The organism is Mycobacterium neumannii (assembly GCF_002245615.1).
Classification (GTDB): Bacteria; Actinomycetota; Actinomycetes; order Mycobacteriales; family Mycobacteriaceae; genus Mycobacterium; species Mycobacterium neumannii_A.
On the sequence record NZ_NKCO01000013.1, the window covers coordinates 1 to 115,343 of the forward strand.

At 67.4% G+C, this 115,343-nt stretch carries 103 protein-coding genes, 1 tRNA gene and 2 pseudogenes (1 of these 106 running past the window's edge); 35 read left to right on the forward strand and 71 right to left on the reverse strand.

From position 1 onward, the window contains the following. Positions 1-411: 411 nt before the first annotated feature. The gene (gene tyrS, locus CEX88_RS15880; RefSeq protein ID WP_094294224.1) at positions 412-1,686 is read right to left on the reverse strand and encodes a tyrosine--tRNA ligase; all 1,275 of its coding nucleotides are present in this window, start codon (positions 1,684-1,686) and stop codon (positions 412-414) included. An 18-nt stretch (positions 1,687-1,704) separates the two neighbouring features. Beyond that, entirely contained in the window at positions 1,705-2,316 is a 612-nt protein-coding gene (locus tag CEX88_RS15885; protein WP_094294225.1) for a DNA-3-methyladenine glycosylase, read from the reverse strand. A gap of 84 nt (positions 2,317-2,400) precedes the next feature. Between CEX88_RS15885 and CEX88_RS15890 the strand changes: the two genes are divergently transcribed. Genes CEX88_RS15890 through CEX88_RS15900 form a run of 3 tightly spaced genes read left to right on the forward strand, consistent with a single transcriptional unit; the run spans position 2,401 to position 4,546 of the window. Beyond that, positions 2,401-3,174: an ABC transporter ATP-binding protein gene (locus CEX88_RS15890; protein WP_094294226.1), complete on the forward strand. Its 774-nt coding sequence runs from the start codon at positions 2,401-2,403 to the stop codon at positions 3,172-3,174. Beyond that, positions 3,099-3,926 (forward strand): ABC transporter permease, encoded by an 828-nt coding sequence (locus CEX88_RS15895; RefSeq protein WP_082961869.1) that lies wholly within the window; start codon positions 3,099-3,101, stop codon positions 3,924-3,926. The genes CEX88_RS15890 and CEX88_RS15895 overlap by 76 nt, the downstream gene beginning before the upstream one ends. A 5-nt stretch (positions 3,927-3,931) precedes the next feature. Then, the gene (locus CEX88_RS15900; protein WP_066850440.1) at positions 3,932-4,546 is read left to right on the forward strand and encodes a TetR/AcrR family transcriptional regulator; all 615 of its coding nucleotides are present in this window, start codon (positions 3,932-3,934) and stop codon (positions 4,544-4,546) included. Here CEX88_RS15900 and CEX88_RS15905 read toward each other — a convergent pair. From CEX88_RS15905 to CEX88_RS15915, 3 genes are all read right to left on the reverse strand, one after another. Continuing rightward, positions 4,529-4,753 carry a Trm112 family protein gene (locus CEX88_RS15905; RefSeq protein ID WP_174522812.1) on the reverse strand — a complete coding sequence of 75 codons (225 nt, stop codon included), beginning with the start codon at positions 4,751-4,753 and terminating at the stop codon, positions 4,529-4,531. The genes CEX88_RS15900 and CEX88_RS15905 overlap by 18 nt on opposite strands. Next, on the reverse strand, positions 4,753-5,298 hold the full coding sequence (locus tag CEX88_RS15910) for a hypothetical protein (protein WP_094294228.1): 546 nt from the start codon (positions 5,296-5,298) through the stop codon (positions 4,753-4,755). Before CEX88_RS15910 ends, CEX88_RS15905 begins: the two co-directional genes overlap by 1 nt. A 101-nt stretch (positions 5,299-5,399) precedes the next feature. After that, complete coding sequence (locus CEX88_RS15915) at positions 5,400-8,390, reverse strand: acyl-CoA synthetase (RefSeq protein WP_420799225.1); 2,991 nt, start codon at positions 8,388-8,390, stop codon at positions 5,400-5,402. 74 nt (positions 8,391-8,464) lie between these two features. Here CEX88_RS15915 and CEX88_RS15920 point away from each other — a divergent pair, with 74 nt between their 5' ends. Together CEX88_RS15920 and CEX88_RS15925 are read left to right on the forward strand one after the other, a co-directional pair. Continuing rightward, positions 8,465-10,243 carry an ABC-F family ATP-binding cassette domain-containing protein gene (locus CEX88_RS15920; protein ID WP_094294230.1) on the forward strand — a complete coding sequence of 593 codons (1,779 nt, stop codon included), beginning with the start codon at positions 8,465-8,467 and terminating at the stop codon, positions 10,241-10,243. 17 nt (positions 10,244-10,260) lie between these two features. Then, entirely contained in the window at positions 10,261-10,725 is a 465-nt protein-coding gene (locus tag CEX88_RS15925) for a hypothetical protein (protein WP_094294231.1), read from the forward strand. A 10-nt stretch (positions 10,726-10,735) separates the two neighbouring features. Here CEX88_RS15925 and CEX88_RS15930 read toward each other — a convergent pair whose 3' ends face one another. The 12 genes from CEX88_RS15930 to CEX88_RS15985 form a co-directional block, all read right to left on the reverse strand. Then, the gene (locus tag CEX88_RS15930; RefSeq protein ID WP_094294232.1) at positions 10,736-11,611 is read right to left on the reverse strand and encodes an alpha/beta hydrolase; all 876 of its coding nucleotides are present in this window, start codon (positions 11,609-11,611) and stop codon (positions 10,736-10,738) included. Beyond that, entirely contained in the window at positions 11,608-13,020 is a 1,413-nt protein-coding gene (argH, locus tag CEX88_RS15935) for an argininosuccinate lyase (protein WP_094294233.1), read from the reverse strand. Before argH ends, CEX88_RS15930 begins: the two co-directional genes overlap by 4 nt. Positions 13,021-13,119: 99 nt before the next feature. Next, complete coding sequence (locus CEX88_RS15940) at positions 13,120-14,319, reverse strand: argininosuccinate synthase (RefSeq protein ID WP_064395663.1); 1,200 nt, start codon at positions 14,317-14,319, stop codon at positions 13,120-13,122. Continuing rightward, positions 14,319-14,843 (reverse strand): arginine repressor, encoded by a 525-nt coding sequence (locus tag CEX88_RS15945; protein ID WP_202931520.1) that lies wholly within the window; start codon positions 14,841-14,843, stop codon positions 14,319-14,321. The genes CEX88_RS15940 and CEX88_RS15945 overlap by 1 nt, the downstream gene beginning before the upstream one ends. Beyond that, positions 14,810-15,754: an ornithine carbamoyltransferase gene (gene argF, locus CEX88_RS15950; protein WP_094294235.1), complete on the reverse strand. Its 945-nt coding sequence runs from the start codon at positions 15,752-15,754 to the stop codon at positions 14,810-14,812. The genes CEX88_RS15945 and argF overlap by 34 nt, the downstream gene beginning before the upstream one ends. Next, positions 15,751-16,944 (reverse strand): acetylornithine transaminase, encoded by a 1,194-nt coding sequence (locus CEX88_RS15955; RefSeq protein WP_094294236.1) that lies wholly within the window; start codon positions 16,942-16,944, stop codon positions 15,751-15,753. The genes argF and CEX88_RS15955 overlap by 4 nt, the downstream gene beginning before the upstream one ends. Then, positions 16,941-17,813 carry an acetylglutamate kinase gene (gene argB, locus CEX88_RS15960; RefSeq protein WP_068192326.1) on the reverse strand — a complete coding sequence of 291 codons (873 nt, stop codon included), beginning with the start codon at positions 17,811-17,813 and terminating at the stop codon, positions 16,941-16,943. Before argB ends, CEX88_RS15955 begins: the two co-directional genes overlap by 4 nt. After that, on the reverse strand, positions 17,810-19,015 hold the full coding sequence (gene argJ, locus CEX88_RS15965; RefSeq protein ID WP_094294237.1) for a bifunctional glutamate N-acetyltransferase/amino-acid acetyltransferase ArgJ: 1,206 nt from the start codon (positions 19,013-19,015) through the stop codon (positions 17,810-17,812). The genes argB and argJ overlap by 4 nt, the downstream gene beginning before the upstream one ends. Next, positions 19,012-20,046, reverse strand: a complete 1,035-nt coding sequence (gene argC, locus CEX88_RS15970; protein ID WP_094294238.1) for an N-acetyl-gamma-glutamyl-phosphate reductase — start codon at positions 20,044-20,046, stop codon at positions 19,012-19,014. Before argC ends, argJ begins: the two co-directional genes overlap by 4 nt. A gap of 47 nt (positions 20,047-20,093) precedes the next feature. Beyond that, positions 20,094-22,592 carry a phenylalanine--tRNA ligase subunit beta gene (gene pheT / locus CEX88_RS15975; protein WP_094294239.1) on the reverse strand — a complete coding sequence of 833 codons (2,499 nt, stop codon included), beginning with the start codon at positions 22,590-22,592 and terminating at the stop codon, positions 20,094-20,096. After that, positions 22,592-23,635, reverse strand: coding sequence for a phenylalanine--tRNA ligase subunit alpha (gene pheS / locus CEX88_RS15980; RefSeq protein WP_094294240.1), 1,044 nt, complete (start codon positions 23,633-23,635; stop codon positions 22,592-22,594). The genes pheT and pheS overlap by 1 nt, the downstream gene beginning before the upstream one ends. 70 nt (positions 23,636-23,705) lie before the next feature. Beyond that, positions 23,706-24,560: an adenylate/guanylate cyclase domain-containing protein gene (locus CEX88_RS15985; protein WP_238382086.1), complete on the reverse strand. Its 855-nt coding sequence runs from the start codon at positions 24,558-24,560 to the stop codon at positions 23,706-23,708. Positions 24,561-24,779: 219 nt separating this feature from the next. On the opposite strand from CEX88_RS15985, the gene CEX88_RS15990 reads away from it, so the two are divergent. Further along, positions 24,780-25,793, forward strand: a complete 1,014-nt coding sequence (locus CEX88_RS15990; protein ID WP_094294294.1) for an oxygenase MpaB family protein — start codon at positions 24,780-24,782, stop codon at positions 25,791-25,793. A 5-nt stretch (positions 25,794-25,798) separates the two neighbouring features. Next, on the forward strand, positions 25,799-27,034 hold the full coding sequence (locus CEX88_RS15995) for an acyl-CoA dehydrogenase family protein (protein WP_094294241.1): 1,236 nt from the start codon (positions 25,799-25,801) through the stop codon (positions 27,032-27,034). Here the strand turns inward: CEX88_RS15995 and CEX88_RS16000 are convergent. The 4 genes from CEX88_RS16000 to infC are packed head-to-tail and all read right to left on the reverse strand — an operon-like array spanning position 27,031 to position 29,042. Continuing rightward, entirely contained in the window at positions 27,031-27,789 is a 759-nt protein-coding gene (locus tag CEX88_RS16000; protein ID WP_094294242.1) for a TrmH family RNA methyltransferase, read from the reverse strand. The genes CEX88_RS15995 and CEX88_RS16000 overlap by 4 nt on opposite strands. A gap of 23 nt (positions 27,790-27,812) precedes the next feature. Further along, complete coding sequence (gene rplT / locus CEX88_RS16005; RefSeq protein ID WP_064346258.1) at positions 27,813-28,202, reverse strand: 50S ribosomal protein L20; 390 nt, start codon at positions 28,200-28,202, stop codon at positions 27,813-27,815. 37 nt (positions 28,203-28,239) lie between these two features. Continuing rightward, positions 28,240-28,434: a 50S ribosomal protein L35 gene (gene rpmI / locus CEX88_RS16010; RefSeq protein WP_064395677.1), complete on the reverse strand. Its 195-nt coding sequence runs from the start codon at positions 28,432-28,434 to the stop codon at positions 28,240-28,242. Between the two features lie 20 nt (positions 28,435-28,454). Further along, positions 28,455-29,042, reverse strand: a complete 588-nt coding sequence (gene infC, locus CEX88_RS16015; protein ID WP_082693995.1) for a translation initiation factor IF-3 — start codon at positions 29,040-29,042, stop codon at positions 28,455-28,457. A gap of 214 nt (positions 29,043-29,256) precedes the next feature. Between infC and CEX88_RS16020 the strand changes: the two genes are divergently transcribed. The 3 genes and pseudogenes from CEX88_RS16020 to CEX88_RS16030 all read left to right on the forward strand — a co-directional run bounded on the left by CEX88_RS16020 (position 29,257) and on the right by CEX88_RS16030 (position 34,471). Then, the gene (locus CEX88_RS16020) at positions 29,257-29,637 is read left to right on the forward strand and encodes a DUF1844 domain-containing protein (RefSeq protein ID WP_094294243.1); all 381 of its coding nucleotides are present in this window, start codon (positions 29,257-29,259) and stop codon (positions 29,635-29,637) included. A gap of 43 nt (positions 29,638-29,680) precedes the next feature. Continuing rightward, positions 29,681-32,995, forward strand: coding sequence for a bifunctional lysylphosphatidylglycerol synthetase/lysine--tRNA ligase LysX (gene lysX, locus CEX88_RS16025; RefSeq protein WP_094294244.1), 3,315 nt, complete (start codon positions 29,681-29,683; stop codon positions 32,993-32,995). A gap of 116 nt (positions 32,996-33,111) precedes the next feature. Beyond that, a pseudogene (locus tag CEX88_RS16030) lies at positions 33,112-34,471 on the forward strand (alpha/beta hydrolase). A gap of 139 nt (positions 34,472-34,610) precedes the next feature. On the opposite strand, the gene CEX88_RS16035 reads toward CEX88_RS16030, so the two are convergent. Continuing rightward, positions 34,611-34,907, reverse strand: coding sequence for a DUF732 domain-containing protein (locus CEX88_RS16035; protein ID WP_068192355.1), 297 nt, complete (start codon positions 34,905-34,907; stop codon positions 34,611-34,613). A 117-nt stretch (positions 34,908-35,024) separates the two neighbouring features. Here CEX88_RS16035 and CEX88_RS16040 point away from each other — a divergent pair, with 117 nt between their 5' ends. Then, positions 35,025-35,342, forward strand: coding sequence for a hypothetical protein (locus CEX88_RS16040; RefSeq protein ID WP_066850442.1), 318 nt, complete (start codon positions 35,025-35,027; stop codon positions 35,340-35,342). Here the strand turns inward: CEX88_RS16040 and CEX88_RS16045 are convergent. Next, complete coding sequence (locus CEX88_RS16045; RefSeq protein ID WP_094294245.1) at positions 35,336-36,415, reverse strand: hypothetical protein; 1,080 nt, start codon at positions 36,413-36,415, stop codon at positions 35,336-35,338. The two genes, CEX88_RS16040 and CEX88_RS16045, sit on opposite strands and share 7 nt — an antisense overlap. After that, positions 36,412-37,716: a hypothetical protein gene (locus CEX88_RS16050; protein WP_094294246.1), complete on the reverse strand. Its 1,305-nt coding sequence runs from the start codon at positions 37,714-37,716 to the stop codon at positions 36,412-36,414. Before CEX88_RS16050 ends, CEX88_RS16045 begins: the two co-directional genes overlap by 4 nt. Positions 37,717-37,800: 84 nt before the next feature. Here CEX88_RS16050 and CEX88_RS16055 point away from each other — a divergent pair, with 84 nt between their 5' ends. Further along, positions 37,801-38,256 (forward strand): hypothetical protein, encoded by a 456-nt coding sequence (locus CEX88_RS16055; protein WP_094294247.1) that lies wholly within the window; start codon positions 37,801-37,803, stop codon positions 38,254-38,256. Here CEX88_RS16055 and CEX88_RS16060 read toward each other — a convergent pair whose 3' ends face one another. From CEX88_RS16060 to CEX88_RS16070, 3 genes are all read right to left on the reverse strand, one after another. Then, positions 38,257-39,465, reverse strand: a complete 1,209-nt coding sequence (locus tag CEX88_RS16060) for a CHAT domain-containing protein (RefSeq protein WP_094294248.1) — start codon at positions 39,463-39,465, stop codon at positions 38,257-38,259. It lies immediately after the preceding gene. Beyond that, positions 39,447-41,066 (reverse strand): hypothetical protein, encoded by a 1,620-nt coding sequence (locus tag CEX88_RS26360; RefSeq protein WP_094294295.1) that lies wholly within the window; start codon positions 41,064-41,066, stop codon positions 39,447-39,449. The genes CEX88_RS16060 and CEX88_RS26360 overlap by 19 nt, the downstream gene beginning before the upstream one ends. 62 nt (positions 41,067-41,128) lie before the next feature. After that, positions 41,129-41,602 carry a lipoprotein LpqH gene (locus CEX88_RS16070; protein ID WP_064395685.1) on the reverse strand — a complete coding sequence of 158 codons (474 nt, stop codon included), beginning with the start codon at positions 41,600-41,602 and terminating at the stop codon, positions 41,129-41,131. 120 nt (positions 41,603-41,722) lie between these two features. On the opposite strand from CEX88_RS16070, the gene CEX88_RS16075 reads away from it, so the two are divergent. Next, positions 41,723-42,880 carry a winged helix DNA-binding domain-containing protein gene (locus CEX88_RS16075; protein WP_094294296.1) on the forward strand — a complete coding sequence of 386 codons (1,158 nt, stop codon included), beginning with the start codon at positions 41,723-41,725 and terminating at the stop codon, positions 42,878-42,880. Between the two features lie 68 nt (positions 42,881-42,948). Here CEX88_RS16075 and uvrA read toward each other — a convergent pair whose 3' ends face one another. Further along, entirely contained in the window at positions 42,949-45,858 is a 2,910-nt protein-coding gene (gene uvrA / locus CEX88_RS16080; RefSeq protein WP_094294249.1) for an excinuclease ABC subunit UvrA, read from the reverse strand. An 86-nt stretch (positions 45,859-45,944) separates the two neighbouring features. On the opposite strand from uvrA, the gene CEX88_RS16085 reads away from it, so the two are divergent. The 4 genes and pseudogenes from CEX88_RS16085 to lnt all read left to right on the forward strand — a co-directional run. Next, complete coding sequence (locus tag CEX88_RS16085) at positions 45,945-46,616, forward strand: MBL fold metallo-hydrolase (RefSeq protein ID WP_094294250.1); 672 nt, start codon at positions 45,945-45,947, stop codon at positions 46,614-46,616. Next, positions 46,610-47,470 (forward strand): SDR family NAD(P)-dependent oxidoreductase, encoded by an 861-nt coding sequence (locus tag CEX88_RS16090; protein WP_094294297.1) that lies wholly within the window; start codon positions 46,610-46,612, stop codon positions 47,468-47,470. The genes CEX88_RS16085 and CEX88_RS16090 overlap by 7 nt, the downstream gene beginning before the upstream one ends. A gap of 95 nt (positions 47,471-47,565) precedes the next feature. Then, entirely contained in the window at positions 47,566-48,447 is an 882-nt protein-coding gene (locus CEX88_RS16095; RefSeq protein ID WP_094294251.1) for a fructose bisphosphate aldolase, read from the forward strand. Continuing rightward, positions 48,444-49,895 (forward strand): annotated as a pseudogene (gene lnt / locus CEX88_RS16100) (apolipoprotein N-acyltransferase); the annotation flags it as partial. The gene CEX88_RS16095 and the pseudogene lnt, both read left to right, overlap by 4 nt. On the opposite strand, the gene CEX88_RS26365 reads toward lnt, so the two are convergent. Next, positions 49,849-50,289 carry a universal stress protein gene (locus CEX88_RS26365; protein WP_064395689.1) on the reverse strand — a complete coding sequence of 147 codons (441 nt, stop codon included), beginning with the start codon at positions 50,287-50,289 and terminating at the stop codon, positions 49,849-49,851. The pseudogene lnt and the gene CEX88_RS26365 overlap by 47 nt on opposite strands. Positions 50,290-50,546: 257 nt before the next feature. Here CEX88_RS26365 and CEX88_RS16110 point away from each other — a divergent pair, with 257 nt between their 5' ends. Continuing rightward, complete coding sequence (locus tag CEX88_RS16110; RefSeq protein WP_238382087.1) at positions 50,547-52,088, forward strand: glycosyltransferase family 39 protein; 1,542 nt, start codon at positions 50,547-50,549, stop codon at positions 52,086-52,088. Between the two features lie 37 nt (positions 52,089-52,125). Beyond that, positions 52,126-52,785 (forward strand): UdgX family uracil-DNA binding protein, encoded by a 660-nt coding sequence (locus CEX88_RS16115; protein WP_094294252.1) that lies wholly within the window; start codon positions 52,126-52,128, stop codon positions 52,783-52,785. A gap of 90 nt (positions 52,786-52,875) precedes the next feature. On the opposite strand, the gene CEX88_RS16120 is transcribed toward CEX88_RS16115, so the two are convergent. The 4 genes from CEX88_RS16120 to uvrB all read right to left on the reverse strand — a co-directional run bounded on the left by CEX88_RS16120 (position 52,876) and on the right by uvrB (position 57,846). Then, positions 52,876-53,151 carry a hypothetical protein gene (locus CEX88_RS16120; protein ID WP_066850175.1) on the reverse strand — a complete coding sequence of 92 codons (276 nt, stop codon included), beginning with the start codon at positions 53,149-53,151 and terminating at the stop codon, positions 52,876-52,878. A gap of 226 nt (positions 53,152-53,377) precedes the next feature. Further along, positions 53,378-54,790, reverse strand: coding sequence for an MFS transporter (locus tag CEX88_RS16125; protein WP_094294299.1), 1,413 nt, complete (start codon positions 54,788-54,790; stop codon positions 53,378-53,380). 47 nt (positions 54,791-54,837) lie between these two features. Beyond that, positions 54,838-55,632: a ribosome hibernation promotion factor gene (locus CEX88_RS16130; RefSeq protein WP_094294253.1), complete on the reverse strand. Its 795-nt coding sequence runs from the start codon at positions 55,630-55,632 to the stop codon at positions 54,838-54,840. 63 nt (positions 55,633-55,695) lie between these two features. After that, on the reverse strand, positions 55,696-57,846 hold the full coding sequence (gene uvrB / locus CEX88_RS16135; protein ID WP_094294254.1) for an excinuclease ABC subunit UvrB: 2,151 nt from the start codon (positions 57,844-57,846) through the stop codon (positions 55,696-55,698). A gap of 62 nt (positions 57,847-57,908) precedes the next feature. On the opposite strand from uvrB, the gene CEX88_RS16140 reads away from it, so the two are divergent. Then, entirely contained in the window at positions 57,909-58,415 is a 507-nt protein-coding gene (locus tag CEX88_RS16140) for a ribonuclease FAU-1 family protein (protein ID WP_202931529.1), read from the forward strand. A 196-nt stretch (positions 58,416-58,611) separates the two neighbouring features. After that, on the forward strand, positions 58,612-59,136 hold the full coding sequence (locus CEX88_RS16145; RefSeq protein WP_094294256.1) for a hypothetical protein: 525 nt from the start codon (positions 58,612-58,614) through the stop codon (positions 59,134-59,136). Between the two features lie 4 nt (positions 59,137-59,140). On the opposite strand, the gene coaE is transcribed toward CEX88_RS16145, so the two are convergent. Both coaE and rpsA read right to left on the reverse strand, forming a co-directional pair. Beyond that, positions 59,141-60,352 carry a dephospho-CoA kinase gene (coaE, locus tag CEX88_RS16150; protein ID WP_094294257.1) on the reverse strand — a complete coding sequence of 404 codons (1,212 nt, stop codon included), beginning with the start codon at positions 60,350-60,352 and terminating at the stop codon, positions 59,141-59,143. Between the two features lie 73 nt (positions 60,353-60,425). Continuing rightward, positions 60,426-61,874, reverse strand: a complete 1,449-nt coding sequence (gene rpsA, locus CEX88_RS16155; protein WP_066850194.1) for a 30S ribosomal protein S1 — start codon at positions 61,872-61,874, stop codon at positions 60,426-60,428. Positions 61,875-62,065: 191 nt separating this feature from the next. Between rpsA and CEX88_RS16160 the strand changes: the two genes are divergently transcribed. Further along, on the forward strand, positions 62,066-63,232 hold the full coding sequence (locus tag CEX88_RS16160; RefSeq protein WP_094294258.1) for a PrsW family intramembrane metalloprotease: 1,167 nt from the start codon (positions 62,066-62,068) through the stop codon (positions 63,230-63,232). Between the two features lie 5 nt (positions 63,233-63,237). Here the strand turns inward: CEX88_RS16160 and CEX88_RS16165 are convergent, their stop codons facing one another. Together CEX88_RS16165 and polA are read right to left on the reverse strand one after the other, a co-directional pair. Then, complete coding sequence (locus CEX88_RS16165; RefSeq protein WP_094294259.1) at positions 63,238-64,473, reverse strand: threonine/serine exporter family protein; 1,236 nt, start codon at positions 64,471-64,473, stop codon at positions 63,238-63,240. A 38-nt stretch (positions 64,474-64,511) separates the two neighbouring features. Next, positions 64,512-67,172, reverse strand: a complete 2,661-nt coding sequence (polA, locus tag CEX88_RS16170) for a DNA polymerase I (protein ID WP_202931530.1) — start codon at positions 67,170-67,172, stop codon at positions 64,512-64,514. 286 nt (positions 67,173-67,458) lie between these two features. Here polA and CEX88_RS16175 point away from each other — a divergent pair, with 286 nt between their 5' ends. Genes CEX88_RS16175 through CEX88_RS16190 form a run of 4 tightly spaced genes read left to right on the forward strand, consistent with a single transcriptional unit; the run spans position 67,459 to position 69,977 of the window. Further along, entirely contained in the window at positions 67,459-67,896 is a 438-nt protein-coding gene (locus tag CEX88_RS16175) for a Zn-ribbon domain-containing OB-fold protein (RefSeq protein ID WP_094294261.1), read from the forward strand. Next, complete coding sequence (locus CEX88_RS16180; RefSeq protein WP_094294300.1) at positions 67,893-69,092, forward strand: lipid-transfer protein; 1,200 nt, start codon at positions 67,893-67,895, stop codon at positions 69,090-69,092. The genes CEX88_RS16175 and CEX88_RS16180 overlap by 4 nt, the downstream gene beginning before the upstream one ends. After that, positions 69,082-69,759, forward strand: a complete 678-nt coding sequence (locus CEX88_RS16185) for a YwaF family protein (protein WP_476638873.1) — start codon at positions 69,082-69,084, stop codon at positions 69,757-69,759. The genes CEX88_RS16180 and CEX88_RS16185 overlap by 11 nt, the downstream gene beginning before the upstream one ends. Next, complete coding sequence (locus CEX88_RS16190) at positions 69,756-69,977, forward strand: DUF167 domain-containing protein (RefSeq protein WP_082961878.1); 222 nt, start codon at positions 69,756-69,758, stop codon at positions 69,975-69,977. Before CEX88_RS16185 ends, CEX88_RS16190 begins: the two co-directional genes overlap by 4 nt. On the opposite strand, the gene CEX88_RS16195 is transcribed toward CEX88_RS16190, so the two are convergent. From CEX88_RS16195 to CEX88_RS16220, 6 genes are all read right to left on the reverse strand, one after another. Next, positions 69,978-70,742, reverse strand: coding sequence for an ABC transporter ATP-binding protein (locus CEX88_RS16195; protein ID WP_094294263.1), 765 nt, complete (start codon positions 70,740-70,742; stop codon positions 69,978-69,980). Further along, positions 70,726-71,553 (reverse strand): ABC transporter ATP-binding protein, encoded by an 828-nt coding sequence (locus tag CEX88_RS16200; RefSeq protein ID WP_094294264.1) that lies wholly within the window; start codon positions 71,551-71,553, stop codon positions 70,726-70,728. Before CEX88_RS16200 ends, CEX88_RS16195 begins: the two co-directional genes overlap by 17 nt. Next, on the reverse strand, positions 71,550-72,719 hold the full coding sequence (locus tag CEX88_RS16205; protein ID WP_094294265.1) for a branched-chain amino acid ABC transporter permease: 1,170 nt from the start codon (positions 72,717-72,719) through the stop codon (positions 71,550-71,552). Before CEX88_RS16205 ends, CEX88_RS16200 begins: the two co-directional genes overlap by 4 nt. Continuing rightward, on the reverse strand, positions 72,716-73,762 hold the full coding sequence (locus CEX88_RS16210) for a branched-chain amino acid ABC transporter permease (RefSeq protein ID WP_066850210.1): 1,047 nt from the start codon (positions 73,760-73,762) through the stop codon (positions 72,716-72,718). Before CEX88_RS16210 ends, CEX88_RS16205 begins: the two co-directional genes overlap by 4 nt. 82 nt (positions 73,763-73,844) lie before the next feature. Next, positions 73,845-75,059 (reverse strand): branched-chain amino acid ABC transporter substrate-binding protein, encoded by a 1,215-nt coding sequence (locus tag CEX88_RS16215; RefSeq protein ID WP_094294266.1) that lies wholly within the window; start codon positions 75,057-75,059, stop codon positions 73,845-73,847. Positions 75,060-75,240: 181 nt separating this feature from the next. Then, complete coding sequence (locus CEX88_RS16220) at positions 75,241-75,873, reverse strand: ANTAR domain-containing response regulator (protein ID WP_094294267.1); 633 nt, start codon at positions 75,871-75,873, stop codon at positions 75,241-75,243. Positions 75,874-75,965: 92 nt separating this feature from the next. Between CEX88_RS16220 and CEX88_RS16225 the strand changes: the two genes are divergently transcribed. Continuing rightward, positions 75,966-76,039 (forward strand) — tRNA-Leu (locus CEX88_RS16225). A gap of 50 nt (positions 76,040-76,089) precedes the next feature. Continuing rightward, entirely contained in the window at positions 76,090-77,391 is a 1,302-nt protein-coding gene (locus CEX88_RS16230) for an adenylate/guanylate cyclase domain-containing protein (protein WP_094294302.1), read from the forward strand. On the opposite strand, the gene CEX88_RS16235 is transcribed toward CEX88_RS16230, so the two are convergent. The 8 genes from CEX88_RS16235 to CEX88_RS16270 all read right to left on the reverse strand — a co-directional run bounded on the left by CEX88_RS16235 (position 77,366) and on the right by CEX88_RS16270 (position 84,577). Beyond that, complete coding sequence (locus CEX88_RS16235; RefSeq protein WP_066850218.1) at positions 77,366-77,815, reverse strand: SRPBCC family protein; 450 nt, start codon at positions 77,813-77,815, stop codon at positions 77,366-77,368. The two genes, CEX88_RS16230 and CEX88_RS16235, sit on opposite strands and share 26 nt — an antisense overlap. A gap of 115 nt (positions 77,816-77,930) precedes the next feature. Next, entirely contained in the window at positions 77,931-78,422 is a 492-nt protein-coding gene (locus tag CEX88_RS16240) for a Dps family protein (RefSeq protein ID WP_094294268.1), read from the reverse strand. Between the two features lie 54 nt (positions 78,423-78,476). Then, positions 78,477-80,228 carry a DUF2339 domain-containing protein gene (locus tag CEX88_RS16245; RefSeq protein ID WP_094294303.1) on the reverse strand — a complete coding sequence of 584 codons (1,752 nt, stop codon included), beginning with the start codon at positions 80,226-80,228 and terminating at the stop codon, positions 78,477-78,479. 44 nt (positions 80,229-80,272) lie between these two features. After that, positions 80,273-80,926, reverse strand: a complete 654-nt coding sequence (locus CEX88_RS16250) for a response regulator (protein ID WP_064395588.1) — start codon at positions 80,924-80,926, stop codon at positions 80,273-80,275. Further along, a complete protein-coding gene (gene macS, locus CEX88_RS16255) occupies positions 80,899-82,026 on the reverse strand; it encodes a MacS family sensor histidine kinase (protein ID WP_202931522.1) in 1,128 nt (375 codons plus the stop codon). Before macS ends, CEX88_RS16250 begins: the two co-directional genes overlap by 28 nt. Positions 82,027-82,030: 4 nt before the next feature. Next, positions 82,031-82,783 carry an amino acid ABC transporter ATP-binding protein gene (locus tag CEX88_RS16260; RefSeq protein ID WP_094294305.1) on the reverse strand — a complete coding sequence of 251 codons (753 nt, stop codon included), beginning with the start codon at positions 82,781-82,783 and terminating at the stop codon, positions 82,031-82,033. A 5-nt stretch (positions 82,784-82,788) separates the two neighbouring features. Next, positions 82,789-83,721 carry an amino acid ABC transporter permease gene (locus CEX88_RS16265; protein ID WP_066850227.1) on the reverse strand — a complete coding sequence of 311 codons (933 nt, stop codon included), beginning with the start codon at positions 83,719-83,721 and terminating at the stop codon, positions 82,789-82,791. Between the two features lie 10 nt (positions 83,722-83,731). After that, the gene (locus tag CEX88_RS16270) at positions 83,732-84,577 is read right to left on the reverse strand and encodes an ABC transporter substrate-binding protein (RefSeq protein ID WP_082694267.1); all 846 of its coding nucleotides are present in this window, start codon (positions 84,575-84,577) and stop codon (positions 83,732-83,734) included. A gap of 255 nt (positions 84,578-84,832) precedes the next feature. On the opposite strand from CEX88_RS16270, the gene CEX88_RS16275 reads away from it, so the two are divergent. The 6 genes from CEX88_RS16275 (at position 84,833) to CEX88_RS16300 (ending at position 91,618) form a co-directional block, all read left to right on the forward strand. Beyond that, the gene (locus CEX88_RS16275; protein ID WP_066850231.1) at positions 84,833-85,435 is read left to right on the forward strand and encodes an HdeD family acid-resistance protein; all 603 of its coding nucleotides are present in this window, start codon (positions 84,833-84,835) and stop codon (positions 85,433-85,435) included. Between the two features lie 62 nt (positions 85,436-85,497). Beyond that, a complete protein-coding gene (locus tag CEX88_RS16280; RefSeq protein WP_094294269.1) occupies positions 85,498-86,952 on the forward strand; it encodes a cytochrome ubiquinol oxidase subunit I in 1,455 nt (484 codons plus the stop codon). A gap of 14 nt (positions 86,953-86,966) precedes the next feature. Then, positions 86,967-88,007 (forward strand): cytochrome d ubiquinol oxidase subunit II, encoded by a 1,041-nt coding sequence (gene cydB / locus CEX88_RS16285; protein ID WP_094294270.1) that lies wholly within the window; start codon positions 86,967-86,969, stop codon positions 88,005-88,007. Continuing rightward, the gene (gene cydD, locus CEX88_RS16290) at positions 88,004-89,581 is read left to right on the forward strand and encodes a thiol reductant ABC exporter subunit CydD (RefSeq protein WP_238382088.1); all 1,578 of its coding nucleotides are present in this window, start codon (positions 88,004-88,006) and stop codon (positions 89,579-89,581) included. The genes cydB and cydD overlap by 4 nt, the downstream gene beginning before the upstream one ends. Further along, positions 89,574-91,064 (forward strand): ATP-binding cassette domain-containing protein, encoded by a 1,491-nt coding sequence (locus CEX88_RS16295; protein WP_094294271.1) that lies wholly within the window; start codon positions 89,574-89,576, stop codon positions 91,062-91,064. Before cydD ends, CEX88_RS16295 begins: the two co-directional genes overlap by 8 nt. Beyond that, positions 91,061-91,618 (forward strand): DUF4190 domain-containing protein, encoded by a 558-nt coding sequence (locus CEX88_RS16300; RefSeq protein WP_066850240.1) that lies wholly within the window; start codon positions 91,061-91,063, stop codon positions 91,616-91,618. The genes CEX88_RS16295 and CEX88_RS16300 overlap by 4 nt, the downstream gene beginning before the upstream one ends. Here the strand turns inward: CEX88_RS16300 and CEX88_RS16305 are convergent, their stop codons facing one another. The 14 genes from CEX88_RS16305 to CEX88_RS16370 form a co-directional block, all read right to left on the reverse strand. Then, complete coding sequence (locus tag CEX88_RS16305) at positions 91,619-92,479, reverse strand: acyl-CoA thioesterase II (protein WP_094294272.1); 861 nt, start codon at positions 92,477-92,479, stop codon at positions 91,619-91,621. It lies immediately after the preceding gene. Beyond that, positions 92,476-93,894 (reverse strand): pyruvate kinase, encoded by a 1,419-nt coding sequence (gene pyk / locus CEX88_RS16310; protein ID WP_066850244.1) that lies wholly within the window; start codon positions 93,892-93,894, stop codon positions 92,476-92,478. Before pyk ends, CEX88_RS16305 begins: the two co-directional genes overlap by 4 nt. Before the next feature lie 26 nt (positions 93,895-93,920). Then, the gene (locus CEX88_RS16315; protein ID WP_094294273.1) at positions 93,921-95,429 is read right to left on the reverse strand and encodes a glutamate synthase subunit beta; all 1,509 of its coding nucleotides are present in this window, start codon (positions 95,427-95,429) and stop codon (positions 93,921-93,923) included. Then, positions 95,422-99,963 carry a glutamate synthase large subunit gene (gltB, locus tag CEX88_RS16320; protein ID WP_094294274.1) on the reverse strand — a complete coding sequence of 1,514 codons (4,542 nt, stop codon included), beginning with the start codon at positions 99,961-99,963 and terminating at the stop codon, positions 95,422-95,424. Before gltB ends, CEX88_RS16315 begins: the two co-directional genes overlap by 8 nt. Positions 99,964-100,046: 83 nt before the next feature. Continuing rightward, positions 100,047-100,457 (reverse strand): DUF2752 domain-containing protein, encoded by a 411-nt coding sequence (locus CEX88_RS16325; protein WP_066850251.1) that lies wholly within the window; start codon positions 100,455-100,457, stop codon positions 100,047-100,049. Further along, positions 100,447-100,860, reverse strand: a complete 414-nt coding sequence (locus CEX88_RS16330; protein WP_064426732.1) for an NINE protein — start codon at positions 100,858-100,860, stop codon at positions 100,447-100,449. Before CEX88_RS16330 ends, CEX88_RS16325 begins: the two co-directional genes overlap by 11 nt. A 196-nt stretch (positions 100,861-101,056) precedes the next feature. After that, a complete protein-coding gene (locus CEX88_RS16335; RefSeq protein WP_094294307.1) occupies positions 101,057-102,481 on the reverse strand; it encodes an HNH endonuclease signature motif containing protein in 1,425 nt (474 codons plus the stop codon). Between the two features lie 76 nt (positions 102,482-102,557). After that, complete coding sequence (lgt, locus tag CEX88_RS16340) at positions 102,558-105,404, reverse strand: prolipoprotein diacylglyceryl transferase (RefSeq protein WP_094294275.1); 2,847 nt, start codon at positions 105,402-105,404, stop codon at positions 102,558-102,560. Then, a complete protein-coding gene (trpA, locus tag CEX88_RS16345; protein WP_064426681.1) occupies positions 105,401-106,189 on the reverse strand; it encodes a tryptophan synthase subunit alpha in 789 nt (262 codons plus the stop codon). The genes lgt and trpA overlap by 4 nt, the downstream gene beginning before the upstream one ends. After that, the gene (trpB, locus tag CEX88_RS16350) at positions 106,186-107,445 is read right to left on the reverse strand and encodes a tryptophan synthase subunit beta (protein WP_094294276.1); all 1,260 of its coding nucleotides are present in this window, start codon (positions 107,443-107,445) and stop codon (positions 106,186-106,188) included. Before trpB ends, trpA begins: the two co-directional genes overlap by 4 nt. A 3-nt stretch (positions 107,446-107,448) precedes the next feature. After that, entirely contained in the window at positions 107,449-108,267 is an 819-nt protein-coding gene (gene trpC, locus CEX88_RS16355) for an indole-3-glycerol phosphate synthase TrpC (protein ID WP_094294277.1), read from the reverse strand. A gap of 77 nt (positions 108,268-108,344) precedes the next feature. Further along, the gene (locus CEX88_RS16360) at positions 108,345-108,935 is read right to left on the reverse strand and encodes a TIGR02234 family membrane protein (RefSeq protein WP_094294278.1); all 591 of its coding nucleotides are present in this window, start codon (positions 108,933-108,935) and stop codon (positions 108,345-108,347) included. After that, entirely contained in the window at positions 108,932-110,458 is a 1,527-nt protein-coding gene (locus CEX88_RS16365) for an anthranilate synthase component I (protein ID WP_066850265.1), read from the reverse strand. Before CEX88_RS16365 ends, CEX88_RS16360 begins: the two co-directional genes overlap by 4 nt. 3 nt (positions 110,459-110,461) lie before the next feature. Continuing rightward, complete coding sequence (locus CEX88_RS16370; protein WP_094294279.1) at positions 110,462-111,181, reverse strand: phytanoyl-CoA dioxygenase family protein; 720 nt, start codon at positions 111,179-111,181, stop codon at positions 110,462-110,464. Positions 111,182-111,339: 158 nt separating this feature from the next. Here CEX88_RS16370 and CEX88_RS16375 point away from each other — a divergent pair, with 158 nt between their 5' ends. After that, the gene (locus CEX88_RS16375; protein ID WP_094294308.1) at positions 111,340-111,804 is read left to right on the forward strand and encodes a peroxiredoxin; all 465 of its coding nucleotides are present in this window, start codon (positions 111,340-111,342) and stop codon (positions 111,802-111,804) included. Positions 111,805-111,819: 15 nt separating this feature from the next. Here CEX88_RS16375 and hisI read toward each other — a convergent pair whose 3' ends face one another. The 6 genes in view from hisI to hisB are tightly spaced (at most 50 nt apart) and all read right to left on the reverse strand, a layout consistent with a single transcriptional unit that may run on beyond the window. Further along, positions 111,820-112,170 carry a phosphoribosyl-AMP cyclohydrolase gene (gene hisI / locus CEX88_RS16380; protein WP_066850271.1) on the reverse strand — a complete coding sequence of 117 codons (351 nt, stop codon included), beginning with the start codon at positions 112,168-112,170 and terminating at the stop codon, positions 111,820-111,822. Next, a complete protein-coding gene (gene hisF / locus CEX88_RS16385) occupies positions 112,167-112,949 on the reverse strand; it encodes an imidazole glycerol phosphate synthase subunit HisF (RefSeq protein WP_094294280.1) in 783 nt (260 codons plus the stop codon). The genes hisI and hisF overlap by 4 nt, the downstream gene beginning before the upstream one ends. Beyond that, positions 112,949-113,764, reverse strand: a complete 816-nt coding sequence (locus CEX88_RS16390; protein WP_066850276.1) for an inositol monophosphatase family protein — start codon at positions 113,762-113,764, stop codon at positions 112,949-112,951. Before CEX88_RS16390 ends, hisF begins: the two co-directional genes overlap by 1 nt. Then, positions 113,764-114,492 carry a bifunctional 1-(5-phosphoribosyl)-5-((5-phosphoribosylamino)methylideneamino)imidazole-4-carboxamide isomerase/phosphoribosylanthranilate isomerase PriA gene (gene priA, locus CEX88_RS16395; RefSeq protein ID WP_202931531.1) on the reverse strand — a complete coding sequence of 243 codons (729 nt, stop codon included), beginning with the start codon at positions 114,490-114,492 and terminating at the stop codon, positions 113,764-113,766. Before priA ends, CEX88_RS16390 begins: the two co-directional genes overlap by 1 nt. 50 nt (positions 114,493-114,542) lie before the next feature. Then, positions 114,543-115,163 (reverse strand): imidazole glycerol phosphate synthase subunit HisH, encoded by a 621-nt coding sequence (gene hisH, locus CEX88_RS16400; RefSeq protein ID WP_094294281.1) that lies wholly within the window; start codon positions 115,161-115,163, stop codon positions 114,543-114,545. Further along, positions 115,160-115,343: the end of an imidazoleglycerol-phosphate dehydratase HisB gene (gene hisB / locus CEX88_RS16405; RefSeq protein WP_197506185.1), read on the reverse strand. Its footprint extends 449 nt past the window's final position; the window shows 184 of its 633 coding nt (coding positions 450-633); its start codon lies beyond the right edge, outside the window — the gene reads right to left on this strand; the stop codon is at positions 115,160-115,162. The genes hisH and hisB overlap by 4 nt, the downstream gene beginning before the upstream one ends.

Here is a 115,343-nt window from a genome sequence, read left to right on the forward strand (position 1 = left end):
CAAACAGACACCAAAAACTGGCATCAAAAAACACCACACCCACAAACGGGAAAACAGGGCATGGCAAAAAACAACAACAAACAAAAACCACCAAACACACTATTGAGTTCTCAAACAACACACCCGCACGGCCGCGCCACTAGTCCGCGGCTTTCAAGCCGCGTACTCGTAGTGCGGACGCTCAGGAACCCACCGAAGTTGGATTTCCCTCTGGGAGTCGCCGCGCTCTTCGGGCTTGGCCCGTGTCGCAGCGACGAGTCCATAAGTTACGTGAGGGAAAAGTAGGAGTCAAATGGCCTGATAGAACGGGTTTTTCAGATCGATACCCGTCGCGCGCACCGGAGTGCGTTGGCTCCTACCGAGGGGTTCAACGCTTCCCCCCGCGTTATTGTTCCCGCCTCGCTCGAGCCCTCAAGCCACCCGTTCGATGCCGGCGATGTTGCGCTTACCGCGACGCAGCACCAGCCACCGCTCATGCAGGAAGTCAGCGGGCTGTGGAACCCATTCTTCGCTATCGACCCGGGCGTTGTTGACGTAGACGCCGCCTTCGGCGACGGTGCGCCTGGCGGCACCCTTGCTCGGCGAGAGCCCACTGGCCACGAGCAGGTCGATGATCGTGTCGGGCCCGCCGGGGTCCAGCTGAGCTACGGCGGCCTCGCGCAGCGCGGCACCCAGTGTCGGCTCGTCCAGCTCTGCCAGCTCGGCCCGGCCGAAAAGAGCCCGGCTGGCGTGCTCGACGGACTGCGTCGCGGCTTCGCCGTGCACCAACGTGGTGAGCTCGCGCGCCAGGCGTCGCTGCGCGGCACGTTCGTGGGCCCGTTTCGCCGTCGCCTGTTCCAGCTCGGTCAACTCCTCGGGCGACAGGAAGGTGAACCAACGCAAATAGCGGACGACGTCCGCGTCGGCGGTGTTGATGAAGTACTGGTACCAGGCGTACGGGCTCGTCATCTCGGGGTCCAGCCACAGGCTGCCGCCTCCGGTCGACTTACCGAACTTCTTGCCTTCGGAGTCGGTCACCAACGGGGTGGTCAGGGCGTGCACCGTGGCTCCGTCCTTCTGGCGGACCAGCCGGACGCCGGCGATGATGTTGCCCCACTGATCGGAACCGCCGATCTGCAGAGAACAGTCGTAGCGCCGATGCAGCTCCACATAGTCGTTGGCCTGCAGCAGCATGTAGCTGAACTCGGTGTAGGAGATGCCCTCGCCCTCGAGGCGGCGCCGGACGGTGTCGCGGTCGAGCATGACGTTGACAGAGAAGTACTTGCCGACGTCGCGCAGGAACTCGATCGCCGACAGCGGGCCGGTCCACGACAGGTTGTTCTCGATGACGGCCCCGGTGTCGGTGTCGTCGAACTCGACGAAGCGCTCGAGCTGCCCGCGGATACGGTCCGCCCATTCCGCGACGGTGTCGGCGGTGTTCAGCGTGCGCTCCCCGGCATCGCGGGGGTCACCGATCATGCCGGTCGCACCGCCTGCCAGAACGATGGGCCGATGGCCCGCCTGCTGGAAGCGGCGCAGTGTCAGCAGCGGGATGAGATGGCCCGCATGCAGGCTCGGAGCGGTCGGGTCAAAGCCCGAGTAGACGGTGACCGGTCCGGCCCCAAGTGCTTCGGCCAGCGCGTCACGGTCGGTGGATTGCGCGATCAGCCCGCGCCACTCCAATTCGTCGAGGATCGACGTACCCATGGGTGCGATCTTTCCGTACTAGTCGCTTTCTCCGGGAGCCGGTGCCCGCGGGCTCCGCCGATACGCCGACACCTCGGGCCGGCCTTCCAGCCAGAATCGCCACGGACGGTCGGCGGCCTTGCTCACGCCGACGCGCGGCCCCTCGACGGCCACATGCCGCTCCCCCAGCGTCAACTGAATCGGGCTGTCGGGGCCGAAGATGTCGATCCCGTTGTCTTCCATCGTGATTCCCAGCGCCGAGCACAGGTTGCCCGGCCCTCGAGCCAATGCGGCGGGGCGGACCGAGTCTCCGCGGCGGGCATGTGCGGCGCTCAAACCCGCCTCGATGGCGGCCGCCCTGAGCAGCACGGCACCCGCCACGCCGTCGGTCGCGCACACGACGTTCGCGCAGACGTGGATGCCGTGGCTGCGATAGGTGTACAACCGCCCCGGCGGGCCGAACATCACGCGATTGCGCGGTCCGGGTCCGCGGTACGAATGGGCGGCGGCGTCGGGCCATGGTCCGTCCGGTGGCCCGCCGTAGGCCTCGACCTCGACGATCATTGCGCTGACTCCCCGACAGGTGAGGTCGGCGCCGAGCAGTCGACGGGCAGCGGTCAGCGGGTCGACCGACAACAGTTCAGTGGTCACCGTCGACCAGGCCTTTTGGATTCATCGATGGCGATCCTACGGAGGCTCTTGACACGACGGCGCAGCGCGAGGATATTTCATCACATGATGACTTCATCGGCTGATGAATTACTCGAGCAGCGTGTTTCTCCGGCCGTTGAGATCAGGAACCTGCGGGTCATCCGCGGTAATCGCCTGGCAATCGATGACGTCACGGTGTCCGTCGCCCCCGGCACGATCACGGGCCTGCTCGGACCATCCGGCTGCGGCAAGACGACGCTGATGCGAAGCGTTGTCGGCACCCAGATCATCAGTTCCGGCACGGTGACGGTGCTAGGGAAACCGGCCGGCTCGGCCGGCCTACGCCACCGCGTCGGCTATGTCACCCAGAACCCCACGATCTACGACGACCTACGGGTCATCGACAACGTCCGCTACTTCGCATCGCTGTACGGCACCGGCGCCGACTCCGCCGACGACGCCGTAACCGCCGTAGGGCTCAACGACCACAGAACAGCGTTGGGGGCCAACCTTTCCGGAGGCCAACGTACGCGGGTCTCGCTGGCGTGTGCGTTGGTCTCGCATCCCGATCTGCTGGTGCTCGACGAACCCACCGTGGGACTCGATCCCGTTCTGCGCGTGGAGCTGTGGGCCCATTTTCAGCAGCTGTCCCGCCAAGGGACCACTCTCCTGGTCTCCAGCCATGTGATGGACGAGGCCGACCACTGCGGCGACCTGCTGCTCATGCGTGAAGGCCGGGTGCTCGCCCACACCACGCCCTCGAAACTACGAGAGGACACGAGATGTCAGTCACTGGAGGAGGCGTTTCTCTCCGTCATCAAGCGCAGCACCGCAGCCAGCGCAGCCGGAGCCGACTGAGTCCGCAGGCGTACCTGGCCACCACCGGCCGCATCCTGCGCCAACTCGCCACCGATCACCGCAGTGTCGCGATGATCTTGATCGTGCCGAGCGCGGTCATCGCCCTGATGTACTTCATGTTTCAGAATTCCCCGCACCCGCCCGGCGCACCGAGTCCGTTCAACACCGCCTGCCTGATCATGCTCGGTCTGTTCCCCCTGGTGGTGATGTTTCTGATCACATCGATAACGATGCAGCGGGAACGGGTTTCGGGCACGTTGGAGCGGATCCTGACCACTCCCCTGCGCAGGCTCGACCTGCTCGCGGCGTACGGCACCGCGTTCTCGCTTGCCGCCGCAGCTCAGGCGACGATCGCGTGCGTCGTGTCCTACGCGTTCTTCGGCCTGCACACCGAAGGCAGCCCGGTGTGGGTCTTCACGATCGCGATCATCAACGCCGTCCTCGGAGTCGGGTTGGGATTGTTGTGTAGCGCGTTCGCGCGCACCGAATTTCAGGCCGTGCAGTTCATGCCCGTGGTGATCGTCCCCCAACTTCTGCTGAGCGGGATCATCGTGCCGCGCGCCGTGCTGCCGGAGTGGCTGCAGTGGATCAGCAACGTGATGCCGGCAAGTTACGCTCTGGAGGCGCTGCAACAGGTCGGGGCATACGCAGAGCCGACCTTCACCGTGGTGCGCGACGTCGCGGTCGTCATCGGCTTCGCGGTCGTCTCCCTCTGCCTGGCCGCGGCCACGCTACGACGAAGGACACCGTGACTACGTTGACCACCAACGCCGAACGTAAACGGCCGGGACGCCCACCCGGGCCGTCCGATACCCGTGAACGGATCCTGAACAGTGCGCGGGAGTTGTTCGCGCGCAATGGTATCGACAAGACCTCGATCCGCGCGATCGCCGCGGCGGCGGGCGTCGACCCCGCGCTGGTACATCACTACTTCGGAACCAAGACCCAGCTGTTCGCCGCGGCGATTCACATTCCGATCGATCCCATGCAGGTCATCGGCCCGCTGCAGCAAGTCCCCGTCGAGGAGATCGGCCGCACGCTGCCGTCCCTTCTGCTGCCGCTGTGGGATTCGGAACTGGGTAAGGGTTTCATCGCGACGTTGCGGTCGATCATCGCCGGCAACGACACCTCGTTGGTGCGGTCCTTCCTGCAGGAGGTGATCGCCAGAGAAGTCGGTTCGCGCGTCGACGATCCCCCGGGCAGCGGACCGGTCCGCGTGCAGTTCGTCGCCTCGCAACTGGTGGGCGTGGTGATGGCCCGCTACATCCTCGAACTCGAGCCGTTCAAATCGCTGCCGGTGGACCAGATCGTCGACACCATTGCCCCGAATCTGCAGCGCTACCTCACCGGAGAGCTACCCGGGTTCACCTGATGCGCGATCCAGCATCCGCTGATGCTCGGCGTCATCGGTGATGTCGACGGCCTCGTCGATCAGCAGCACCGGGATGCCGTCGTCGATGCGATACGCCCGGCGCAGCCGCGGGTTGTAGAGGAATTCGTCGCCGATGAGCAGCAAGGAGCCCCGGTCCTGCGGGCATACCAGGATGTCGAGCAGTTTCTCGTCGAGGGCCACGGCGATCAGCCGGCCGGGACGGGGACGGCGGGCGTGACGGGAATCCCGGCGATCGACCCGCCGCCGGCAGCGGCCTGCTGCGCGGCGCGCGCCTGCATCTTGCGCTGGTGGGTGATCGTTTCCTTGAGCGCTTCGACCAGCGGCGTCTGATTCGGCCGGTCCTCGAGGGCCTCCTTGAGCGCGATGGCGTTCGCGTTGGACGGTCGGAAGCCCAGCTTGCGCAGCTTCACGGCGTCGTCGATCAGCACAGAGACCTGGCCGCCGCCGTCGCCCTGCCGGTACTCCTCGTGGATCATCTGCAGTACCTGGTCAGCGTTGACCTTCGGTGCGGTCTCCTCGGCCCTGTTGCAGTCGTCGCCGGTGCACGGTCTCTTCGGGCTGTCGGCTTGCGGCTCGGGCGCCTCGGTCTGAACGGTCGGGTCGGCGGGCTGCGCCACAGCCGTCGGACCCGCGACACCGGTGAGCACACCGACTGTCAACACGCCTCCGGCCATACCGCCGATGACGAGGCGGCGCCAGATGTCGCGTGGGCTACCGGTTCGCGATGTCATCAACCCTCCAGCTCGGTGGCGCGGTCGCCAGGCTGCCGACACCGCCAGCGGGAGCCTAACAGCGCTCGGCCCCGCCGGCAGGTCGTCATGACCGACCTTCGCTACTGGCCTTCGGCGATCTCGGAGCGGACCGCCACGGTCAGCCGCTTGTACCGATTCGTATCGGGGTCGAGGTACCACGCGTTACGCGACGGCTTCGGAACGCCCTCCGCTTGCAGCGGGCTGACCAGCGGCCGGTAGGACGCGCTGAGCGCCATCCCCGGCACCACATGGACGATGTCGGGTGGTTCGCCGACGGCCAGGTTCGCGAGGGCCTCGGTCAGGTCGGCAGACGGAATGCTGCCGCCGGGCTGCAACTCCAACGCCGTGATGGCCAGCTGGCGCCCGTTGGCTTGCACCCCGTAGGTGACCGCGAGGTCGACCGCGCCGAGGCAGCCGACCGCATCGTTGACGGTCGATGAGTAGACGCAGCCACGGTCGGTCTGGATGACCAGTCCGCGGCTGTCGACAAGCCAGTAGTCGCCATCGTCGTCGCGACGGAACAGGTACTCCGTGGACACCCAGGTGTCGGCCGGGGCGAAAACGCCCCGCTTGATCGGGGCGGTCGGGTCGACCGGCCCGCGTGGCCGGGCGAGCAGCACACCGACTTCGTTGGTCTCGGCGCGGCGGACGAAGCCCTGGTCGTCCTCCAGGATCAGGTCCTCGGCGGGGTCGTAGGCCGCCAGCGCGAGTTCGCGTGCACCCGGCAGCGGGCGGCCCTTGCTGCCGATCTTCGCGCCGGACACGTTGGCCAGCACGGCTTGTCCGTCGGTGGTCGCGAAGAACTCGACGACATGGGCGGGTTGGAAGATCTCAACCACACGCTTCCACAGTCCGGTCGGCATGCCCGAACCGATGAACAGCCGTACCGGGTGGCTGCCGTGCAGCGCGAACGACGGGTCGTCGATGACGTCGCGCAGCATCGCCCACGTGTAGCTGACGACCGTGACGCCGTACTGGCGAAGCTCGTTGAGGAACCGGTCCGGTCGCAGGCTGCGCGACAGCGCGATCCGCGAGCCGCCGACGGTGGCGCCGCCGATCGCCACCAACAGGGCGGACTGGTGGTGTAGCGGCGTCAGGCAGTAGACCGTGTCGCTGCGGCTGAGATTGGCCGCCGACGCGGTGCCGAACGCCGAGATCGCCCACCGAGCGTTGGTGATCTGACGAGCGACCAGGTCGCCGCTGATCGAGCTGAAACCGATGAAGGCCAGGTCGCGGGCCAGACCGGGGTTCGGCCGGTACCACCCGGGCAGGTCGACCGCTTCCGGATCGATCTTCTCCATGTCGATGACGTCGCTGTCCTCGGGAACGTCGAGGTCGCGGGCCTCACCGCCGCCGAGCACCAGCACACGCATATCGAGTCGCCGGGCGGCTTCGAGGTTGCTGGGGTCGGTGATGATGTCGGACACCGAGCCGAGCCGGGCAGCGGTGGGCAGATCGACGTCCGGCGGCATGAGCACCGCCACCGCGCCCAGTCGCGAGAGCGCGGCGATCGCCACCAGTGCGCTGGGCCTAGTTTCCATCAGGACGCCGACGCGCGTGCCTTGGCGTACCCCGACCTCGATGAGGCCTCGGACGACGTTGTTGATGCGCCGGTCCACTGCTTCATAGGTGTGGACTCGGCCGTCGAACAGCAGGCAGTCACCGCGCGGGAAGTCGCGGGCCTGTTCGGACATGATGCGGCCGAACGAGATTCGGGTGTGCTCGTTGATCTGGCCGAGCCGAGCCAGGCGCGGCAGCGTGCGCGCCGTCTCGACGGCCAGTGCTCTGGCCGACTTGTTGGCGCTCACCACGGCATCGGCAGCCGAGCGGGCCAGGGTCCAAGCCATCTCGGTCGCCGCGGCGGTGCCGTGCGCCAGGCGTGAGCTGATCGAGACGCCGGTCTCGTTGGGTTCGGCTTGCTGCAGGGCCATCGGGTTGACGCCTTCGGGCCGCTCGCCGGTGCCGTCGAGCCACTTGACCCACTGCGCCACCGCCGGCCACGTCTGGCTGGATGCCTTCGATCCGACGACAAGCCCGAAATGGCCTGCGCGAATGAGGAATTCGTAGACATCGGCTTTCGGGGCGGCGCGCTTGATACCGCGCACCGAAGCCGGCTGGCCGATGTCGTCGACTTCGCCGACCACGGCCAGCACCGGGCACTCGATATCCGACAGCGTGACCAGGTCACCGTGAATCGAGAAGCCGCCGCTCATCATCCGGTTGTGCGCGATGAACTGTTTCAGCAGCTCGGCGATGGCGGGGCCCGACCACGCGATCCAGCCATCGGAGGCCAGGAACCGGCGTTGCTGCTCGCGGGGCAACAGGGCCTCGCGATCGTGTAGCTGACGCAGGAAGTCGAGGCGCGACTGGGCGGTCTTGATCGGGTCGAGCATCTGGAAGCCGGTGCGGGCCAGCCAGCCCGGGATGTCGATCCGGCTGAACACGTGGTCGGCCATGAAATCGGCGGCCGCGGGCGCGACACTGGCGGGCAGGTTCATCGGCAGCGCGGCCAAGGTGTCGACCGGCGAGCCGAATGCGATGATGCTCGCCAGATCCTTCGACCGGCGGTAGGCCGCGACCTGGTAGGCGAACATTCCGCCCTGCGAGTAGCCGGCCAGATGCACGTCGCGCCCCGTGACCTCTTTGACGGTGTCGATGGCCTCGCTGAGCGCGACGACGTGGTCGGCCAGCGTGCGCTCCATACCGCCTTCGACCTTGTCGGGCGAGCCGAAGTCGATGACCCACGGGTCGATGCCCGCGTTGTGCAGGATGCCGACGGCGCCGTCGTCGCGGGTGACGTCCCACATATCGGCGGACATCATCATCGGGTGCACCATCAGCACGGGCGGGCCGGGTTGCTTGGATCCCGGCCTGGTGTCAGGCGGGAAATAGCGCCGCAACCGGTACATCGGCACGCTCTGGATGATCTGGAACGGCGAGGGTACGGCGCCGGTCTCCAGGCCGCCGTACCGCAGCACCTCCAGCCCGTTCTGGGCGGTCGCCACCAGCCGTCCGACCGGGTTCGTTATCGCCGACAGATCCACGCCGCACGCTCCCCTTCTGGCCGCCATGGAACCCCCGAATCGGCCGACGTCATCATGGCACAGGGGCCCGGCGGGCAGGGCCGACCTATCATCGGCGGCTGATGGCGAACCTGATCAATGTCGAGCGCGCGACCGTCGGCTACGGCACCCGCACGCTTCTCGATGCGGTCAGCCTGGGCATCGACGACGGCGACGCGATCGGCGTGGTCGGGCGCAACGGCGACGGTAAGACCACGCTGCTGCAGATCTTGACGCTCACCCGCGAGCCGGATTCGGGCCGGGTGACCCACACCTCGGGGTTGTCGGTGGGCTATCTGCGGCAGAGTGACGACTTCGCCGCCGACTCCACCGTGCGCGACGTGATCGTCGGTGGCCGTCCCGATCACGTCTGGGCGGCCGAACCCGAGACCCGCGACGTCGTCTTGCATCTATTGGCCGACGTCTCTCTCGACAGTGCGGTCGGCCGGCTCTCCGGCGGCGAGCGGCGCCGGGTGGCGCTGGCAGCGGTGCTGATCGCCGGTCATGACGTCCTCGTGCTCGACGAGCCGACCAACCACCTCGACGTCGAGGTGATCGGCTGGCTGGCCGCACACCTCAATTGGCGCCTGGCCAAGGCACTGGTGGTGGTGAGCCACGACCGCTGGTTCCTCGACGCGGTGTGCACAAGGACGTGGGAGGTGCATGCCAGCAGCGGAAAAGGGAAGGTAGACGGCTACGAGGGCGGTTACGCGGCCTACGTGCTCGCGCGGGCAGAGCGGATGCGGCTGGCGGCCGGTGCCGAGGCGCGCAGGCAGAACCTCATGCGCAAGGAGCTGGCATGGCTGCGGCGCGGACCGCCGGCGCGGACGTCGAAACCGAAGTTCCGCATCCAGGCCGCCAACGAGTTGATCGCCAACGAACCGCCGCCACGGGACTCCCTCGTTCTGCAGCGGTTCGCCACCACCCGGCTGGGCAAGGACGTGTTCGACCTGCACCGGGTGCGGCTCGAGATGGGCGACACCGTGGTGCTGGACCAGGTCGACTGGTCGATCGGCCCCGGCGCGCGGATCGGGCTGGTCGGCGTCAACGGCACCGGCAAGACGTCGGTGCTGCGACTGCTGGCAGGTGAGCTAGCGCCGACGGCGGGCACGATCAAGCGGGGCGCGACGCTGCGGATCGGTTACCTCAGCCAGGCCCTGGCCGAACTCGACGGCGCCGACCGGGTGCTGGACGCGGTCGAGGACCGGCGAAGGATCACCCAACTGGCCGGCGGCGGCGAGATCAGCGCTGACACGTTGCTGCGTGACTTCGGGTTCACGGGCGACAAGCTGATGACGCGGGTGTCGGAGCTCTCAGGTGGTGAACGGCGCAGGTTGCAGTTTCTGCGGCTGTTGCTCGACGAACCGAACGTGCTGCTGCTCGACGAGCCGACCAACGACCTCGATATCGACACGTTGACCGTCATCGAGGATTATCTCGACGGCTGGCCGGGCACGCTGATCGCCGTCACCCACGATCGCTACTTCCTCGAACGGGTCTCCGATGTCACCTACGCCCTGACCGGAGGTGGGCGCTGCGAGCTGTTGCCGGGCGGAATCGAGCAGTATCTGGCGGACCGCGCTTCGGCCGCGTCACCGGCACCTGCATCGACGGCGAGTGCAGCGACGGCGGGTTCGCAAGGCGAAACGGCGTCGGCGCGGGAGCGACGCACCGGCAAGGAGATGGCGCGCATCGAGGGGCAGCTGGAAAAACTGGAGTCGCGAATCGCCGCGCTGCACGAGTCCATGGCCGAGGCCGCCGCGGACCACGTCCGGTTGGGTGAGCTCAACGCCGAGCTCCAAGAGCTGTTGAACCGCAAGGAATCTCTCGAAGAAGCGTGGCTGGCCGCTGCAGACGGCTGACGCCGTAGCCTGGGAGCATGGCAACCAGATCGATCGGTGTCACCGCGCTCGCCGGGGTCGCTCTGCTCCTGCCGGGGTGCGGCTCTGGCGCCGAACCCCAGTCCACGGTGACCGTCACGGAGTCCGCCTCGCCCTCGAGCAGTCCGCAGGCCCCGCCGCCGCAGACCACACCGCCGCCTGCGGCGCCGCAGACGGGAGTAGCCGCCCCCGCCCGGCCGGCCCGCAATCAATGCGTCCGCCTCGAACCCGCCCCGGATGCTCGGTACCAGGTGTACGACGCGGGGTCAGCAGTCGTCACGTTCGCTGACGGTCGCCTCACCCTCGAGTCGGTGACGCCGGCCGAGGGTTGGACGCATCGGGTCGACGATCAGGAACCCGAGGAGGTCGAGATCTCGTTCCGCAGAGGAGCTGAGGACCTCGACCTGGAAATCGAGGTCGACGACGGTCGTCTCGAGGTCAGCATCTGCAACGACGACGACTGATTCTGGGCGGCTAAGCGAGGACCCGGCGCAGGAACGCGATCTGATCCGCGATCACGCGCTGCCGCACGTCGTCGCGGTAGAAGTCGAAATGGGCGAGGTCGTAGCTCGTTAGCTCACCTCGGGGCGCGAGTTCAGCCAGTCGTGCCGCGTCGACCTCTTGAGTTTCCTTGTCCCGCTTGCCGATGCACACCAACACGGGCGCACGCACGCGTGGTGCATGGTCGCCGGGCTTGTAGCGCATCATCGCGAACAGCGCTCGCGGTGCGACCTCGTTGCGCCAGGTCGCGCTCTGCATGCCCTCGATGGTCTGGTGCGCCTCGGAAGTGGCCATGACCGCGGGCTCACCCGGTTGTCCCACCGCTTTGATGTAAGTGGGCGATGCACCCAGAGCGCCGCGCACGGTGTCGGTGGCCATCGCCCACAGCAGCCGCAGAGTGGCCGCCGTCGACCGCCCCTCGACCTTCTTGGGGAATCCGTTGAACGGGATCTGGGCGATCGCAGCCGCGATCCGTGGGTCGCGAGCCGCCGCCGTGACCACATGGCCACCACCGAGCGAGCTGCCCCACAACACGATGCGGTCAGGGTCGATACCGCTGCGGCCGCGAGCGAACGTGACCGCTGCGGCGATGTCGTCGAGTTGACCGCCGATGTCCACCAACTGCCTTGGCTCACCCTGGCTTTCACCGAAGTTGCGGTAGTCAAAGGTGAGGGCCACGTAACCGGCGGCGGCGAAACCCGTCGCGTTCGCCGTCAACGCCGGGGTGTCCTGCGTGCCGCCGAAGCCCTGGCACAGCACCACACACGGCCGGGGTTCGTCGGGGCCGCCGTTGTAGAGGTGGCCGACCAGAGTCGTCGCACCGGAGCGGAATTCGACGCGTTCGGTCATCTCCTCAACCGTAGCCGCAGCCGGTCGGCGGTTTCGCGCACGGCGCCGAGCTGCCGGGCGACCTGCGTCGGTGCGGTGCCGCCGCGGGCGTCGCGGGAGTCGACCGATCCGTCGACGGTCAGGACCTCACGCACCTGCGGGGTGAGTTCGGGATGGATTGCGGCGAGTTCGGCGTCCTCGAGTTCTTCCAGCCCGATGCCGCGCGCTTCGGCCGCGCGCACCGCGGCACCCGCCGCCTCATGCGCCACCCGGAACGGCACTCCCCTGCGCACAAGCCATTCGGCGACGTCGGTGGCCAGGGTATAGCCGAGCGGCGCGAGCTCGGTCATCCGGTCGACGTCGAAGCGCAAGGTCGCCACCAGCCCCGCCATGGCCGGCAGCAGGAGTTCGAGCTGCGCGACGGAGTCGAACACCGGTTCCTTGTCCTCTTGCAGGTCCCGGTTGTAGGCCAACGGTTGAGCTTTGAGCGTCGCCAGCAGCCCGGTGAGGTTGCCGATCAACCGGCCGGACTTGCCGCGGGCGAGTTCGGCGATGTCGGGGTTCTTCTTCTGCGGCATGATGGAGCTACCGGTCGACCAGGCGTCGTGCAGGGTGACGTAGCCGAATTCGGTTGTGCTCCATAAGATGATGTCCTCGGCCAGCCGCGACAGGTCGACGCCGATCATCGAAAACACGAATGCCGCCTCCGCGGCGAAGTCGCGCGACGCGGTGGCATCGATCGAATTGTCGGCGGCGGTGTCGAAGCCGAGATCCTCGGCGATCGCGTCGGGGTTCAAGCCCAGGGACGACCCGGCCAGCGCACCGGACCCGTAGGGCGATACCGCAGCCCGCTTGTCGAAATCGGCCAGGCGGTCGACGTCGCGCAGCAACGGATGCGCATGCGCCAGTAGGTGATGCGCGAGGAGCACGGGTTGTGCGGACTGCAGATGCGTCTTGCCCGGCATGATCGCGGTCGGGTGGGCGGCCGCCTGGGTCGCCAACGCGTCGACGACCTGCAGAGCCCCGTCGGCGACGCGCCTGATCGCGTCGCGCAGCCACATCCGAAACAGCGTGGCCACCTGGTCGTTTCGCGACCGGCCCGCCCGCAACCGGCCGCCAAGTTCCGCGCCGACCCGATCGATCAGGCCGCGCTCGAGGGCGCCGTGCACGTCTTCGTCCGTGACCAGGGGTTCGAAGCTGCCGTCGGCGACGTCGGCGGCCAGGCTGTCGAGGCCCGCGAGTAGCCCGTCGCGCTGATCGTCGGTCAGTAGCCCGGCGCCGTGCAGCACCTGCGCGTGCGCCTTCGACGCCCGGATGTCGTAAGGAGCGAGCACCCAGTCGAAGTGGGTCGACTTCGACAGGGCCGCGAGCGCGTCGGACGGTCCGTCGGCGAACCGTCCGCCCCACAGCGAACCTTCGTTCGTGCTCATCTGAGGACCCTCACTTCCGGCGAGTGACCGCGGTTGTACGTCCGAACCCGGCGTGTCGCCGTACAGACACGGTCGCTCGCGGTAGTGGAGCGGAGGGCATCACGTGTCGAGGTCCCGGCGGGCGGCGATGCTGGACGACAGACCGTGGATCTGCACGAAACCGCGGGCCGCCGACTGGTCGAACGTATCGCCCTCGTCGTAGGTGGCGAGGTTGAAGTCGTAGAGCGACTCGGCGCTGCGACGGCCGTTCACCGCGATGTGTCCGCCGTGCAACACCAGCCGGATCTCTCCGGTCACGTGCTCCTGGGTCTTGGCGACGAAGGACTCTAGCGCGGTCTTCAGCGGCGAGTACCAGAGCCCGTCGTAGACCAGCTCGCCCCACTTCTGGTCGGTGTGGCGCTTGAAGCGGCCGAGTTCGCGCTCCAGCGTGACGTGTTCGAGTTCGGTGTGCGCGGTGATCAACACCATCGCGCCCGGCGCCTCGTAGATCTCGCGGCTCTTGATGCCGACCAGCCGGTCCTCGACCACATCAAGCCTGCCGACACCCTGTTCGCCGGCCCGGCGGTTCAACTCCTCGATCGCCTGCAGCACCGTCACCGGGCGCCCGTCGATCGACACCGGCACGCCACGCTCGAAACCGATGATCACCTCGTCGGGTGTGCTCCAGTTGACCGTCGGATCCTCGGTGTAGTCGTAGACGTCCTTGGTCGGGGCGTTCCACAGATGCTCGAGAAAGCCGGTCTCCACGGCGCGACCCCAGACGTTCTGATCGATCGAGAACGGCGAACGCTTGGTGACGTTGATCGGGATCGCATTCTCCTCGGCGAACGCGATCGCCTTCTCCCGCGTCCACGCGTAGTCACGCACCGGCGCCAGCACCTTGAGATCCGGTGCCAGCGAAGCGAATCCGACTTCGAAGCGGACCTGGTCGTTGCCCTTGCCGGTGCAGCCGTGCGCGACAGTGCCGCCGCCGTGCTCCCGGGCCGCGGCCACGAGATGCTTGACGATCAGCGGTCGGCTCAACGCCGAAACCAGTGGATAGCGGTCCATATACAGCGCGTTCGACTGGATCGCGGGCAGGCAGTACTCGTCGGCGAACTCGTCTTTGGCGTCGACGACGACGGCCTCCACGGCGCCGCAGTCGATGGCGCGCTTGCGCACCACCTCCATGTCCTCGCCGCCCTGGCCGAGATCGATCGCCACAGCGACGACCTCGCGCCCGGTCTCCTTGCCGATCCAGCTGATCGCCACCGAGGTGTCCAGGCCACCGGAATAGGCCAGGATGACGCGTTCGGACATCAGCAGGTCTCCTTTTGTCTAATGCTTTCGAGTTTTGTTGCCAGTTCGGCGCCGGTCATCGGCTCACGCGCGACGACCAGAATGGTGTCGTCGCCCGCGACGGTACCGACGACGAACGGAAGCGCCGCGCGGTCCATCGCGCTGGCAAGGTAGTGCGCAGCCCCGGGCGGGGTGCGCAGGATGGCCAGGTTGCCGCTGGAGTCGGTCGACACGAGCAGCTCGGCCAGCAGCCGCGACATCCGTTCGGTGCCACCGGAAACGCCGCGCACCGGGCTGCCATCCTCGGGGACGATGTACACGCCGACGCCGCCGTCGGCGCCGCGCAGTTTCACCGCGCCGAGTTCTTCCAGATCGCGCGACAGCGTGGCCTGCGTGACCTCGATGCCCTCCTCGGCCAGCAGGGTGGCCAGCTCGGTCTGGCTGTGCACCGACCGCGACGACAGGATCGCTACGATGCGGGCCTGCCGCCCGGCACGAGTCGCCGCGGAAGTCACTGCCCGACTCCCGCCCGCTCCAGCAGCCACACCAGCAGCGCCTTCTGCGCGTGCAGGCGGTTCTCGGCTTCATCCCACACCGCGCTCTGCGCCCCGTCGATCACCTCGTCGGTGATCTCTTCACCACGGTGCGCCGGAAGGCAGTGCAGCACAACCGCATCGGCGTCGGCACGGCCCAGCAGGGCTTCGTTGACCTGGTAGGGCCGGAACGGCCCCACCCGGTCCAGGCCGTCGTTCTCCTGACCCATCGACGTCCACGTGTCGGTGACCAGGACGTCGGCACCGTCGGCTGCTGCGTTCGCATCGGCGGTCACGGTGACCGTCGCACCGGTCTCCGAAGCCCGTTTCTGTGCGGCGTCGACGAAGTCCGGATGCGGTTGGAAGCCGTCCGGTGCCGCGATCGTCACATCCACGCCCGCCGTGACGCCGCCCAGCATGAGCGAGTGCGCCATGTTGTTGGCGCCGTCGCCGAGGTAGGTCATCCGCAAGCCCGCCAGCCTGCCCTTGCGCTCGGCGAGCGTCTGCAGATCGGCCAGCACCTGGCACGGGTGGAACTCGTCGGACAGCGCGTTGACGATCGGCACACTCGCACCCGCGGCCATCGCGGTCAACCGGTCTTGTGCGAAGGTGCGCCACACGATCGCCTTGACGTAGCGCGACAGCACCCGGCCGGTGTCCTCCAGCGTCTCGTCTCGACCCAGCTGAGTGCTGCGGCCGTCGACCACGACGGCGTGGCCACCGAGTTGGGCAACGCCCAACTCGAACGAGAACCGGGTCCGCGTGGAGTTCTTGTCGAAGATCACCGCTACGCCGCTCGGACCCTCCAGAGGCCGACGGCTGAACGGCTGAGCTTTCAATTCGGCTGCCAAAGCGAGCACCTCGGCCTGCTCGGCGGGGCTCAGATCGTCGTCACGCAGGAAGTGCCGGATGGTTGCGGTCATGAGGTTGCGCCCTTTTCAGAGCCGGTGTCGAGGACGGCGGGAAGCGCGGCGAGGAAGTCGTCGACCTGAGCCTCGCTGATCACCAGCGGCGGGGCCAGCCGGACCACGTCGGGAGCCGCGGCGTTGACGAGGAAGCCGGCGTCGCGGGCCGCGGTCTCGACGGCTTTGGCGGCTTCGGCGGTCAGCGCGACACCGAGCAGCAGGCCGCGGCCGCGGACGTGGTCGATCAACGGATGCCCGGTGGCCTCGATGCCCGTCGACAGCGTTTTGCCGAGCACGTCGGCGCGGCTGATCAGATCGTCGTCGGCCAGCACCCGCAGCACCGCGAGCGCGGCGGCGGTGCAGACAGGGTTGCCGCCGAACGTGCTGCCGTGCAATCCGGGCGTCAGCAGCTCCGCGGTGGCGCCCGTCGCGATGCATGCGCCGATCGGCAACCCGCCGCCGAGGCCCTTGGCCAGGGTTACGACATCCGGAGTGATCCCGTCGTGCTGATGCGCGAAAAACGCTCCGGTGCGGCCCATTCCGGTCTGCACCTCGTCGAGAACCAGCAGCGCGTTGTGCTGCGCGGTGATCTCGCGGGCGGCGACGAGGTAGCCGGCGGGCGGAACCACGACCCCGCCTTCGCCCATGATCGGCTCGAGAAACACCGCGGCGGTTTCGTCGTCGACGGCGGCTCGCAGCGCATCGATGTCGCCGTAGGGCACATGGGTCACCTCACCCGGCAGCGGCGCGAACGGCGCCTGCTTGGACGGCTGACCGGTGAGCGCAAGAGAGCCCATGGTGCGACCGTGGAAGGCGCCCTGCGCCGCAACCAGTTTCGTGCGTCCAGTGAGTCGTGTGATCTTGAAAGCGACCTCGTTGGCTTCGGTGCCGGAGTTGCAGAAGAACACCCTGGCCGGCGCCGCCGGGCCCCCTCCGAGCAGCCCGACCAGCGCTTCGGCCAGCGCGACACCGGGTTCGGTCGCATACAGGTTCGACGTGTGGCCCAGCGTGTTGAGCTGAGCAGTGACGGCATCGATGACCGCGGGATGGCGGTGGCCCAGGATGTTGACCGCGATGCCGCCGAGCAGATCGACATAGGTCTTGCCGTCGACGTCGGTCACCACCGCGCCGTCACCGCTGGACAACGCCAGCGGCGGGGTGCCGTAGTTGTTCATCATCACGGTCTGCCACCGCTCCAGCAGGGTCATGACCGCACCACTTTCGTCCCCGTCCCCTCGTCGGTGAGCAGTTCGACCAGCACGCAGTGCTCGACGCGACCGTCGATGACATGTGCGCTCGGCACACCGCCGGCGACCGCGCGCAGGCACGCCTCGATTTTGGGCACCATCCCGGCCTCCAGTGTCGGCAGCATTTGCGTCAGTGCGGCGGAGTCGATTTCGCTGACCAGCGAGCCGCGGTCGGGCCAATTCGTATACAGGCCCTCGACATCGGTGAGCATCAGCAGCTTCTCGGCGCCCAACGCCTCGGCCAGCGCGGCGGCCGCCGTGTCGGCGTTGATGTTGTGCACCACCCCGCCGATGTCGGGAGCGATGGTCGACACCACCGGAATCCGGCCGGCGGCAATGAGGTCCAGCAACGATTCGGCGTTGACCCTCTCGACGTCGCCGACCAGGCCGATGTCAGTGGCCACACCGTCGACGGTCACGCTGCGCCGCACCGCGGTGAACAACTGGGCATCCTCGCCGGTGACCCCGACCGCGTACGGGCCGTGGGCGTTGATCAGCCCGACCAGTTCCCGGCCGACCTGACCGAAAAGCACCATGCGCGCCACGTCCAGCACCTCGGGTGTGGTGACCCGGAATCCGCCCTTGAAATCGCCTTGAATGCCGAGGCGTTTGAGCATCGCGCTGATCTGCGGGCCGCCGCCGTGTACCACGACGGGATGGACGCCGCAGTTACGCAGGAAGACCATGTCGGCAGCGAACGCGGCCTTGAGCACGTCGTCGGTCATCGCGTTGCCGCCGTACTTGATCACGACGGTCTTGCCGTGCAGCTGTTTGAGCCACTCCAGTGCTTCGGCCAGAACCTTTGCCTTGACCGGGGTTTCAACGCTCATGAGCTGTACGCCGAGTTCTCTTCGACGTAACCGTGCGACAGGTCGGTGGTGCGGACGGAGGCCTGCGCCGACCCGTCGCCGAGGTCGATGGTGACGGTGATGTCGGCACCGGAGAGATCCACGTCGCGTGAACCCGGCTGCGGCGCCCCGTCTCGCCAGACCGCAAACCCGTTGAAGGACACGGTGACCCGCTCCGGATCCACCTTGAACGGCGCCATGCCGATGGCTGCCAGCACCCGGCCCCAGTTCGGGTCCGAGCCGAACAGCGCGGTCTTGACCAGGCTGTCCCGCGCGACGATGCGGGCGCCGAGCAGTGCGTCGTCCTCGGAAGCCGCACCGGCCACCGTGATGACGATCCGTTTCGTCACACCCTCGGCGTCGGCCTGCAGCTGATGGCACAGGTCGTCGCACACCCTCAGGATCGCCTCGTCGAGTTCGCTCTGGCTGGGCTTGACCGCGCTGGCGCCGGACGACAGAAGCAATACCGAGTCGTTCGTCGAACAGCTGCCGTCGACGTCGAGACGGTCGAAGGTCAGCGAGGTGGCCTTGCGCAGCGCCTCGTCGAGTGCGGCGGAATCGGCGACGGCGTCGGTGGTGAGCACGCACAGCATCGTCGCCAGCGACGGGGCGATCATGCCTGCGCCCTTGGCCATGCCGCCGACGGTCCAGTTGTCGGCGTGGTGCAGCGCGACCTGCTTGGGCACGGTGTCGGTGGTCATGATGGCCCGCGCGGCCTCTTCGCCGCCGTGGAGTCCACCCGACAGTTCGTGCACGATCTCGGTGACGCCGGGGAGCACTTTGTCCATCGGCAGCCGGTCGCCGATCAGCCCGGTCGAACAGACCGCGACCTCGATCGCGCCGGTTTCGGTGCCCCAGTCGCTCAACGCCCCCGCGACCGCCTCAGCGGTGGCGTGGGTGTCCTGGAAGCCCTGCGGCCCGGTGCAGGCGTTGGCGCCGCCGGAGTTCAGGATCACCGCGCGCAGGCGGCCGGTGGTGAGCACTTGGCGGCTCCACAGCACCGGCGCGGCCTTGACCTGGTTGCGGGTGAACACCCCCGCAGCGGCGTAGTCGGGACCCTCGTTGAACACCAACGCCAGGTCCAGTGCGCCGGATGCTTTGATGCCTGCGGCGATTCCGGTCGCGCGGAAGCCTTCCGGGGCCGTGACGCCCTGGGTGCGAAGCAGCCGGGTTCCGGAAGTCATGGTGCCATGCCCACGATCGAAAGCCCCTCGGTCTCGGGCCAGCCCAGCGCCAGGTTCATCGACTGCACCGCGGCGCCGCCGGTGCCCTTGACGAGGTTGTCGATCGCGGCGACGGCGATCAACGTCTTCGCATCCTCGTCCAGGGCGACGGCCAGCTGGGCGGCGTTGCTGCCCAGCACCGAACCCGTCTTCGGCAGTTGCCCTTCGGGAAGCACATGGACGAACGGCTCGGCGTCGTAGGCCTTTTCGTAGGCGGCGCGGATCTCAGGAAGCGAGGCGTCGGTGCGTGCGGTGCAGGTGGCCAGGATGCCGCGAGAGGTCGGTATGAGCACCGGCGTGAACGACACGGTCACGTCCTTGTGGCCGACCGCGCGCAGCCCCTGGGCGATCTCCGGTGTGTGCCGGTGCTTACCGCCGATGTTGTACGCGCGTGCCGAGCCGATCACCTCGGCGCCCAGCAGATCGGGTTTGGCGGCCCGGCCCGCCCCCGACGCGCCGCTGACCGACACCACGGTCACGGCCGGCTCGATGAGGTCCTCTGCCACCGCGGGCCACAGCGCGAGCAGGGCCGCGGTCGGATAGCACCCGGGCACGGCGATCCGCTTCGCACCGCGCAGCCGGTCGCGCGCACCCGGAAGCTCCGGTAGCCCGTAGGGCCAGGTACCGGCGTGCTCGGAGCCGTAGAACCGCTCCCAGGCGGCGGCGTCGGTGAGCCGGAAGTCGGCGCCGCAGTCCACGATCAGCGTGTCGTCGCCGAGTTGTTCGGCCAGCTGAGCGGAGTGCCCGTGCGGCAGCCCCAGGAACACCACGTCGTGTCCCCGCAGCGCCTCTTCGTCGGTGGCCTCCAGCACGCGGTCGGCCAGCGGCAACAGGTGCGGGTGATGCTCGGCCAGCGAGGTGCCCGCACTCGCCGCTGCGGTCAGCGCACCGATCGTCAGCCGGCCGTCGGCGTAGGCGGGATGTCCGAGAAGCAGGCGTAGGATCTCACCGCCGGCGTATCCGCTGGCGCCCGCTACCGCAACTGAAACCATGCAGGCAATTCTGCATGTTTATGCATACCTATGCAAATTCATTACTATCAGCGGCGTTGTTCGGCGCCGACCCGCTCCGTGGCGGCCTGCACGGCCGCTTCGCGCGCCGCGCTGGCTTCGTCCTCGGTGAGCGTGCGATCGGCGGCACGGAACCGCAGTGCGAACGCCAGCGATTTGCGGCCCTCGCCGACCTGCGGACCGGTGTAGACGTCGAACAACCGCACGTCCTCGAGCAGCGGCCCCGCGCCGGCCCGCACCGCCTCGACCACGGCGGCCGCGGCGACATCCTCGTCGACGACCAGGCTGATGTCCTGGAAAACGGCGGGAAACGGCGACACCCTCGGAGCCGGAAGTCGCTCGACAATGGGTATGGCGTCCAGATCCAGTTCGAGGGCACAGGTGCGCTTGGGCAGACCCGACCGCTCCACAACCGCCGGGTGCAGTTCACCGGCGAAGCCGACGACGGTCCCGCTCTGCCGGTCGCCCAGCACCACTTCGGCGCAGCGGCCCGGATGCCACGGCAGGCGCTGAGTGGCGCGCAGGCTCAGCTCGACACCGGCGGCGCGAGCGATCACCTGCACTGCCTCGAACACGTCGGGGGGCTGCACCGCGCGACCCGGACCCCATGGGCCCGCAGGCTCGCGCAACCCGGCCACCACCAGGGCGACGTGCTGGGGCTGTCGCGGCAGCGACGCGTTCAGCGCGGCGATCTCGTCGTCGCTTGGCCGCCGGTCGGTCGGTATCCGTTCGAGGGAACTGGTGTCCGGCGTCGGTTGGACGACCTGCTGGATCGCGAACAAACCGACGTCCACGGTTCCGCGAGACACGTTGCGGCTCAGTGCCTCCAGTAGTCCTGGCAGCAGGGTGGTGGCCAACTGCGGGCGGTCGGAATCCAGCGGGTTGAGCACGTCGGTCGTGATCCGGCGGGTGTCGTCGGCGGGCAGACCCCACTGGTCGAACACGCCCGCGGGCAGAAACGGGGTGGGCAGGATCTCCACATACCCGTTGAGTCCCAACGACTTTCCCATCGCACGCCGTCGCCTCTGCACCGGGGTCAGCCCGCGGCCGGCCGGAGCCAGCGGCAACACCGACGGAATGGTCTCCAGATCCTCGAGACGCAGCACCTCTTCGACGAGGTCGGCAGGTTGACGCAGATCGGGCCGCCAACTCGGCGGCGTGACGGTGAGCGTGCCCTCGGCGGCGACGACCCGTGCGCCGATCTGGGTGAGCCGCCGCTCTGCGGTGCCCGGTGCGTACTCGACACCGGCGGTGCGGTCGGGCAGGTCGGCCGCCATGGCGATCGGCGGTTGCGACCAGTCGTCTCGGGGTGGCTCGCCGCGCCAATCGGTCAGCGTGGGTTCGACCGTGCCGTTGGTGATCTCGGCGAGCAGCGCGGCGCAGCGGTCCAACGCGGCGACCGAAATCGCCGGATCGACGCTGCGTTCGTAGCGCCGACCCGCCTCGCTGTACAGCCGCAGCCGTCGCTGCGTGCGCGAGACGGCGGCCGGGTCCCACACGGCGGCCTCGAGCAGTACGTCGGTGGTCGTCTCGCGCACCTCCGTGGTGCCCGCACCCATCACGCCGCCGATCGCGGCGGTCGCTTCGTCGTCGACGATCAGCACATCGGCCGTGTCGAGGCGGCGTTCGACATCGTCGAGGGTGACCACGGTCTCCCCCGGTTCGGCGAAGCGCACACGGAATCCGCCGCTGATCAGGCTGCGGTCGTGGGCGTGCATCGGGTGGCCGAGCTCGAGCATCACGTAGTTGGTGACGTCCACCGCGGGAGAGATGGCCCGGATGCCGGACAACAAAAGCCGTCGCTGCAGCCACCACGGCGAGACGGCGCCGGCATCGATACCGGTCACGGGGCGCAGTCCGAACCGCTGGACACCGGTGCCCGGGTCGATCGACACGGGCAGCGCCTCGCCGTCGGCCGGTAACGGGGCGACGGCGGCGGGGTCGACGTAATCGAGGTCGTAGGCGGTGGCGACCTCGCGGGCCAGCCCGCGCACCGACAGGCAGTAGCCGCGGTCCGGTGTGATGGCCAGGTGAAAGACGACGTCGTTGAGGCCGAGGAGATCGGCGGCGGGGTGGCCCGGTTCGGCGGTGCCGGCCGGCAGCACGAGAATGCCCGAATGGTCGGTGCCCAGGTTCAGTTCGGCCGTCGAGCAGATCATCCCGTCGGAGATCCGGCCGTAGGTCTTGCGGCTGGCGATGGTGAAGTCGCCGGGCAGCACCGTACCGGGCAGTGCCACCACGACCAGATCGCCGACGGCGAAGTTTGTTGCGCCGCAGACGATGTCACGTGGCTCGTCTTCTCCGACGTCGACCTTGACGGCGCGGATGGGCTTCTTGAATTCGGTGAGCTCCTCGATGGCGGCCACCCGTCCCACTGTCAGTGGGCCCGTGACGGGGCCGACCGGGATGACCTCCTCGACCTCATGGCCGATGCGGATCAACGTCTCTTCGAGGTCGGCGGCGCTCACGTCCCAACCCGGCGCGCCGGCCCGCACAACGTCGCGCAGCCAGCTGTACGGCAGCCGCATCAGGCCCCTACCCCGAACGGCAGGGAGAACCGCACGTCACCTTCGACCATGTCGCGCATGTCTGGAATTCCGTTGCGGAACTGCAGGGTTCGTTCCAGGCCCATACCGAAAGCGAAGCCGGAGTAGGCATCAGGGTCGATCCCGCAGGCGCGCAGCACGTTCGGATTGACCATGCCGCAGCCGCCCCACTCGACCCAGCCGGCTCCGCCCTTCTTGTTCTCGAACCAGATATCGACCTCGGCCGACGGTTCCGTGAACGGAAAGAAGTGCGGACGGAACCGTGTGCGCGCCTGCGGACCGAACTCGGAGCGGGCGAACGCATCCAGCGTGCCGCGCAGATGGGCCATCGTCAGTCCTTTGTCCACCGCGAGGCCTTCGACCTGATGGAAGACCGGAGTGTGGGTGGCGTCGAGTTCGTCGGTGCGAAACGTGCGGCCGATCGAGACGATGTAGACCGGCGGCTCGCGTTCCAGAAGGGTGCGGATCTGCACCGGCGAGGTGTGCGTGCGCAACACCTGCCGCGACCCCTCGGGCGCGATGTGGAAGGTGTCCTGCTCGCTGCGCGCCGGATGGTCGGGAGCGAAGTTCAGCGCATCGAAGTTGAACTGCTCGGTTTCGACCTCGGGCCCCTCGGCGAGTTCCCATCCCATCGCGACGAACGTGTCGGCGATGCGCTCGCCCAGAATCGTGATCGGGTGGCGGGCGCCGACCGGTTGCCGGGTCGAGGGCAGCGTCACATCGATACGCTCGGCCACCAGCACCGCGGCGTCGCGCTCTGCCCGCAGCGCCGCCAGCCGCTCGTCGTACGCGCTCTGCGCCTGGGTGCGGGCGACGTTGACCCGTTTCCCCGCGTCGGCCCGATCGGCCTTGGCCAGTGACCCAAGCGACTGGCGCGCCAACGCGATCGGAGACCGGTCGCCGAGATGCTCGGTTTTGGCCCGCGCGAGCTCATCGAGGTCGGCGGCCGCGTCGAACGCACGCCGAGCAGCGCTGACAGCCTCGGTCAGCGCTTCTTCGGACAGGTCTGCGGGCCGATCAGCCACCCGGCGATCATAGGTGATGCGCCGATGGCCCTCGAACGCATGCCGAGGCCGGCGTAGGCACCGCAGCCCGCTATTCCGTCGCGGGCTGGTCCTCATCGTCGCCAGCCTCCGGCGGGTGCCTGAGAGTCTTCAGTCGATACATGACGAGATCGGCCGGGACACCGTCATGTTTCGAGGCGAAGAGTTGCCGACGGAGGCGCTTGGCCTCGACTTCGAGCGAATCGAACTCCTCGGCGGGGATGCGGTCCAATGTGGTCTGCGACACCACCAGCTCTCCGCGGGTCGCGCGGTCCATCACGCGGGCCGCGATGTTGACGTCGACTCCGACCCAGTCCGACCCGATGCGCTGGGGATGGCCGGTATGCACACCGACCCGCATCCGCGGCGTGAACCCGTCGACGTCAATGCTTTTCACCCCGTCGCGCGCGGCGATCGCGGCCCGCACCGCCGTCGTCGGGTCGAAGAAGACCGCCATGAGGCCGTCTCCCATGCGCTTGACGATCTGCCCGCCGGCCTCCAACAGGGGCGGCTCGGCCACCTGGGACACGCGGCGCAGCAGCCGCAGCGTGGCCTCGTCGCCGGCGTCGAGCGACCACGTCGAGAAGCCGACGAGATCGGTGAAGACAAGCGTCGCCTCGCGGTTGGCCGGTTTCCCGGACACCCGCTCGGTGAGGGCCTGCCACACTTGCAGCGCGCCGAGGCTCACCTCGCGGGTGGCGACGTTGTGCTGGAGCAGCCGATCGGCGGCGCGGGCGGCAGCGCGCGGCCCGCCCACCCCGTCGGCCGACAGGGGATCCCCGAACTCCGGATCACCGGGCAACGCGCGCCGCGTACGTCGCAGGAACGCGATGATGTTCTCGTTGCGATTGGTGTTCTTCAGCCAGCCCAGGGGCCCGGTCGACCGCTCGAACGGCTCGACATCCACGCCCGCCAGCCTATGCGGGCCGCTCGACGCCGAGCAATCTCCTCAAGCGAAGCGGTCGTCCGGATGACGAAACCGGAGCCGCTGAAGCAGCTGGTCACGGGTTTGTGGCGAGGCAGTAGCCGCTGCATAACGTTGTCCGGCGACGCGCCCCGCAAATCGTAGACAACGTTGGTTGTCAACATTATCGTGGAGTTCGACGTCGATTCAGCGAGGAATCAGATGACTGTGAGCAGCACCGCCAACCCCTTAGGTCCCGACTCGTTGACGTGGAAGTACTTCGGCGACCTCCGCACGGGATTGCTGGGTGTGTGGATCGGCGCCGTCCAGAACATGTATCCGGAACTGGGCGCGGGCGTCGAGGACCATTCGATCCTGCTGCGCGAACCGCTGCAGCGCGTCGCCCGCTCGGTGTATCCGATCATGGGTGTGGTCTACGACGGCGAACGCGCTTCCCAGACCGGCGAGCAGATCAAGAGCTACCACACCACGATCAAGGGTGTGGACACCGAGGGCCGGCGCTACCACGCACTGAACCCCGAGACCTTCTATTGGGCGCACGCCACCTTCTTCATGCTGATCATCAAGACGGCCGAGTACTTCTGCGGCGGCCTGACCGAGGCCGAGAAACGGCAGCTGTTCGACGAGCACGTGCAGTGGTACCGGATGTACGGCATGAGCATGCGGCCGGTGCCGGAAAGCTGGGAAGAGTTCTGCGTGTACTGGGACCGCAAGTGCCGCGAGGAACTCGAGATCAATCGCGCCACCCTCGACATCTTCTCGATCCGTATTCCCAAGCCCTGGTTCGTGTTGATGCCCACCGGGCTGTGGGATCAGCTCTTCAAGCCGATGGTCGGCGCGCAGCGCTGGATCGCGGCGGGCGTGTTCGACGACGCCCTTCGGGAGAAGGCCAACATGCGATGGACGCCCGGCGACGAGGTGCTTCTTCGCCTGTTCGGCAAGCTGGTGGAGTTCGCGTTCGTGGCGGTGCCCGACGAAATCCGTTTGCATCCAAGGGCTTTGACTGCCTATCGGCGGGCCCAGGGCCGGCTTCCCTCCGACGCTCCACTGGTCGAAGCACCTGCGTTCATGGCACCGCCGAGTGATCGGCGCGGGCTGCCGATGCACTACGTCCCGCCGCGCAAGTCGCTGCTCGATCGGGCCGGGTCGCTGGTGCACACCACGTTCTCTTTGGCGGGGCTGCGTCCGGCCCGCGGACGCCATAAGGCAGCCTAGAGGGCATGCTCGAATGGTCTGATGTCGATCTCGCCGTGCGCGATGCCGTCCGCGAGTTCGTCGACAAGGAAATCCGCCCGCACGTCGATGCGCTGGAAAGCGGCGAGATGGAGCCCTACCCCATCGTCCGCAAGCTGTTCGCCACGTTCGGCATCGCCGACATGGCGCGCGAGTCGCTGAACAAGCGCCTGGCCCGGCTGCGCGACGGCGGCGGTTCGTCGGAGAAGTCCTCGGGCGGCGGCATGTTCGGCGAGGGTTCCGGCGGCATGGGGTTCGTCGTGGTCAGCGAGCTGTGCCGGGTGTCGATGGGCGTCGTCACGGGCATGGGGGTCAGCCTCGGGCTGACGGTGCCGACGATCATGAGCCGCGGCACGCTGGCCCAGCAGGAACGCTGGCTGCCCGATCTGGTCACCTACGACAAGGTCGGCGCATGGGCGATCACCGAGCCCGACTCGGGCTCTGATGCCTTCGGCGGCATGAAGTCCTACGTCGTCCGTGATGGCGACGACTACATCCTCAACGGCCAGAAGACCTTCATCACCAACGGCCCCGACGCCGACGTCGTCGTGGTGTACGCGAAGCTCGACGAGGGCGACCCCAGCATCGACAAGCGCGACCGCAAGGTGCTCACCTTCGTGCTCGACCGCGGCATGGAAGGTTTCGTGCAGTCGAAGCCATTCCGCAAGATGGGAATTCACAGCTCGCGCACCGGCGAGCTGTTCTTCAGCAACGTGCGGTTGGGCCGGGACCGGTTGCTCGGCGAAACCGAGGACAACTCCGCCGGTGACGGGCGCGCCAGCGCACGGTCGAGCTTCAGCGCCGAACGCATCGGCGTCGCCGCGATGTCGCTGGGCGTGATCGAGGAATGCCTGCGGTTGTGCGTCGACTACGCCAAGAGTCGCACGCTGTGGGGTCAGGAGATCGGCCAGTTCCAGCTGATCCAGCTCAAGCTCGCGAACATGGAAGTGGCGCGGATGAACGTGCGCAACATCCTGTTTCGCGTGATCGAAGCGGCGCAGGCCGGTGTGTCGATCTCACTGCCGGAGGCATCGGCGATCAAGTGGTACTGCTCACAGGCCGCCACCGACGTCGCGATGGAAGCGGTGCAGCTGTTCGGCGGCAACGGCTACATGACCGAGTACCGCGTCGAACAGCTTGCGCGCGACGCCAAGTCGTTGATGATCTACGCCGGCAGTAACGAGGTGCAGATCACCCACGTGGCGCGAGGCTTGTTGAGCTAGGAGCGGCGGTGCGCGCGTGCGCTCTGGTACAGGCAGATCGCCGCGGCCGCAGCCACATTGAGGCTCTCGGCGGCCCCCGGCATCGGGATGTGAACGCGATGCGTGGCCGACGCGGCCAGTTCTGCGGGCAGACCGTGGGCCTCCGGCCCGAACAACCACGCCGTCGGCTCGACCAGTGCGGCCTCCAGAGCGGGACTGTCCAATGACATCTCGCCGTCGATGGTCGTCGCCAACACCTGCAGGCCGGTGCCGGCGAGCTCCGACACCGCCGAACCGGGATCGTCCTCGGTGACAACGGGAATCGAGAAAATGCTGCCCGCGGACGCGCGCAGGCACTTGCCGTTGTAGGGGTCCACGCTGTGCCCGGCGAACACGACGGCGTCCGCCCGCATCGCGTCGGCGATCCGAATCAGGGTGCCCGCGTTGCCCGGTTCGGAGATCTCGACCGCGACGGCAACCAGCCGCGGCGAGGCGGCCAAGACCTCGCCCAGCGACGTCTCCGGTGTCGCGCACACGGCGACCAGGCCGACCGGAGTCACCGTCTCCGACAACGCTTTGGCGGCGCGTTCTGTCACCAGGTGCACCGGGACATCGGCCAGCATCGCACCGAATCGGTGTGCGGCGTCCTCGGTGGCGAACACCTCGGAAACGAGTCCGCGCCGCAACGCCGCCTCGACGAGGTTGGGACCCTCGGCGAGGAAGCGTGCGGCGCGGCGTCGCCCGACGTGGCGGTGCAGCTTGACCGCTGCGACCACCCGGGCGGAGCGTTCGGTGAGCGTCAGGCAGCCTCGCCCGACGGCGCGTTCACGTCCTCGGGCAGTGCGCCCTTGGCGACCTCGACCAACGCGGTGAACGCCGCGGGATCGCTGACGGCGATCTCGGCGAGGTTCTTGCGGTCCACCTCGACGCCAGCGGCCTTCAGCCCCTGGATCAGCCGGTTGTAGGTGATGTCGTTGGCGCGGGCCGCGGCATTGATACGCGAGATCCACAGCTTGCGGAACTCGCCCTTGCGGGCGCGCCGGTCACGATAGGCGTAGTTGAGCGAATGCAGCTGCTGCTCTTTGGCCTTGCGGTACAGCCGCGACCGCTGCCCCCGGTAACCCTTGGAGGCCTTGAGGATTGTCCGCCGCTTCTTCTGGGCGTTGACTGCGCGCTTGACGCGTGCCATGGGAATGTCCTTCGTTCAGGTCGTACGTGTTCGTCGGTCAGCCGTTGAGCATCTTCTTGATGCGGGCGTTGTCGGCGGCCGACACCTCGGTGCGGCCGGCGAGTCGCCGGGTGCGCTTGCTCGGCTTGTGCTCGAGCAAGTGGCGGCGGTTGGCCTTCTGGCGCACGATCTTGCCGGTCCCGGTGCGACGGAACCGCTTGGAAGCGCCGCTGTGGGTCTTCGCCTTGGGCATAGGTCCTCTGCTCTGTTGTTCTAACTGTTTCGGTCGGGTGCTGCGGCCGGCTCTGCGGAGCCTTCGGCCTGTTGCGCCGCCTTGGCGCGAGTCTTCGCGCCGCGGTGCGGGGCCAGCACCATCGTCATGTTGCGGCCGTCCTGCTTGGCCGAGGTCTCGACGAAGCCGTAGTCGGCGACGTCGGCGCCCAGCCGCTGCAGGAGACGGAAGCCCAATTCGGGTCGCGACTGTTCGCGGCCGCGGAACATGATCGTCACCTTGACCTTGGACCCGGCCTCGAGGAAGCGGATCACGTGACCCTTTTTGGTCTCGTAGTCGTGCGGGTCGATCTTGGGACGGAGCTTCTGTTCCTTGACGACGGTCTGCTGCTGGTTCTTGCGAGACTCGCGCGCCTTCTGAGCCGTCTCGTATTTGAACTTTCCGTAGTCCATGATCTTGCAGACCGGGGGTTTGGCATCCGGTGCTACTTCGACGAGATCGAGATCGGCATCCGCGGCGACGCGGAGGGCATCTTCGATGCGCACGATGCCTACCTGTTCACCGCCCGGTCCGATCAGGCGGACTTCAGGTACGCGGATGCGCTCGTTGACGCGGGTCTCAGTGCTGATGGGGCCTCCTATGTTGTCCTCTAGGAGCCCACTCCGTCAGCTCTGCTCAACGAACAGAAAAGCCCTGCTCAAAGCAGGGCCCACAGCCGACCAGGACAGGCAATCTGTTGCCTGTGACCGGACCGCTGAGCCGGTATGGCCAGCGGTGGGAGGGGGACTCCACTTGCTGTCCCTGGCGTTTGCCGGGACGGTCGCGCATGCCAGTCTAGCAGGCATGACCGATGACCCGAACTCAGCTGACCCGGCCGGCTCAGGTGATCTGAACGGCACCGCCGTTCGTGAACTCGCGGAGATCCCCGCCGTCGAGGTGATCACCCGGTCGGCCGTGATGCTGATGAGCGCCGCCGCCGAGAAGCTCGGGCTGTCGTCCGACAACCCCGAACAGAGCCCGTACCGCGATCTCGACGAGGCCCGCCGGTTGATCACCGCGCTGGCCGGGTTGGTCACCGCGTCCGCGGAGTATCTCGGACCCCATGCCGGACCGGTGCGTGACGGCCTGAAGACGCTGCAGCTGGCCTTCCGTGAGGCCAGCGCATCGCCCGACGAGCCAGGGCAAGGCCCCGGCGAGAAATTCACCGGACCCGTCTGGTCGTGAGTCGCCACCCATTTGGGGTCCCAACCGAATAATGTCGCGGCCTATGACCGTCGCTAGCCTGCCCGTTACCCGCCGCAGGTCGAGGTACTGGTGGGTGCCCGCGGCGGCGGGCTGGACGGTAGGCATCATCGCCACGCTCTCGTTGTTGGCGAGCGTCTCGCCGTTCGTGCGGTCGGTTATCCGGGTTCCGCGCGAGTTCGTCAATGACTACATCTTCAACTTCCCCGACACCAGCTTCGCCTGGGCGTTCGTGCTGGCGCTGCTGGCCGCGGCGCTGGCGGCGCGCAAGCGGATAGCCTGGTTGATCCTGGTCGCCTACATGGTGGGTGCGATCGTCTTCAACATCGCGGATCTGGTGTCCGGCGACGAGTCGGTGGTCGAGGAGATCGGCGAAGTCATCGGGCTGGCCTTCCACGTCGCCGCGATCCTGTTCCTGCTGCTGGCTCGTGGCGAGTTCTGGGCGAAGGTGCGCCGCGGTGCCCTGCTGAAGGCAGCGGTCGTGCTGGTCGCGGGGATGGCGATCGGCACCCTGATCGGATGGGGCCTGCTCGAACTGTTCCCGGGCACGCTGACCAGTGACGACCGGTTCTGGTATGCGCTGAACCGGGTCAGCGCGTTCGCGGGCGCCGACTCCTCGAACTTCACCGGTCATCCGCACGTCCTGATCAACGCTGTGCTCGGCCTTTTCGGCGCACTGGCTCTGATGGTCGCGGCGATCGTGTTGTTCCAGTCCCAGCGCGCCGAGAACGCGCTGACCGGTGAGGACGAATCCGCGCTGCGCGGGCTGCTGGAGTTGTTCGGCAAGAACGACTCGCTCGGGTACTTCGCGACGCGCCGCGACAAGGCGGTGGTGTTCGCGCCCAACGGGCGGGCCGCCATCACCTACCGCGTGGAAGTCGGTGTGTGCCTGGCGAGCGGGGATCCGGTCGGCGATCCCAAGGCGTGGCCGGCGGCGATCGAGGCGTGGTTCGCGTTGTGTCAGACCTACGGCTGGGCCCCCGGGGTGATGGGCGCGAGTTCGGCGGGCGCCGAGGCGTTCCGCGAGGCCGGGCTCAACGCCCTGCAACTCGGCGACGAGGCCATTCTGTATCCCGACAGTTTCCGACTGTCCGGGCCGGATATGCGCGCGGTCCGACAGGCCGTCACCCGGGCGCGGCGTGCGGGCGTGAGCGTGCGCATCCGCAGGCACCGCGACCTGGGCGCCGAGGAGATGGCCGACGTCATCGCCCGCGCCGAGGCCTGGCGCGACACCGAGGACGAACGCGGCTTCTCGATGGCACTCGGCCGGCTCGGCGACCCGGCCGACGGCGACTGCCTCCTTGTGGAGGCGGTCCAGAACGCGGGCGGGACAGACGAAGTCGTCGCCATGCTGTCACTGGTGCCCTGGGGCACCAACGGCGTCTCGCTGGACTTGATGCGGCGCGCACCCCACTCCCCCAACGGCACCATCGAGCTGATGGTCAGCGAACTGTGCATGCAGGCCGAAGACATCGGCATCACACGGATCTCGTTGAACTTCGCCATGTTCCGATCGGCGTTCGAACAGGGCGCTCAGCTCGGGGCGGGCCCGGTCGCGCGGCTGTGGCGCAGCCTGCTCGTGTTCTTCTCCCGATGGTGGCAGCTCGAGACGCTGTACCGCTCGAACATGAAATACCAACCGGACTGGGTGCCGCGTTACGCCTGCTACGACGACGCCCGACTGGTGCCCCGGGTCGGGGTGGCGTCGGTGATCGCCGAAGGATTTCTGGTGCTGCCCTTTTCGCGGCGTCACGAACAGCCGCACACCGGACACCACACGGCGGTGCCGCAGGATCTGATGGCGACCGGACTGTTGCACCACGACGGTACGGCCCCCGATCTCAGCGGGCTGGCGGCCGATCTGCCCGACGCCGATGAGCCGCGGCTGCCTGAACAGGTGCGAGTGCGCATGGCCAAGCTGAAGGCGCTGCAGGACAACGGAATCGATGCCTATCCCGTCGGTACGCCACCATCGCACACCATCGCCGAGGCGATCGAGGCCGGCGACGACGTTTCGGTCACGGTGGCGGGGCGGGTGCTGCGCAGCCGCGACTACGGCGGCGTTCTGTTCGCCCAGCTGCGCGACTGGTCCGGCGAAGTCCAGCTGCTGCTGGACAACTCGCTGCTCGAATCGGCGACGACGGCTGACTTCACGCACGCCATCGATCTCGGCGACCTCATCGAGGTGTCGGGCACGATGGGCTACAGCAAGAAGGGCACCCGCTCACTTCTGGTCCGTGACTGGCGGATGATCGGCAAATGTCTGCGTCCACTGCCGGACAAGTGGAAGGGGTTGACCGACCAGGAAGCCCGTGTGCGTGCCCGCTACGTCGACCTGGCGATCAACACCGAGGCTCGCGACCTCATCCGCGCGCGTAGCGGCGTGCTGCATTCGATTCGGGAAACGTTGGTGGGCAAGGGGTTCCTGGAGGTCGAGACGCCGATCCTGCAACAGATCCACGGCGGCGCGAACGCCCGGCCGTTCCTCACCCACATCAACGCCTACGATCTGGACCTCTACCTGCGGATCGCTCCTGAGCTGTACCTCAAGCGGCTCTGCGTGGGCGGTGTCGAGCGGGTTTTCGAGCTGGGCAGGGCGTTCCGCAACGAAGGCGTCGACTTCAGCCACAATCCCGAATTCACTCTGCTGGAGGCGTATCAGGCGCATGCCGACTACAACGTCTGGATCGACGGCTGCCGGCAGCTCATCCAGAACGCCGCCGAGGCCGCCAACGGTGCCCAGGTGTTCTACCGGCCGCAGGAAGGCGGTGGACTCGAACCCGTCGACATCTCCGGTCAGTGGACGGTCAAAACCGTGCACGATGCGGTGTCTGAAGCCCTCGGTGAACAGATCGGACCGGACACCGAACTGCCACGGTTGCGCAAACTGTGTGACGCCGCGGCCATTCCGTACCTGACGCACTGGGATGCAGGCGCGGTGGTGCTGGAACTCTATGAGCGGCTGGTCGAGGACCGCACCGAGGCGCCGACGTTCTACAAGGACTTCCCGACGTCCGTGTCGCCGCTGACCCGTCCGCACCGCAGCATTCCCGGCGTCGCCGAGCGCTGGGATCTGGTGGCCTGGGGAGTCGAACTCGGCACCGCCTACAGCGAACTCACCGATCCGGTCGAGCAGCGACGCCGGTTACAGGAGCAGTCGCTGCTGGCCGCGGGCGGCGATCCCGAGGCGATGGAACTCGACGAAGACTTCCTACAGGCGATGGAGTATGCGATGCCGCCCACCGGCGGGTTGGGCATGGGTGTGGACCGCGTCGTCATGCTGATCACGGGCCGTAGCATCCGCGAGACGCTGCCGTTCCCGTTGGCCAAGCCCCGTTGACAGCGAATCCGCGCGGTTGACAGCTGCCCCACAGCGCCCCATAAGGATTACCCGTCACTCTGTAGTTCGTGACATCGGCGACGCTGGCTCATGCGCTTCGTGGGCACCTGTCGTTGATGCATGGCTGGATTCCCACAGCGGTACAGGTAGCCGCCGTGATCGCGCTGATCGCTGCGATCGGCTGGCGAACACGTCGGTGGCGCCAGGTGTGGGTGCCGTGGGCGGCGCTGTGCGGCCTTGTGCTGACGGTGGCGATGTACGCCTTCTTTGCGTCGGAAGGGCTTTCGGGCAACCCCGCACCACCTTCGCTGTGGGTGTGGGTGGGGCTCACGGGCACCGCGTGCGCTGTGCTGGTCGCCGGCTGGCAAGGCGCCCGCTGGTGGCGTCGGGGCGTCTCGCTGATGGCGCTGCCGTTGTGTCTGTTGTCCGCGGCACTGGTCGTCAACCTATGGGTGGGCTATCTCCCCACCGTGCAAGCGGCGTGGAATCAACTGACCGCGGGACCGCTTCCTGACCAGACGGACGCGGCGACGATGCAGGCGATGCAGGATCGGCATCAGATCCCGGCGAAGGGCACGGTCGTCCCGGTGCACATCGCCGACACGGCCTCGGGCTTCCAACACCGCACCGAGCTCGTCTACCTGCCACCGGCGTGGTACGCGACCAGTCCCCCACCTCCGCTTCCCACCGTGATGATGATCGGAGGCGAGTTCAACACCCCGGCGGATTGGGTTCGTGCCGGCAATGCGGTCGCCACGGCGGACGACTTCGCCTCCGGGCACGGCGGGTACTCCCCGGTTCTCGTCTTCGTCGACGCCGGTGGCACGTTTCGCAACGACACCGAATGTGTCAACGGCAAGCGCGGTAACGCCGCTGACCATCTAACCAAGGATGTCGTGCCGTACATGATATCGACGTTCAAAGTCAGCTCCAGACAGGCGAACTGGGGAGTCGTGGGTTGGTCGATGGGAGGCACCTGCGCCGTCGACCTGGCGGTGATGCATCCCGATATGTTCGGGGTCTTCGACGACATCGCCGGCGACCTGAGCCCAAACTCGGGCACCAAGGATCAGACGGTCGAGCGCCTGTTCGGCGGTGATGCCGCAGCGTACGCGGCGTTCGACCCCAACAACGGTGATCCGCCGGCACGGCCGGTATTTCGGCCTCACGGGCCGATTCGACGTCAACACGGCGGACGCCGCGCAGAAGGATGCGGCCGGCGTGCTGTCCGGCGTGGGCACGGCACATGGCATCACCTGCTCGGTGGTGGTCCAGCCGGGCGTGCACGACTGGCCGTACGCCGCCCATGCGTTCGCCACGGCGCTGCCGTGGCTGGCAAACGAACTGGGCACGCCGGGGCCCGCTGCCACCCCTAGGCTGACCGCGGTCCGCGATGTCGGAACACCGACGCCACCGCCGGACGGGCCGCGTCAGCTTCCCGTTAGCGCCGACGCGCCGACCGGGAAGCCGAAGTAGCTGTCCGGCTGTTCGCGCGGGCCTGCCGCGAGGACGCTCCGGGTTGTCGAACGTCGCGGTAGGCAGCGAACCATAAGGGCAGCAGGCATTCCCGGCAGTCGATGTTCAATAACGCCTGCGGGCGACCGCGTCGGAAAAGCTACGACGGGCAGTAAGACTGGGTCGCGGCACCGACGAAGAACCCGCTCTGGTCCAGGCTCCAGTTGGCCGGTTCGCTGATCTCGACCGCGACCTGTTCGGGCTTCTGCCCGGTGGCCACGTAGTCACATACCGCGTGGGCGAGGGTGATTGCGTCCTTGGGTGTCGAGAACGGGATTCCCTCTTCTTCGAGCACCGCGACGAAGATGTCGTCGGTCTCGTCGGCGAGGGCCGGTGCCGCTGTGCCCAGCGCCATGGCGACGCCGACAACCGCTGAGAAGATGATGGTGCCGCGCATGGTGGTTCCTTTCGCAGTGATAACGGCAAGACGCTACGCGCAGCGTTCGAGCAGCGCCAGGCCTTTCGTCAAAATTGTCACAACCGCCTCGGCCTGTGAGCGGGTAGCGTGGACGACATGCCGGGCGACACCACTCCGGAACACGATCAGCAACCCGCCGTCGAGGCCGAGGTCGTGGACCCGAAGCCCGAGTCCACCACGCCGGTCGAGCCCGTCGACAGCGGCTACACACCGGGTGGTGTGCCGACGTTCGACGCCGTGCGGGAGAAGGTCGAGACGCGCTACAGCACCGCGATCGGCGCCTCCGAGCTCGCGGCTGAAACCCCCGAGGGTCGAAGCGTCGCCGAGCAATACGACGAGCGCCAGCGAGCAGCGGCCGAGCGTCTCGAACAGATCCGCGAGCAGATGCGCAAACAGTCCGACGAATCTCAGTAGTCCGATTCGGCGGCGAGGATCTCGGCCAGGAACGCATCGGGGCCGGGTCGATCCATCCGCGACCGGGCGAACGCGCGGACCCGGTCGCGGGTGTGCGCCGACTCGTCGACATCGGCGCCCACCACCACCCTCGCGCCGCGCCAGTCATGGTTCCAGGCAACCGCTTCGGTGATCGGTGCCGCGTCGGTGTCGGCAACGGGAAACGATGCACGCCCGTCCGCGCCGAGTACGCCCGCCCCGCCGACGGCCCCCGACTCCAACCGCACCGCGATGCCGTGGGGCGAGCCCAGCCCCGTCAACTCCACCCCGACGAGCGCGCTCACACCGTCGTCGGCCGCTTCCACCGACCAATCGACGGTGTCCTCGGCGGCGTCGAAGACACCCGGTGGTACGGCTGCCCAATTGAGCGAGGCGGTGCCGCCGGCGATGACCGCGGGACCTCGGGCTCGCGAATCTGCCCCTGCAGCAAGCGCATAGTCGGCGCGCCGACCGCTCACCTGGTCCGCATCGAGTGCGACCCCGACATCGTCGGCCACATCGCGACACAGCTCGATGAGCGCGGTCACCCGTGGATCACCTTCGTGCGCTGCAGCGTTCAGTGCCGCGGCATGCGGTGCAAGCAGATGGGCGATCTCCGAGTCGAAGGTGTCGTCGCCGAAGTAGTCCTGCGCAGCGGCCGTCAGCAGCGCGACTTCGGCATCCAGGAGCGCCCCGTCGAGCGTCGCGATCGCATCGCGCTGACTTGCCGGCCACCAACGCCGCAGCCAGTGGCCGAGCGCGAGCCGGCGCAGCGGTTCGAGTGCATCGGGTACCAGGGCCACACCGGTCACCTCGACGCTGTCGACTGCGGCGCGATCACCCAGCGCAGAGATCACCGCGTGGTGGCCCGCCTCGCCGACCACCCGCCACAACCAGTCCGCTCGCGCCGGATCGGTGAACGTGATCTGGGCATCCGTCGGCTCGTCGACCGTCCACGACAGCACCGCACCGCTGACTTCGAGAACGGCGACCACCGAAGCCGGGGCCACCAGCGGTCCCGTCGTCCACAGGCCCGAATCGGCCATCAGCCTCATCCGGCCACCTGCATCTCGAGCATCGTCTTGATCCGCTGGCGGTGGTCCAGGCTGACCGACCTCGCCACCCCTTCGAGCACCGCACGAACCTCGTCGACGTCGCCACACGGCTCCTGCCACACGTCGCGGCCGTGCAGCCTGGCCCACAACCGGCTCAGGTACGGGCGCGCGAACATCGCCAGCTCGTCGATCACCTGCTGCTGGCGCGGATGGATCGGCCCGTCGGCGGCCAGATAGCGGCGCGCATGCAGCACATATGCCTCTTTGCGGAGCCGCGCCTGAATCTGGCGGGCCAACTCGTAGCGGGGCACGGCGCCATCGGCCAGCGGCGCGAGATGCACCGCGACCTCGATTCCCGCGACCAGCGTGGCCTGCTTGTCCTCTCCTATCAGCCCCCACGGAGCGCACGCCCGGTCGACCTCTTCGGCGCACAATGTCGGCACATCGGGAAGTTCGTCGCGGTCCATAGCCCTTCGCAGCGTTGCGCGCACCCTGTCGATCACGCTGCGGTTCAGGGGCCGGTCGTGGTCCGGCCCGCCGATGATGCTCGGCTGTTGTTGTGGTTCAACAGAACTCAGGCCGAGATCCACGATCGACCATGGCAGCTCGGCCGGTCCGCTGCGCGCCTTAGCTCCGAGGTTGTACGGCGCGGCGTCGGCGATCAACGCCTGCCACACACGCTGTCGCGCGGCGGCGGCAGAGTGGCCGTCGGCGGGGCCGAGCACCGTGGTCAGTCCGGCCATGAACGGGCCGGTGATATCGGTGCCCGCGCGAACATCTCGCCAACTGCGACTCAGCTGCCTCTCCAGTTCGGTGATGACCTTCTCGTCGGACACGAACCGGTTCAGTACTTCGATCGCGGTGCGGTCGCGTTCATCGTGTATCTCGCGCAGCACCTCCTCGGCACCGGAACCACGTTGTGCGGGCGGCCCTTTCGTCACGGCCAGCTCGAAACACACCGGGAAGTACAGCTCTTGGGCATTGCCCGAGGTGATGCGCAACCGACGCCGCTCCCGTTTGAGGACGTCGAACCAGGCCGCGGTGTCCCGCAGTTGCGCACTGTGCCCGACGATCGCGTCGTACATCGCATCGGCCACATCGGGCGCCACGAACGGCGCCGAGAATTGGGTGTTCGATCGCAGCCGCAGGACCAGCGGATCGATGATCCGTTTCACCGTTCGCCGCAGCGGCCCGCCGTCCTCGCTGCTGAGCACTTCGACACCGGGCCCGATGGCGCGCCAGGCGCGGTCGATGACCGCCCGGCGCGGATGGGCGACGGCCACGGCCGTCCCGGTGCTCATCAGGACAGGATAGAAGTAGGTTCCGGTTGTGGACAGCAGGAAAGTTGGGTTCGGTAGCGGCGCGGCCGCCCGACCCTTGAGGTCATGTTCACTGCGCTGTTCGCGTTCGTCTGCATCGTTTACATCGGCACGACGGCCGCTTCGTTACTACCCGCTTGGAAGCTCTCCCGAGTGGATTGCGGTGAGGCCGACGAGCGCCTGGCCACGGCCGAGGACATCCTCGCCGCGCGAGCGGAGTTCGACCGGACGATGGTGCGCAAGGGCCTGCTCACCCGCGACCGACTCGAGTTGATCCGCAACGGCATCCGTTCACCGGCGGTTGTCACCGCAATGCGGCCGACCGGGCAGGCGCTCGAGGACTGCCGGGAAGTCGAACTCGATGTGATGGTCAAAAAGCCTGAAGGCGGGCAGTTTCCCGCCCGGGAGACCGCGTTGGTGCCGGCGTCCGCGCTGGTCAAGGTCTCTCCCGGCAGCGTCATCGACACCTACTACCGTCCCGGTGACGAGACCGCCGTGGCGATCTGCGTGGCGCCGGTGTGATCAGCGCGCGCCGTCAACGGCGAAGCTGGCCAGCGCCGCCCAATACAGCGGGCTGGCGGTCAAATCGCCACCGCGCCAGTCGCGCATCCGGTCCCGCTGCCAGCGGTTCACCGCGCGGCCGGCCTCGTCGGCCTCATGGGCGCGGTCGACGGCTACGATCGCCTCGCTCATCGGGTCGGCCTCGGATGCGGCGAACTGCCGGTAGCCCGCCGTCGTCGGCAGCGACCACAACGTGGCAGTGACCAATTGGGCGCCACCCAGGACCATCGCCGCCACCAGCCCACTGGCCTCGTCGAACTGATAGTCCCCGCCGGATGCGCACGCCAGCAGCGCAACCCGCGGAGGAAAGGGCAATCGCGCCGCCATGAGCTCACCCGCGGTGAGCGGTCGCTCTTCGGCGAGGTGCAGCGCCGCGCGGTCCGCGTGGCCGGCGTCGCCGTCGGCGGCGGTGGCGTGCCCGACGTAAACCATGCGACCGGGCCGGCGCGCGAGCTGACCGGCGAGCCAACCGCGGTCGGCGTCGGTACGCCGGAACAGCTCGGTGACGGCCGCCACGTCCGGCAGCACCGGGCGGCGGTCGGTGAGATCGGCGAAATGACGAGCCAGGGCGGTATCAGGCGACGGTTTGCCGAGCACGGAGCCCAACGCCGCGTCCGGGCGCTGGCCGGGCACGCGCGGGTCGAGCACCAACAGAACGGGGTTGTCGCTTCTGTCGTTCCAATTCGCTGGTGCCCGCGGCGAATTGACGATATTGGGTGGCACGGCCATCATGACCTCGGCCAGCTCCATCAGCCGGATGCCGTCTTCCTCCGGCGCCGCCAGCAGACCCCAGGGGATCCTGGCCAGCCGCGCGCTCGGGGACACGAACAGCGTCGCGCGCGGTGACGCCGCATGCTCAACGAGCAGCTGCCAGGCGGCGGGGGCGATCAGTTGTGTGCCCAGTGCGCGCGCAAGCTCGATTTCGGCTGTGGGCGAGGCGAAGGCGCCTCGTGCGATCGCGCGGTCGAGTGCGTCACGACGGGTTTCGGTGCCGAGTGGGTCGGGCAGCGCCTCGGCCAGCCGCTGTTCGGCTGCGACGAGGTCCGGCTGTTCGACCACCCAGGTGACGGTTCGCGACGGGTCTCCCACAACCCGCAGCCCGGCGTACGTCGCCACCCCGACGTCGGCGAACCGCAGGACGAGAGTCTTGGTCAGGGCCACGTGCACCACGCGGGCTCGTCCGCGGTCACGTCGCGGCCGTACCGCTCGGCTGCCAGGGCGCGGTAACGACCGATGATCGGCGCGGTGGCCGGGTCCATCACCAGCGGCGGCAACGGTCCGAGCCTGGTCAGCGACGCGCTCGCGGTGACCATCGGCCCGGCGGCGACCAACGCGTACTCGTCGGCGGACTCCACGGGTACGGCCGCCGTCGCGGTGCCCGCCCAGTCCATAGCGTCGGCGGAAACGGGTTCGGCGGTGAAGGTTCCGCGCGCGCTGTGGTATTCGATGAGCTCGCTGACCAGTTCGGTGTTGCCCCACTCCCATGCGACGGCGAACGCGCCGGCGAGGATCGGAGCGGAAACGTAGGTTGCCCACCGCATTCGGGCGTCGGCGTCGGGAATCGCATACCGCACCGAGTCGACGGCCATCGCGGCGGGGAGTTTGAGTTCGGCGGCCTTCTGGAGCTTCTCCGCCGCGTGGACGGGATCGGCCAGTGCGTCGGCCCGCCAGATGTTGCCGAGCTGGTCGTCGAGGCGGGCGTACTGCAGCCAGCTGTGGCGGGGCCACGCGTCGAGCAGTTCACGAGCCTGTCCGACGCGCTCGAGTGCTGCGGCGAAGTCTCCGCGGAAGATGTCGACCCAGCTGCGCTGCAACAGGATCCGGTGGATATGCAGGGGCTTCTCGATCTCACGCCAGTGCCGTTCGGCATGGCCGAGTCGTTCGTCGGCGTCGTCGAGCGCGTTCACGGAGATGCTGATCAGCCCGAAGTACAGCCAGCACCGCGAGACATCGTGCGCGCGAAGGTGTTCGGCGATGGCCGGATATGCCTCGTGGACCAACGTCTGCGCCTGCGGCCGGTCCCCCGCCGACCACGCCGCCGTCGCACGTTCGAGTTGGGTGCGCGCCACTGCGAGCCTCCACCCACGCGCCTCCGCGCGCGCCCCCGCCCGCCGCAGCCAGGGCTCGGCCGCAACGAGCCGGCCGGTCTCGACGCAGAACCTGCCATAGCCGGTGGCTCCCAGGACGAGGAGGTGATCGTGGTGTTCGCCACCGTCGCCGGGACGCTCGATCACGTCGATCACGCGCTCCCACAACGGGATCGACTTCACGTGCAGGTCGTCGTCACACAGCGCGACCGCACACAGGATCTCGGCGTAGGTGACCAGGAATCGGTGTTCGGTGGCGAGTTCGGCGACCGGCTCGTCGTCGGTCAGTGCGATCAACGCGGCCTCGGCGGTCTCATGGTCACCGTGCGCTGCGGCCAACCCGGTCTGCAGGAACTGCGCGCGCCGCGAGTACCGGCGCACCATCAGCTCGATCTCGGCCGTCGACATCGTCACCTGTGCCGCGGCCTCGGGCTTGCTACCCGCGAGGATCGCCGAATAGACGGCCAGGCATTCGCGCATCCGGTTCAGGCATTCCTCGGCGCCGTCGTATGCGGTGCGGACGAGGTAGATCTCGCCGAGCAGCGCGTACACCTCGAGCATCCAGTCGTCGCGGCCGGCCTGCTCGATCTGCGGCACCAGAGACAGCAGGAGATCCTTGGCCGCCTCCTCGTTGGCGGCGAATGCGAGGTGACGCGCACGCTCGAGGTCCGTGGGGATCGCCACCGCGCAATCATAGAAAGCGGCGGGCATGCCTGGCACGCCCGCCGCTTCAGGAGGTGGATCGCTCAACTGCAGTTGACCTTCACGGTGAACGGCTTGGTGATCGACCCTGCCATCGGGTTCGAGATGTCGGCGCCCGCCGCTTCGCCGGTGATGGTGTAGGTGTCGCCGTCGACCTTCACCTCGGCCGAACCGACCTTGGCACCCATGGTGTTGCTGACCGCGAGCGCGTTTCCGTCGACCACCATGCCCAGCGACTCCACCTTCGGATTCGCCTCATCGCTCATCACGATGCCCAGGCCCTGCTGGCCGCCGATCGCGCCGCTGGCGACGTTGATCCGGCCGCCCTGCTTCACGCAGGTGACGGTGTTGAGGTCCAGGCCTTCGAGATCCTTGCCGTCGACCTTCACCTCCGTGCTGCCGCCGCTGCTCACGCCCGCCGCGCTGGCCGCGGGGGCACTTCCCTTGTCGTCCGAACAGCCCACCAGCACGGTGGCGCCGGCGACCAGTCCGATCAGACCCACAACAACGCGATTCATCGATCTACCCTTCGTTGGGACGTCGCCCCGATGGCGCCCGTCATGGCGGTAAGTCAAAACCGCACCGGTCGCTACCGATCCCAAACTTCTGTCGGCGCGCACCGGTACGGTTCGCAGGCGATGCGCAGATTCACGGTCGACGAGCGGCGGGCACGGCTGGCCCGTCGACACTTCCTCTGTGCGCCTGCGGACTCCGTCGGCGCCGTCGTCCACGGTTTGCTCGGGCTGCATGCGACCGATCCGGCGAGCCCGTACCTGTCGCTGTGGGCGCGGCTGGCGGGGTTCGCCGTCGCCGATCTGGACACCGAACTCTACGAGCGGCGCACGCTGGTCAAACATCTCGCGATGCGCAGGACGCTGTGGACCGTCCACGCCGGCGACATGCCGCTGATCCAGTCCGCGGCAAGCGATCGGGTCGCCGACACCGAGCGTCGCCGACTCATCGCCGACGCGCAGAAGGCCGGTGTCTGCACCGATGGCGACGCGTGGCTCGACTCGGCCCGCACGGCGGTCCTTACGCATCTGAGTAAGCATGGGGCGACGAGTGCGAAGGACCTGCGCGAGGCGCTGCCGGAGTTGGCAGGGTCGTGGGATCCAGCCCCGGGTAAGCGGTGGGGCGGCGAAACCCCGTTGTCACCGCGCATCCTGACCGTGCTGGCGGTGCGCGGCGACATCATGCGCGGCCCCAACGACGGGAAGTGGACGACGTCGCGACCCCGCTGGATTGCCACCGCCGAGTGGATCGGCACCGCCGGTGCCGCCGACCCGCAGACGGCCCGCTCCGAGGTCGTGCGCCGCTGGCTTGCCGCATTCGGCCCGGCCACCCTGACCGACATCAAGTGGTGGTTCGGCAACACGGTGACCTGGTCGCGAGAAGCGTTGCGGGACATCGGCGCGGTCGAGGTCGACCTCGACGGCACACCGGGCTTCGTCCTACCCGACGATCTCCACGCGGAACCCGAACCCGGACCGTGGTGCGCACTGCTGCCCGGTCTGGACGTCACGACGATGGGCTGGTTCGACCGCGACTGGTACCTCGGACCGCACCGGGCGCAGGTGTTCGACCGAAACGGCAACGGCGGTCCCACAGCATGGTGCGACGGCAGGATCGTCGGTGCCTGGGCTCAGGACGGTGCCGGGCGGGTCGAGCTGCGGTTGCTCGAAGACGTGGGTCGCTCGGCGCAGGGCCGACTGCGCGAGCGCGCCGACCAGCTGACCGAGTGGCTCGACGGAGTACGGGTCAGCCCGCGGTTCCCGTCGCCGCTTTCGAAGGCTTAACGCCGAAGCTGAAGATCTGCACGAGATTTCGCTGAATTCTCGAACACAAGCTCAGTTTCGACGGGCGGTCAGGCGCTGACCTTGCTGCGTTTGGCGTTGCGCGCCTTGGGTTTCAGCCGTTCGACGCCCAGACACTCGGCGAGGAAGTGGCCGGTGTAGCTGTCGGGATTGGCGGCGACGTCCTCGGGTGTCCCGGACGCGACCAGGGTGCCGCCGCCCGCTCCGCCCTCGGGCCCCATGTCGACGATCCAGTCCGACGTCTTGATCACGTCGAGGTTGTGCTCGATGACGATGACCGTATTGCCTTTGTCGACAAGTCCGTTGATGACCTTGAGCAGCTTGCGGATGTCCTCGAAGTGCAGACCGGTGGTCGGCTCGTCGAGGATGTACACCGTGCGCCCGGTCGACCGCTTCTGCAACTCGGAGGCCAGCTTCACGCGCTGGGCCTCACCACCGGACAGCGTCGGGGCCGGTTGGCCCAGCCGCACGTAGCCCAGACCGACGTCGACGAGCGTCTTGAGGTACCGGTGTATCGAGGTGATCGGGGCGAAGAACTCGGACGCCTCCTCGATCGACATGTCGAGGACCTCGGCGACGGTCTTGCCCTTGTAGTGCACCTCGAGCGTCTCGCGGTTGTACCGGGCGCCGTGGCACACCTCGCACGGCACGTACACATCGGGAAGGAAGTTCATCTCGATCTTGATGGTGCCGTCGCCGGAACACGCCTCGCAGCGACCGCCCTTGACGTTGAAGGAGAACCGCCCCGGTTGATACCCGCGCACCTTGGCCTCGGTGGTGGCCGCGAACAGCGTGCGAATCTTGTCGAAGACGCCGGTATAGGTGGCGGGGTTGGACCGCGGTGTGCGCCCGATCGGGGACTGGTCGACCCGAACGAGTTTGTCCAGCTTGTCGAGCCCCGTCACCCGGGTGTGGCGGCCCGGCACCTGCCGGGCACCATTGAGCTTGTTCGCCAGCACTGATGCCAGGATGTCGTTGACCAACGTCGACTTACCCGAGCCCGAAACACCGGTGACCGCGGTCAGCACGCCGAGGGGGAAGGACACGTCGATCTCGCGTAGGTTGTGCTCGCGGGCGCCGACGACCGTCAGCAACCGCTTCTTGTCGACCGGCCGCCGGATCGCCGGCACCTCGATCTCTTCCTTGCCCGAAAGATAGGCTCCGGTAAGCGATTCCGGGTTCTTCAGCAGCTCGTCGTAGGGTCCGCTGTGCACGATCTGACCGCCGTGCTCCCCCGCCGCGGGACCGATGTCGACGACCCAGTCGGCGTGGGCGATCGTGTCGAGATCATGCTCGACGACAATCAGCGTGTTACCCAGATCCCGCAGCCGGACGAGCGTGTCGATCAGCCGGCGGTTGTCCCGCTGATGCAGCCCGATCGACGGTTCGTCGAGCACGTAGAGTACCCCGACGAGGCCCGACCCGATCTGGGTGGCGAGCCGGATACGTTGCGCCTCACCGCCGGACAGCGTGGCGGCGGCCCGCGAGAGCGACAGGTAGTCCAGTCCGACGTCGAGCAGGAAGCCCAACCGCGACTGGATCTCCTTGAGCACCTGACCCGCGATGGCCTGCTCGCGTGCGCCCAGCGTCAACGCGTTGAGAAACTCCGAGCATTCGGCGATCGACAGCTCGGCGACCTCGGCGATGGACTTCGGCCCGAACTCCCCCGCAGTGAGGGTCACCGCGAGGATTTCGGGCTTGAGCCGCGTGCCCTCACACTCCGGGCAGGGCACATCGCGCATGAAGCCCTCGTAACGCTCCTTCATCTGCTCGGAGTCCGTCTGCTCCATCCTGCGCTGCAGGAACGCCATCACACCCTCGAAATCGGCGTAGTACGAACGGGTTCGGCCGTAACGGTTCTTGTACCGCACGTGCACCTGCTCGTCGCAGCCCTCGAGGATCGCCCGGCGCGCCTTGGCGGGCAGCTTCTTCCACGGCGTGTTGACATCGAACCCGAGCGCGTCACCGAGCCCCGCCAGCATCCGGGTGAAGTACTCCGCGGTCTGCCCCATCGACCAGGGCGCGATCGCCCCCTCGGCCAGGGTCAGGTCCGGGTCCGGCACCACCAGTTCCGGATCGACCTCCTTGCGGATGCCCAGGCCCAGGCATTCGGGGCAGGCGCCGTAGGGCGAGTTGAACGAGAACGAGCGCGGCTCGAGATCGTCGACGGCCAGCGGATGTCCGTTGGGGCAGGCCAGCTTCTCGGAGAACCGCTGTTCGCGGTGCGGATGGTCGTCCTCGCGGTCGACGAACTCCAGCACGACGATGCCGTCGGCCAGATTCAGCGCCGTCTCGATCGAGTCCGTCAGCCGCTGCTTGGCGCTCGCCTTCACCGTCAGGCGGTCGACGACCACCTCGATGTCGTGTTTCTCCTGCTTCTTCAGCTTCGGCGGATCGGTGAGCGGATACACCACACCGTCGACGCGCACGCGGCTGTAGCCCTGCGTGTTCAGCTTGTCGAACAGGTCGACGAACTCGCCCTTGCGGGTGCGCACCACCGGCGCGAGCACCTGAAACCGCAGGCCCTCGTCCATCGCCAGCACCTGGTCGACGATCTGCTGCGGCGTCTGGCGGGCGATGCGCTCACCGCAGATCGGGCAGTGCGGCGTACCCGCGCGGGCGTACAACAGCCGCAGGTAGTCGTAGACCTCGGTGATGGTGCCGACCGTCGACCGCGGGTTGCGGTTGGTCGACTTCTGGTCGATGGACACCGCAGGCGACAACCCCTCGATGAAGTCGACGTCGGGTTTGTCCATCTGACCGAGGAACTGGCGGGCGTACGCCGACAGCGACTCGACGTAACGGCGCTGACCCTCGGCGAAGATCGTGTCGAAGGCCAGTGACGACTTCCCCGAACCCGAGAGGCCGGTGAAGACGATCAGCGCGTCACGTGGTAAATCAAGATCGACACTTCGCAGGTTGTGCTCGCGCGCACCCTTGACGACAAGGCGGTCAGCCACCCGGTTTTTCCTCCCGCAGAGATAGTTCAAAACCACTCTATGTGGACCCACCGACAAGCCCCAGACCAGCCGGATACCGTGAGGACATGACCGTCGTCGACGACAACTACACCGGCCACGTCGAACCAGGCACAGGGGCCCGGCGCACGCTTCCGAACGCCTCGATCGTCAAGGTCTCGGTCGGCCCGATGGACAACAACGCCTACCTGATCACGTGTTCCCGAACCGGCGAAACGCTTCTGATCGACGCCGCCAACGATGCGCCGACACTGCTTGAAGTGATCGAGAAGCACGCCCCGAAACTGTCGCTGATCGTCACGAGCCACCAGCACTTCGACCACTGGCAGGCGCTGAAAGAAGTGGCCAAGGTCACCGGCGTGCCGACGGCGGCGCACCAACTCGACGCCGACCCGCTGCCGGTCCCGCCCGATCGGCTCCTCGCCCATGGCGACACCGTCGACATCGGCGAGCTGTCCTTCGACGTCATCCACCTGCAGGGCCACACCCCCGGTTCGGTGGCGCTCGCGCTCGACGGCGCCGACGAGGCCACCCACCTGTTCACCGGCGACTGCCTGTTCCCCGGCGGCGTCGGCAAGACGTGGGAGGACGGGGCTTTCGACCAGTTGCTCGGCGACGTCACCCGCCGCGTGTTCGACGTTTACGACGACTCGACGGTCGTCTACCCGGGCCACGGCGACGACACCACGCTCGGCACGGAACGGCCGCATCTGGCCGAGTGGAAAGAACGCGGTTGGTAGACGCGCCGATCGCGGTCGTCACAGGTGCCAGCCGCGGCGCCGGACGCGGGATCGCGCACGCGCTGGGCAGCCACGGCTGCACGGTGTATGTCACCGGGCGCACCGAGCGCGCCGGCGAGTCCGTGCTCGACGGCACGATCCACGAGACCGCCGAACTCGTCACGGCCGCAGGCGGCACCGGAATCGCCGTCCGCGTCGACCATGCCGACGACGAGCAGACGAGGGCCCTGTTCGAGCGGGTCGGACGGGAACAGGGCCGGCTGGACATCCTGGTGAACAACGCGGTGATCATCCGCGAGGAGATGATGGGCCGAACCCGGTTCTGGGAAGAGCCCGTCAACGTCATCGACACCCTCGAGGTCGGCCTGCGCAGCAGCTACGTCGCGACCGTGTACGCGGCCCCGCTGATGCTCGCGCAGCGGCGCGGGCTGGTGGTCTTCACCTCCGCGCCCGGTGCCGCCCACTACGTGTTCGGCCCGGCATACGGCGTTCACAAAGCGGGCACCGACAAGATGGCCGCCGACATGGCCGTCGACTTCCGCGACTTCGGCATCGCCACCGCCTCCATCTGGATGGGGGTGCTGCTGACCGAACGCTTCAAGAAGCTGGTCGCGAGCGCGCCCGACAAACTCGCCCACCTGCTCGACAACACCGAGACACCGGAGTTCACCGGGCATCTGATCTGGGCCCTGTTCAACGACCCCCAGTTGATGGACAAGAGCGGCCAGACCTTCATCGGCGCGGAGTTGGCCGCGCAGTACGGCATCGACGACGCCGGAGGCCGCAGGCCGCCGTCGTACCGGGACCTGCACGGAATTCATCCGACCCGCCAATTCGATCGCGTCCTGCGGTGACCCGGGAGTGCGGCCCCCCGGCGCTATTGGGCGGCCATCTGACGCTCGGCCGTGCGAACTTCGATAGATTGCCTGGTGACGAAGAAAGGGCAGACATGAACACCGATCAGTTGAAGAAGGCGCAGAGCGGCGCCGGGTTCATCGCGGCACTCGACCAGAGCGGCGGCAGCACCCCCAAGGCGCTGAAGCTCTACGGGATCGCCGAGGACGCCTACTCCGGCGACGACCAGATGTTCGACCTCGTGCACGAGATGCGCACCCGGATCATCACCAGCCCCGCCTTCGACGGCGACCGCATCATGGGCACCATCCTGTTCGAGCAGACGATGGACCGCGAGATCGATGGCCGTCCGACCGCCGACTACCTGTGGAACGTCAAGAACATCGTGCCGTTCCTCAAGATCGACAAGGGCCTGACCGAGGAGAAGGACGGCGCGCAGACGATGAAGCCGATGCCCGGCCTCGACGATCTGCTCGACCGCGCCGCCGCCAACGGCGTCTTCGGCACCAAGGAGCGTTCGGTCATCAAGCTGCCCGGCGCCGGCCTGGACGCCGTCGTGGCTCAGCAGTTCGAGGTCGCCGAGCAGGTCCTCGCCAAGGGCCTGGTGCCGATCATCGAACCCGAGGTCGACATCAAGAGCCCGAAGAAGGCGGAGGCCGAGGAGCAGCTCAAGGCCGCGTTGCTCGACGGCGTTGGCAAGCTCGGCGACAAGAAGGTCATGCTCAAGCTCACGCTGCCCGACACCGACAACCTGTACAAGGATCTGGTCGAGCATCCGAACGTGCTGCGGGTCGTGGCGCTGTCCGGCGGCTACAGCCGCGACGAGGCGAACGAAAAGCTGTCGCGCAACATCGGTGTCATCGCGAGCTTCTCGCGCGCGCTGACCGAGGGCCTGACCGCCCAGCAGAGCGACGAAGAGTTCAACTCCACGCTCGACCAGGCGATCGCGAGCATCGCTAAAGCGTCGAGCACCTGATCTCGCTGCGGGGCTACGCGTCGGCGGTCCTCGCCGGCGCGTTCCCCGCGCTCGCGTTCCCGGCGCCTGCCCTATGGTGGCTGGCCTGGATCGGGCTGGTCCCGCTGCTGCTCGTGCTCCGAGCGGCGCCGACGGCTGGACAGTCCGCCGCGCGAGCCTGGTTGGCGATGGCGGCGTTCGTCGGCGTCACCCAATACTGGCTGTGGCCGAGCACCGGTCCCCCGCTAGTCGTGCTCGCCGCCGGACTCGGTGCGCTGTGGCTGCCCTTCGGGTGGGCGGCGCACCGCCTGCTCTCCGGCGACGTCAATGCCGTTCGAGCCGTCAGCGCCGTAGCGGTATTGCCCAGCCTGTGGGTGCTCGCGGAAGCGGTCCGATCGTGGGACCGGCTCGGCGGGCCGTGGGCCGTCCTCGGCGCATCGCAGTGGAATCAACCCGCCACACTGGCGCCCGCCACGCTGGGCGGCGTGTGGCTCGTCAGCTTCCTGGTGGTGGCGGTCAACACCGCGGTTGTCGCGGCCCTGGTGCGGCGTTCGGCGGCGCCGGCGGTGCTTGCGGTGGTTCTTCTGGCGGCCGGTCCGGCCTGGTTCTGGTGGGGGCCGACACCCACGTCCGGCCCGATGGTCCGCGTCGCGCTCGTCCAACCGGGTGACATCGCCGAATCTACGGCGCGACAGGCCGCGAGCGAGGCCCTGACCTCGGAGCTGGCCGGGCAACCAGTCGACCTGGTCGTATGGGGCGAGAGCAGTGTGGGCGTGGACCTGGCGGCCCACCCGGAAGTCACCGCGCGGCTCGCCGCCCTTTCGCGGCGCGTCGGTGCGGACCTGCTGGTCAACGTCGACGCCCGGGCGGCATCGGGCGGCATCTACAAGTCGTCGGTGCTGGTCGGACCGGGCGGTGTGCAGGGCTCCTACGCGAAGACGCGCCTGGTCCCCTTCGGCGAATACGTGCCGCTGCGGCCCCTGATCGGCTGGGCCACGTCGGACACCCAGGCCGCGGGCGAGGATCGCCGCCACGGGCAAGGGCCCGTCGTCCTGCACACCGACGTCGTCGCGATCGGACCGCTGATCAGCTTCGAGACGATGTTCTCCGACCTCGCGCGGGCAGCGGTCCGACGGGGAGCGGAGCTCCTCGTCTACCAGAGTTCGACGTCGTCATACCAAGGCAGTTGGGCGCAACCGCAGTTGGCGGCGATGCCCGCCGTACATGCGGTCGAAACGGGCCGTCCCGCGGTCCACGCCACGTTGTCGGGGGTCAGTTCGGCGTTCGATGCCCGCGGCCGCCGGCTGGCATGGATGCCGGCCGCCGAGCGGGAGGTCACTGTCGTTGACGTCCCGCTGGACGAGCGGACGACCCTTTATCAGCGGTGGGGCGACTGGACGGTCGTGGCGGCGCTGGTGGTGGTTACGGCGTGGTGTGCACAATCAGCACATCGCTCTTGGAGCGGCGTGCGACGTTGGCGGGAACGGAACCGAGCAACCGGCCGGCGATCGTGGACAGGCCGACGTTACCGACGACCAGCAGATCCGCCTTGACCTCCTCGGCGAGTTCGACCAGCGCGTCGACGGGGGCGCCGACGATGGCCTTCTCCTCGACGTTCGTGGCACCGGCCTGGTGGGCGCGTTCCTTCGCCTCGCGCAGGATCGCGTAGATCGGCGCGTTGCCGGACATCTTGTAGCCCTCGTCCTTGAGCACGTCGGCCGCGCGCTGATCTTCGTTCTGGGGGAAGTACGCCGTGGCGATGACCAGCTTGGCGTCACCGGCGATCTGACCCGCTTTCTCGACCGCGCGCAACGACGAGTCCGATCCGTCCGTGCCAACCAAGACGGTCTGATAGGCGCTCATCCATATCCTCCCAGTTTCAGTTCGTTGCCACCCGGAACAGTAGCCGCTCAGGTGGCATTTGCCTGCGATTTCGTCCTACTTCGCACCCAACGTCACGCTGGACCGGCCCAGGTGACGCCGCCTACACCCGGCCGCGCGAAGCGATCGCCGGCGGCGTCGGTACCTCGGTCGTCGTGACTTTCATACCGCTTCGGCAAGCGCTGCGCGAGCGCGCACGCTAGCGTTTTGCCGTTCGCGGGAAGGGTGGGTAACAGGGCGTGGATCTGTCGCTGGGACCGCACCGCCTCGCGCGTCTCGACCTGTCGGGATCCCTTCGCGCCGGCCGGTTCGACGCCGCGCTGACTGCACTGTTCGCGGTCGCGGTGTCGGCGGCGGGCGCGGCTCGGCCGTCGCTGTGGTTCGACGAGGCGGCCACGATCTCGGCGTCGACGCGGTCGATCCCCCAACTCTGGGGCCTGCTGCACAACATCGACGCGGTGCACGGCCTGTACTACCTGCTGATGCACGGGTGGTTCGCGGTGTTTCCGGTCACCGAGTTCTACTCCAGGCTGTCGAGCTGCCTCGCGGTCGGGCTGGCGAGCGGCGGCCTCGTCGTCCTGGCGCGCCGCTTCGCCTCGCGGACGACGGCCGTATGTGCGGGCATCGTGTTGGCGATCCTGCCGCGCGTCACGTGGGCGGGTATCGAGGCGAGGTCCTATGCGCTGACCGTGGCCGCGGCGGTCTGGCTGACGGTGTTGTTGCTGCTCGCGGTCCGCCGCAACGCCAGATGGCTGTGGGTCTGCTACGGGCTGGCGCTGGTCGGGTCGTCGCTGCTGAACATCTTCGTCGTGCTGATGGTGCTCGTGCACGCCGTGACGCTGGCCGCGGTGGCGGCACCGCGAGCGGTCGCGCGCCGGTGGATCGTGACGGCCGCGGTGGCGATCGCGGTCATGGCCCCGTTTCTGGCGTTCAGCAGGACGCAGGTCGCCCAGGTGCGGTGGATCAGGCCGCCGGGCTGGCACACGGTCGCAGAAGTGGTGCAGGAGCAGTACTTCGACCACAGCGTGGCGTTCGCGGTCACGGCGGGGCTGGTGCTGGCGCTGCTCGCGATGCGACGGTTCCGGCCGACGGATCGCGGCGTCCGGTCGCTGGTGGGGATCAGCGCTGCGTGGATCGTGCTTCCGACGGCAGTGCTGCTGCTGTACTCCGTGTGGTGGGAGCCCGTGTACTACCCGCGCTATCTGAGCTACACCTCGCCGGCGATGGCGCTGCTGTTGGCGGTCGGCATCACCGCGGTCGCCAGGACGCGTGAGGCCGTCGCGGTGGTGCTGACCGCGCTGGCGGTGGCGGCGACCCCGAACTATCTGCTCGAACAGCGAGGTCCTTACGCCAAGGAGGGCATGGACTTCAGCCAGGTGGCCGACGTCCTGACGGCGAACGCCTCCCCCGGCGACTGCCTGGTCCTCGACAACACCACCAACTGGGCGCCCGGCCCGATTCGCCCGTTGACGGCAGCGCGCCCCGAGGCGTACGCGGCCCTCGTCGACCCCGGCCGCGGTCGCCGCGCAGCGGACCGAAACCGCTTGTGGGACTTCCATCTTGGGATCTGGGGTGTGGCCGACCGGCTTCGGCCCTGCACCGTGTTGTGGACGGTGTCACAACGCGACGCCACCGTTCCGGATCGGGAGAGCGGGCGCGCGCTGGACCCGGGACCGCGTCTGCGCCGAGCGCCTGCGTACCGGGTGCCGCAGGCGATGGGCTTCCGGATCGTCGAGCGCTGGCAGTTCAGCTTCGCGCAGGTGGTCAAGTCGATCCGGTAGCGCGAGTGGCGGCTGTATAACCGGGTAACCGTTTCCCATGCCCGCAAGGCCAGCCCACACCGCGGCGGAGTTCGTACCCGAGACCCGCGAGCTCGATGCGCTCGCCGACGCCGCGCACGGTTGCAAGGGATGCGATCTGTACCTCGACGCAACGCAGGTCGTGTTCGGCGGCGGTTCCTCCGGCGCGGACATGATGCTGGTCGGTGAGCAGCCCGGCGATCAGGAGGACAAGGCCGGACAGCCGTTCGTCGGCCCCGCGGGCAAGCTGCTGGACAAGGCGCTGGTGCAGGCCGGTATCGACCGTGAACGGGTGTACGTGACCAATGCGGTCAAGCACTTCAAGTTCACACTGCCCGAACGCGGCAAGCGGCGGATCCACAAGACGCCGGGCCGCACGGAAGTCGTGGCATGCCGACCGTGGCTGCTGGCCGAGCTGGATGCCGTCAGACCCGAGGTGCTGGTGCTGATGGGTGCGACCGCCGCACAGTCGCTGCTGGGCAGCAAGTTTCGGCTGACCGCACACCGCGGCGAGCCGCTGGAACTCCCGGCGATCGAGGAGCTCGACGTCGCACCCGAAGTCGCCGTGACCGTGCATCCGTCATCGGTGCTGCGCGGGCCACCGCAGGATCGGGAGAAAGCCTTCGACGCGCTGGTGTCCGATCTGCGGTTCGCCGACGGCCTGCGTGCACGCGGCTGACTCTTATCGCGCCCAACGTGAGGTTGTGACCGAAGATTCGAGCTCAGTTCGACAACAAGCTCACGTTCGGCGCCGTTGGCGGCAATTCCGCTAGCAGGCGGCCGGCGGCACCCACATCGAGACGGCGGGAGGCACCCAGGCGCAGGGACCGCCGTAATGCGGACCGTAGTAGGCCGGGCCGTCCCAGCGCGGACCACGACGCTTGTCCCAGTCGTCCCAGTCATCCCACTTGTCGAGCTTCCAGGTCACGCCTGGTGTGCTGGTCACCGCTACCTCGGCGTTGGCGACACCCGCTCCGACGCCCAAGGCAGTGAACGCCAGTGCACCGACAAGTCCCGCTTGCACTCCGACCTTCTTTACGCTCACGACCAATCCCTCACTACTGCAATGAATTATCGGTTCCCACCCGCGTCGATCCTATACGCGCGATCCTCGTTCGACGATCCCGCCTGCGCCCGGCGTGGCTCACTTCGCAACAGCAAAGCCCGGCGCAAAGCCGTCCAGAGTGCGCTGAATGAGGCTGTCGCACAGTTCGGTTGGGAGACGTCAGTTTGCCAGCCGGAGGCGGTCTGGTGAGCTTTGGCGTCCTCGGCTAAAGCGGCTCACCACAGCGCGGCCGGCCGCTTCGCGTCGACGCGATCAAGCCCAGCGCGGCAAGCCCGGCGAATGCGGCGAGTAGCCACCGCGCCGGCGTCGCATCGCCGCTGTCGGTCATGTTCACCAGCACTCCGGCCAGCCCCGCGCCGAAGGCGCCGGAAATCAGCTGAACGGTGTTGATCGCCGCGGCCGCGGTGGGCCCCTCCGACGGGTCGTCCACCCGGCTCATCGCCCATGCCGACAGATGCGGCCACGCGATCCCGATCCCGGTGCCCGCCACGATCAGCGCGACCGCCCATACCGCTACCGCGGCGGGCGATGCGTCGTCGCGCATGGCCACCGCCGTGAGGGCGAGACCGGTGGCCATCACCGCCGGCGCGATGGCGACCGTGCGCTTGATCGCGCGCCGGTCGCTCATCGAGGCACTGCCGATCTCACCGACCGTCCAACCGAGCGCCAGGCCCGCCCCGAGAAAACCCGCCGAGACCGGTGTGAGATCGGCCAGTCGCTGACCGAACAGCGGGATGTACATGTCCGCCATCGTTGCGGCCATCAACACAGCGAGGGTCAGATAAATCCACTTCAGCGGCGCGCGCCCGAAAGCGCTGGGCGGCAACACCGCTGCGGGTTGGCGCCGATCGACGAACAAGAACACCGCCACCATGACGGCGCCCAAGCCCAGCAACGCGACCGTGAGCCACACATCGCGCGGGATACCGGCCGCGCTGACGGCCAACGCCGCACCACCCAACAACATCAACGGCCACACGGGAATCGGTGTCCGCGGCGCATCGACGTCGGCGCCCGTGCGTCTGGGCAACGCCAGCGGGACCAATACACCGATGGCCACGGTCAGAATCGCCAGCGCACCGAAAGCCCAACGCCACGAACCATACTGGGAGAACAGACCCCCGGCGGCGGGACCCAGCAGCGTCCCGACGCCCCACATCGCCGACACCAACGCCGACGCCTTGGTCCACAACCACTCGGGCAACGCCGTATTGATCACCGCATAGCCCAACCCGGCCAGCAGCCCGCCCGCCAGCCCCTGCACCGTGCGCCCCACGAGCAGGGCTTCCATCGTGGGCGCCGCGGCGCAGGCCAGGCTGCCCAGACCGAATACGCTGAGCGCCCCCAGATACGACACCCGCGGCCCGAAACGCATCAACGTCGAGTGCACCGTGGTCGCCGCGACCACCGAAGCGACCAGATACACCGTCGTCACCCATGCGTACAGCCGGTAACCGCCGATGTCGGCCACCGCGCTGGGCATCAGGCTGATAGTGAGGAACTCGTTGGTGGCATACAGCGCGACGCCGCCGGCCAGGACGGTGCTGGCGCCGAGGTACTTCGGCCCCAACAGGTCGCGCCAGCGTCCCGCAGGGGTCGTCGGCGCGGTGTCGGTCACGCCGGACACGCTACGAGCTCAACCGTCGTTCAGGTCAAGCGGCGACCTCAGTCGGCAGGAGTGATGAGCCCGTAGTGGCCGTCGTAGCGGTGGTAGAGCACGGCTGCACGACCTTGCGCCGCGTGGATGAAGAACATGAACGGCAGCCCGAGCATGCCCATCCGCTCGGCGGCCTGCTCGACGGTGTGGCATGGCGGCGGGTGGGGGCTGATCGTCAGCGGCAGTTCAAACGGTGCCAGTTCGTCTTCCGAAGCCGGTTGCACCTGCGCCAGCCGGTATTCGGACGGACCGCTCCTGTAGAGGACGCTCGCCATCTGAGTGCGCTCCTCGGTGAACAGGTGGAAGTCGTAGTCGAGCAGGTTCATCTCTATCGCCGCCTCGTCCACCGTGCACGGCGCCAGGGTGAACGACTTGCGCCGCACAATTTGGCGCTCCTCGGGCGGAAGGGCAAGGCGGTTGGGTTGCTGCGCGGATTCGTCGGTGTCCTGCGGAGCTCGCACCGTTCGGCCGTCGCGGCGAGCCTGCCAGTGCTCGGCGGCACGCCGGAGCTGGCTTCGAAGGCGCTCCCCGAGGCGGTCGATCGCATCGCGCGCGGTGTCGCCCGAAGCCTGAGCGCGGACCAGTCGGCCGTCGACGTCGAGATTGGCTTGCGCGATGACCGGACGTTCCAGTTCCGGGTCGCCATGGCGCGTCAGCTTCACGTGGGCATGTGTCAACGGTCGGTGCGCGAACCGGCTGACGTCGTCGATCTTGCTCCGCGCGTAGTCGGCCGCGCCGGGAAGATCACCGCGCGTCGTCACGTCGACGTGGACTGGCGATTCGATATCGGTTCTGTCACTCATACTTTCGTTTGTACGCGAGGCGACCGGCCGGGACTAGGGCCGAAGGTCCCGACGGGGTCCGTCCTACTTCAAACCCGCGGCGTCCATGCCGCGCAGTTCCTTCTTCAGGTCGTGGATCTCGTCGCGGATGCGCGCGGCCAACTCGAACTGCAGATCCCGCGCTGCGGCCATCATCTGTTCGGTCAGGTCCCTAATCAGATCGGCCAACTCGGCTCGCGGCATGTTCGAGGTGTCACGGCCCTCGATGATGCCTGCGCTGACCGCCCGCCCGGGCTCGCCCTGCGCCCTGCGGCCGCGCGACGCGTTCCGTCCCGAACCGCCCACTTCGACGTCGTCGGCTTCGCGGTACACCTGGTCGAGAATGTCGGCGATCTTTTTGCGCAACGGTTTCGGATCGATGCCGTGGGCCTCGTTGTAGGCGATCTGCTTGGCACGCCGGCGCTCGGTCTCGTCGATGGCTTCCCGCATCGACTCGGTGATGTTGTCGGCGTACATGTGCACCTCGCCCGACACGTTGCGGGCGGCGCGGCCGATGGTCTGGATCAGGCTGCGGGTCGACCGCAGGAACCCCTCCTTGTCCGCGTCGAGGATCGCGACCAGCGACACCTCCGGCAGGTCGAGACCCTCGCGCAGCAGGTTGATGCCGACCAGCACGTCGTAGTCGCCCAGGCGCAGTTGGCGCAGCAATTCGACGCGACGCAGCGTGTCCACCTCGGAGTGCAGGTAGCGAACCCTGATCCCCATCTCGAGCAGGTAGTCGGTCAGGTCCTCGGCCATCTTCTTGGTCAGCGTGGTCACGAGCACCCGCTCGTCGCGCTCGGTGCGCGTGCGGATCTCCCCGATCAGGTCATCGATCTGCCCCTTCGTCGGCTTCACGACCACCTTGGGATCCACCAAACCCGTTGGACGGATGACCTGTTCGACGAACTCACCGCCGGACTGGCTGAGCTCGTACGGTCCCGGCGTCGCCGACAGGTACACGGTCTGCCCGATGCGGTCGGCGAACTCCTCCCAGGTGAGCGGGCGGTTGTCGACGGCCGAGGGCAACCGGAAGCCGAAGTCGACCAGGTTTCGCTTACGCGACATGTCGCCTTCGTACATGCCGCCGATCTGCGGCACCGTCACGTGTGACTCGTCGATGACCAGCATGAAGTCTTCGGGGAAGTAGTCCAGCAGCGTGGCGGGCGCGGAACCGGCGGGCCTGGCGTCGATGTGACGCGAGTAGTTCTCGATACCCGAGCAGAAGCCGACCTGGCGCATCATCTCGATGTCGTAGTTGGTGCGCATCCGCAGCCGCTGCGCCTCCAGCAGCTTGCCCTGGCCCTCGAGCTCGGCCAGCCGCTCCTCGAGTTCCTGTTCGATGGTCGAGATCGCGTGCGCCATGCGCTCCGGGCCCGCGACGTAGTGGGTGGCCGGGAAGATCCGCAGCGAGTCGACCTTGCGGACGACGTCTCCTGTCAACGGGTGCAGGTAGTACAGCTCTTCGATCTCGTCGCCGAAGAACTCGATGCGGACCGCCAACTCCTCGTAGGACGGGATGATCTCGACGGTGTCTCCGCGCACGCGGAACGAGCCGCGGGTGAACGCCATGTCGTTGCGGGTGTACTGCACGTCGACGAGCAGCCGTAGCAGCGCGTCGCGCGGCACCTCGTCACCGATCTTGAGTTCGACGCTGCGGTCCAGGTAGGACTGCGGTGTGCCCAGGCCGTAGATGCAGGACACCGAGGCGACCACGACCACGTCGCGGCGGGACAGCAGGCTCGAGGTCGCCGAGTGGCGCAGCCGCTCGACGTCGTCGTTGATCGAGCTGTCCTTCTCGATGTAGGTGTCCGTCTGGGCGATGTACGCCTCGGGCTGGTAGTAGTCGTAGTACGAGACGAAGTACTCGACGGCGTTGTGCGGCAACATCTCCCGCAGTTCGTTCGCCATCTGCGCGGCAAGCGTCTTGTTCGGTTCCATCACCAGCGTCGGCCGTTGGACCCGCTCGATGAGCCACGCCGTCGTCGCCGACTTACCGGTGCCCGTTGCACCCAGCAGCACCACATCGTGCTCGCCCGCCTTGATCCGGCGCTCCAGCTCGTCGATGGCGGCCGGCTGGTCGCCCGCCGGCGAATAGGGGCTGACCACCTCGAAGCGGTTGCCCGTGCGCACGATCGCATCGACGGGGCGGTACTCCGAGTGCGCGAGCACGGGGTGTTCAGTAGCGAAAGCCATAATCACTCAGGGTAAGCGCGTACTCCGACAAGTTCATTCCCGCTGCGCCCTATCCTGTTGTCATCCACGCTCCCAAACACGAGACGTTCGACCTCGTCGCCCGCACCAACACCGACCCGAAGGGCATCGTGCGGGCGGTCGACATCTACACGGTCCAGCCCTGGGGCCTCTACATGGCCCGTCCGACCCCGGGCCGGGCCCAGTTCCACTATCTGGAGTCCTGGCTGCTGCCCTCGCTGCGGCTGCGCGCGACGGTGTTCCACTTCAACGCAGGTCACGAGCTCGACCAGGACTACTACCTGGACGTGGGCCACTACACACCGGGCTCGAAGGTCTGGCACGCCGAAGACCACTACCTCGACCTGGCGGTTCGCACCGGCCGGGGCGTCGAACTCCACGACGTCGACGAACTGCTCACCGCGGTCCGGCACAACCTGCTGGCGCCCGAGACCGGAGAACAGGCGGTCCAGACCGCGGCGGCCGCGATCGACGGGCTGGCCAGGCACGACTACGACCTCAACCGGTGGCTTGGGGATCTGGGCATGCCGCTGACCTGGCGCGATGAGTAGTCATGCCCGAACCACCCGACGTCGAGGGCTTCCGCAGGGAGCTGACCGTGAGCTGCCGGGGCGTCGCACCCGCCGCGTCGACATGCGCGACGCGGAATGGCTCCGGGTAACGAACCACCTGCAGTTACCGATCTTGATGTCGATGGCTACCGCTACGAATTTGTCTGCCCAGGTACGGCCGGTATTCTCTCGTCGCATGTCCCCCACAACGCGCATCCGGACCGCTGGCGCGACGGCCGCGGCGATGCTCGTGGGCTCGGTTCTGTTCCCGGGTGGCGCCGCGGCCCAACCGAGCGCCGAGACCGAGTCGCAGCCGGCGCCCGAAGTTCTGCACAACGTCATCTACCGAGCGCGTGCGGACGGTACCTCCCGCGGCGCGGTCGTCGCGTACAAGATGGACGACCACAACGTCAACAGCGCGCAGCCCACGCTGCTACCCGGTCAGACGTTCGAGGTGAACGCGGTGCTGGCCGACCCCCAACTGGCCGGCATGGAGATCTCCATCGAATGGCCCTACGGCTCCAACCTGCACTGCGAGATCCTCGTCGACGACCAGATCGTGGCCAAGGCCGACCAGTTCATCGCGCCGCGCCTGCTGCGGCCCAAGGACGACCCGATGTACGGGGTGCTGCAATGCGGTGCCCCGCTGAACCTGCCGACCGACGGGGCCGCCACCGCACCGACACCCGACGTCAGCACACCGTTGCCCCCCGAGGCTTAACGCCTCACGGCCGCCACCCGGTTGTGTCGGCCCACTCCCACGCACGCCGGTAGGCATCGAGGAACCAGGGCTCCTTCGCGTCGGCATAGGCGCCCGTGTGTACGTGCCCCTCCTCGGCGACACGCCGCTTCAACGCCAGGTAGTCGGCCTGGACGCCGGGATTGGCACGCATCCAGTCCACGAACAGCAACGCGAACTGCTGGCCCGGCCATCCGTCGACGCGGATGTGAACGTTGGTCGGCCGCCCCGGATCGGCTGAGCAGTGAATCCGCTTGTGCCACAACGCATCATCGTTCGAATGATCGAACTCGGCGACCGTGCTGCGGGCATCCGGCTTGGCGACGTCGGCGGTGGCTTGTCCGCGCACGTAACCCGCGCCGGTCAGCGCGTCGTCCAGTTCGTCGGCGTCCGCGAGCGAGGCGACCGTCACCTGGACGTCGATCACGTCCTTGGCGTCCATCCCCGGCACCGCCGTGGAGCCGACATGGTCGACGCGGACGGCGCGGTGCCCGCATGCGGTGTTGAGCCGAGCCACGATGCGCCGCGCCTGATCGGGCCACGTCGGGTCGAATGGCACCAGGACCGGCTTGGAGTGGGCCGGCTGCTTTTCGTGCAGGTTGTGGGCGAACGGCCGGATCCGCTCGTGCCACAGCGCGCGGGCCTGCTCGACCAGTTCACCCGCGGTGCCCGAGTTGTCGAGCCAGACGTCGGCGACGGCGCGGCGCTGCTCCTCGGTGGCCTGCGCGGCGATCCGCGCCCGGGCGTCCTCTTCGGTGAAGCCGCGGTACTCGAGCAGGCGCTTCACTCGCACCTCTTCGTCGGCGTGGACGATGACCACCACTGGAAACATCGGAGCCATACCGGATTCGACGAGCAGCGGGATGTCCTCGATGATCACGGCGTCGTCGGCCGCGGCCGCGATGAGCTCGGACCGGCGGTGGGCCACCAGCGGATGCACGATCCCGTTGAGGGTTTGACGCTTCTGTTCGTCGCTGAACGCGATCGCTGCCAGCGCGGGACGGTTCAAGGCGCCGTCCTCGTGCAGGATCTCCCTGCCGAACGCGTCGACGAGCTTGGCCAACCCTTCGGTCCCCGGTTCGACGACCTCGCGGGCGATCACGTCACCGTCGACGACGATTCCGCCCAGATCGCTAAAAGTCGAAGACACGGTCGATTTTCCGGCGCCGATACCGCCGGACAGCCCAATGCGCAGCACCGCACCAGTCTGTCAGGGCCGCTCGACGACGAAGGCCCCGGCTCGATGAGCCGGGGCCTTCGGTCGTTACGAGTTAGGCGTTGCCTGCGAGCTTCTCACGCAGCGCCGCGAGTTGGGCGTCGCTGGCCAGCGAGCCGCCTGCCGACTGCTCCTCGCCACGCGAGGCGCCGTTGGACCTGGAACCGGACGCCTCAACAGCTTCTGCTTCAGCAGCGGCGAACTTCTCCATCTGCGCGGTGTGCATCTTGTGCCGGCGCTCGGCCTCGGCGTAGCGGGACTCCCACTCCTCACGCTGCTTCTCGAAACCCTCGAGCCATTCGTTGGTCTCGGAGTCGAAGCCCTCCGGGAAGATGTAGTTGCCCTGCTCGTCGTAGCTGTCGGCCATGCCGTACTTGCTGGGGTCGAACTCCTCGGTGTAGTCCTCGTTGGCCTGCTTGAGGCTCAGCGAGATACGGCGACGCTCCAGGTCGATGTCGATGACCTTGACCATCGCGTCGTCGCCGACCTGCACCACCTGATCGGGGACCTCGACGTGGCGCTCGGACAGCTCGGAGATGTGCACCAGGCCCTCGATGCCCTCCTCGACGCGGACGAACGCACCGAACGGCACCAGCTTGGTGACCTTGCCCGGCACGATCTGGCCGATCGCATGGGTGCGGGCGAAGTGGCGCCACGGGTCTTCCTGAGTCGCCTTGAGCGACAACGAGACCCGCTCGCGGTCCATGTCGACGTCGAGCACCTCGACGGTGACCTCGTCGCCCACCTGAACCACCTCGGACGGGTGGTCGATGTGCTTCCAGGACAGCTCGGAAACGTGCACCAAGCCGTCGACGCCGCCGAGGTCGACGAACGCGCCGAAGTTGACGATGCTGCTGACGACGCCCTTGCGGATCGCGCCCTTCTGCAGCTGGTTGAGGAACTCGCTGCGGACCTCGGACTGGGTCTGCTCCAGCCATGCGCGGCGGCTCAGCACGACGTTGTTGCGGTTCTTGTCGAGCTCGATGATCTTGGCCTCGATCTCCTTGCCGATGTACGGCTGCAGATCGCGGACGCGACGCATCTCGACCAGCGACGCGGGCAGGAAGCCGCGCAGGCCGATGTCGAGGATCAGGCCGCCCTTGACGACCTCGATGACGGTGCCCTTGACGGCCTCGTCCTTCTCCTTGAGCTCTTCGATGGTGCCCCAGGCGCGCTCGTACTGAGCGCGCTTCTTGGACAGGATCAGACGGCCTTCTTTGTCCTCCTTGGTGAGGACCAGGGCTTCGACCTCATCGCCCACGGAAACGACCTCGTTGGGGTCGACGTCGTGCTTGATGGAAAGTTCTCGGGACGGGATGACGCCTTCGGTCTTGTAACCGATGTCGAGCAGGACTTCGTCCCGGTCGACCTTGACGATGGTTCCCTCGACGATGTCGCCATCGTTGAAGTACTTGATGGTCTTGTCGATGGCGGCGAGAAAGTCCTCGCTCGAGCCGATGTCGTTGACGGCTACTTGCGGCGAGGTGACGGAGGGACTTGGCATGTGGTGGGTTGCTCCGGACAGGTTTGATCGTAGGGACTTAGGACATTCGAGTTATTGGCTCGGCGCGGGCGCCGACATCGTGCTCTGCACCCGCCGCGGAAGATGACGAAACCCACAGACAGGTACCCGTAGAGGCTACTCGACTGGGCACATGCTGGACAAACTCGGTCCCCACCGGCCGCTAGTCTGCTCTGGTGTCACATCCCGGCGCCCCGCATCACCCCTGGCTGCCTGCCCCGCCGTTTCAACGCAAGGTCCGCAAGGTCGGGGCGCCGCTGGCGGTGCTCATCCTGCTCGCCACCGTGGTCGGGCTCATCATCATCGGGCTGACGGCGCTGAACCCTGTCGGGGCCGGGATCGGGCTGGTGCTGTCGAGCCTGGCCATGGTGGTCGTGGTCCTGGCATACGTGTGGCTCGACCGCTTCGAGCCCGAACCGCCGCGTCTGTTGGCCTTCGCGTTCCTGTGGGGCGCCTCGGTCGCGGTGGTGTTGTCGGTGATTCTCGGCCTCTACCTCGAGTCGTTGATCGTGACGGGTGACTCCGACGGGGTCAGCGCGGTCTCGGTGGTGGTCATCGCCCCGGTCATCGAGGAAGCGGCAAAAGGCGCGTTCCTGTTGGTCATGATGACCGGCCGGCGCCGCCGCGAGCTGAACTCCCTGACCGACTGCCTGGTCTACGCGGGGTTGGTCGGCGCGGGATTCGCCTGGCTGGAGGACATCCTCTACATCGCCAGCGGTGAATCACTCGGAGACTCGCTGCTGACAGCCGCGCTACGACTGGTCATGGCACCGTTCGCGCATTCACTGTTCACCACGTTCTTCGGGATCGGCGTCTACTTCGCCCTGCACCGCCGCGACGCATCCGCCAAGGCCGGCGCCGTTCTGCTGGGCTACCTGGCGGCGGTCTTCACCCACGCACTGTGGAACGGTTCGTCGCTGCTGGGCGTCGAGTGGTATCTCGGGGTGTACCTGTACTGGATGATGCCGCTGTTCGCGCTGGCGATCGTCCTGGGCGTGCAGAGTCGCCGTCGCGAGCAGGCGATCGTCGCCAGCAAGCTGCCCGGCATGGTGCAGGCCGGTCTCGTCACATCCGCCGAGGCCGCCTGGCTGGGCTCGCTACGGCACCGCAAGCTGGCGCTCGCCCAGGCCGCGCGCCAGGGAGGGCGCCCCGCCCGCACCGCGGTCAAACGGTTCGCCGGCCAGGTCGTCGAGTTGGCGTTCGTGCGAGACCGCATCGATCGTGGGTTCAGCGATCCGCGCGTGCAGGCGATGCTGGTCGAGGAGACATACGCGCTCTACGCCGCCCGCGCGGCCGCGCCGGTGCTGCAGGCGATGGCCGGCTATCGCGGCGGGCGCTGACCGGCTCACCGCCTGCGCAACACCCAGCCGCCGGGGCGCCGGAACGCTTGCCACAACACCAGGCCGGCCTGCAGGCCGAGCGCGACCGAGATCATCGAGATGAATGTGACGCCCAGCGCGGAGTCACCGTCGGCGCCGAACAATTCGGCGATTCCGATCAAACCCATCGAGCCTGGGACCAGGAGCCAGAAGCCCGGCAGAATCAGGGTGAGCGCCGGCGGCGCTCCTCGGCGCCGGCTCAACAGCAGTGCACCCACGGTCAGCACCACGCCGCCACAAAAGCCGCTCGCGTAGCTGCCCAGCACCAAATCGCCGACGTACTGAGCGGTGAAGGCGGCGTAGGAGACCACCAGCAGCCACGGCAGAAACGACGTCGGCGGCCCGAGAAACAGCATGACGCCGACGGCGTAGACCGCGACCCCCAGCCAGGGGGCCCACGGCCCCAGTTTGTTCAACGGCTCGGCGCTCAGATGCGATACGTCCTCGCCGAGCAGCTGGGCGGCGATGAGGATTCCGAACGCCAACTGGGCCAATTGCGCGAACCCGGCCACCAGCCGACTGGAACCCGACACCGCGTCTCGGGCGGTGACCTCGATGACCGCCAGAGTGATCGCGGCGCCGGGCAGGAACATCGCCAGCGGGGGGATCAGCGCGCGCAGCCCGATGTGGTCGAGCCCGAGGTACTCGGCGACGGCGATACTCACCGCGGCCACGGAGAAAGCGCTGACAACCGGCAGAAGCTGGGCGAGCACACCGAAGCGCTGCCCCACCATGGCGAAAATCCCGACCATCAGACCGAGCGCGGTGGCGCCGAGCAGGTTCAGCGGCGTGGGCTCGAGCACCAGACCCAGACCGGCGCTCCACACTCCGTATCCCAGTACGGTCAACCACGGCCGGAACCGGGGCCGCAAGGCCAGGATGCGGTCAAGTTCGGTGTCTCCCCCCGCGGGATCGATCGCGCCGCGCATGGCGTCGGAAACCAAGCGCGCCAACGGGAAAGCTTGGTCGAAACGCACATCGCGATCCAGATGGGCCGACTTCACGATCGTTCCCGAGCCGGTCGCCGGGCCGACGACCTGCACGGTGTTGGGTAGCACGATCACTTCGTTGGGAACGCCGTAAGCGGCGGAGGCGCGGCCCAGCATCTGCCGGATCAAGGTCACCGGGTAATTCGCCGCGGCCATGGCCACACCCAGTCGGGCCAGGAACCGGATTTCGTCGTCTGTGGTCTTGCTGTCCATCACGCGCCCGTGTCGGACCGTACCCGACGACCGGCTCGCTAGTGGGCTGCGGCGTCCCAGCTGCGCCCGTAACCGACGCTGACCTCCAGCGGCACGTCCAGCGGGTAGGCGTTGCCCATCTGCTCGCGGACCAGCGCCTCGACCGCCTCGCGCTCCCCGTCGGCGACCTCGAACAGCAGCTCATCGTGCACCTGCAGCAGCATCCGCGACTTCAGCCCCGCCTCTTTGAGCGCCGTGTCGACGTTGATCATCGCCACCTTGATGATGTCGGCGGCGCTGCCCTGGATCGGCGCGTTGAGCGCGGCACGCTCGGCGGCCTCGCGCACGTTGCGGTTGCTGCTGTCCAATTCCGGCAGGTAACGCCGCCTGCCGAACACCGTCGACGTGTAGCCGTCCTTGCGCGCCTGGTCCACCACGTTGCGCAGGTAGTCGCGCACCCCGCCGAAGCGGTCGAAGTACTGTTCCATCTGGACCTTGGCTTCTTCGGTGGAGATCTTGAGCTGGGCGGCCAGCCCGTAGGCGCTCAGGCCGTAGGCCAGCCCGTACGACATCGCCTTGACCCGGCGCCGGAGTTCGGCGTTGACCTCGTCGATCGGCACCGAGAACGCCCGTGATGCAACGAAGGAGTGGAGGTCCTCTCCAGTGCGGAAAGCCTCGATCAGGCCCTCATCCTTGGACAGGTGGGCCATGATGCGCATCTCGATCTGGCTGTAGTCAGCGGTCATCAGCTCCGCATAACCCTTGCCCACCACGAAGGCGTCGCGGATCCGGCGGCCGGCGTCGGTGCGGATCGGGATGTTCTGCAGATTCGGCTCAGTCGACGACAACCGCCCGGTCGCCGCGATGGTCTGGTTGAAGGTGGTGTGAATGCGTCCGTCGGACGCCACCGAATTGAGCAGTCCGTCGACAGTGACCTTCAGTCGCGTCGCATCGCGGTGGGTCAGCAGATGTTGCAGGAACGGGTGGCCGGTCTTGTCGAACAGGGATTGCAGCGCGTCCGCGTCGGTGGTGTACCCGGTCTTCGTGCGCTTGGTCTTGGGCATCTCGAGTTCGTCGAACAGCACCACTTGCAGCTGTTTCGGCGAGCCGAGGTTGATCTGCTTGCCGATCACCGCGTAGGCAGCCTCGGCCGCGTCGCGGATGTGGTCGGCGAACTCGCTCTGTAGCTGCCCCAGTTGCTCGAGGTCCACCGCGATGCCCGCGGTCTCCATCTCGGCCAGCACCCGCTGCACCGGCAACTCCATGTTGCTGAGCAGAGCCAGCGAGTCGATGCGGGCGAGTTCCTCGTCGAGCGCGTCGGCGAGGTCCATCACCGCGCTGGCCCGCAGGATCACGGTCTGCACGGCCTGGTCATCGACGCCGTCATTGTCGTCGAGCAGCGAAAGTTGTTGTTGCTCTGGGTTTTCGGCGCGTAGCTCGCGCTTGAGGTAACGTAACGAGAGGTCGTCGAGCGCGAAGCTTCGCTGGCCTGGCCGGACCAGGTACGCGGCGAGCGCGGTGTCCGACGTGACGCCGGCGAGCTTCCAGCCTCTGCCTTCGAGGTCGTGCATCGCCAGTTTGGCCTCGTGCAGCGCTTTGGGCGGTCCAGGGTCGGCCAGCCACGACGCGAGGGCGGCCTCGTCGTCGTCGGTCAGCGCGGCGGTGTCGATGTAGCGCCCGTCGCCGTCGGCGGCGACGATCGCGAGCGCGGTCGCGTCCGCGTCGTAGGCCAGGTGCGTGCCGACGACCGCCATGCCGAACCGCTTGCCCGAGCTGTGCTCGGCCAGCCACGCGGCCAGCTCGCCCGCTTCCAGCGCCCCGCCGCGCACGTCGAAGCCCTGGTCGACCTCGGGATCGGCCGAGGCCAGGGTGTCGAACAGCCGATCGCGCAGAACGCGGAACTCCAGGTCGTCGAACAGCCGGTGGATCTGGTCGCGGTCCCACGGCTGCATGCGCAGGGTGTCGGGGGTCTGCGGCAGCGGGACGTCCCTGACCAGATCGGTCAGTTCCCGGTTGAGCACGACGCTGGACAGGTTGGCCCGTAACGCGTCGCCGACCTTTCCCTTGACGGTGTCGACGTTGTCGACCAACGCCTGCAGCGAACCGAACTCCGCGATCCACTTGGTCGCCGTCTTCTCACCGACGCCGGGGATGCCGGGCAGGTTGTCGCTGGGGTCGCCGCGCAGCGCCGCGAAGTCCGGGTACTGCTGCGGGGTCAAGCCGTACTTGTCCAGCACCGCGTCCGGGGTGAACCGGGTGAGCTCGCTGACGCCCTTGCGGGGGTACAGCACTGTGACGTCATCGCTGACCAACTGCAGCGAGTCGCGGTCTCCGGAGACCACCAGCACCCGGTAACCGCCCTGCTCGGCCTGCGTGGCCAGGGTGGCGATGATGTCGTCGGCCTCGAAGCCCGGTTCGGCGAGCACGGTGATGCCCAGCGCGCCGAGCACCTCCTTGGTGATGTCGATCTGGCCGCGGAACTCATCGGGCGTCGACGAGCGGCCGGCCTTGTACTCGGGGTACTTGTCCACGCGAAACGTCTGGCGCGACACGTCGAACGCGGCGGCGATGTGGCTGGGCTGCTCGTCGCGCAGCAGGTTGATCAACATGGCGGTGAAGCCGTACACCGCGTTGGTGGTGAGCCCGCCCTGGGTCTTGAAGTTCTCGGCGGGCAGTGCGTAGAACGCCCGGTATGCCAGGGAATTGCCGTCGAGCAACATCAATGTCGGCTTCTGGTCCGTCGGCTGGGACGCCGTCTTCTTGCCGGTGGCGGTGGTGGCAGGGCTCACGGCCCTAACTCTAGGCACCGCCGCCGACATCGAGGCCACCGCCGCGGCGACCGCCGCGGCGACCGACGTGGCCCGCGGACGTGGCCCGTGGATGTGCGGTTTCATCCGCGACTCGCCGGCGCGGTCGGATGAATTAGCACGCTCACGACGGTCAGACCATGTCCCACTGAACTGGAACACGTTTCAGTTCTGCCGCTCCACTCGGTACTCTGAGCGGGTGTCAGCTTCCACTCAGCCCGCGATCGACGGTTGGTTCGCCACCGACGGGTCCGGAGCGCCCTATCTGATCGGCGGCAAGTGCCACCAGTGCGGCACGTATGTGTTTCCGCCCCGCGCCAACAACTGTCCCAATCCCGCATGCGACGGTGACGAGTTGGCGCAGGTGCCGCTGTCGCGGCGCGGAACTCTGTGGAGCTACACCGAGAACCGTTACGCTCCCCCACCGCCGTACCCGTCGCCGGATCCGTTCGAGCCCTTCGCCGTTGCCGCGGTGCAGCTCGCCGACGAGGGTCTGATCGTGCTCGGCAAGGTCGTCGACGGAACGTTGGCCGCCGACCTGAAGGTCGGTATGGAGATGGAGCTGACCACGATGCCGCTGTTCGTCGACGACGACGGCGTCGAACGCGTCGTCTACGCATGGAGGCCTGCGTCATGAGTCCCGAACCGTTGTACATCCTCGGCGCCGGCATGCACCCGTGGGGCAAATGGGGGCGCGACTTCACCGAGTACGGCGTCGTGGCCGCGCGGGCCGCACTGGCCGAGGCGGGCCTGGACTGGCGGCAGATTCAGCTCGTCGCGGGAGCGGACACGATCCGCAACGGCTACCCCGGATTCGTGGCCGGCTCGACGTTCGCCCAGAAGCTCGGCTGGAACGGTGTGCCCGTGTCGTCGAGTTACGCCGCGTGCGCCAGCGGTTCTCAGGCCCTGCAGAGTGCCCGCGCCCATATCCTCGCCGGATTCTGCGATGTGGCGCTCGTGATCGGCGCCGACACCACCCCGAAGGGCTTTTTCGCCCCGGTCGGCGGTGAGCGTAAGAACGACCCCGACTGGCAGCGCTTCCACCTGATCGGCGCCACCAACACCGTCTACTTCGCCCTGCTGGCGCGCCGGCGCATGGACCTCTACGGAGCCACGCTGGAGGACTTCGCCGCGGTGAAGGTGAAGAACGCCAAGCACGGGTTGGACAACCCGAACGCGCGCTACCGCAAGGAAGCCACGATCGACGACGTACTAGCCAGCCCGGTGGTCTCCGATCCCCTACGGCTGCTTGACATCTGCGCGACGTCGGACGGCGCGGCCGCGCTGGTGGTGGCGAGCAAGTCGTTCGCCGAGAAGCATCTGGGTTCGGTCGACGGCGTTCCGTCGGTGCGCGCCGTCAGCACGGTGACACCGCAGTACCCGCAGCATCTGCCCGAATTGCCGGATATCGCAACGGATTCCACCGCGGTGGTGGATGCGCCCGAGCGGGTCTTCAAGGACCAGATTCTCGATGCGGCCTACGCCGAAGCCGGCATCGGGCCGGAGGACTTGAGCCTCGCCGAGGTGTATGACCTGTCCACCGCGCTCGAACTCGACTGGTACGAGCACCTGGGCCTGTGCCCGAGGGGCGAGGCCGAGCAACTGCTGCGCAGCGGTGCGACGGCGATCGGCGGGAAGATCCCGGTCAACCCGTCCGGCGGCCTGGCGTGCTTCGGCGAAGCCATTCCGGCGCAGGCCATTGCGCAGGTGTGCGAGCTGACCTGGCAACTGAAGGGACAGGCGACCGGCCGCCAGGTCGAAGGCGCCACGGTCGGTGTCACCGCCAACCAGGGCCTGTTCGGGCACGGCTCGTCCGTGATTGTTGCTCGCTAGGCAGTTCGAACCGTACGGCCCCTCCTACTGGGGCGCCATCACCGTGTTCATGGTCGGCGCCTCCGTGCTGGTGTGGGCGGGTCGCCGGCAGACGGACGCGCAGGCGCAGCGGTGGGGCCGTGCGCTCGGCGGGCTGACCGCGCTGATCTACGCTGCGATCCTGGTCTACAACCTGGTGCCGCCGACCCTGGCCGGTTCGGTGCCGCTTCAGCTCACCGACCTGGCGACCGTCGTCGCGGCCTACGCGCTGTGGTCCCAGCGGCAGTGGGCGTATGCGCTCACCTACTACTGGGGTCTGGTGCTGAGCGTGCAAGCGTTGATCTCACCGGTGTTGCGGGGCCCCGACTTTCCGCACTACCGCTTCCTGGCGTTCTATGCGATCCACCTGCTCGTGGTGTGGGCGGCGATCTATCTGACGTGGGGCCGCGGCTTGCGGCCCGACTGGCGCGACTACCGACTGGCGGTGGCGGTCACCAGCGGGTGGGCGGTGGTGACCGTCGTGTTCAACAGGATCGCCGACACCAATTACGGCTTCACGAACCACAAACCGGAGACCGCGTCGGCGTTGGACATCCTCGGGCCATGGCCGGTCTACATCGTGAGTACTGCGGCCCTGGTCTTCGCCGTGTGGGCGTTGATGACATGGCCCTGGGTGCGACGGCGATGATCGTCGTCGTCCGGGTCAAGCCCGGCAGCGCGAAAGGCCCGCTGGTGGAGGTCGACGACGCCGGCGAGCTGACGGTCTACGTTCGGGAGCGAGCCGTCGAGGGCAAGGCCACCAGGGCCGTCACCAAACTGCTCGCCGCGCACCTGGGTGTCGCGCCAAGCCGGCTCAAGCTGGTATCGGGCGCCGCGGCGCGGATCAAGCGCTTCGAGGTCAGCTGATCAAGCGACACCGAGGTAGGCGGCGCGAATGCTGTCGTCGTTCAACAACTCCCGGGCATGCCCGGTGCGTGTGACCTCACCGGTCTCGAGGATGTAGGCGCGGTCCGACCGGCTCAGCGCCTGCTGCGCGTTCTGCTCCACCAGCAGCACCGTGGTGCCCTGTTCGTTGATCTCCGCGATGATCCTGAAGATCTGCGAGATCACCATCGGCGCCAGGCCCATGGACGGCTCGTCGAGCAGCAACACCCGCGGCCTGGCCATCAGCGCCCGGCCGATCGCGAGCATCTGCTGCTCGCCACCCGACAGCGTCCCGCCGACCTGGCTGCGGCGTTCGGCCAACCGAGGAAACGTCTCCAGGATCCAGTCCAGTCGTTGCCTGTGCTCAGAGCGGGAGGGGAATTTACGGCCGTAACAACCCATTTCGAGGTTTTCCACGACCGTCATCCCCGGGAACACCCCCCGCCCCTCTGGCGCCTGCACCAGCCCCTGGATCACGCGTTGATGGGCCTTGACCTTGCTGATGTCCTGACCCTCGAACCATATCGAGCCCGACGTCAGGGGCAGGAGCCCCGAGATCGCACGCATGGTGGTCGTCTTACCGGCGCCGTTGGAGCCAAGTAGCGTGACGAGTTCACCCTCGTGGACCTTCAGCGAGATACCGTGCAGTGCACGGATTCTGCCGTACTGCACGACGATGTCGCGCAGCTCGAGGATGACGGGCCGTTCGGGGGCCTGCTCAGTCGGCCCTTCATTCGAGGCTGTCATCGGGCACCCCCAGATAGGCTGCGATGACCTTCGGGTCCTCGCGGATGTCGGAAGGCAGGCCGTCGGCGATCTTGCGCCCGAACTCCAGCACCACGATGCGATCGGTCACGCCCATCACCAGCCTCATATCGTGTTCGATCAGCAGCACCGTGTAGCCGTCGTCGCGGATCTTCTGGATCAGTTCGATCAAGGCGGCCTTCTCGCGCGGGTTGAACCCTGCGGCCGGTTCGTCCAGACACAGCAGTTTGGGTTCGGTGGCCAGCGCCCGGGCGATCTCCAGCCGGCGCTGATCGCCGTACGACAGGTTCTTCGCCTTCTCCTCGCCGCGGTTCGCAATCCCGACGAAATGCAGTAGCGCCGAGGACCTCTCGATGGCCGACCGCTCCTCGCGGCGGTGGCGCGGGGAGCGGACCAGCGCACCCGGCACCGAGGTGAAGTGCCTGGCGTCGGTGCCGACCATGACGTTCTCCAGGGCCGTCATCTCGCCCCACAATCGGATGTTCTGGAAGGTGCGGGCGATACCGCGGCGGGTGATCTGGTGGCGTTTGATCCGGCCCAGCGGCGCGCCGTCGAACGTGACGGTGCCCGACGTGGGTCGGTACACGCCGGTGATCGCGTTGAAGCACGTGGTCTTGCCTGCCCCGTTCGGCCCGATCATGCCGAGAATCTCACCGCGGCGGATGTCGAAGGACACCGAGTCCAGCGCCGTCAGCCCGCCGAACTTCATCGTGAGATCGGTTGTCCGCAACAGGATTTCACCCTCTGCGGCCTGGATCTCGCGGTGTACACCCGCCAACTCTTCGATGGTCATCGCGCCGACTCCTTCTCCGGCGAGCGCAGCAGGTCGCGGGCGGCCTTGCCGTAGGCCAGCAATTGCGCTCGCGCCGGAAACAGACCCTGCGGCCGGAATATCATCAACACCACCAGCGCCAGCCCGAAGAACAGGTACTTCAGGTCACCGAGGTTGATGCCGAGAAACTCCACCCCCAGCAACCGGTTCGGCAGGTAGACGATGATGAACGCGCCGACCACCACGCCGAGCTTGTTGCCCTGCCCGCCGAGCACCACCGCGCACAGGAACAGCATCGAGTTGATGATGTTGAACGTCGGTGGGGCCACGAACTGCACCTGACCGGCGTACAGCGCGCCCGACAGCCCACCGATCGCCGCGCCGATGACGAAGGCCCACAGCTTGAACCGGAACGTGTTGACGCCCATCACTTCGGCGGCGTCCTCGTCCTCGCGGACCGCGATCCAGGCACGTCCCACGCGGCTGCGTTCGAGGTTGCCCACCAGGACCAGGATCCCGATCATCAGCACGATGCCCAACCAGAACCACCACGTCCCGTAGTTGGCGTCGCCCGCGGAGTTGCCGCTCGAGAAGACGCCGTCGGGCACGCGTTCGCTCGCCCCGACTCGCGGGTAGGCGACCTCGTTGAGGCCGCGCGGCCCGTTGGTCACCTCCGAGAGGTTGTCGGCCAGCAGGCGAATGATCTCGCCGAACCCCAGTGTGACGATCGCCAGGTAGTCGCCGCGCAACCTCAGCGTCGGCGTTCCCAGGATCAAACCCGTCAGCGCGGTGATCGCCATCGCCAGCGGTACACACGCCAGCCACGCCCAGTCCTCGTTGAACCACCCCGTGGCGCCCATCTTGTTCCACGGACTGTTCGGACTGGTCAGCAGCGCAACGGTGTACGCGCCCACGGCGTAGAACCCGACGTAGCCGAGGTCGAGCAGACCGGCCTGGCCGACCACGACGTTGAGGCCGATCGCGATGATCGCGACCATCGCGAATTGCGCCATGGTGCCGCCGAAGCTGATGTTCGGCGTGTTCAGGAAGGGCGGCGGAAACAGCGGCAGCAGCGCGAGCAGGCCGAAGGCGATTAACCCGAAGCCCCACTTCTGCACGCGGGAAAGCCCGTCCCACCAACGACGCAGTGCGTCGCCGGGTGCCAAGACCTTCTCGCTGGCCCTCATGCTCGCGCCTTCCCGAGGCTTTCGCCGAGTATCCCCGTCGGCCTGAAGAACAGAACGAGAACCAGCAGCACGAAGGCGACGACGTCACGCCACTGGGTCCCGAACACGGCCTGCCCGTAGTTCTCCATGATGCCGAGCAGCAGCCCGCCCAGCAGGGCGCCGCGCAGGTTGCCGATGCCGCCGAGGACCGCGGCCGAGAACGCCTTGATGCCGAGCAGGAAGCCGCCGGAGTAGATGATGCCCTGCGGCACCTTCAGCGTGTACAGCAGCGCGGCCGCCCCGGCCAGCAGGCCGCCGATCAAAAACGTCGTCATGATGATGCGTTCGCGCGAGACGCCCATCAGGGTCGCGGTGTCCGGGTCCTGGGCGACCGCCCGGATCCCGCGCCCGAACCTGGTCCGGTTGATGGTCAGATCGGTCATCAGGGCGAGAACCAGCGCCGCGCCGACGATGATCAGCGTGATGTTGGAGACCGCGGAACCGAACACCGTGAACTGGGTTTCGGGTGCGACGAGCCGGATCGGTTGTTGGGCATTGGATCCGCCGTACCCGTCGATGATCTTGGGCAGGATGAAGTGCACGAACTCCTGCAGCACGAACGACATGCCGATCGCGGTGATGAGAAACGACAGTCGGTCGGCCTTGCGTCGTCGCAGCGGTCGGTAGGCCACCGCCTCCAGGCCGACCGCGGTGGCACCGGACACCGCCATCGCGAACAGCATGGCGATACCGAGATACAGCACCGTCAGGGCGATGCCCCTGTTGTAGGTGTTACCGCTCGGTGTGAAACCCAGGATCATGTCGAGGCAGAAGTACGCGCCGAACATGCCGAACATGAACACTTCCGAATGCGCGAAGTTGATCAGCTTCAGCACGCCGTAGACCAACGTGTAGCCGACGGCCACCAGCGCGTAGATGGCGCCCCACGACAGTCCGTCGATCGTCAACTGCCAGAAGCCGTCTCGCAACCCGTCGAGGTTGAAGCTGATGTTGGCGGCCAAGCAGGTGTACTGGTCGACGCACTCGGGTGGGATCCCGGTCATCCGGTGGCGGCTCCTCGCGGGAACGGGCCTCTAGCGAAAACGCGTCCGAGCCTTTCGGTCTCGGACGCGTTCGCCTCAGCGGCTATTGAACTTTGTAGATCCAGATCAAGCTGGTGGTCAGCTCGCCGTTCGGAGTCCACTGGTACTGCCGGGCCACACCGCGACCGTCGTAATTGCGGACGAAGTCGAGCAGCGCGGGGCGGGTAACGGCGCCCGAGTCGATGCCCTTCAGCAGGATGGTGCCCAGGTCGTAGCCCTCGCTGCTGTAGGTGCCCGGTGCCTGGTTGAACTTCTTGGTGTACTCGTCGGCGAAGCCGCCGGTGGCCGGGCCGCACGGGCAGGACAGCACGGCGTCCTTGGCCGCGTCGCCGGCCTGCTTGACGAACTCGGGATCCTTGGTGCCGTCGGCGCTGGCGAACGTTCCCTCGTACCCGCCGTCCCGCAGCTGCTGCACGAACGGCGCCGCTTCGGCGTAGTAACCGCTGAAGAACACCGAGTCGGGGGTGGCGCCCTTGATCTGGGTCACGGCCGCCGAGAAGTCCTTGTCGCCCTTCTTGACCGAGATGTTGCAGGACGAGTCGGCCACCGGACCCAGCGTCTGACGAACGGTCTGCGCCAGGCCCAGGCCGTAGTCCGTGCTGTCGTCGACGACGCAGACCTTCTTGTGGCCGAGGGTGTTCTTCAGGTAGTTGGCCACCGACGGGCCCTGCACGCCGTCGTTGCCCAGACCGCGGAAGAAGGTCCGCCAGCCCTTGTCGGACAGCGTCACGTTGGTGGCCGAGGCCGTGGCGGCGACGAGACCGGCCTGATTGAAGACGTCGCCGGTGGCCATGGTCTCACCGGAGAACGCGGGACCGATCAGGCCGATGGTGGAGGCGTCGTTGATGATCTGCGGTGCGATCTGGGTGGCCTTCTGCGGATCGCCCTCGGTGTCGAAGGTCTTCAGCTGGACCTGGCAACCCGGGTTCGCGGCGTTGTGCTTGTCCACGGCCAGCTGGATGCCGTTCTTGATGTTGATGCCCAATGCCGCATCGGGACCGTTGAGCGCTCCGGCCATCGCCAGCGACACCGGCGGGCACTGCGCGTTGCCGTCACCGGCGGGGTCGGCAGGCGCGGCGCTCTCGTCGGCCTTGACCTCGGCGCCGTTCTCGTCGATCTGTACCTGTTCGACGATCTTCAGATCGGTCTGTGCCTCACCGCCCTCGGTCGGCTCGGCCTGTTGGCAGCCGGCTATGCCGAGCACAACCAGACCAGCGCTGCTGATAGCAAATGCTTTCCGTGCCATGCGACCGCGCACGCTTCACCTCCGGGTCGTTGTGTTAGTCGGCTCCGGCGCCTCGGCCCGGCGGGCGGGGGCGGCGACGTTCCGGGAAGACCATAGCCAACGCTCGGCGCTGGTGCGCGGTGTTGAACGACGCGTCGCGGCCGTCGCGGTCAAACCGCGCCATCGGAAACGCACTTTTTACGGGGTGGCGAAGTTAGCTCGACTCCGGCGCGTCGCTCGGTGTGTCGAGGGTTTCGAGGACCACTTCGGCGACGCGTTTCATGGTGGTGCGCCGGTCCATCGCGGCACGTTGAATCCACTTGAACGCCTCGGGCTCGGTCATCCCCTGTTTGGCCTGCAGCAAACCTTTGGCCCGTTCGACGAGCTTGCGCGTCTCCAGCCGGTCGGCCAATGTGGCCACTTCCTGCTCCAGCGCGGCGATCTCGCCGAAGCGGCTCACCGCGACCTCGATGGCCGGGATGAGGTCGGTGACGGTGAAGGGTTTGACCAGGTAGGCCATGGCACCGGCATCCCTGGCGCGTTCGACCAGTTCTCGTTGGCTGAACGCGGTCAGGATGACGATCGGCGCGATGCGCTTGCTGGCGATCTCGGCCGCCGCGTCGATGCCGTCGCGACGGGGCATCTTGACGTCCATGATCACGAGGTCGGGCTTGAGGCTCTCGGCGAGATCGACGGCCTCCTGGCCGTCGCCGGCCTCGCCGACGATCTCGTAGCCCTCTTCGCGGAGCATCTCGGCCAAGTCCATCCGAATCAGCGCTTCGTCCTCGGCGACGAGCACACGGCGGGCCTTACCGGCCTCTGGCGGTGCCCCAGCAGCGGTTGCCATGGAAGCCATTGTGGCGGTAGCGGTGCCGTTCAGCGAGTTCGGGGCATCATCTAAGGTGGTAAGCCGCGCAACAGAGCCGTCCAACTACTACAGCCCTCGTAGCCCAATTGGCAGAGGCACACGACTCAAAATCGTGACAGTGTGAGTTCGAGTCTCACCGAGGGCACCGAGAATCAGCAGGTCGATCCGGTTCGGCGTTACGCTCTAGTCGTGGAGATGAGGCTGCGGCCGGTCTGCGTGCCCGATGTGGCGCTGGAGAACCGGACGCCCGCCCGGGTTCGGCACCAAGCGGAAAGGTCCGTGCGACGCCGCCGGGTGCTCGACGTCACCGCAATGATCAGCGCGGCGATCAGCGCCTTCTTCGGTTTTCAGGGTCTGCTCGTCGGTGTCGAGGTGTGGTGGATCCCGGTACTCAGCCTCGTCAGCGCCGTGGCGTTCGCGACGATTCCGCTGCTGTGCCGGTTCGGCGAACTCGTCGCACCGCTGGTGTTCTTCGCCGTCGCGTACGTGACCATCGCGATCCAGTGCATACAGTTGGGCACCGGGTCGGGGCTGCAGTTCTACTTCGTCGCCGCCGCCGCGATCGTGGTGGTCATTCTCGGCATCGACCACATCGTGCTGGCTTCCGTACTGGCGGCGTTGGGCGCGGCGACGGTCGTGGCGCTGGAGTACCTCGTCCCCGAAAACACCGGCATTCAACCGGATTGGGCCCGGACGACCTCGTTCGTCCTCACCGTGGCCACGGCGTGGATCCTCGTCGTCGCCACGCTGTGGTTCGCGCTCCGGGAGCTCCGCCGGGCGCGGTTGGCGATGGAGGCCGAATACGAACGGTCCGAACGTCTGCTGGCGAACATACTGCCCGCGACCATCGCCGAGCGGCTCAAGGACCCGACCCGCACGGTCATCGCCGACAGGTACGACGACGCGTCGATCCTGTTCGCCGACATCGCCGGGTACACCGAGCGGGCCAGCGACACGAATCCCTGCGATCTGGTGCGCTTCCTTGACCGGCTCTACACGGATCTGGACGCACTCGTCGACCGTCACGGGTTGGAGAAGGTCAAAACCAGCGGCGACTCGTACATGGTGGTCAGCGGTGTGCCGCATCCCCGGCCGGATCACGTCGAAGCACTGGCGTGCCTGGCGCTCGACATGGCCGACGCCGTCGCCGACCTGCGTGACCCGCGCGGGCGCAAGGTGCCGTTGCGGATCGGCCTGGCCGCGGGACCGGTCGTCGCCGGGGTCGTCGGGGCCCGCAAGTTCTTCTACGACGTATGGGGCGATGCGGTCAACGTCGCATCCCGGATGGAGACCACCGACGTCGAAGGGCGCATTCAGGTGCCCCAGGACGTCTACGAACGCCTGCGCAGCACCTTCGTGCTGGAGCCTCGTGGTGAAGTCGAGGTCAAAGGCAAGGGCGTCATGACGACGTGGTACCTCGTCGGACGTCGCGACGACTCGGCCGTGCGCGACGCGGTGGAACTCGAACCGCTCAGCTCTCGACCTCAGTCGGTTTGAGGCGCTCGGCCAGGGCGGCCAGCCGCCAGAGGGTTTCGCGGTTACGGGGGTAGACGGCGAGGTCGGTCAGCTTGTTGGGCATCACCGCGGCTGGACCGCTCACCGGGACTTCCGTCATCTCCACCCGGCATCCGTCGGGAATCTCGAACAGCCGCAGAGTGATTCGCGCGCCTCCGAAAGGCCGGCCCTTGGCGTGCAGGACCAACTCCTCGGGCGGCACACTCTTCTCCACCACGGTTTTATCGTCGAGCAGCAGGGGCCAGACGCCCACCGAATGGCGGATCTCGGATCCGGGCGCCGGCCAGTTCGGGTCGACAGCCCGCATCCGGCTGTTGCCGACCACCCATTGCGAGTAGGTCCACCCGTCGGCCATGACGTCCCAGACCTGCTGACGGGAGGCGTGAATATCGCGTGTCACAGTCACGGCGGGAGATATACCCCGATCGCGGAAAACGACTCACCTTCGCGACTGTGCCGTTGCATACGCAAAACGCCGCGACCGGCGTAGTGAAACGCACGGTCGCGGCGTGGGGGTCCCTCTAGACCTTGCGGTTCTCGGACTTGATCAGCCAGGCCAGCTTCTCGAGACCCTCGATCAGCTGATGGAGGATGTCGGCGGAGGTCGGGTCCTCGGCGTCCACCGCGTCGTGAACCTGACGCATGGTGTCGACCGCGGCGTATACCCGAGCCGTGATCAGGTCGACCGCGTCCTGCGTGCTCACCGCGTAGGCGGGGAACTGCGGCAGAGTGGTGCCGGCGGTGACCGTATCCGACCGGCCATCGGGCCAGGCCTCCATCGCACGCATCCGCTCGGCGATGGTGTCGCTGCCCTCACGGGCGAAGTCGACGAGTTCGTCGAGTTGTAGATGAAGGTCGCGGAAGTTGGTGCCGACGATGTTCCAGTGGGCCTGCTTACCCTGAAGATGCAGCTCGATTAGATCGACCAGAACCCGCTGCAGGCTGTCGCTGAGTTCCGGCGAGGCCTCGAAAGCCTGGATGTCTGCTTCTGAACGACGTGTTGTTGTGGTCATGATCGCTACAACGCCTCCTTTTCTGGACTGATTCCAGTTTAGCACATTTCCTGGTCAGAGGTCATTTTGTTGGTCTTGCCTGTCCAAGAGGCGGGCATATCCGGCGCCCATGCCCAACAGCACCAGGCCGACGACGATGAACACCACCACCCGGAAGATCCCGTCGAGCGTGCCCAGGTCGAACAGGAACAACTTCGCCACCGCCGCGGCCACCAGCGCCAGTCCCCCGGCGATCGGAACCGAGCGGTCGGCTCGTGGCAACCGCGCCGCGTAGCCGAACAACGCCGCGGCCAGACCGATCCAGCAGATGGTCGCCGCCATGTGACCGGCGTAGAAGCCGCTGTCGGTGCCGCCAACCAACACGCCGGTCGTGACGGCGAACGTGGTGACCGCATATCCGGCCACCGCGGCCGCGACCGCCCACCAGGCCGAGTTTCTGCGGTCGAACGCCCACACGATCGTCACCGACCACGCGATCAGCAGGACGCTGGCGATCAGCGTCGACGCCGCCACCCCGCCGCTGGTCGCCGTCCCCCGCATCAGCGTGTCCGGCGGGGCCCAGTTCAGGTAGTAGACGGCGCCCACGACCGCGAAGCCGATCGAGATCGCCTTGGCCATGACGAGCTGCCGTCCTGCCGTCGCGACCACCAGCGCCATCGCCAGCAGGACCGGCCCCGCGATCGGGCCGTCGAACGCCACCACCACCGCGATCAGCGCCGATAGTGCGGAGAGCACCGTCCAGATGCGCTGCACCGCGCCGTCCACACCCGGCAATCGGTCGCTGATGAGCACGATGGCAAGCAGTCCGGCCGCCAGTGCGGCCGCCATCAGCGCTGCGACGATGCGGTCGACGGCCAGCGCGACCGACAGCACCGGCAGCAGACCTGCCCCCGTCAGCACGGCCATCGCCGACTTGTTGGCCGTCCCCGGCAGCAGGATCAGCGCGCCGGCGATCGCGAGCAGCGCCGCGATGGCGCACGCGCCGACCAGCCACAGATCGCGGCCGTCGTCGAAATACACGCCGATGAGCGCCACCAGCAGCGGCAGTGTGCCGGCCGCGATGCGGGCGGCGTGCAGCCAGAGCCAGTCCTTGCCGATCTGCACGGGCAGCGAGGCCGCGGACAGCGCGAGCATGAACGCCACGAGCAGCAGCGTCACACCCCCGACCACGATCGGCGCCAGCACCAACAACGGCACCAGGACGAGCAGCCCCAGCTGCTCGGAGTTCCAGCGCCGGGCCAGCGTGAGCCCGCCGCCGCCGATCAACGCGGCGAGTACCAGTCCAGCGGGCGCGGCCACCCAGTCGTAGATCGTGGTCAACGCGATGACGTCCATGTACGCCGCGGCGATACCGGTCGCCGCCAGGGCGACGGCCCCGGTGCGGCCGCCGGGCCTGCGATACAGCCACCAGCCTGCGCCCACAAGCCCACCGGCCAGTACCGCCCCGGCCGCGACGCGGATCTCGGGCCTCAACAGGCCCGCCTGCGCGGCCAGCACGAGGAGGAACACCACCCCGATCAGCGTCACCGCGACACCGACGACCGCCAGCAGCTTGCCGATCCAGCCTTCGCCCCGGGATGAAGGCGGAGGCGGTGGAGGTGAAGACGCAACGGGCGCAGCGTGATGCGACGGATGCTGCGGCGGCGCTGGGTAGGCATGCGGCTGGTACTGCGGCTGGTATTGCGGTAAGGACGTCAGCTGCCGGTCAAGTTCGGTCAAGTCCGACGACACCCGCGCCAGGTACGCAGAGATCGCGGCGACATCAGCGGACAGGCGGGCGACGACGGCACGCTGCGGTTCGGTCATGCAGCCATCGTCACAGCACGACGGCGTCACCGGGATGAGTAGGACTACTCGTCCAACCCGTGTTCGATCGCATATCGCGCCAACTCGACGCGGTTGGCGACCTGCAGCTTGCGGAACGTGGCCTGCACGTGGTTCTCGACGGTGCGGTGGCTCAGCGACAACCGCGCCGCGATCTGTTTGGCGGTCAACCCTTTGGCGACGTAGCGAAGGATCTCGGTCTCCCGCTCGGTCAGGCTCGGCGTCTCGGGCCCGCCGCGATTCTGGGCGATCCGCCGGTACTCGCCGAGCACCAGGCCCGCCAGGCCGGGGGTGAAGACGGCCCTGCCCTCGGCCGTGGCGCGCACCGCATCGCCGAGTTCCTGCTTCGACGCGCTCTTCACCAGATATCCGGTCGCCCCGGCCTTCACCGCCTCGAGCACGTCCTCACGTTCGTCGGATGCCGACAGCACAAGGATTTTCGATGACGGCGACACGGCGAGCACTTCCGCGGTCGCCTGCGCGCCGTCGCCGTCGGCGAGCCGCATGTCCATCACCACCACATCGGGCTGTACCGCCGCGGCGCGGCGCCGCGCTGCGCCGACGCCGTCGGCCGTGGCGACCACGGTGAAACCGTCCTCTTCGAGGTCGCGGGCCACCGCGTCGCGCCAGATGGGATGGTCGTCGACGACCATCACCGTCGGGGTAGCGTCAGTTCCCATTCCGTCCCGCTCTCCGGCGCGGTGGTCAGCTTGGCGCTGCCACCGAGCCAGTCCATCCGTCCGACAATCGATTTCGCGACACCGATGCGGCCCTCGCGCACCGCCTCCTCGAGCCGCCCTTCGGGAATCCCGGTGCCGTCGTCACGGATGCTCACCGTGATCGTGTCGCCGAGGTCTTCGAGCAGCACATAGGCATGCGCGTCCGGCCCGGCGTGCGCGACCACATTGTCGAGCGCGTTGACGACCGCGGCGGACAACTCGGTGGCCACGACGGCGTCGAGCAGTACGGGATCGGCAGGCAGGCTGACCGATACGCGGTCGGACGCTCGCTGCCGCAACAACGCGCCGACGTCTCTCATCGCCCCGACGCGCGGTTCGGCGTCACCGGAGCTGACCAACCGCCTCAGCGCACGCTCCTGCTCGCCCGCGAGTTCAGCGAGTTCGGCTGTGGCTCCCCCGATTTCGCGGCCACGACGCGAGACCAGCGCGAGCACCTGGATGGCGCCGTCGTGCACCTCCCGAGACAACCTCTCCCGCTCCTGGTGGGCCGCGGCCAGCCTGGTCGCCTGCTCCAGCTCGGAATGGGCTCGTCGGGCAGTCTGCGCGGCCATCCCCACCGCCAGGCCGACCGCGAGCTCGATGACGATCGTCGCGTTGCGGCCGAGGTCGTAGTTGATGAAGCCCTTGACGACGGTGCTGGCCACCATCACGAGCACGCCGGTGAACATGCCCGCGATCGGCCCAGCCACGATCGCCGCCGAGATGGTCGCGTTGGTCGCCCACAACGTCGTCGGCCACGACTGGTTGTCGAACGCCCACTGTGACGAGGCGACCACCTCGGTCGACAGGATCAACGCCACCACCACCGCGATCTCGACCAGCACGAACGCCGGTCGTCTGCCGAACCCCTGCAGATAGGCGACAGCGCACAAGGCACTGAACCCCAGCAACACCGCGAACAGCGCCCACGCCATACCCGGGCGGTCCAGGTCCGGATTCACCGACACCTGGAATCCGAGCGCATAGAGACAACTCAGCAATCGGAACACCTGGGCCGCCCGCCACAGCGGGGTGGCCGGATCCGGGACGTGGGCCGACATCTGTCTACAGCACCTTGGACAGAAACGCCTTCGTGCGTTCGTGCTTCGGGTCGGCCAGCACGTCGCGCGGCGGTCCGCTCTCCACGACCACGCCGCCGTCCATGAACACCAGATGGTTGGCCACCTCGCGGGCGAACCCCATTTCGTGTGTCACCACCACCATCGTCATCCCCTCGGCGGCAAGCTTTTTCATCACTTCGAGCACCTCACCCACAAGCTCGGGGTCCAGCGCCGACGTGGGCTCGTCGAACAGCATCAGTTTGGGGCTCATCGCCAGAGCGCGGGCGATCGCGACGCGTTGCTGCTGCCCTCCGGACAGCTGGGCGGGATAGGCGTCGGCCTTGGCGGTCAGCCCCACCTGGTCGAGCAGGTCTCGGGCACGCGCGACCGCCTCGTCCTTCTTGACGCGCTTGACGTGAATGGGTGCCTCGATGATGTTCTCCAACGCGGTGCGGTGGGGAAACAGGTTGAAGTGCTGGAACACCATGCCGATGTCGCGGCGCTGCCGGGCCGCTTCGCGCGGAGGCATCTCGTGAATCTTGTTGCCCCGCTGCCGGTATCCGATCAGCTCTCCGTCCACGTACAGGCGCCCGGCGTTGACCTTTTCGAGGTGGTTGATGCACCGCAGGAACGTGGACTTGCCCGAACCGGACGGCCCCACCATGCACAGCACTTCGCCGCGCCCGATCTCGAGTGTGACGCCTTTGAGAACCTGCAACGCACCGAAGTTCTTACAGACGGCCTCGGCTTTGACCATCGGTGTCACGGGTGCGCCTCCCCCAAGGTCTGCGCCTTGGCCAGCGCCTCGAGTTGTTTGGTGGTCAGCTTGCGCGACGCACCACGCGAGTAGTAGCGCTCCAAGTAGTACTGGCCGACCATCAGCACGCTGGTGATCGCCAGGTACCACGTCGCGGCGACCAGCAGAAGCGGAACGGGTTCGAAGATGCGCGCGGCGATTTCCCGCGACGTGATGCCGTACAGGTCCAGCGTGAACGGCACCGCGGTCACCAGCGACGTGGTCTTCAGCATGCTGATCACCTCGTTGCCGGTCGGTGGGATGATCACCCGCATCGCCTGCGGAAGCACGGTGCGCCGCATCGTCATCCCCCAGGACATGCCCAGCGCCGTCGAGGCTTCGGTCTGACCTTCGGGCACGGAACTGATTCCGGCGCGGATGATCTCGGCCATGTACGCGGCCTCGTTCAGTGCCAGCCCGAGGATCGCCAGCAGGAAGGGGATCGACAGCGACTGCAGGTCCACCTCAAGCAGCGAAGGCCCGAACGGCACGCCGAGCCGAAGGTTCTGGTAGATCGTGGGTAGCAACCCCCAGAACACGAGCTGCACATACACCGGGGTGCCGCGGAAGATCCACAGATACACCCAGGCAACGGCTTTCAGCACCGGGTTGGGCGACAGCCGCATCACCGCGAGCAGCACACCCAACACGATCGCGAGCACCATCGAATAGACAGTCAGCTGCAGCGTGTTGAGCACCCCGACCGTCAGCACCCGTTCGTTGAACAGGTACTTCCAGTACGTCGACCAGCGGTAGGAGTCGTTGGTCGCCGCGCCGTAGAGGAACAGGGCGACGAGTATGACGATGACGACCGCCGCCACCCAGCGCCACGGATGGCGCAGCGGCACCGCATCGATGGCGGCAGGGGCCTCGGGTGACGACGTGTCGACATCGCTCATGGAACGTCCTTTATGAGACGGCGCCGTTGATGACCGGCTTGTCGATCATCCCGTTCTCGACGCCCCAATTGGCGGCGATCTCTTTGTAGGTGCCGGTTTCGATCAGATGCTCGAGCGCCTTCTGCAGCGACTGCGCGAGGGCCGATCCCTTCTGCACGGGCCAGCCGTACGGCGCCGAATCGAAGATCTCACCGGCGGCTTCGAGCTTGCCGTTGGTCTCCTTGATCGCGTACGAGGTCACCGGAGAGTCGGCCGACATCGCGTCGGTCTGGCCGAGCACCACCGCGTTGGTGGCGGCGTCCTGCCCGTCGAATCTGACGATCTCGATCGGTGGCTTGCCCGCGTCGGTGCACGCCCTGCTCTTCGCAGGCAGCTCGTCGGTGTCTTGATAGGTGGTGGCCTGAACCGCAACCTTCTTGCCGCACGCGTTGTTGGGGTCGATCGGCGCCTCCGGTCGCTGAGCCCACAGAGTCCCGGCGTTGAAGTAGGTCACGAAGTCGACTGACTTCTCGCGTTCCTTGGTGTCGGTGAACGACGACATCCCCACATCGAAGGTGCCTCCCTGGATCGACGGGATGATCCTGGCGAAGTCCGCCTCGCGGTATTCGGGCGTCAAGCCGAGCGTGGCCGCGATCGCGTTCATCAGGTCGACGTCGAAGCCCACGATCTTGCCGCTGGGATCCTTGAACTCGTTGGGTTTGTAGGGGATGTTGACCCCGACGATCAGCTCTCCGCTCGACTTGATGTCCTCTGGAACGGTATTGGCGATCTCGTCGACCTTCGCCGCCGGCGCCGTCGGGGATGCACTGGTGGCATCCCCACCGCCGCCTCCGCCACCGCTGGCGCAGCCGGACATCGCCAGGGCGCCGGCCGCGGCGAATACGACTGCGAAACGCCAGAATCCACCTCGACGGTTGTGACACTCACCTAACACGGATGCCTACTTTCTGCGTCGTGGGATCGGTGCGCAGCACCGGTAACGGAACAGTAGTGGAGACGCCACGCTGCGGCAGGGGAACCCAACGGCGTACGCGCGCGACCTCACCACTGATAGTCGAACCGATATCGAAATGCGACGATCATTGACGTTTCGCTATGCCACACTGCGGCCATGACTAGCACCGCGCCGCCCGACTTGCTGCGGCATCTGTGGAAAACGACCCTGGTCTCCGGACTTCTCGCGCTGATCCTCGGCGTGCTCATCTGGGTGTGGCCGGGCAAGACGATCGTGGTCGCTGCGATCTTCTTCGGGGCATACCTGCTGATCGCCGGCATCGCCCAAGTGATCTTCGCTTTCAGCCTGCACGTCTCCGCCGGCAGCAGGGTGTTGCTTTTCATCTCCGGCGCCGCGGCGCTGATCCTTGCGGTTTTGTGCTTCCGCAGCCTGCAGGAGTCGATTCTGCTGCTGGCGATCTGGATCGGCATCGGCTTCATCTTCCGCGGCGTAGCGACCGCGGTCTCGGCGATCAGCGACCCGACGCTTCCCGGGCGGGCGTGGGAGATCTTCGTCGGCGTGATCAGCCTGATCGCGGGCGTGGTGATGCTCGCTCTGCCGTTCGAGTCGCTCGCGATTCTGACGGTTGTGGCCGGCATCTCGCTGGTCGTGATCGGCATCTTCGAGATCGTGGCCGCGTTCGGGATCCGCAAGGCGTTCAAGGACCGTGACAACGCCGGATCGGCCGCTCCACCTGCGTCGGAAGAGCCCGTGAGCTAACCCACACTGACGTCTACTACGCCCTGTCGTAGGCTGGTGCCACAGCCACGGAAGAGGGTGAGATGGACGCGCTCGATGTGTCGCGGTGGCAGTTCGGTATCACGACCGTCTACCACTTCATCTTCGTCCCGCTGACCATCGGGCTGGCGCCGTTGATCGCTGCCATGCAGACCGCGTGGCTGATCACCGGCAACTCGTCCTGGTACCGCCTCACCCGCTTCTTCGGCAAGCTGTTCCTGATCAACTTCGCCCTGGGCGTGGCCACCGGCATCGTTCAGGAATTCCAGTTCGGCATGAACTGGAGCGAGTACTCACGGTTCGTTGGCGACGTTTTCGGCGCACCGCTGGCGATGGAGGGGCTGGCCGCCTTCTTCTTCGAGTCGACGTTCCTGGGCCTGTGGATCTTCGGGTGGACCCGACTCCCCCGCCTCGTGCACCTGACCTGCATCTGGGTGGTGGCCATCGCGGTGAACCTGTCGGCGTTCTTTATCATCGCCGCCAACTCATGGATGCAGCATCCCGTCGGCGCCCGGCTGAACCCGGACACCGGTCGCGCGGAGTTGACCAGCATCGTCGCGCTGTTCACCAACAACACCGCGATCGCCGCGTTCGCGCATGCGGTGTTCGGGGCGTTTCTGACCGCCGGCATGTTCGTCGCAGGCGTGTGCGTGTGGTGGATGATTCGCGCGCGAGACGACAAGCGTTCCGACGCGCAGACGATGTACCGGCCGGCGGCGATCATGGGCTGCCTGGTCGTCCTCGCGTCGACGCTCGGTCTCGTCGTCACCGGCGATGTCCAGGGCAAGCTGATGTTCGAACAACAGCCGATGAAGATGGCGTCGGCAGAATCGTTGTGCCACACCGCAACCGATCCCGACTTCTCCATCCTGACCGTCGGCACCCACAACAACTGTGACAGCGTCACGCACCTCATCGAGGTGCCGTACGTGCTGTCGTTTCTGGCCAAAGGCGAATTCGACGGCGTTCACCTCGAGGGCGTCAAGGACCTTCAGGACCAGTACGTCGAGAAATTCGGACCGGGCGACTACCGGCCCAACCTGTTCGTCACCTACTGGTCGTTTCGCGCCATGATCGGATTCCTCGCCGTCCCAGTGCTGTTCGCTTTGACCGTGCTGTGGCTGACACGTCGTCGCCGGATTCCGCAGTCGCGCCGGCTGTCCCGCTTCGCCCTCGTGGCGCTACCCGCGCCGTTCCTGGCCAACAGCGCCGGATGGATCTTCACCGAGATGGGCCGTCAACCGTGGGTGGTCGTGCCCAATCCGACCGGGGATCCGATGATTCGGCTGACGGTCGCCGACGGGGTCTCCGGGCACCCGGTCGGCATGGTGGTGCTCTCGCTCGTGGCCTTCACGCTGGTGTACGCGGCGCTGGCGGCCATCTGGTTCTGGCTCATCCGCCGCTACACGATCGAAGGTCCGCAGGAACACGACTCCGAACCCGTCGCGCCGCTGCCACCCGGTAGCGACGAGGTCGCGCCGTTGTCGTTCGCGTACTGAGAGGAGTGGTGACAATGGCGCTTGCCGAACTGTGGTTCGTGGTGATGGCCGGTCTGTTCCTCGGCTTCTTCGTCCTGGAGGGCTTCGATTTCGGCGTCGGCATGCTGATGCGCATGTTCGGCCGCAAGGGCGGCGATGACGCCGAACGGTCACGTCGCGCGGTGCTCAACACCATCGGACCCGTCTGGGACGGCAACGAGGTCTGGCTGATCACCGCCGGCGGCGCCATGTTCGCCGCCTTCCCCGACTGGTACGCGACCATGTTCTCGGGCCTGTATCTCCCGCTGCTGGCGATCCTGCTGTCGATGATCCTGCGCGTCGTGGCGATCGAATGGCGCGGCAAGATCGACGATCCCGGCTGGCGGCGGTGGGCCGACATCGGGATCGCCGTCGGATCGTGGGTGCCCGCCGTGCTGTGGGGTGTCGCGTTCGCGGCGCTGGTACGCGGGCTTCCCGTCGACGCCGACAAGCAGCTACGCACCTCGATCGGCGATCTGATCAACGGCTACACGCTGCTCGGCGGCCTGACCACCGCCGGACTGTTCCTGTTCCACGGCGCGGTGTTCGTGGCGTTGAAAACCGGCGGCGCCGTGCGTGAGAACGCACTGCGAGTCGCCGGCCGGCTGGCACTGCCGGTGACGGCGGTACTGGCGTCGTTCGGGCTGTGGACGCAGCTGGAGTACGGCAAGGCCTGGACATGGCTCGTGCTTGTCGTCGCGGGTATGGCACAGGTGGCGGCCACCCTTCGGGTGTGGCGCGGTGCCGAAGAAGGCTGGGCTTTCGCGTACACCACTCTGACCGTCGCAGCGGTCGTGGTTCTGCTATTCGGCGTGCTCTACCCGAACCTGATGCCGTCGACGATCGATCCCGCCTACAGCCTGACGATCGACAACGCGGCCTCCAGCCCGTACACGTTGACGATCATGAGCTGGGCGGCGCTGATCTTCACGCCGCTGGTGCTGGTGTATCAGGGATGGACGTATTGGGTCTTCCGGCAACGCATCTCGGCCGACCGAATTCCCGATCCCGCGGGTTTGACGCGGCGGCGGACATGAACCTGTGGCGGACCTCGCCTGCGATGCGTCGCTACCTGGTCGCATCGGTGCTGTGCGGGGTGCTCATCACCGGCGCGACCATTGGTGCGGCCGTCGTGCTCGCCGATGTCGTGGCAGGCGTGATCACCGACCCCACCACGCGCCACCTCCGCCACTGGGCCGGCCCCCTCGCACTTCTGGTGGGGCTGTGGGTGATCCGCACCGTCGCACACTGGCTCCAGAGCAGGCTGGCCTCGACGGGCGCGACGCAGGTGATCGCCGACCTGTCCGCTCAGGTGCTCCATGCGGTCACCGCGCTGCCACCGCGACTCCTCGCCGCCGAACGCGACACCGCGGCCGCGTTGATCACTCGTGGCCTCGACGGACTACGACCGTTTCTCACGGCGTACCTGCCTGCGGTGTTCCTCGCGGGCATCCTCACCCCGGCCGCGGTGCTGGTGATCGCCGTGGTCGACTGGCGCTCGGCACTCATCGTCCTGATCGCGCTGCCGCTCATTCCGATATTCATGGTGTTGATCGGGCTGCTGACCAAGGAACGCTCGGAGGCCGCCTTGGCGGCGATGAGCACCCTGCAGTCGCGGATGCTCGACCTGGTGGCGGGCATACCGACGTTGCGGGCGTTGGGGCGACTCGAAGGCTCTGTCGGGCGCATCACCGAACTGGCTGCGGCGCATCGCCGTTCGACGATGTCCACCCTGCGGATGGCGTTTCTGTCGGCATTGGTCCTCGAACTGCTGGCCACGTTAGGCGTCGCGCTCGTCGCCGTCGGCATCGGGTTGCGGCTGGTGTTCGGCGAGATGACACTGACCGCGGGCCTCACCGCGCTGCTGCTGGCACCGGAGGTGTTCTGGCCGCTTCGCCGCGTCGGGGTGGAGTTTCACGCCGCCCAGGACGGCAAGACGGCGGCCGACGCCGCACTCCGACTCCTCGACCAACTGCCCAGCCGACCAGCGGGAACCCGCACGGTCCCGGCGGCCGGAGCCACCATCCACCTCGGAGCCCTCGACGAGGATGTGGCGCCGGGCCGGGTGACGGTGCTGACCGGTCCCAACGGTGCCGGTAAGTCGACGCTGCTGCACACGATCCTCGGCCTGCATCCTGGCGAGGTTTCGATCAGCGGGATCGATGTCGGCGACCTCGACCTGCCGTCATGGTGGCACCAGGTCTCCTGGTTACCGCATCGTCCGGTCCTGGTGCCGGGCACCGTCCGCGACAACCTCGAGCTGTTCGGGCCGATTGCCGACCTCGACGAGGCCTGCCGCTCAGCGGGTTTCGACGAAGTCCTCGCAACGCTCCCCCAGGGCCTGGAGACCGTGCTCGGTCGCGACGGTACGGGACTGTCGCTCGGTCAGCGTCAGCGGCTGGGGCTGGCCCGGGCGCTGGGTTCGACCGCGGAGGTGCTGTTGCTCGACGAGCCGACGTCGCATCTCGATGCGGCGATGGAAGCCCGTGCGCTCGACGCGATCGTCGCGCGGGCCCGCGCCGGCGCCACGGTGCTGGTGGTCGGTCACCGGGCTCCGGTGCGCGCGATCGGCGACCGGGTGCTCGTCATGAGGGAGTTCGTCGATGCGTGAACTGTTGAGAGCTCGGCTGGGGCGACTGTCGCTCGCGGCGGTGCTCGGTGTCCTGTCGCTGGGCAGCGCGCTGGCGCTGGCCGCGATTTCGGCTTGGTTGATCACGAGGGCGTGGCAGATGCCGCCGGTGCTGCACCTGACGGTCGCGGTCGTCGCGGTGCGTGCGCTCGGCATCTCTCGCGGTGTCCTGGGGTACTGCCAGCGGCTGGCGTCACACGACACCGCGCTGCGCTGTGCGGCAGACACCCGCGAGGCCCTGTACCGCCGCCTGGCTGAAACGCCTGCCGACACCGCGATGCGAATGCCCAGCGGTGAACTGGTTTCCCGGATCGGCGCGTCGGTCGACGACCTGGCCGACGTCGTGGTGCGGGCGGTGCTGCCGATCGCGGTGGCCGCCGTACTCGGGCTCGCCGCCGTCGTCGGCATCGGCCTCATCTCCCTCGAGGCGGCCGTCGTCCTGGCGCTGTGTCTGCTGATCGCGGGCGTCGTCGCGCCCGTGATGGCAGCCCGGGCCGCCGAGGCGACGGAAGATGCGGCCACGCAACATCATTCGGGACGTGATGTGGCGGTGATGCACGCCCTCGACCATGCTCTGGAGCTTCGGGTCTGCGGACGCCTCGAGGCGGTCCTCGCCGAAGTCGAGCGTCGTCACCGCAACTGGGGACAAGCCACGGACATGGCGGCGGCACCCGCCGCGGTGGCGACCGCGGCCTCGACCGCGGCGATCGGCGCCAGCGTGTTCGGCGCCGTGATCGCCGCGATCGCGATCGCCGACTCGGTCGCACCGACGACGCTCGCGATCCTGATGCTGTTACCGCTGTCGGCGTTCGAGGCGAGCGCCGCATTGCCCGCGGCCGCCGTGCAGTTGACCAGATCGCGTATCGCGGCGCGCCGCCTCGCCGAGATCACCGAGCCGATCGACTCGCCGCGCGAGCGGCCGACCGTTCCCGAGGTCTCTGTGGGGCCCGGCGACCGCCTCGCGATCGTGGGCCCGAGCGGATCGGGCAAGACCACGCTGTTGCTGTCCATGGCCGAGAGCGACCCGACCGCAGTCTTTCTCGCCGAAGACGCCCACCTGTTCGCCACCACAGTGCGCGACAACATGTTGGTGGCGCGCGGTGATGCCAGCGACGACGAGATTCGAGCCGCGTTACAACGGGTGGGTCTGCGCGACTGGCTCGACGCGTTGCCGGATGGGCTGTCCACGGTGCTGATCGGCGGGGCGGTCGCCGTGTCCGCCGGGCAGCGTCGGCGGCTGTTGTTGGCGCGCGCTCTTCTCACCACGGCCCCGACGGTGTTGCTCGACGAACCCACCGAGCATCTCGACGCCGCCGCTGCCCACCGGATTCTGGTCGACCTGCTGACTCCGGGTGCGCTGTTTGCTGCCGACCGCGCGGTCGTCGTGGCCACACATCATCTGCCCGAGCACCTCGAGTGTCCTACCGTCATCCTCGCTGGTCGCGGAGTAACCTCCTCGGCATGAGCGAGCCGGAAAACCCCGAGACGCCACCGCAAACGCCACCCCAAACACCACCGCCGCCGTCGCAGTCGCCGCCACCGCCGTCACAGCCGCAGCCGCCTCCGTCACAGCCGCAGTACGGCGCCTATCCGGGCGGTTATCCCCCGCCTCCGCCGCAGGGTTACGGCTATCCACCGCCGGCGAGCGCCCCCAAGAACGGCATCGGCATCGCGGCCCTGGTGGTCGCGATCATCGCGCTGCTGTCGGTCTTCGGCGGCGTCGTCCTCGGTGTCGTCGCCGTGATTCTCGGCTTCATCGGCTGGGGCAGGGCCAAGCGCGGTGAGGCCACCAACGGCGGTATCGCCATCGCCGGCATCGTGCTCGGGTTCTTGAGCATCATCGAAGCCATCGTCGTCATCTGGCTGGCCGTCTGGGGTTTCAACGAGGTGGGCGGCAGCGACTACATCGACTGCATATCGCGCGCGGGCAACGACCAGGACGCGGTGCAGCAGTGTGCTGAGGAGTTCCAACACCGTGTCGAGGACCAGTTCGACGTGACGATCACGCCGACGCCGTAGTCAGCGGGGCGGGAAATACTTGACGATCCCCTCTTGCACCACGGTGGCGACCGGCTGACCGGACCGATCGAAGAAATGGCCGGTTCCCAGACCGCGCGAATCGGCGGCCACGGGTGAGGCCGTCGAGTACAGCAACCATTGGTCGAAGTGCACGGGCCGGTGAAACCACACCGAGTGGTTGGTGGTGACCGCGAAGATCCGGTCGTAACCCCATGACAGGCCGTGCGTGGTGATGATCGAGTCGAGCACGGTGGTGTCCGACGAGTAGACGAGTGCGGCGGCGTGCAGCACCGGATCGTCGGGCATCTGGCCGAGCGCCCTCATCCACACACGGTTGTGCGCCAGCTTCTCGCCTTTGTGGCGCATCACCCAGCTCGGATCGTTGGTGTAGCGCCAGTCGATGGGCCGCAACGCGTTGACGAAATGCGGGACGACTTCCTCGTAGCCGCGCAGCAGGTCGTCCACCGGCGGCACCGACTCCGGGTCGGGTAGGTCAGGTGGCGCGATCGCGTGCTCCAGGCTGCGACCGCCGGCAAGGAAGGACACCATCGCCGTCGTCAGCAGTTGGCCGTCTTGCATGACGTCGACGCGGCGGTTGGCGAAGCGCCGTTCGTCACGGAGTCGCACCACGTGGAACTCGAGATCCTTCTCCGGATCCCCACCCGCGATGAAGTGGGCCGACAACGCACTGGGCGGTGTGGGGTGCTTCAAGCTGCGGCCGGCCGCCACGAACGACTGGGCCATCATCTGCCCGCCGAAGGTCCGCACGGGGTTCTTGCTGGGGTGCGAGCCGATGTAGATGTCGTCGGCGATCTGGCGGAGATTGAGTACCTCGAGCAGTTCGTCGAAGTCCGCTGTCACACGTCGTCCTCGCCGATTCTGTGCACATGGATCAGGTTCGTGGAGCCTACTGTGCCGGGCGGAATGCCGGCGATGACGACCACCAGGTCCCCTCGCTTGTAGCGACCGAGCTCGAGCAGCGACTTGTCGACCTGGCGGATCATTCCGTCGGTGGTCTGGATATGCGGGACGATGAACGTCTCGGTGCCCCAACTCAGCGCGAGCTGGCTGCGCACCTCCGGCAGCGACGTGAACGCCAGCAGCGGCAACGGCGTGTGCAACCGTGCGAGCCTGCGCACCGTGTCACCCGACTGGGTGTAGGCGACCAGCGCCTTCGCATCGAGGCGCTCGCCGATATCGCGGGCGGCATAGGAGATGACGCCGCGTTTGGTCCGGGGCACGTGCGTGAGCGGCGGTGCGGCCACCGAATTCTCTTCGACCGCCTTGATGATGCGTGCCATCGTCTTGACCGCTTCGAGCGGGTACTTGCCGACGGAGGTCTCACCGGAGAGCATCACCGCGTCGGTGCCGTCGAGGATCGCGTTGGCGACATCGGACGCCTCGGCCCGGGTGGGCCGCGAGTTCTCGATCATCGACTCCAGCATCTGAGTCGCGACGATGACGGGTTTTGCGTTCTCCCTTGCCATTTGGATCGCACGCTTCTGCACCAGCGGCACTTCCTCGAGCGGCAACTCCACGCCGAGGTCACCGCGGGCGACCATGATCGCGTCGAATGCCAGTACCACTGCCTCGAGATTGTCGATGGCTTCGGGCTTCTCGAGCTTGGCGATGACGGGCACTCGACGACCGACCCGGTCCATCACCTCGTGCACGAGTTCGATGTCGGCCGGCGACCGGACGAACGACAGCGCGACGAAGTCCACACCGAGGCGCAGGGCGAATTCGAGGTCGTCGATGTCCTTTTCCGACAGCGCCGGCGCCGAGACGTTCATCCCGGGTAGCGACATGCCCTTGTTGTTGCTGACCGGACCGCCCTCGGTGACGGTGCAGACGAGGTCGTTGCCCTCGATGCTCTCGACGACGAGGCCGACGTTGCCGTCGTCGACAAGGACGCGGTCACCGGGGGTGGCGTCCTCGGCCAGCCGCTTGTAGGTGGTCGAAACGCGGTCAGAGCTTCCCTCGACGTCGTCGACGGTGATGCGCACCGTCTCGCCGGCAGCCCAGAAGGTGGGGCCGTCCTTGAAGCGGCCGAGCCGGATCTTGGGGCCCTGCAGGTCGGCGAGGATGCCGACCGCGCGGCCGGTGGCGTCCGACGCGGACCGGACCCGCTTGTAATGGGCTTCGTGATCGGGATAGTCGCCGTGGCTGAAATTGAGCCGCGCAACGTCCATTCCCGCTGTGACCAGGGCACGGACGGCGTCATCGGTCGCGGTGGCCGGACCGAGGGTGCAGACGATCTTTCCGCGTCTATTCACGACACTCGAGCATAGTCGTTATCGATTCAGACGACGGCCAGCGGAAGAGCACCCGGGATCACCGGGGCAGGCAGATCCGACTCCCCCATCAGGAACGTGTCGACCGCGTGCGCGGCGCTACGGCCCTCGGCGATCGCCCAGACGATCAGCGAGGCGCCGCGATGGGCGTCGCCGCAGACGAACACGCCGGGTACGTCGGTCTGCCAGTCAGAGCCACACGGCAGCGCGCCGCGCCGGTTCAGTGTCAGGCCCAGTTGGTCGAGGAGCGGCATGTGTTCGACGCCGTCGAAACCGATGGCCAACAACGCCAGCTCGCAGGGAATTTCCATCGGTTCGCCGACCGGGGTGATGACGCGACGGCCGGTTGGATCACGCTCGACCTTGACCTCGGCGATCTCCAGTGCGCGGAGGTTCCCGCTGTCGTCGCCGACGAATCGCTGGACGGCGACCTCGTAGCGCCGGTGGCCACCCTCGGCGTGGGCCGGTGAGAGCCGGGTCCGCAATACGAGCGGCCAGGTGGGCCACGGTGTGCGCGAGTCGTCGCGCCTTTCGGGCGGTTCGGGGTTGTAGTCGAGCTGGGTCACCGACAGTGCGCCCTGCCGATGCGCGGTGCCGAGGCAGTCGGCGCCGGTGTCACCGCCACCGATGATCACGACGTGCTTCCCGGTCGCGCTGATCGTGCTGGGCCCGTCGCCCTCGCATTCCTTGTTCGCGGGCACGAGGTGCTCCATCGCCAGGTGGACGCCTCCGAGTTCGCGTCCCTCAACTTCGTAGTCACGCGCACGAAGCGCACCGACGGCCAGCACGACGGCGTCGTACTGCGCGCGGAGCTGCTCGACGGAGACGTCCACGCCGACTTCAGTCTCGGTGACGAATCGCGTTCCCTCCGCGCGCATCTGAGCCAGCCGCTGATCCAGCGTCGCCTTCTGGAGCTTGTACTCGGGGATGCCGTAGCGCATCAACCCACCGATGCGGTCGTCCCGCTCGTAGACCGTCACCTCATGGCCGGCACGCGTGAGCTGTTGTGCCGCAGCAAGCCCCGCCGGACCGGAGCCGACGATCGCGACGCGCTTACCGGAAGCGATCGCGGCCGGTTGCGGATGCGCCGCGCCCGAGTGCCATGTGTGGTCGGCGATGGTCTGCTCGATGCGCTTGATCGTGACGCTGCCGCCGGTCTGCTCCTCCGAGATCGACAGCACGCACGCCGCCTCGCACGGTGCCGGGCACAACCGGCCGGTGAACTCCGGGAAGTTGTTGGTGGCGTGCAGGCGGTCGCTGGCCGCGTCCCATCTGCCGCGGCGCACAAGATCGTTCCACTCCGGAATCAGGTTACCCAGCGGACAGCCCGCGGTTCCGGAGTGGCAGAACGGAATTCCGCAGTCCATGCACCGCCGGGCCTGCTGGGACACCTCGGCGGCGCGCCGGTTCGGGTCCTGCTGCTCGTAGACCTCGCGCCAGTCGCCCACGCGTTCATCGACAGGACGTTTAGCCGCCTCGACCTTCGGAACCTTGAGGAATCCGGTGGGATCAGCCACGGCTGGCCTCCATGATCGCGGTGTCGACGTCGCGGCCCTCGCGTTTGGCGGTGAGAGTGGCCTGCAGGACGCGCTGGTAGTCGCGGGGCATGATTTTGGTGAACTGGCCACTGCGCCTTGGCCAGTCCGACAGCAGCGAGGCCGCCAGGCTGCTGCCGGTGTACTGGGCGTGCCGGGAGATCACGTCGCGCAGCCAGGCGAGATCTTCCGGGTCGAGGCACTGCAGCTCCACCATCTCGGTGTTGACCCGCCTAGGGTCCAGGCCGAGGACGAAGGCGATGCCACCGGACATGCCCGCGGCCATGTTGCGGCCGGTCTTGCCGAGCACCACGACCCGACCGCCGGTCATGTACTCGCACGCGTGGTCGCCGACGCCTTCGACGACCGTCAGCGCACCCGAGTTTCGGGCCGCGAAGCGTTCGCCGGCGCGGCCGCGCAGGTACACCTCCCCCGACGTCGCGCCGAACAGCAGCGTGTTGCCGGCGATCACGTTGTCCTCGGCTAGGAACAACACGTCCTCGGGCGGCCGCACCACGATCCGGCCCCCGGACAAGCCCTTTCCGACGTAGTCGTTGGCGTCGCCGACGAGTTCCAGGGTGATGCCCGGTGGCAGGAACGCACCGAGCGACTGGCCCGCAGAGCCGGTCAGGGTGATGTGAATGGTGCCGTCTGGCAGGCCCTGCGCGCCGTAGCGCCGGGTCACCTCGGAGCCCAGCAGCGTGCCGACGGTGCGGTTGACGTTGCGGATGGGCAGTTCGAGCCGGACGGTATGGGCGTCCTCGAGTGCACCCTCGGCGAGCTGGATCAGCGTCTGGTCGAGCGCCTGATCCAGTGCGTGGTATTGCTCGCGGACCTTGCGGCGAGGCGAGGGTTGGCCCGTGTGCCCGTCGGCGGGCACGGCGAAGATCGGTGACAGGTCCAAACCTTGGGTCTTCCAATGCTGGACGCCCTCGTCGGTGTCGAGCAGCTCGGCGTGCCCGGTCGCCTCGTCGAGGGTCCGGAAACCGAGCTCCGCCAGATACTTACGGATGTCTTCAGCGATGAAGCGGAAGAAGTTCTCGACAAACTCGGGCTTGCCGGTGAACCGGGCGCGCAGTTCGGGGTTCTGCGTGGCGACCCCGACCGGGCAGGTGTCGAGGTGGCAGACCCGCATCATGATGCAGCCGGACACGATGAGCGGGGCGGTGGCGAAGCCGTACTCCTCGGCGCCGAGCAGCGCGGCGACGACGACATCGCGCGCAGTGCGCATTCCGCCGTCACACTGAACGGTGATCCGGTCGCGTAACCCGTTGAGCATCAACGTCTGCTGAGTCTCGGCGAGTCCGATCTCCCACGGCACGCCGGCGTGCTTGAGGCTCGTCAGGGGTGCCGCCCCGGTGCCGCCGTCGTAACCCGAGATCAGCACGACATCGGCGTGGGCCTTGGACACGCCTGCGGCGACGGTTCCGACGCCGACGCTGCTGACGAGCTTGACGTGGATGCGCGCCTGGTCGTTCGCGTTCTTGAGATCGTGGATCAGCTGCGCGAGATCCTCGATGGAGTAGATGTCGTGATGCGGCGGCGGCGAGATGAGGCCGACCCCTGCGGTGGAGTGTCGCGTCTTGGCGATGTTGGGATAGACCTTGAAGCCCGGGAGTTGACCCCCTTCACCGGGTTTCGCCCCTTGGGCCATCTTGATCTGGATGTCCGTCGCGTTCACCAGGTAGTCGCTGGTGACACCGAAGCGGCCAGAGGCGACCTGCTTGACGGCGCTGCGACGCTTGGGGTCGTAGAGCCTATCGGTGTCCTCGCCGCCCTCACCGGAGTTCGAACGGGCGCCGAGGTTGTTCATCGCGATCGCCATCGTTTCGTGGGCCTCGGCCGAGATGGACCCGTAGCTCATGGCGCCGGTGTTGAACCGCTTGACGATCTCCTCGACGGGTTCCACCTCGTCGAGCGGTACCGGCGGCCTGACCTTCTTGAACTCGAACAGGCCCCGCAGAGTTCCGCCTTCACGGCTGAGGCGGTTCACCTCGTCGGAATACTGCTGGAAGATGTCCTGGCGCGCGGTGCGCGTCGAATGCTGCAGCAGGAAAACGACTTCGGGGGTGAACAGGTGCAGTTCGCCTTCTCGGCGGAACGCGTAGTCGCCGCCGACCTCGAGGCGTCGGTGGACACGCTCGGTCGGGTTCTCCGGGTTGGCCCGGCGGTGGCGTTGTTTGACTTCTTCGGCGATCACGTCGAGGCCGACACCGCCGAGCTGGCTTGGCGTGCCGGTGAAGTACTCGTCGATGACATCTTTGTCGATGCCGACCGCCTCGAAGGCCTGCGCGGCCGTGTAGGAGGCGACGGTGGAGATGCCCATCTTGCTCATCACCTTCATGACACCTTTGCCGAGGGCCTTGCAGTAGTTGCGTACTGCGGCGGCGGGTTCGATGCCGGTCAGCTCCCCTTCGCGGACGAGGTCTTCGATCGACTCGAAGGCGAGGTACGGGTTGACCGCGGCGGCGCCGAATCCGATGAGCATCGCGATATGGTGCACCTCGCGGGCGTCACCGCTTTCGACCACCAGCGCGACGGTGGTGCGCTCCTTCGTGCGCACGAGGTGGTGGTGCACGGCCGAAACGGCCAACAGCGACGGGATCGGCGCGCGGGTGTGGTCGGAGTCCCGATCGGAGATGACAAGCGTTCGTGTGCCTTTGGCGATCGCCTCACAGGCCTTAGTGCGAAGGTCCTCGAGAGCGTCGGCAAGCCCTTCGCCGCTGCGCTCGACGTCGTAGAGGGCCTTCAGCACGGTGGTGCGCAGGCCGGGGTGTTCACCGTCGTCATTGATGTGAACGATTTTGTTGAGCTCGTCGTTGTCGAGAATCGGCCAGCGCAGCACGATCTGGCGACATGAGGCGGCGGACGGTTCGAGCAGGTTCTGTTCGGGACCCATGATCCGCGCCATCGATGTGATGATCTCTTCGCGGATGGCGTCCAGCGGCGGGTTGGTGACCTGTGCGAAGAGTTCGACGAAATAGTCGTAGAGCAGTCGGGACCGTTGTGAGAGCACCGCGGTTGGAGTGTCGGTGCCCATGGAGCCGAGCGGCTCTGCCCCCGAGGCGGCCATCGGTGTGAGCAGCACGCGCAGATCCTCTTCGGTGTAGCCGAAGGCGATCTGGCGCTTGACGACGTTGTCGTGGTTGGGCTGAACACGGGTGCGGTCGGGCAGGGTGGCGATGTCGAGCAGGCCGGCGTGCAACCACTCGCCGTAAGACTCCTGCGCCGACAGGTCCGCCTTGATCTCGTCGTCGGTGACGATGCGCCCAGCGCCGGTGTCGATCAGGAACATCTTGCCCGGTTGCAGGCGGCCCTTGGCGACTATCTGCGCTGACGGCACGTCGAGCACGCCGCTCTCGCTGGCGAGGATGACGCGGTCGTCGATCGTGCGCCACCACCGGCCGGGGCGTAATCCGTTGCGGTCCAGCACCGCACCGACGAGCGTGCCGTCGGTGAAGGTGACACACGCGGGACCGTCCCAGGGCTCCATCAACGATGCGTGGAACTGCCAGAAGGCGCGTTCGGCGTCGTCCATGGTGGCGCTGTTCTCCCAGGCCTCCGGGATCATCATCAGCACGGCGTGGTGCAGGCTGCGACCGCCGAGGTGCAGCAGTTCGAGCACTTCGTCGAAGGAGGCCGAGTCGGAAGCCTCCGGCGTGCAGATCGGGAACAGGCGGGACAGATCGCCGGGGATGTTCGCGCTGGCGAGCATCGCCTCGCGTGCGCGCATGCGATTGCGGTTGCCGCGAACGGTGTTGATCTCACCGTTGTGGGCGACGTAGCGGAAGGGGTGAGCCAAGGGCCACGACGGGAACGTGTTCGTCGAGAACCGGCTGTGCACGATCGCGATGGCACTACGGCAGCGCTTGTCGCGCAGATCCGAGAAGTATTGTGGCAGCTGTTTTGTGGTGAGCATGCCCTTGTACGCCATGGTGCGGCTGGACAGCGACGGAAAGTAGACGCCTTCGCGCTCGGCCCGTTTGCGGAGCGGATAGACGCGTCGGTCGAGTTCGATGCCGCCGACCTCGGTGGTCGAGGCGACGAACAGCTGCTCCATGTGCGGCATGCAACCTAGCGCGGTGGCGCCCAGGTTTGCGCCGGGGGGATCGGTCGGCAAGAGACGCCAGCCGAGCACCTTCAACCCTTCGTCGTCGGCGATGGCTTCGACGCTTTCGCGGGCGGCGGCGCGGGCCGCGGGTTCTTGAGGCATGAAACAGATACCTGCGGCGAAGGTGTTGCTTCCGTCGAGCGCAGGGGCCGGGAGGTCGAAGTCGACGACCTCGCGCAGCAGCTCGACGGGCAGTTGGATGAGGATGCCCGCACCGTCACCGCTGTTGGTCTCGGCGCCTGCGGCGCCGCGGTGGTCGAGATGCTCGAGGGCGGTCAGCCCGTCGGCGACGATGGAGAGCGAGCGTCGGCCCTGGATGTCGACGACCATGGCGACACCGCAGGAATCCGCTTCATTGGCCGGGTCGTAGAGACCTTGGGGTTCGGGGAATGCCGAAAAGAGCATCGAGGGGCACCTTCGCAGTCCGGAAGTGTTCATGTCCGGGACTGCACCGGCCCGCAGCCGATTGTAACAGCGCGGCTAAGCGCTCACCCGTCGAGAACCGTGGGGACCAGCGGGAATCCGGGAAGATTGCGTACCACTGTCCAGGTCAGGGCTGAGACCACAATCACGACAATCATCGGGGTGTTCATCACCGGTTTGCTCTGGCGCCATCGGACCAGAAGCCACGTCAGCAAAAGGGGAAGGCCGACGAGTAGATAGAGGTTGTCCACCACGGCCGCAGCGAGATCGCCGTGCAGCAGATCGTGCGTCATGCGCAGTCCGCCGCAGGCGGGGCAGTCCAGACCGGTGAGCGCCTTGAAGGGGCAGGCCGGAAAGATGAAACCCGGGCGATGCGGATCGGCGATGCCGATGTAGGCCAGCGCGCCAGTCAGGACGGCGCCTGCACCGAGTGCGCCGTAAAGCCGCTTGCGGCTCGTGCCGACGCTAGGTGCCATCGCGCAGCGGGCGCCCCTGAGGATCGCGGACTTTGTCGGTGAGCAGCATGATGGCGTCGATGATGCCCCAGATGATGGCGCCGATACCGCACGTGATCAGGCCGACGACCAATTGCGCTATACCCAGCCCGGTGTAGCCGAGGTAGATGCGGCCGATGCCGACCAGGCCGAAGAGGCCAAGCAGCTGTAGCAGCCCCGCGACGAGTTTGGACTTGTCGGAATAGGGTTCGCCCGTAATGGGGTGACGGCCGTAGGGCGCCAATGGGTCGCCGTATGCCGACGGGTAACCCCCCGGCGGCGGCCCGTACTCGCTGCCTGGCGGGGGCGGATATTGCGGCTGGTAATTCGGCTCTTGCGGGGGCGTGCTGCCATGCTCACTACCACCGAACTGCGGCTCCGTCATGGCACCCAGCATGCCAGACGGGGGTGGTGCCAGTCAGTAAGATTTCTGTGCGCACTGGCCTCACGGCATTGCCCCGATGTCTGCGGAGGCTCGACGAACCCGGCGGTCGTAGCCGACAAAGGTCAAGAGATTGTCGCTCAATCTGATTCGCTGGAGCGACCGCGGAAGGACTTCGCAAGTACCGATACCGCGCGTGTCAGAACGGTGGCGGTTGGTAGTTGGCGGCCAGCCAGGCTTGCCGCTGCCGTTCTTCTTCGGCAATCAGCTCGGCGCGCTGGCGACGTTCGGCTTTTATGCGATCGCGACGGTCGTCTTCGCGTGTCTGTTTGCGCCGGGGCATCATCAAGGTCCGATCGGCCGTGCCGTCCGCGGTATCGGCGGGAATCTCAAGCTCGCCCGTCGACTGCCCGAGTGCCGGAAACATGCTTGCGCCATGGGGTTCGCTGCGCCACACGTGTCCCGTGGGCCCGATCAACTCGATTGTGCCGTCGGCCAACTGTTGATCAGTCCAGCCACGGAGTCCACAGAAGAACGTCTTGATCAGATGGTGAGTCCGGCAGTAGTGCTTGGTGTTCGACGGATGCGTCGGACCCTGGGGCCAAGGAGTGGTGTGGTCGACGTCGGACTGGTGCACCGGCTTGTCGCAGCCCGGCCATCGGCAGGTCAGGTCTCGCCACTGCAGGAAGTCGCGCAGCGCCGCGTTGGGCCGGTACCCGTTGTCGGCTTTGGTCGGCACGGTCAACGGCTTCAGTTGCGCGGTCTTGGCCGTCTTACGAATCGACTCGGCGGGCAGCACCCCGAAGCCCTTCAGGTAACCGGGCTTGTCACTGCCTCCCTCGAGGGTGGCCTGCTCGGCAAGCACGTGGATGATGGCCGTCGTTGCGGCCGCGCGTTCTGCGGCTGCGGGGCAGTCGTCGAGCCCACATTCACAGGGCAGTGTGGATTCCCCGCGAGCCAGCGGTCCACATGCATCGGCGCGGCGCTGCTGCTGGGTTCGAGGATCGTTTTCGCACACCGTGGTGGCCAAAGCATTCAGTCGGTTGTCCAGTGCCGCACCATCGGTCGCCCGCAGATTGCCCCCGATCCAAGCCATCCCTGGACAGCCCGGCTCGACGTTGATGTGGCGATTGTCCTCGGCTCGTCGCGGGACCCGCACTGCTTCCGGATCGAAGCGTGCTACGAACATGTCCACGCGGTCAATCAGTTTGGGACCAGACAGTTTCATCCACTTTTCGGCCCTGGCAGCCAGCGCCTCATCGAGCGCGGGCATGATGTCGGGCTCGACGTTCTCGGTGCGAGACATGATGGTGGCCACCACCCGGTAATCGATCCACCCGCGTCGAAACACTTCTGCTACCCGGGGAAGCCGTTCGCGCAACGTGTTCGCCGCATGTACTTGACTGAGCGCGCGGGCATGACTGATGTTCTGAACGGGCGATATTTCTGCCGCTACGACGACAGCGACATCGGTTAGAAACATCTTGGCTTCGATATGCTCGGTGACGCGCCGTGCGTAGAGTTCGGCGACGAGCGCCAGCCGGCGCCCCATCGCCGCAGCCTCCTCGCGAGCCTCTTCACCCATAAGGGCGATTAGATCGCCAGCGGAAGCGTCTTCGAACATGAGTTCGACACTACTCGAACCCACCGACAGCACAGCGCATTCGACAGTCGGGCTGTGGAGAACCCGGGAGAAAGGTCTAACCTCTCCGACGGCGGCGCAGCCACTTACGCACTCGCCGGCCGTCCGAGTCCTCGGCTTTGTTTGCGAGCTCTTCGGTTGCGGCTTTAGCCTCGACGGCTGCCTCGTGCGCCTCAGGAGCGTCTACGAGCGCGTCGCTGGCGTCCTCACCTTCGACCGCGCCCACACTACTGACGTCATCAGCGTCGGAGTCGGGCGATTCTTCGCTCACCGCAACATCTTCCGTCGCTTCCGTGTCGGCCGACTGTTTGGCGTCGGCCTCGCCGGTTGCGTCGGTCTCGTCAGCTTCAGCCTCGGCCGCGTCTGCCACTCCGTCCGCAACAGTCTCGCCCTCGACGGCCGACTCGTGTGCCTCAGGAGCGTCTGCGAGCGCGTCGCCGGCTTCCTCACGTTCGACCGCACCGACGCCGCCGGTGTCAGCGGGTTCACCGGCATCAGTCGCGTCGCTTTCATTGGCTTCAGCCTCGGCCGCGGCTGCCAACTCTTCGGCAACCGTCTCGCCCTCGACCGCCGACTCATGTGCGTCGGCAGCGTCTGCGAGGGCGTCGCCGGCTTCCTCACCTTCGACCGCACCGACACCACCTGCATCGGCGGGTTCACCGGCAACAGTCGGCTCGTCGCTTTCGTCGGCTTCAGCCTCAGCCTCGTCCGCCAGCTCTTCGGCGACTGCCTCACCCTCGACCGCAGACTCGTGCGCCTCGGCGGCGTCTCCGAGCGCGTCGCTTGCCTCCTCACCCCCAATCGCACCGACACCACCGGCATCGGCGGGTTCACCGGCAACGGCGGCTGCGTCGGCGTCAGCCTCGTCGGTCTCGGTCTCGGTCTCGGTCTCGGTCTCGTCCGTCCCTTCGTCGGCTTCGTCAGCTTCAACCTTGTCAGCCGCTTCAGCCTCGGCCTCGTCCGCCAACTCTTCGGCGACTGCCTCACCCTCGACCGCCGACTCGTGGGCCTCCGCGGCGTCGACCAATGCGTCGCTGGCCTCCTCACCCTCAACCGCGCCCACGCCACCGGCGTCACCGGCTTCACCGGCCTCGGCGAACTCCTCCGCCTCGAGAATCTCCTCCGCCGGCGCCTGGTCCACACCCTCAGCCAGCGCCTCGGCCTCAGCGACCGCCTCCGTCTCGGGCACGCCAGCGTCGGGCTCGTCGATGGCTTCAGCCTCGGCCTCATCGGCCAACTCTTCGGCGGCTGCCTCACCCTCGACCGCCGACTCGTGGGCCTCGGCGGCGCCGACCAGCGCGTCGCTGGCCTCCTCACCCTCGACGGCACCCACACCGCCGGCCTCAACGACCGACTCCGCCTCGGCGGGCGCATCCGCTACCGCCGCACTGCTTACGTCGGCAGCTCCACTGGGCTCCTCCGCGACGTCCTTGCGCCCGCGCTTCGACCAGAACCGCAGCCTGCGCCGCGCCTTCGCCGGTGGCACCACAGTCGTCCGTGCCGCCGCCTCGTCTGCCAGATCCTCGGCCGCTGCCTCGCCCTCGACCGCAGATTCGTGGACCTCGGCGGCGTCGACCAGCGCGTCGCTGGCCTCCTCACCCTCGACCGCACCGACACCGCCCGTGTCGGCCGCTGCACCGGCCTCGGCGAACTCCTCCGCCTCGAGAATCTCCTCGGCAGGCGCCTCGTCCACCTCTTCGGCGAGAGCTTCGGCTTCGGCGACCGCCTCGATCTCAGTCTCGGGCTCTTCCGCCGATTCCTCGTCGCCCTCTGCTGCGAACTCCTCGGCCTCTTCCACGTCGTCCGCCGGCACACCTGCCACGTCCGCGCCGAGCTCCTCGGCCGACACGTCCTCGACCGGGACCTCCTCGCCCTCCGGAACATCTGCCGTGAGCGATTCGGCGTTCACCGCTTCCGAGGTTGCTTTCGATGTCTCGTCTTCGTCGGCGGCCGCAGCCTTGGCAGCCGCCACCACCCCTGTCGTCGAGGCCACGGCGGCCAGTTCCTCGGTCAGCTCCTCGACGGTCGTGCGTTCCGGCTGTGGCTCGCCCCGCAGGCTTGCGGGATCTTCGCGGCCCTTCGGCGCGGCCATGATGTAGACAACTGCGCCGATGAACACGAACGTCGCCGTGAAGGAGTTGATCCGGACGCCCTCGATCAGCGTCGCGTCGTCGACCCTCAACAGCTCAATCCAGAAGCGGCCCACGCAATAGCACGCGACATACAACGCGAACAGGCGGCCGTGGCCGAACTTGAAACGGCGATCGACGTAGATGAGAACCACGAAAACCAGCAGATTCCACAGCAGTTCGTACAGAAAAGTGGGGTGGACGAGGTGAACGACTTCACCGGTCGACACGCCGTTGAGATTGTCGATCATGCCGGATGAATCTCGGCGCTCGTAGATCTTCAGCGCCCAGGGCAGCGTCGTTTCGGCGCCCCACAGCTCCTGGTTGAAATAGTTGCCGAGGCGACCGATCCCTTGCGCGAGAATGATTCCGGGCGCGATCGCGTCCCCGAACGCGGGCAGCGGAATGCCTCTGCGCCGGCAGGCGATCCACGCGCCGACGGCACCGAACGCGACGGCTCCCCAGATTCCGAGACCGCCGTCCCAGATTCGGATCACGCCGGCCAACCCGGCACCGTTGTCCCCGAAGTAGCGCCACCAGTCGGTCGCCACATGGTAGAGCCGACCGCCGATCAATCCGAACGGCACGGCCCACAAGGCGATGTCGTAGATGACCCCGCGTTCGCCGCCGCGCGCTTCCCAGCGCCGGTCACCGATGATCAGCGCCGCCACAATGCCGACGATGATGCAGACCGCGTACGCCCGGATCGGCACGGGACCGAGCTGCCAGACGCCCTGAGCCGGGCTGGGGATGGCGGCCAAGACAGTCGTCGTCACGCAGTAACCCTTCGCCTGACGCCGTCGGCGAGTTCGGCTGTCAACGCTCCGACCGCCTCGACACCGTTCTGCAGCGCCGACACCAACGCCGATCCCACGATCACTCCGTCGGCGTAGGCACCGATCTCGGCTGCCTGGGCGCCCGACCGGACCCCAAGGCCCACGCCAACAGGGATATCCGAGACGGCCTTCACCCGGCGAACCAGTTCGGGCGCAGCCGTCGACACTGCGTCACGCGCACCGGTCACACCCATTGTCGATGCGGCGTAGACGAATCCGCGTGATGCCTGCACCGTCATCGTCAGCCGTTCCGGTGTGGATGATGGCGCCACCAAGAATATCCGGTCCAAGTCGTAGGTCTCCGAGGCCGCGAGCCATTCGTCGGCTTCGTCGGGAATCAGATCGGGCGTGATCATCCCGAGGCCGCCCGCCGAGGCCAGATCTCGAGCGAATGCGTCGATACCCCACCGCAGCACGAGGTTCCAGTACGTCATCACCACGGCCCTGCCGCCGGCATTGGTGATCGCCTCGACCGCGGCCAGCGAGTCTCGCACCCGCACTCCCCCGCGCAGCGCCGCCTCGGTAGCCGCCGCGATCGTCGGGCCATCCATACCGGGATCGGAGTACGCGATGCCGACCTCCACGAGGTCGCACCCGTTCTCGACCAGTGCAGTCATCGCCGAGATCGAGCCGGGCACATCGGGAAATCCGGTCGGCAGGTAACCGATCAGTGCACTGCGCGCCTCGCTTCGGCACGTATCGAACAACGGTGCCAGCCGACTCACGGCACACCGTCCAGCAAGCCGAACCATTTCGCCGCGGTCTCGACGTCCTTATCGCCACGTCCGGACAAATTCACCAGCACGATTGTTCCGGGCCCCAGCTCTTGCCCCAACTGCAAGGCACCCGCGAGTCCGTGCGCCGACTCGATCGCAGGAATGATCCCCTCCGTGCGGCACAGCAACGAGAACGCGTCCATTGCCTCGGTGTCGGTGATCGGCCGATACTCTGCGCGGCCGATGTCCTTGAGGAACGCGTGCTCCGGCCCGACCCCTGGATAATCCAAACCCGCTGAAATGGAATGTGATTCGATGGTCTGACCGTCTTCGTCCTGCAGCAGGTATGAGAACGAGCCTTGAAACGCACCCGGTGATCCCCCGGTGAAAGTCGCTGCGTGCCGTCCGGTATCGACACCATCACCGGCGGCTTCATAACCCACCAGCCGCACGTTGGGGTCATCGATGAACGCGTGGAAGATTCCGATCGCGTTGGATCCGCCGCCGACACAGGCCGTCACCGCATCGGGCAGCCGGCCCGCCTGCGCCTGGATCTGGGCGCGCGCCTCGAGTCCGATCACCCGCTGAAAGTCGCGCACCATCGTGGGAAACGGGTGGGGTCCGGCGGCTGTGCCGAAGCAGTAGTAGGTGTTGTCGGCGTTGGTCACCCAATCGCGGAACGCTTCGTTGATCGCGTCCTTCAATGTCTTCGAGCCCGCCTCGACCGACACCACCGTCGCCCCCAGAAGACGCATCCGCGCGACGTTCAACGCCTGGCGCGCCGTGTCGACGGCACCCATGTAGATGACGCACTCCAAGCCGAGCAGCGCGCACGCCGTCGCCGTCGCCACCCCGTGCTGCCCCGCGCCGGTCTCGGCGATCACGCGGGTCTTGCCCATCTGCCTGGCCAACAGGGCCTGGCCGAGGACGTTGTTGATTTTGTGGGATCCGGTGTGGTTGAGGTCTTCTCGTTTCAGGAAGATTCGCGCGCCGCCGGCGTGCTCGGACAACCGTTCGGCTTCGTACAACGGTGAAGGGCGTCCGCTGTAGTGCCGCTGCAGGCGATCCAACTCGTCGAGGAAGGTCTGATCTCCGCGCGCCTTCTCGTAGGCCGTGGTGACTTCCTCGATGACGGCCATCAACGCCTCTGCGACGAATCTTCCGCCGTAGACACCGAAGTGGCCACGCTCGTCGGGGTCGTGGGCCGTGGGCTCGGCTACGGCCGCGCTGGAACGGGGCAGCTCAGGCCCGGCGAGATCGGCCACTTCTCAACGCGCTGGTTTCGGGCACGACGGATGGGTGCCTGCGGTGACCAGATCGGCGACGGCGCTGCGCGGGTCACCGCTGGTGACCAGACCCTCACCGACGAGCACCGCGTCAGCACCCGCACCGGCGTACGCCAGCAGATCAGCGGTGCCGCGGACCCCGGACTCCGCGACGCGGATGACGTCGGTCGGCAATCCCGGAGCGATCCGCGCGAAGCAATCCCGGTCGACCTTCAACGTCTTGAGATCGCGTGCGTTGACGCCGATTACCGCGGCGCCGGCCGACAGCGCACGGTCGGCCTCCTCCTCGGTGTGCACCTCGACCAGAGCGGTCATGCCCAGCGATTCCGTGCGCTCCAGCAACGACTCCAGCACCGGCTGCTCCAACGCCGCGACGATGAGCAACAACATGTCCGCGCCGTGGGCGCGCGCCTCGTGGATCTGGTAGGGCCGAACGATGAAGTCTTTGCGCAACACCGGGATTGACACCGCGGCGCGCACCGCGTCCAGGTCCTCGAGCGATCCGTTGAAGCGACGCTCTTCGGTGAGCACGCTGATGATGCGCGCACCGCCGCTTTCGTAGGCGCTCGCGAGTTCGGCCGGATCCCCGATGGGGGCCAGTTCGCCGCGCGAGGGGCTCGCACGCTTCACCTCGGCGATCACCGCGATCCCCGGGGCGCGCAGCGCGGCCATCACGTCCAGCGGGGGCGGCGCGTCCTTGGCCTTGGCTTTGATGTCGGCGAGCGGGATGAGGGCCTCGCGGGCGGCGACGTCGGCTCGGACTCCCTCGATGATCGAGTCGAGTACCGTCGCCGAACTCATGAGTGCCGCTTCCCTTCCCCCGGAAACACCGAACGATCTTCAACCACGAAGGGTAGCCGCCACCACAACACCGCCGATCACCGGCCCTTGTTGTCCGGATTCGTCGCATCCTGCGTCGGATCGGAACCCGCGTCGAGGGCGTCCCAGATCGCGCGTTCGGACATCTCGCCTGCGGGTTCGTCGGGTTGCGGGGCGCGTCGCGAGTACCGGGCCGCGCCGGTGCGCTCACGGGCCGCAGACCGCATCAACAACACCGCGCAGGCCAGCGCGACCACCGCGGCGACCAGGGTGATTACTGCTCCCGCGTAGTGCCGCTGGGTACCGACCAGGTCCGCAACCGGCGCCTCCGCGATGTGCGAGGCGCGTACCGCCACATCCCGAGTGACCCACAGGCTGATGGCCAGATACGCGGTCCCGGCGCTGGCCGCCGCGACGAGCAGAGCCAGCAGCCGCAGCGGCCATCCCCGCACCGCCAAGGCGGCGACCGCGGCGGCCAGCAGGAGCACCGCCAGCGGGATCAGAGCGGTCGACCAGGTGCTGCCGGACAGGGCGACCGTCTTCGGCTCGCCGAGGCCGTCGAACGAGGTCACCTCGACCCAGGTCATCCGCGACGCCACCCAGAGCCCGGCTGCCGCGAGCACGAGACCGAGTTGGGCGAGCCTGATCATGGCTCGGTCAGCGTCTCGGCGGCGGCGATGGCATTGAGCACCGCGCGCGCCTTGTTGGCCGCCTCGGTGTACTCGTAGGGACCGTTGGAATCTGCGACGACGCCACCGCCTGCCTGCACGTACGCGGTGCCGTCGCGCATCAGGGCGGTGCGGATGGCGATCGCGAAATCGGCGTTGCCCGCGAAGTCGAGATATCCCAGCACCCCGCCGTACAGGCCGCGACGCGTCTTCTCGACCTCCTCGATCAGCTCCATCGCCCGTACCTTCGGGGCACCGGAAAGCGTGCCTGCCGGGAAACAGGCGGTCACCGCGTCCAATGCGGTCTTGCCGTCGGCCAGCAGGCCCGTCACCGTCGACACCAGGTGCATGACGTGGCTGTAGCGCTCGATGTGGCTGTAGTCCTCGACGCGTACGGTGCCGGGCCGGCAGACCCGGCCCAGATCGTTGCGGCCCAGATCGACGAGCATCAGATGCTCGGCGCGTTCCTTCTCGTCGGCCTGCAGCTCTTTTTCGAGCAGCAGGTCCTCTTCCTCGGTCGCGCCGCGCCAGCGCGTACCCGCGATCGGATGTGTGGTGGCCCGTCCGTCCTTGACGGTCACCAATGCTTCCGGGCTGGAGCCGACGACCGAGAAGTCTGGTCCGCCAGCGGCATTCGGCACGTTGAGCAGATACATGTACGGGCTGGGGTTGGTCACCCGCAGCATCCGGTACACGTCAAGCGGGTCGGCTTCGGTTTCCATCTCGAACCGTTGCGACGGCACGACCTGAAACGCCTCGCCGGCCTCGATGTCGCGAACCAGCTTCTCGACGATGGCCTCGTACTCCTCGAGCGTGCGCTGAGCGCGGTGCAACGGCTCGGGTCGGCTGAACGTCGCGACCGCCGACGGCAGGTGCTCACCAAGCGCGGCGGTCATCACGTCGAGGCGGGCCACCGCGTCGTCGTAGGCCCAGTCCACCCGCTCGTCGGTGCCGTTCCAGTTGACCGCGTTGGCGATCAACGTGATGGTGCCTTCGTGGTGGTCGACCGCTGCGATGTCGGTGGCCAACAGCAGCAGCATGTCCGGGAGGCCGAGATCGTCGACGGCCAGCGAGGGGAGCTTTTCCAGGCGCCGGACCATGTCGTAGGCGAAGAAGCCCACGAGCCCGCTCGACAGCGGCGGCAAGCCCGGCACCGGCTCGGTCTTGAGAAGCTCCAGCGTCGCGCGCAGCGCCTGCAGCGGGTCGCCGCCCTGCGGCGCGTCCTGCGGCGTCGTGCCCAACCACACGGCCTCACCGTCACGAACGGTAAGCGCCGACGGCGCACCGGCCCCGATGAACGACCAGCGCGACCACGAACGGCCGTTCTCCGCCGATTCCAGCAGGAACGTTCCCGGCCGGTTGGCGGCCAGTTTGCGGTACGCCGACAGCGGGGTCTCGCTGTCGGCGAGGACCTTGCGGGTCACCGGCACCACGCGATGCTCGGCGGCCAGCGCGCGGAAGTCCTCCCGCGAGGTGGTGATCGCGAGGTCGGCCGTGGTCTGCACGGGTCAAGTGTCCCAGACGTGCCCCAGTGCCGACGACGACGCGGGCGTGAGCGGGCGGGTCAGCAGGATCGGCGACTGCGCCATGAACCGCGGTGTCCTGCCGCGATGCTCGTCGGCGGCGTGCACGGTGAACGGGTGCAGCACGTACATGTCGCCGGGTTCACCTGTGGCGTACACCACGGGACGAGCCGCGCTCGCGTCGTCGACGAGCCGGCCCATCTCGGCGAGTGCGACGGGTTCGGGACCGAGCACCTGAGCCACGTCGCGGTGTGAGCCCGACCTGATCCGCGTCGGTGCGTCATCCGGGCCCACGTCGGACAGCACGGTGAGCAACAGCACGGTCTGTGGGCGTCCGGTGACCACCCATCCCCCGTCGGCCTGCGGCGTGTTTGCGTCGATGTGCCATCCGCGGTCGTCGTCGGCCGGAGATACCGGGAAACGCACGGGGATGTTGCCCAGCGCGCCGCGCGGCGACCAACCCCCGGGACCGCAGATGCGGTCCAACGCCGCAGCCAGTTTCGGGCTTCGCATCAGTTCGCCGAACGGACCCGCGCCCGTCATGTCGCTGGCCCAGTAGACGGGCTTGAGCCATTTCTCGGGCTCGTCCGGCGACAAACCGAGCTGCTGCCACAGCGCAGTTCGCGCCGCATCCGCGACGCCCCGCGGAGCGGCCCCGTTGATCTTCAGATAGCCGTCGGTACAGAAGGCGTCGAGATCCAACATCGAGGCGAGGTTCTCACGGTAACCGCGTCCCGCACCAACGATTTTCGGTGGCCGAAACCGACGCAATGGTCGATCCGACTGCCAGAAATCAGCCAAAACGTCGGTCTGGTGGTCGCGCGGCGCGGTCGCGCGATCACTCGCGGCGTAGCGTGACCACCATGAAAAAGGGTGACCGAGTTGCCGAGTTCGAATTGCCGGACCAGTCGGGCACAGTGCGAAGCCTCAGCGAGTTACTCGCCGACGGCCCGATCGTGTTGTTCTTCTATCCCGCCGCGATGACACCTGGGTGCACCAAGGAGGCCTGCCACTTCCGCGATCTGGCCGCGGAGTTCGCCGCCGTCGGTGCCAAGCGCGTCGGAATCAGCACCGACGCGGTCGACAAGCAGGCGAAGTTCGCCGATAAGGAGCGGTTCGACTATCCGCTGCTGTCGGATGCCGACGGCGCCGTCGCAACGCAATTCGGCGTGAAGCGGGGTCTGCTCGGCAAGTTCATGCCTGTCAAGAGGACCACCTTCGTGATCGATTCCGACCGCACGATCCTGGCCGTGATCGCATCGGAGATCAGCATGGACAGCCACGCCGACAAGGCTCTCGAGGTGATGCGCCAGCGCCAGTCGGCATGACACCGGTTCTCGTCGTCAGCTGTCCTCCGGTGCGAGCAACACATCCGCGTCGAAGCAAGTGTGATCGCCCGTGTGGCAGGCCCCGCCGACCTGATCGACCTCCAGCAGCACCGTGTCGCCGTCGCAGTCGAGCCGCACCGAGTGGACGTATTGGGTGTGACCCGACGTCTCGCCCTTGACCCAGTGCTGTTGCCGAGAGCGCGAATAGTAAGTCCCGCGGCGGGTTTCCAGTGTGCGGGCCAGCGCGAGATCGTCCATCCAGGCCACCATCAGCACCTGCCCGGTACCGCGCTCCTGCACGACGGCGGTGATCAATCCGTTGGCGTCGCGTTTGAGTCGCGACGCGATTTCTGCATCGAGCGTCATCGCACGGTTATCCCTTCGGCCGCCATCGCCGCTTTCACCTCTGCGATGGTGAGCTCTCGGAAATGGAACACGCTGGCGGCCAATACCGCATCCGCCCCCGAGGCGATGGCGGGTGCGAAATGCTCGGGTGCCCCCGCACCGCCGCTGGCGATCACCGGCACGTTGACGGCTCCGCGAACCGCCTCGATCATCGGCAGATCGAAACCGGCCTTCGTGCCGTCGAAATCCATCGAGTTCAACAGGATCTCACCCACACCGAGTTCGGCGCCCCGCGTTGCCCATTCGACAGCATCGAACCCGGTTCCCCGGCGCCCGCCGTGGGTGGTGACCTCCCAGCCCGACGGCGTCGACTCCTGGTCCTGCGGCACCGTGCGGGCGTCGACCGACAGCACGATGCACTGTGAACCGAACTGCCGCGACAATTCGGCGAGGAGTTCCGGGCGGGCGATGGCCGCGGTGTTGACCGCGACCTTGTCCGCACCCGCGCGCAGCAGCACGTCCACGTCGGCCACCGAGCGCACCCCGCCGCCGACCGTCAACGGGATGAACACCTGCTCGGCGGTGCGTTTGACCACCTCGAGCATGGTCGCCCGCCCCGAGGAAGACGCCGTCACGTCGAGGAAGGTCAGTTCGTCGGCGCCCTCGGCATCGTAGGCCGCTGCCAACTCCACGGGATCGCCTGCGTCACGCAGATTTGCGAAGTTGACACCTTTGACCACACGGCCGTCATCGACATCCAGGCACGGGATGACCCGCACGGCCAGATCCTTGCCGTCCATCAGAAGTCCTTGGGATCGCCGACCGAACGAAGCAGATCGAGCAGTTCTTCGTGCACGCCGGGGCCGCCGGCGAGCGCCGACGGGCAGTCCACCGTCCACTCGTTGCCCGCGAGGTCGGTCACGACACCACCCACCGCGCGGATCAACGCCACACCCGCGGCGTGGTCCCACACGTGGCCACCGAAACTGATTGCGCCGCCGAGGATTGCGGCCGCCGTATAGGCCAGGTCGATGCCCGTGGCACCGTGCATGCGCATGCGTGAGCACTTGCGGCTGAGGCTCTCGATGACGGCGAGTCGGTAACGTCCCGGCACCCTGCCTCGGGAGTCGACGCTGAATGTGCTGACCCCAACCATCGAGTCGGACAGCGCTGCCCGGTCCAGCATCGGCAACTCGACGCCGTTGCTGCGCAAAGGCCCTCCGACCACGGCGGTGAACCGCTCCTTGGTGAAGGGAACCCACGTGAGTCCGGCCACCGGTTCTCCATCACGCACCAGGCCCAGCAGGATCGCCGCCATCGGCGAACCGGCGGCGTAGTTGAAGGTGCCGTCGATCGGATCGAGCACCCACACCAGCGGCGACTTGAGATCCGCGCCGCCGAATTCCTCGCCGTGCACCTCGATCCCGGTTCTGGCGGTCAACGCCTCGACGACCTGTCGTTCGATGGCCAGGTCCACCTCGGTGGCGAAGTCGTCGCCCTTCTTCTGCACCGCGGAATCAGCGCGGTGGCCGTCGATGAACGGGACGGCTGCATCGTCGAGGATCTGCGCGGCCTCGGCGACGAGAGCGTCGAGGTCGGCCGCATCGAGGGCCATTACCCCTCCACCGCGGCCAGGGCCTCGGGCAGGGTGAACCGACCGGCGTACAACGCTTTTCCGACGATCGCCCCTTCGACTCCTCGGTCGGTCAGTGTGGCGATCGCCTGCAGGTCGTCGAGGCTCGATACGCCCCCGGACGCGATCACCGGCGCGTCGGTGCGGTCGGTCACCTGCAACAGCAGTTCGAGGTTGGGCCCCTTGAGCGTACCGTCCTTGGTGACGTCGGTGACGACGAAGCGCGAACAGCCTTCTCGGTCAAGCCGTTCCAGGACGTCCCAGAGGTCTCCGCCGTCGGTCTCCCATCCCCGGCCGCGGAGGCGGTGGTCTCCGTCCACGATCTTCACGTCCAGTCCGACCGCGACCTTCTCGCCGTGTTCGGCGACGACCTTCGCGCACCACTGCGGGTTCTCCAGCGCCGCGGTGCCGAGGTTCACGCGGGCACAGCCGGTGGCGAGCGCCGCCGACAGTGACTCGTCGTCACGGATGCCACCGGACAACTCGACCGCCACGTCGAGCTTGCCAACCACCTCGGCCAGCAACTCTCGGTTGCTTCCCCGGCCGAACGCGGCGTCGAGATCGACGAGGTGAATCCACTCCGCGCCGTCACGCTGCCACGTCAGCGCGGCCTCCAGCGCGGAGCCGTATTCGGTCTCACTGCCGGCCTGGCCCTGCACCAGGCGCACAGCGCGGCCCGCGACCACATCGACGGCGGGCAGAAGAATCAAACGTTTCGGCACCGTGGTGGTCTCCTCTTCGCGCGAGCGCTCATCGGTGGTCAACCTAATGCCTTCACCCAGTTGGCGAGTAACGCGGCACCGGCGTCGCCGCTCTTCTCGGGGTGGAACTGCGTGGCAGACAGGGGCCCGTCCTCGACGGCGGCCAGGAACGGCACGTGGTGCGTGGCCCATGTCAGTTTCGCGGCCGGTTCGCCCTCCCATTGTTGGGCGGCGTACGAGTGCACGAAATAAAAGCGGGTGTCCGCCTCCATCCCGGCGAACAATGTGCTGGCTTCGGGGGCGTCGACCACGTTCCAGCCCATGTGCGGGATCACCGGCGCGTCGAGTCGCACCACCGCACCGGGCCATTGGCCGCAGCCTGTGGTCTCGACCCCGAACTCCACGCCGCGGGAGAACAGGATCTGCATACCGACACAGACGCCGAGCACGGGACGCCCGGCGGCCACCCGGCCGGCGATCAGCTTCGGGCCGTCGATCTTGCGCAGGCCGGCCATGCACGCCTCGAAGGCGCCGACGCCGGGCACCACGAGGCCGTCGGCGTTCATCGCGGCATCGGCGTCGGATGTCACCGTGACGTCGGCACCGACGCGCTCCAGGGCGCGTTGAGCGGATCTGAGGTTGCCCGAACCATAGTCCAGGATCACGACTTTGGTCGTCACAGAGTGCCTTTCGTCGACGGCACACCGGTCACCCGCGGGTCGTACTCGACAGCTTGGCGCAGCGCGCGTGCGACGGCCTTGTACTGCGCCTCGGTGATGTGGTGGGGGTCGCGTCCGTAGATCGTGCGTACGTGCAGCGCGATGCGCGCATTCATCGCCACCGACTCGAACACGTGCCTA

Coding starts and splice junctions, on each gene's coding strand:
- CEX88_RS16370 (WP_094294279.1), bottom strand. CDS start 111,181: ATGTTGGATCTCGACGCCTTCTGTACCGACGGCTATCTGAAGATCAAC.
- CEX88_RS15940 (WP_064395663.1), bottom strand. CDS start 14,319: ATGTCCGAACGCGTCATCCTGGCCTATTCCGGTGGCCTGGACACCTCG.
- gltB (WP_094294274.1), bottom strand. CDS start 99,963: ATGCTCTTTTCGGCATTCCCCGAACCCCAAGGTCTCTACGACCCGGCC.
- CEX88_RS16050 (WP_094294246.1), bottom strand. CDS start 37,716: ATGAGCACCGGGACGGCCGTGGCCGTCGCCCATCCGCGCCGGGCGGTC.
- CEX88_RS16165 (WP_094294259.1), bottom strand. CDS start 64,473: ATGGACAGCAAGACCACAGACGACGAAATCCGGTTCCTGGCCCGACTG.
- pheT (WP_094294239.1), bottom strand. CDS start 22,592: ATGCGGCTGCCGTACAGCTGGCTGCGCGACGTTGTGCGGGCCGGCGCG.
- CEX88_RS16260 (WP_094294305.1), bottom strand. CDS start 82,783: ATGGTCAAAGCCGAGGCCGTCTGTAAGAACTTCGGTGCGTTGCAGGTT.
- CEX88_RS16085 (WP_094294250.1), top strand. CDS start 45,945: ATGACCGTCGTCGACGACAACTACACCGGCCACGTCGAACCAGGCACA.
- argB (WP_068192326.1), bottom strand. CDS start 17,813: ATGAGCGTTGAAACCCCGGTCAAGGCAAAGGTTCTGGCCGAAGCACTG.
- CEX88_RS15930 (WP_094294232.1), bottom strand. CDS start 11,611: ATGACCGAACGCGTCGAATTCCGCTCCGGTGCGACGACTCTGGTCGGC.
- CEX88_RS16205 (WP_094294265.1), bottom strand. CDS start 72,719: ATGAGGGCCAGCGAGAAGGTCTTGGCACCCGGCGACGCACTGCGTCGT.
- polA (WP_202931530.1), bottom strand. CDS start 67,172: ATGTTGCTCGACGGCAATTCCCTGGCATACCGGGCGTTCTACGCACTG.
- CEX88_RS15915 (WP_420799225.1), bottom strand. CDS start 8,390: ATGGCGGCCAGAAGGGGAGCGTGCGGCGTGGATCTGTCGGCGATAACG.
- CEX88_RS16390 (WP_066850276.1), bottom strand. CDS start 113,764: ATGGCCCTCGATGCGGCCGACCTCGACGCTCTCGTCGCCGAGGCCGCG.
- CEX88_RS16040 (WP_066850442.1), top strand. CDS start 35,025: ATGCCGGGCGACACCACTCCGGAACACGATCAGCAACCCGCCGTCGAG.
- CEX88_RS16220 (WP_094294267.1), bottom strand. CDS start 75,873: ATGGCAACCGCTGCTGGGGCACCGCCAGAGGCCGGTAAGGCCCGCCGT.
- hisF (WP_094294280.1), bottom strand. CDS start 112,949: ATGGACGGCAAGGATCTGGCCGTGCGGGTCATCCCGTGCCTGGATGTC.
- cydD (WP_238382088.1), top strand. CDS start 88,004: ATGAACCTGTGGCGGACCTCGCCTGCGATGCGTCGCTACCTGGTCGCA.
- CEX88_RS16195 (WP_094294263.1), bottom strand. CDS start 70,742: ATGACAGCCTCGAATGAAGGGCCGACTGAGCAGGCCCCCGAACGGCCC.
- CEX88_RS15995 (WP_094294241.1), top strand. CDS start 25,799: ATGCTCGAATGGTCTGATGTCGATCTCGCCGTGCGCGATGCCGTCCGC.
- argF (WP_094294235.1), bottom strand. CDS start 15,754: ATGACCGCAACCATCCGGCACTTCCTGCGTGACGACGATCTGAGCCCC.
- CEX88_RS16180 (WP_094294300.1), top strand. CDS start 67,893: ATGAGTCCCGAACCGTTGTACATCCTCGGCGCCGGCATGCACCCGTGG.
- argC (WP_094294238.1), bottom strand. CDS start 20,046: ATGGTTTCAGTTGCGGTAGCGGGCGCCAGCGGATACGCCGGCGGTGAG.
- CEX88_RS16265 (WP_066850227.1), bottom strand. CDS start 83,721: ATGAGCGATGTCGACACGTCGTCACCCGAGGCCCCTGCCGCCATCGAT.
- CEX88_RS16035 (WP_068192355.1), bottom strand. CDS start 34,907: ATGCGCGGCACCATCATCTTCTCAGCGGTTGTCGGCGTCGCCATGGCG.
- CEX88_RS16335 (WP_094294307.1), bottom strand. CDS start 102,481: ATGTTCGAAGACGCTTCCGCTGGCGATCTAATCGCCCTTATGGGTGAA.
- CEX88_RS16130 (WP_094294253.1), bottom strand. CDS start 55,632: ATGAGTGACAGAACCGATATCGAATCGCCAGTCCACGTCGACGTGACG.
- CEX88_RS16055 (WP_094294247.1), top strand. CDS start 37,801: ATGTTCACTGCGCTGTTCGCGTTCGTCTGCATCGTTTACATCGGCACG.
- CEX88_RS16360 (WP_094294278.1), bottom strand. CDS start 108,935: ATGATCAGGCTCGCCCAACTCGGTCTCGTGCTCGCGGCAGCCGGGCTC.
- CEX88_RS15890 (WP_094294226.1), top strand. CDS start 2,401: ATGATGACTTCATCGGCTGATGAATTACTCGAGCAGCGTGTTTCTCCG.
- argH (WP_094294233.1), bottom strand. CDS start 13,020: ATGAGCACGAACGAAGGTTCGCTGTGGGGCGGACGGTTCGCCGACGGA.
- CEX88_RS16250 (WP_064395588.1), bottom strand. CDS start 80,926: ATGGGAACTGACGCTACCCCGACGGTGATGGTCGTCGACGACCATCCC.
- rplT (WP_064346258.1), bottom strand. CDS start 28,202: ATGGCACGCGTCAAGCGCGCAGTCAACGCCCAGAAGAAGCGGCGGACA.
- trpC (WP_094294277.1), bottom strand. CDS start 108,267: ATGAGTTCGGCGACGGTACTCGACTCGATCATCGAGGGAGTCCGAGCC.
- CEX88_RS15910 (WP_094294228.1), bottom strand. CDS start 5,298: ATGACATCGCGAACCGGTAGCCCACGCGACATCTGGCGCCGCCTCGTC.
- CEX88_RS16325 (WP_066850251.1), bottom strand. CDS start 100,457: ATGGCACCTAGCGTCGGCACGAGCCGCAAGCGGCTTTACGGCGCACTC.
- CEX88_RS16275 (WP_066850231.1), top strand. CDS start 84,833: ATGACTAGCACCGCGCCGCCCGACTTGCTGCGGCATCTGTGGAAAACG.
- cydB (WP_094294270.1), top strand. CDS start 86,967: ATGGCGCTTGCCGAACTGTGGTTCGTGGTGATGGCCGGTCTGTTCCTC.
- CEX88_RS15925 (WP_094294231.1), top strand. CDS start 10,261: ATGGCAACCAGATCGATCGGTGTCACCGCGCTCGCCGGGGTCGCTCTG.
- CEX88_RS16190 (WP_082961878.1), top strand. CDS start 69,756: ATGATCGTCGTCGTCCGGGTCAAGCCCGGCAGCGCGAAAGGCCCGCTG.
- CEX88_RS15990 (WP_094294294.1), top strand. CDS start 24,780: ATGACTGTGAGCAGCACCGCCAACCCCTTAGGTCCCGACTCGTTGACG.
- CEX88_RS16070 (WP_064395685.1), bottom strand. CDS start 41,602: ATGAATCGCGTTGTTGTGGGTCTGATCGGACTGGTCGCCGGCGCCACC.
- argJ (WP_094294237.1), bottom strand. CDS start 19,015: ATGACTTCCGGAACCCGGCTGCTTCGCACCCAGGGCGTCACGGCCCCG.
- CEX88_RS16280 (WP_094294269.1), top strand. CDS start 85,498: ATGGACGCGCTCGATGTGTCGCGGTGGCAGTTCGGTATCACGACCGTC.
- CEX88_RS16115 (WP_094294252.1), top strand. CDS start 52,126: ATGCCCGCAAGGCCAGCCCACACCGCGGCGGAGTTCGTACCCGAGACC.
- CEX88_RS16045 (WP_094294245.1), bottom strand. CDS start 36,415: ATGAGGCTGATGGCCGATTCGGGCCTGTGGACGACGGGACCGCTGGTG.
- CEX88_RS16095 (WP_094294251.1), top strand. CDS start 47,566: ATGAACACCGATCAGTTGAAGAAGGCGCAGAGCGGCGCCGGGTTCATC.
- CEX88_RS16210 (WP_066850210.1), bottom strand. CDS start 73,762: ATGACCGGGATCCCACCCGAGTGCGTCGACCAGTACACCTGCTTGGCC.
- CEX88_RS16200 (WP_094294264.1), bottom strand. CDS start 71,553: ATGACCATCGAAGAGTTGGCGGGTGTACACCGCGAGATCCAGGCCGCA.
- CEX88_RS16230 (WP_094294302.1), top strand. CDS start 76,090: ATGAGGCTGCGGCCGGTCTGCGTGCCCGATGTGGCGCTGGAGAACCGG.
- CEX88_RS16240 (WP_094294268.1), bottom strand. CDS start 78,422: ATGACCACAACAACACGTCGTTCAGAAGCAGACATCCAGGCTTTCGAG.
- CEX88_RS16075 (WP_094294296.1), top strand. CDS start 41,723: ATGCGCAGATTCACGGTCGACGAGCGGCGGGCACGGCTGGCCCGTCGA.
- CEX88_RS16375 (WP_094294308.1), top strand. CDS start 111,340: ATGAAAAAGGGTGACCGAGTTGCCGAGTTCGAATTGCCGGACCAGTCG.
- CEX88_RS15920 (WP_094294230.1), top strand. CDS start 8,465: ATGGCGAACCTGATCAATGTCGAGCGCGCGACCGTCGGCTACGGCACC.
- uvrB (WP_094294254.1), bottom strand. CDS start 57,846: ATGGCTTTCGCTACTGAACACCCCGTGCTCGCGCACTCGGAGTACCGC.
- CEX88_RS16245 (WP_094294303.1), bottom strand. CDS start 80,228: ATGACCGAACCGCAGCGTGCCGTCGTCGCCCGCCTGTCCGCTGATGTC.
- tyrS (WP_094294224.1), bottom strand. CDS start 1,686: ATGGGTACGTCGATCCTCGACGAATTGGAGTGGCGCGGGCTGATCGCG.
- CEX88_RS15955 (WP_094294236.1), bottom strand. CDS start 16,944: ATGACCCTGCTGGAGCGGTGGCAGACCGTGATGATGAACAACTACGGC.
- CEX88_RS16145 (WP_094294256.1), top strand. CDS start 58,612: ATGTCCCCCACAACGCGCATCCGGACCGCTGGCGCGACGGCCGCGGCG.
- CEX88_RS16020 (WP_094294243.1), top strand. CDS start 29,257: ATGACCGATGACCCGAACTCAGCTGACCCGGCCGGCTCAGGTGATCTG.
- rpsA (WP_066850194.1), bottom strand. CDS start 61,874: ATGCCAAGTCCCTCCGTCACCTCGCCGCAAGTAGCCGTCAACGACATC.
- CEX88_RS26365 (WP_064395689.1), bottom strand. CDS start 50,289: ATGAGCGCCTATCAGACCGTCTTGGTTGGCACGGACGGATCGGACTCG.
- macS (WP_202931522.1), bottom strand. CDS start 82,026: ATGTCGGCCCACGTCCCGGATCCGGCCACCCCGCTGTGGCGGGCGGCC.
- CEX88_RS16330 (WP_064426732.1), bottom strand. CDS start 100,860: ATGACGGAGCCGCAGTTCGGTGGTAGTGAGCATGGCAGCACGCCCCCG.
- rpmI (WP_064395677.1), bottom strand. CDS start 28,434: ATGCCCAAGGCGAAGACCCACAGCGGCGCTTCCAAGCGGTTCCGTCGC.
- CEX88_RS15895 (WP_082961869.1), top strand. CDS start 3,099: ATGTCAGTCACTGGAGGAGGCGTTTCTCTCCGTCATCAAGCGCAGCAC.
- CEX88_RS16295 (WP_094294271.1), top strand. CDS start 89,574: ATGCGTGAACTGTTGAGAGCTCGGCTGGGGCGACTGTCGCTCGCGGCG.
- CEX88_RS16270 (WP_082694267.1), bottom strand. CDS start 84,577: ATGTCCGGCTGCGCCAGCGGTGGCGGAGGCGGCGGTGGGGATGCCACC.
- lysX (WP_094294244.1), top strand. CDS start 29,681: ATGACCGTCGCTAGCCTGCCCGTTACCCGCCGCAGGTCGAGGTACTGG.
- CEX88_RS16300 (WP_066850240.1), top strand. CDS start 91,061: ATGAGCGAGCCGGAAAACCCCGAGACGCCACCGCAAACGCCACCCCAA.
- hisI (WP_066850271.1), bottom strand. CDS start 112,170: ATGACGCTCGATGCAGAAATCGCGTCGCGACTCAAACGCGACGCCAAC.